The organism is Nocardiopsis valliformis DSM 45023 (assembly GCF_000340985.1).
GTDB lineage: Bacteria > Actinomycetota > Actinomycetes > Streptosporangiales > Streptosporangiaceae > Nocardiopsis > Nocardiopsis exhalans.
The window spans coordinates 287,457-400,677 of sequence record NZ_ANAZ01000002.1 but is presented as its reverse complement, the minus strand read 5'-3'; the positions used below and the strand labels follow the sequence as shown (position 1 = coordinate 400,677).

Genomic DNA, 113,221 nt, shown 5'->3' with positions numbered 1-113,221 from the left:
GGTGAGGTCCAGGAAGTCGATCGCCCTGCTCACGACCTCCTCGTCCTCGACGGTCAGCCGCCCCTTGGAGTAAGGGAAGCGCCCGAAGGCGACCAGCTGGCGCACGGTCAGCCGGGTGATGAAGTGGTTCTCCTGGCGCAGCACCGAGACGATTTTGGCCAGGTCCTTGGAGGGCGTCTTGGTCACGTCGTACCCGGCGACCTCGATGGCCCCCTCGTCGATGCCGAGCAGGCGGCCCACCATCGTGAGCAGCGTCGACTTCCCGGCGCCGTTCGGTCCCACCAGCGCGGTCAGTCCGCCCTTGGGGATCTCCAGGTCGACGGGGCCGATCGCGACCTCGCTGCTGTACTCCTTGCGTACACCTTTGAGGGTGATCACAGTCGGCCCTTTCTGAGGATGACGAACAGGAACACCAGGCCGCCGACGAGCTCGATGATGATCGAGACCACGCCGCTGGCGTAGAAGATGTTCCGCATGACGAAGTAGGCGCCGCTGAGCACCACGAAGCAGGTCAGCGCGGCGACCGGGAAGACGTAGCGGTGGTCGTGGGTGTCGGCGAACTGGTAGGCGAGGGTCGCCACCAGGAAGCCGAGGAAGGTCATCGGTCCCACCAGCGCGGTCGAGACCGCCATGAGGATCGACACCAGGAACAGCACGCGCATGGTCTCGCGGCGGTGGTTCAGGCCCAGGCCCGTGCTGGCGTCCCGGCCCAGCGCCACGATGTTGAGCCGGCGCGAGCTCAGTACCAGCAGGGTCGCGGCGGCCAGGCACAGCGGGACCGCGATCGGCAGGTAGGAGGCGTCGGCGTTGGAGACGTTGCCGAACAGCCGCGCGGCCAGCACGTCGAACTCGCTCGGGGTGAGCAGTCGCTGCATGAAGGCGGAGACGGAACCGAGCCCGCCGCCGATGATGATGCCGATCAGCAGCATCACCTGGAGGTTGCCGTACTTGCCGGACAGCAGCCAGCCGTACAGCAGCATGGCGAAACCGACCATGAGGGCGATCTGCAGCAGGAACTGCGAGACCCCCTGGATGGCCAGGATCCCGGCGACGCCCAGGAAGTACACGGCGCTGGTCTGGACGGCGATGTAGAGCGCCTCGAACCCCATGATGGACGGGGTGATGATGCGGTTGTTGGTGACGGTCTGGAAGCTCACCGTGGCGATGGCCTGGCAGATCGCCACCACGGCCATGACCACGATGTTGGTGGCCCGCATCTCCGCGATGCGCCAGAAGCCGCCCGAACCCACCGGCATCGGGTTGTCCCAGGCCAGCAGGCCGAACGCGAAGCCGACCGCCAGAACCGAGAGCACCGCGACGACGGTCCAGTAGCGGCGGCGGGCGCGCCCGGTGGACAGGGTTCGGGACGTGCGCTCGGGGCGCCCGGCGGACGCGGCGGGCCCGGCGGAATCGGCGCGCTCGGGTGGTGCGGCGAGCGGTTCGGTCACCCGGGGAGGTCGCTGGGAACTCGGCGGGTTCGCGGGGGAAGCGGTCGACTCAGCCACGGCGGCGCTGCCTCAACAGGAGAAGGATGAACACGGCGGCGCCGACGACCCCGAGGATGAGGGAGACGGGCACCTCGAAGGGCATGATGATCGTCCGGCCGATCAGGTCGCACACCGTCACGATGCCGATGCCGAGCAGGCACACCCACGGCAGGTTGCTGCGCAGGTCGTCGCCGCGCAGCATCGAGACGACGTTGGGCACGATGAGCCCGAGGAACGGCAGGTTGCCCACGACCACGGTCACCACACCGGTGGCGATCGCGATCAGGCCGGTGCCCAGCAGGATGATCCGGTTGTAGTTCAGGCCGACGTTGGTGGAGATCTCCTGGCCGAGCCCGGCGACGGTGAAGCGGTCGGCGATGACGAACACCGCGACGGCCACGAGCGCCACGATCCACAGCATCTCGTACTGCCCCCGCAGCACCGAGGTGAAGCTCCCGGCGAACCACACGCCCAGGTTCTGCAGCATGTCGGTCTGCAACGCGATGAAGGTCGACACCGCGCTGACCACGGCGCCCAGCATGATGCCCACGATCGGGACGATCAGCGAGGAGCGCAGGGTGACCCGGCGCAGGAACAGGAAGAACACCAACGTGCCGATGAACGCCGCCACGACGGCGCCGAACATGCGGGTGCCGATGCTCGCCCCGGGGAACAGGATCATCACGGCGAGCAGGCCCAGCCCGGCCCACTCGGTGGTGCCGGTGGTGGTCGGCTCGACGAAGCGGTTCTGCGTCAGCAGCTGCATGACCAGACCCGACATCGCCATCGCGGCACCCGCCAGCACGAGGGCGATCGTGCGCGGGATGCGGGTGATCGCGAACATCTCGGCGCCGTCCTCGGCACCGAAGACGTCGTACACGCCGGTGGTCAGGGAGAGCACGAGCAGGGCGGCCACGACGGCGACGCCGACGAGCAGCTTCCAGTCGAAGAGCTTTCCGCCGCGCCGGGTGCGCGACCGCTTCGGGGTCGCGGCCGGGGTCGCGGTCCTCATGAGCGGTCGACCCCTTCACAGCGGCACGCGCCGACGGTGGCGGGGGCACCGCCGTCGGCGCGTGTCCTACGGGTGGAGCGGATCAAGCCTGGGCCTCCAGCGCGTCGGCGAACGCGTTGAAGAACTCGGTGTAGGTCTGGATGCCCTCGTTGGTGTAGGTGTCGAGGGGCATGTAGACGATCTGCTCGTTCTCGACGGCGTTCACGCTGGCGAGCGCTTCGGACTCGGAGAGGATCTTGTCGGCTTCCTCGTACCCGGCCTCGTCGGCGGCGACGGCGGCGTCGCGGTCCATCACGAGGATCCAGTCGGGGTTGGAGTCGGCGATGGCCTCGACGGAGATGTCGTCGCCCTGGTGGTCGTCGCTGGCGCCCTCGACCTGGAGTGCCGGGGTGAGACCGAAGATGTCGAAGGCCGGGCCGAGGGTGCGGCCGACGCCGGGGGCCAGGTAGCCGATGTCGCCGCCGGAGGTGGTGACGGCCATGACGCTGTCGTCCTCGTCGTAGGCCTCGTTGACCCGTTCGACGGCGGCGTCGAAGTCCTCGATGAGCTGCTCGGCCTCGTCCTGCTTGTCGAAGATCTCACCGAGCACGCTGATCTGCCGCTTGAGCTCGTCGTCGAAGGGCTCGCCCTCACGCGGTTCGAGGTTCAGGATCGTCGCGTCGGGGACCAGGGAGGCGATGTCGTCCTGGTGGTCGGTGAAGCGCTGGCCGTTGATGACGAGGTCGGGTTCGGCGGCGACGATCGCTTCGAGGTCGGGCTCGCGGTGCATACCGATGTCGACGAGCGACTCGTCCCGGGTGTAGTCGATCGTGTCAGGCATGAGCGAGACGGCGGCGGCCGACAGTTCGATGTCCCAGTCCGACAGCGTCTCGAAGGTGCGGTTGTCGAGGGCGACCACCGACGCGGGCGGCGAGGTCACCGTCTGCGTGCCGTTGTTGTCCTCGATCTCGATCGTGGAGCCGTCAGCGGCGGCGGAGTCGTCGGAGTCCTGTGCGTCGGTCGAGCAGGCGGCCAGGACCAGGGACGATGCCAGAATGAGCGAGAGCGCCGTGACGGGACGACCGGGGGACTTCATGGTGGTTACTCCTTCGATTGCTGACGACGAAGGAGAGCCTAACCTAACCATTTGGCGTTATGTGCAACGGCGTCCCGTTTGAGACGTTGCCCTCAATTCCTGCTGCTCTGACCAGCGCTGATGTGCGGGCCCGGCGCGGGGCGGAGTCCTGTGAAGGAGGCCGTCCAGGGAAAGGGGGCGCGCCTCCTTCCCACAGGGGTGACCAGCGGGTAGCAAAGCAAGGGAGCTGGAAAATCAGGGGTGCAGGCACCCCTATCCCGCGTCGTGCGGGCGCCATGGAACCGCGGCCCGCTTCGGCCTAGCGTGGGACTATCGGCACCACCGGATTCGGAGGTGCCACCGACATCGGGGAGTGTCAGCACCCATGGCCAACAGCACCACCGGAACCCGGGCAACCGACCAGGGGGCCACCAAGGTCAGGGGCAGCGACTTCGCCCGGTTGTCCCGGCGCATCCAGGACGCCGGACTCATGGAACGCACCCCCGTCTACTTCGCGGTGCGCCTGAGCCTCATCGCCCTCGCCTTCGTCGGCTCATGGGTGGCGTTCTTCCTGATCGGGAACTCGTGGTGGCAGATCGTCACCGCCGTCGCCATGGCCGCCGTGTTCGGCCAGGTGGGGCTGGTCTCCCACGAGCTCGCGCACCGCCAGATCTTCAGCGGCCGCCGCCTCAGCGAGGGCATCGGCCGGGTCGTCGGCAACCTCGGCATCGGCCTGGGCTACGGCTGGTGGCAGGACAAGCACACCCGCCACCACGCCAACCCCAACCACGAGGAGCACGACCCGGACGTTAACGCGGACCTGTTCGTCTGGTCCGAGGGACAGGCCGAGGCGGCGCGCGGCATCCCGGCCTTCTTCGGCCGGTACCAGGCCTTCCTCTTCTACCCGGTCCTGCTGCTGGAGGGGCTGAACCTGCACTACGGCAGTGTGCGGGCGCTCTTCAACCCCTCCACCAAACAGCGGGTCCTGGAGGGCGCGCTGCTGGCGGCACACTTCGTGCTCTACCTCGGCGCGGTCTTCGTCGTCCTCGACCCGCTCCAGGCAGTCGTGTTTATCGCGGTCCAGCAGGGGCTGTTCGGGGTCTACCTGGGCTGCATCTTCGCGCCCAACCACAAGGGCATGCCGACCCTGAAGAAGGGCGAGAAGCTCGACTTCCTCCGCAAACAGGTACTGACCTCGCGCAACGTCCGCGGCGGCGGTTTCACGGACCTGGCGCTCGGCGGGCTCAACTACCAAATCGAGCACCACCTCTTCCCGAGCATGCCCAGCCCCCACCTGGCCAAGGCCCAGCCGATCGTGCGCGACTACTGCGCGGAGATCGGGGTGCCCTACCACGAGACCGGTTTCGTCCGCTCGCACGTCGAGGCCATCACCCACATGCACAAGGCGGGCGCCCCGCTGCGCGCGAGGACACCCGCCTGATCCGAAGCGCTGACCCACCACTGCTAAGGGCCCTTCGGCGCGGACCGCCGCCGTGCCGGCCGCCTAGGGCGAGCCCCAGGCCGCGGTGACGGCGCCGGTCGTGGCGACCACCGCCGCGTGCTTGGCCAGCACGTCGAGTGTGTGGGTATACCGGTCCCGGTTGTAGGAGGCGGTGGCGTCCGCGGCCAGCACGGTGTGGAAACCGAGCTGGAAGCCGTCCCGTACGGTGGCGTCCACGCAGCAATCGGCGGTCAGACCGCACACGGCCAGCCAGGTGACCCCGTGGCCGCGCAGCCGCTCCGCGAGGTCCGTGCCGTGGAAGGCCGAGTAGTGCCGCTTGACGACGACCTCCTCACCCGGGGCGGGCACGACCCCGAACCACTCCGCGCCTGAAGTGCCCGCCAGGCACGGTTCCTTGGCGAGCCTGACCTCCCTCGGCTCCCGAGCGATGCCGCGCAACCAGAGCGAGGACCCCCACGGCTCGTCGGGGTCCTGCTCCAGGGCCGCCCAGACCACCCGGACCCCGGCGGAGCGCGCGGCTCGGACCAGCTCGGCGACGCGCTCCACCGCCTCCGTGACCCGGCCCTGGTCGCTCTCGGCGAGCCAGGGGAGCCGCTCCGGGTCGGCGAAGTCCCGCTGGACGTCGACGACCAGGAGCGCGGCCTCTCCCCGAGGGGCGGGGAGAGGCCGGGAGCCCCCGGACACGTCGATGATGTGTCCGGTCACCGATGTGCCTTCTCGGGTTGGAGCAGTGGCATGACCCGCTCCCCGAAGGCCCGGAGGTCGGCGTGGTAGTCCGGGAAGATCAGCATCAGCCCGTCCAGCTCCGCCTCCACGACCAGCTCACGCACCCGCGCGGCCACCGTTTCCGGTGAACCCGTGACGAACGGGGTCTGGAACACCTCGTCCGCCGGACAGTCGGCCGTCAACGACAGCGCCTTCTCCAGGGGCAGACCCCAGGAGCGCTTCATGTTGACGATGGCCTCGACGTCGGCGCCCCGGCCGAACTCGGCCCTGCGAGCCTGGGCCGCGGCGTCGGTCTCGTCCATCACCACGGTGAGCATCGAGTAGGTGCGGATACTCCGCCCCTGCCGCTCGGCCCCCTCCTTCACGCGTCGGCTCGCCTCGCGCAGCCCGGGAAGGTCCTGGGCGGTGAGGAAGGAACCGTCGCAGTGGCGGGCCTGGAACCCCAGACCGGCGGGAGAGCGTCCCGCGCCGATCAGGGTGGGCGCAGGGCTCGGGTGCGGTAGTGAACGGCAGTCGTCGAGCTGGAGGAACTCGCCGTCCATCGTCACCGAGTCCTCGGTCCACAGACGCCGCAGCGCGGTGGCCCACTCCTCGGTGTACCGGTAGCGGTCGGCGTGGTCCAGGTCCTGCCGCCAGAGCCCCATCTGCTCGAACTCGCGCGCGTAGGCGCCGACGACGATGTTCATTCCGGCGCGCCCGCCGCTGATCTCCTGGAGCGTGGTGAACATCTTGGCGGCCAGAGCCGGGTGGAACAGGTTGGTGTGTACGGTCGCCCACACCTTGACGCGGTCGGTGGCCTCGGCGAGCCCCGCCATCATCGTCATGGACTCCAGGGTGTGTTCCCAGTGCGCGGTCGTGCCGCCGTAGCCACGCCACTTGCCCATGGACATCACGAAGTCGAAACCGTGGGCCTCGGCGAGGACCGCGGCCTCGCGGTTGTACCCGTAGGTGGCCTCCGGGTGCGGAGCGGTCTCGGACACGATCCAGCCGCCGCTGCCGATCGGGAGGAAGACCCCGTACTCGGTCGCGTCGGCCGGGGTTCCGTCTGGTACTGCCAACGTGCGCTCCTCTGTCGTCCCTGTTCGCGTGGTTACTGTCGGGGCGTGCCCCGCCCGACCGGTCACTCCTCGACGGGCCAGACGACCTCGGTCGCCACGTGGACCGCCTCCAGGTAGCGCGGCTCGAAGAGCGGCTCCAGGTCCGGCAGGTCGTCCAGGGCGCCGTTGTCCAGGAGCGTCTGGCCCTCCTGCTCGGTCATTGCGAGGTCGATGTAGCCGTTGGGCTGGTCGTCCGGGGTGGAGGCGCCCACGAGCTCGCGTTCGGTGTTCCACACCTTCAGGTTGTGCTCGGTGTCGAACCCGGCCTCGTCCAGGTCGGCGGCGTACCGCACGCACTCCTCGCCGTTCTCCGTGCAGTGGTCGAAGGCCCTGGCGACGGCACGCAGGAAGTCCTCGACGACGGTGTGGTGCTCCTCGGCCCACTCCGGGTTGGTGGCCATCACACCGAACGAGCCGACGACCCCGAAGTCCTCCGGGAGCCATTCGGTGTAGTCCTCGTCCATGGCGTCGAGCTGGTGGGGCTCGTTGGAGCGGAAGCCCGTCAGCGCCTGGACTTGATCGCGGGGCAGGATGCTGGGGTCGTAGCCCGCCTCGACCTGGTCGATGGAGTCGACGTCGACGCCGGCGGAGACGAGCATGGCCTCCAGCGGCGCCGGGATCATGCTCTGGTGGCCGAGGGTCTGTCCCTCCAGCTCCGTGAGGTCCTCGATGTCGGTCCCGGTGAGCAGCGAGGAGATGGGGACGTGGCCGTAGGTGGCGATGCCGATGACCTCGTGGTCGCGCTCGTTGGCCTGGAGGATCTCCGCCTCGTTGCTGGTGGGGGTGAAGTGGGCAGTGCCTGCCGAGACCAGCTGAGCGTTGCCCATGACGTCGCCGTTGCCCGGCTGGATCTCCACGTCCAGGCAGAGGGCGTCGAAGAGGCCCAGGCCGTCCGCGGCGATGACCTCTAGCTGGGTGACGGAGGCCTGGTAGTGGTAGCCGGTGATGTAGGTGATGGTCCCGGCGGCGGCGTTGGCTTCGCAGCGCTCCTCGTCGATGACCGAGGCGGCCTGGGGGGTGTCGCCTGGGTCATCCGTACCGCAGGCCGAGACGAGGAGTCCGGCGGCCAGGAGCACGGCGATCGGGCGGAGCTGCCGGGGGCGGGGGTGGCTGGGGGTAGGGGCGGGCATGTGTGTTCCGTTCATCGTGAGGGTTCTTGCTGGGAGTCGTGCCAGAACAGCAGTCGGCGTTCGACCGCTGTGACCAGCGCGAGCATCAGGACACCCATCGCGGCCAGGCAGGTGATGGCCGCGTAGACGTAGTCCAGGCGGGCGGTGGCCGCGGAGTTGCGGATCATCGTCCCGAGGCCGCCGGAGGACCCGGCGGCGACGAACTCCGCGACCACGGCACCCACGATGGACAGGGGGAGCACCACCCGGAGGGCGGCGAGGGTGTACGGAAGGCTGCTGGGGATCCGCAGGCGGAACAGCACTTCCAGGCGGGAGGCGTGCAGGGTCTGGAAGACGTGCAGGACCGGGGAGGGGACCGAGCGCAGGCCGGTGGTCACGTTGATCAGCACCGGGAAGAAGGTGATGATCGCGGTGACCACGACCTTCGGGGTCATGCCGAACCCGAAGGCCACCACCAGGGCCGGGGCAATGGCCACGACCGGGGTCACGTTGAGGACCACGGCCAGGGGCATGAGCGCCCGCCGGACCAGCGGGATCTCCGACATCAGGAGGGCGAGGACGAAGGCGGTCCCCGCGCCGAAGGCCACACCGACGAGGGCGATCCGGAGGGTGGCCCAGGCGTTGCCCAGGAAGAGCAGCGGGTCGCCGACCAGGGTTCGGCCGACCTCGGACAGCGTGGGCAGGATGTACGGGTGTTCCTCGGCCACCGCCGACCAGGCGAAGCCGAGGACCACCAGGAGCACGGCGGTGGGCAACCAGACGGCGGGGTGGAGCGGGGAGCGCCGCCGGGTACCAGAGCGCCGCGGGGCGGTGCGCCCGGCCCTGGCGGACCGGGCCCGGCCGAAGAGGGGCCAGCCGAGGAGGTGCTGGCCGAGGAGGGTCCGCCCGGAGCGGTTCCGGCCGGAGTGAGTGCCCTCGGGGGCGTTGCCGGGGGCGTTCCCGGCCGATGGCTCGGGGGTGGGCCCGTGGGGCGGGGCGGCCACGTCCGTCCTCTCCTTCACCGGACACCCGCCGGGGGGATGAGGTCGTCGGGGGCGGCACCGCTCTCCCAGGCGCTCTGGAGGCAGGCGCGCACGCGCTGCTCCAGGTCGTTGGTCCGGAATCCGCTCACGACCTCCCGGTCCCGGGGCCGGGGCAGGCCGATGGGCAGGACCTCGTGTACGCGGCCGGGCCGGGCGGACATCACCACGACCTGGTCGGAGAGCGTGACCGCCTCGTGCACGGAGTGCGTCACGAACACGACCGTGGTCGCCCGGCTCTGCCACAGGGCCAGGAGCTGGATCTGGAGCGCCTCCCGGGTGAACTCGTCGAGGGCGGAGAACGGCTCGTCCATGAGGAGTACGTCCGGCCGGAGCCCGAAGGCACGGGCGATCGCCACCCGCTGGCGCATGCCCCCGGACAGTTCATGGGGGTAGCGGTGGGCGGCGTCGTCGAGACCGACCGCGCGGAGGAGTTCGTCGGGGGAGTCCCCGTTTCGCTGTGCCCCCCGGTTGACCTTCGAGGGCAGGGCCACGTTCTGGCGCACGGTGAGCCAGGGCAGGAGGGCCGGTGTCTGGGGGACCAGGCCCACGGCCTTGCGTCGGCACAGTTCGCGCGGGCTCTCCCCGAAGAGGGAGACGCTCCCGTCGTCGTGGCCCTCCAGACCGGCGATCACCCGGAGGAGGGTGGACTTACCGCAGCCGCTGGGGCCGATGAGGCTGACGAAGTGGCGGTGCCGGATGTCGAGGTCGATCCCGGACAGGGCGGGCCGGTCGGGGTCGCCGCCCGGATAACGCTTGGTGAGGCCCCGTATCTCGATGTGATCGTTGGTCACGTCGGGTCCGTGACCGGAATCGGAGCGTTCGTTTGCAGGGTACGGAATTCCACCGTGCGCCCTCCGTGTGAGCCGTCCTGGGCAGGGTCGGGCCAGGACGTCGTGGGAGAGCGGGCGGAAGCGGCGAAACGGTCGACGGCCCGCGGGGTCGTTGACCCGTCAAAGCTAGAAGTGAGGCGTCACCGGCCGGTGAACAGTTGATCACGGAGAGGTATCGGGGTGGTGATGTTTCCTTCGGGGGAAACGACGACCACGGCGATCCGGGTGTGTTGTAGGGCGATCGTGAGCCAGGCGTCGGCGCTGAACAGCCGAGCGGCCTCGGGGCTCACCGCCAGGAGGGGGTGAGCGCCGGGGAAGGTGCTGTCACGCAACCACAGCAGTTTGAAGGCGTTCGAGATGATCTTGTTGCGATGGCTGGACTTGAGCTGTCCCCGTATCCGGGTGCTCTGGACGAGCACGTTGGGCGGGTCGCCGTCGGCTCCGTCCACGGCGACCCGCGTCCCGTCGGGCAGTGAGAACTCGCGTGGCGCGAGCCGCAGGCCGAGGTGCTCCGCGAGCGCGTCGACCAGATCCGGGCTGCCGACTCGTGCGGTGCCGTGGGGCGGGGAGCCTTTCGCGCAGGGGGTCATGGAAGGGACGATATTACACACGGGCCCGACGGGGCCGGCCTTGTGCGGTTGTGCGCGTCACCTTCCCCCGACCGGCTACCGTTCTCCCTGGTCCCAGCGGAAGAGGCGGACGGCCAGGGCGGTGAGGACGGCCGCGGTGCCTAGGACGACCAGTACCGAGAGCCAGGTCGGGTGGAGCTGTTCCCAGCCCGGGGTCAGGGAGAAGAAGAGGTCGGCGAGGAAACTGGGCGGAAGATAGCTGACCGCCTTCGCCAGGCCGTCCGGGAGCATGCCCATCGGCAGGAACATGAAGGACAGGAGGTAGGAGGCCATCTGCACGAACATGCTCGTGTGATGGGCGGAGTCGGCCCCGCCCGCCACCCCGCCGATCAGGTAACCGGCGGCGCCGAACATCAGCAGGCCCAGCAGGGAGACGCCGAACAGGGCCGGGATGTCGGCGGGGGCGATGTGGCCCAGGGCCGTGCCCGCCGTGATGAACACGGCCAGCTGGAGCAGGACCAGGGCCAGCCGGGCCGGCATGTGGGTCAGCAGCAGGTGGGCCCGGCTGACCGGGGTAGTGCCCAGCAGGCGCAGGGAGCCCCGGGTGCGCAGGTTCGTGACGGGGCCGGAGGTGGCGGTCAGCGGGGCGCTGGTCACGGTCAGCAGGAGCAGCATCGGGATGACCAGCTGCCCGAAGGTCAGCCCGGTGCCGGTTCCGGGGATGGCCTCGGCCATGGCGAGGAACAGCGCGCCCAGGGCCAGGGGTAGAAGGAAGGCGGCTAGGGAGTTGCGCCGGTCGCGGAGGAACTCGCGGGTGTGCAGCCCCAGGAGTTCGCGGGTGGCGGAGAGCGGGGGCGCGGCGGCGGTGGCCGGACCCGTGGCGGTGGGGTTCGGGCCAGCGGGGGTGGAACGCGTGTTCATCGGATCTCCTGGCTGGTCACGGTCTCGGCGTCGGCGTCGGCGAGTGAGCGGCCGGTGAGGTCGCGGAAGACCTGTTCCAGGCCGAACCCCAGGCCTCGGTCGGCCTGCTCGGGCGCGTAGCGGGAGACCAGGTCGGCCGGGGTTCCCAGGGCGGCGACGCGGCCCCGGTCCAGGAGCGCGACCCGGTCGCACAGCTCGGCGGCCTCCTCCATGGAGTGGGTGGACAGCAGGACGGTGCCGCCGCCGTCCCGGTGGCCCCGGACCGCCGCCCACAGGTCGCGGCGGGCGTTGGGGTCCATGCCGGTGGACGGTTCGTCGAGGATGAGCAGCTCGGGCCGGGAGACCAGCGCGGTACCGACCAGCAGGCGTTGGCGCTGACCGCCGGAGAGCCGGTGCACGCGCACGTCCCGCGACTCGTTCAGGCCCATGCGTTCCACCACCTCCTCGGGGTCGGCGGGGTTCGTGTGGAGCGAGGCCCACAGGCGCAGGGTCTCCGTGACGGTCTGGTGCTCGAACAGCGCGGCCTGCTGGGGTTGGACCGCGACGCGCTCACGGACCTCGGCACGATGGCGGACCGGGTCCAGGCCCAGGACCCGGGCGCGGCCCTCGGTGGGGGTGCGCAGCCCGGTGAGGATCTCGATGGTGGTGGTCTTGCCCGCGCCGTTGGGGCCGAGGAGGCCCAGGATCTCGCCGTGGGCGGCGGCCAGGTCGATCCCGGCGATCGCGGTCACCGTGCCGTACCGCTTGACCAGCCCGGTGGCCTCCAGCGCCGGTGCGTGGTGGCTCATGTGCTGCCTTCCGTAGGGGGTACCTTATCTTTCAGAGTGGCAATTACTTTCCAACTTGGCAAGTGGTTCCCGTAAGGAAAGTTTTCAAGCGAGGCGTCTGTGGTGACGCGGAGCACGAAGACGGGGTTTCGGGGTTGAGCTCAACATTGGTTGAGGCCCTAAGGTCGGGCGGACCGCATCGAATCTGGAGACCGAACCCGGTGGAGGACGCCGTGACTTCCCAAGCCCCCCAACGCGCGACCTGGAGGGCGTGGCTGGCCCTCGCTGTCATGACACTTCCCCTGGTCATGGCGGCCACGGACATGACCGTGCTGTTCATGGCCCTGCCCGCGATCGCCGCCGACCTCGCGCCGGGCAGCACCCAGATGCTGTGGATCCTGCACGTGGGGGAGTTCCTCGCGGTCAGCCTGGTCCTCACCATGGGCTGGCTGGGCTCCAAGATCGGACGTCGCCGTCTGCTCATGACCGGGGTGGCCGTCTACGGGACCGCCTCCCTGGTCGCGGCCTTCGCGCCCACCCCGGAGGTCCTGATCGCGATGCGGGCCCTGATGGGCATGGCCGCGGCCACGATGACGCCGAGCATCCTCGGCATGCTCCGCGTGGTCTTCACCGACGCCCGCCAGTTCTCCGTGGCGGTCGCGGTGGTCATGAGCTCCTTCTCCGCCGGAATGGCCCTGGGACCGCCGCTGGGCGGGGTCGTCCTCGAACACTTCTCATGGGGCGCGGTCTTCCTGATCAACGTCCCGGTCGCCGTGCTCCTACTGGTCTGCGCGCCGCTGCTGCCCGGCCACCGGGAGCGGGTCGAGGGGAGCGTGGACCTGCTGAGCGTCCTGCTGTCCATGGGGGCGATCATCAGCGTGATCTTCGGTCTCCAGGAGATCGCCGACCGCGGCGCCTCGGGCGCGGAGGGCCCCGTGTGGCCCTACCTGATCCCGGTGGCGGTCGGCCTGGTGCTCGGAACACTGTTCGTCCGCAGGCAGCTGCGCCTGCCCGAACCCCTCATGGACATGCGGCTGTTCGCCGTCCCCGCCTTCGCCGTCTCGCTCGGCGCCCTGCTGCTGATGCTCCTGGCCTACGGCGGCGCGGACATGCTGCTGGTGCAGTACTTCCAGAGCACGCTCGGGCTCTCACCCGCCGAGACCGGTCTGCTGATGGTCGTCCCGGCGCTCGCCTCGATCGTCGGGGGGATGGCCTCGCCCCTGCTGATCCGCTGGATGCGCCCCTCCGCGGCCATGGGCGGCGGTCTGCTCGTGGCCTCCGCCGCGGGGGGAACCTTCGCGCTCCTGGCGGGGCAGGTCGGCGCTCCCTTCCTGATCGCTCTGGCCACGGTGATGGCCACGGCCCTGGGCCCGCTCTTCACCCTCGCGATCAACCTCATCGTGGTCAGCGCCCCGGTCCGCAAGGCGGGGTCAGCGGCGGCGATGGGCGATGTCGCGGGAGGCTTCGGGGCCGCGCTCAGCATGGCCTTCCTGGGCAGCATGGCCGCGGTCGTCTACCGGCGGGGCCTGGGTGGCGCCGGGCTCGACGACCTGCCCGAACCGCTTCGGGAGGAGGCCGGGGAGAGTGTCGGCGGGGCCATGGGCGTGGCCGGACAACTCCCGGCGGAGGAGGCGGGACAGCTGCTGGACGCGGCCTTCGGAGCCTTCACCACGGCGGTGCAGTTCGGCTACGGCTTCGGTGCGCTCCTCCTGGCCCCGGTGGGCGTGGCGGTGCTGTGGCTGCTGCGCCACGCCCGCCTGGACTCCACCGAGGAGACCGATGCGGGCGGTGCCGAGGGTGCCGCCGGGGACGGTTCCGGGGGCGGAGACACCGGTGGGACCGGGGTCGGGCCCGAGGTCGGGGCCGGGACCGAAGACGGGGCCGGGGCGGGAGTACGCGGCGCCTGAGAGGGAAAGGGGTGTCCCGACTGGATGAGGTCGTGGTGCGCGACCGGGACCAGGGGTGACCCAGGTCCGGATCAGGACTTCAACGCGGCCCGCAGCATGCGCAGCTGGCCGACCTCGGCGGCGTTCTTCATCAGTTCGCTGTTGACCCACGCAGCGGTGTGCGCGTGGGTCTTGCCGTTCGCCCCCTGCCAGGGGAAGGAGGCGGGTGAGTCCAGGTCCATCTCGGACAGCGCCTCGATCCAGTCCAGGCCCAGGCCGCGGAGCCAGTCCACGGTGCGTTCCTCGCCCGGCCAGCGGATCTCGGCGCGCTCCTGCGGGGTGCGCCCCAGGGTGTGGTCGAGGGTGACCGTCCACCACCAGCCGATGTGCCAGGTCAGCCAGGCGATGGTGGGTACCGGGACGGGGTCGGGTTCGCTGTCGGCCCAGTCCGGGGTCCACACCCCGCCGGGGCCCTGGCGCAGGGTCCAGCAGAGTTCGGCGGGCTCCCAGAGGAAGTCCTCGGGCTGGAGGCGCTCCAGGTGGTACTCGAACAGCGCCCAGGTCATGTCGTACTGGTCGCGCAGCAGGTCACGGCGGTAATCAGGCATGGGCCCAACCTGTCACACCAACCCCAGGAGTCACAGCTACTTTTTGCCGGGTCAGCCTCCTGACCAAATGCGTAAGTCACTGCTTACATATTCGGTGTGGATGTCATGGAGGCGATCGGAGAGCCGAACCGGCGGCGCGTGGTCGAGGTCCTGGCGGCGGGTGAGCGCTCGGCCGGGGAGATCGCGGCCACACCCACCTCAACACCACCCGCCGCTACGCCCTGCCGAGCGAGGCCGACAAGACCCGCGCGCTGGATGCGCTCACCACCGACCCGTGAGCCTGCGAGGGGCTGCCGCTAAATCCTGTAGCCGTCCTCCTCGACCCCGGCCGGGGTCGAGGGGAGGGCATCGGCGGAGGTCACCCGCCCATCTTCTTGCATAGCTCCAATTATGCAAGGCGAGAAACCAGCCCTTCTCTGTGTCAAGCTTGACTTGACGACAAGAGGGGTTTCCGCCCCTAAGCCCTGTGCTCCAGACCCACCGCGGCCACGGTGGCACGCAAGTCCCGGCGCCTGGACCAGCCCGCTAAGGCGCTGGCCGGAACGCTTCACTGCCGTAGACACCCGAATCCGTCCTGCCGACGAGTGGAGAGATCACCCGATACGCAAGATCGGACTGTGGGGCTTCAAGGCCCATCCGGGAAACCGTCTCCACAGCACTCATTACGAGTCCATCCCAGAGCCGAGGGGATGGCTCACGAACCCTTGGCTTTGCTGAGTAAAAACCAGACCTCGAGCAGCTCACCGCGATTTCATCACAGTGGATCGATGGGGTTTCCACGAACCTGCGGAACTGCTAGGCGTTCGTCCCGGCCAAGGGCTCCATGCGTAGGGCCTCTGCTCATCCAGCGCACCATTTATTTTTTCTTCTCGTGCAACTCTTGAAGAGCAAAGAGAGAAACCATAACAAAAGCTAGACCGATGAAGTATCCTGCACTATTTGCAAGCAAGTCATTTATGTCACTCTGCCTTCCTGTCCCCAGTAGCCCTTGAAGCACTTCCACGCAAAGCGATAGAACTGGGCCGACAAGAAACCTAAAGCCCCAACCCGAGAAGGCCAAAAAGGAGAAAATCCCCAGGGGGACAAAAATAATGGAGTTTAGAGCGATCGTCTCCCAGAACAGGTTCGGCCCCGCGCCCTCGGAAAGCGGGGACCATGGAATTACATTCACATTGGCGCCATGGCGGCCAACTTCACCCCAGCCGCCAGTAGGCTCTACTAGAATATAGAGATAGGCTGGAACTGACAGAAATACTGCCACCTTGAAAAAGTCTGAGAAGTATCGATGCTCGCGTATTTTAAGAAAGGCGAGAATTAGCGCGGCAAGAAAAAAAGAAACAAGGGTCAGTGTGACCGAAATAAAATTTACGTGAAGTAGTAGCTGCCACATGCTAAGCCTAACCAGGGAGCGGGTTCGGGCATCCTGGGCAAGCCTAGGACGCCCGAACCCCTTGCTGTCGAGGTGTCTAGTTACAGGAAACCGAAGGCGTCTGGAAGCGCCCCTGGCCGTCAACTGTCATGAAGCCGAGAATGTTGCCCGGGACACTCGTCTGGTTCCAGGTGCTGCTCACAGTTTGACCTGAACTAACGTTCGAGTGCAGCCCTCCAGTTCTTTCCGTCCCGCCAGAGGACCATCCCAGCCTGAAGGTGACAGGGTTGCCAGATCTCTTCACGTAGCTTACTCGGACGTAGTTGCAGTTATTTGACCTTAGCTGAAGCGTCCCGTTTGACAACTCTGTTGAAGTGTCAGCATAGGTCTGGATCGCGTCATCTTCGGTTTCAAGAATTGTCCCATCTTCATAGATGGTGACGTCGACTTCCACTACGTCCTCCCCCTGGCTGTAGGAAGGGGCAGCGTGGGCCATCGAAGTAGGCGCGAGGGCAAAAGCAAAGCATGCAAGGCTCGCGATAGCCATCTTGGAAACATTCTTGGATTTCATTTATTTCCTTTTGTTGGGCAATTACTCACAGGGACCATACATGCTTGGTCGCGAGATGGTCAAGTTCGTGCAAAAGTGATTTTGCTGCGCCTTGCTGGCGCTCTGAAGTGCGCATATTCCTCCCCTGTCGGGACAATGGCGGCCACCGCGGGGATCAAGTTAGTTAAATATTTGCTGGTCAAGCTGCTACTAGGGTGGATTAGAGTTTTTTCTTATCGGTGCCGACACCCTGGCCGACCGTTCGAAGGACACCTGCCATGCGTGAAGACAGCCTTGACAGGAGAAAATGTCAAGCTGAGCTTGACGCTATGAGTCGCTACCGTGCACCCCAAGCCCTGCGCAAGCTCGCTGCCGAGACCGCCGACACTTACGGCACCCGCGTCAGTGCCGAGCACGAAGGATCCGGCGTCTGGCTGATCCAGTGGACTGATGGCCCTACCCGCGAGCAGCTGCGCACGCGGGCCGAGCGGGCCGCCCCCGGCACCACCCTGGATTTACACCGCTCCTGTAGCCCGCGTGCCTGGACCCTGGCCGCCCAGGCCGATGCCGACCTGGACCGGGAGGGCCGCCTGGCCGTGCTCGGGCTGCTGGAGGACATGCGCCGGCTGTGGGAGGAAACTGAGGCCGCGGCGTTCGCCGCCGCCCGCGACACCGACGCCCCGGGGATGCGGCCTCCTGGGCCCAGATCGGCGCGGTGCTCGGAATCAGCCGCCAGGGTGCCCACGAACGCGGCCACCGCCGCGCGGCCGGTGGGCCATCAAGGCTGGCTTGACGCTAGATCCTGGAGCAATCCTCCTCGATCCCCAGAACCCTCAGGCCCCCAGAAACTCCCTGAACAACCGCTCCGACTCCGCTACCGTCCCATCCTCCACCAGATACTCGCAGTCACCACGACTCCACGATTGGCCGTCGCACCCATCCCAACGAAGCAGAAACCGGTCTTCGTAAATACGGGGACCAAGACGCGCCTCAAGATCTGCCGCGAACTCGGACATGTCCTCGTCCACCGACCTGTTCGCGACCTTCTCAGCAGTCAGGACAGTCGCGTACTCCACCACCGCAACCTCACCGAGCTCAACCGCACGATTGCACTCAGAGTCCGTATTGCCGTAGAACACGCTCCCCAGCTCCAAAGGCTCACAGTCCTTCGCTGAGAAGTACCGGCTGGGCATTTCCAGCTCGACGCCGTCGAGGTTGTCGATCAGGTACTGGCCTACATCCATGCCCGTGATCTCGATCAGGTTCGGGTGCTGGTCATCTTCGGGCTCTTCCGCGGCTTCGAGGGCTTCGCTGACTGCTTGGTTGATCTGAGCGTCGATGTCCTCTTGGGATGGTCCGCATCCGAGGACGAGCAGGACGGGAATCAACGCGGCGAGCAATCGGGGCCGGTGCATGGGGTCTCCCTAAGGTTGTGGGTGTTCAGGGCGGAATGTCCTGGATGCCCAGGACGGTGGGGTGTGGCTGATGGGGTGTCTGCCCAGATGGCTCGAGGAGAATGGCCGCCCCACCGTCCGGGACTCCCCGACCTCTGATTGAGATCTGCGAAGAAGTCGCTGTTTAGGGACCTGGTGGCGGGGCTGTCCACGGGGACCACCAACAACGAGGAACGGCATCGCATGAGCACAGGGCCGATGTGGATCGGGATCGACGCGGGCAAGACCAACCACCACGCCACCGCCATCAACACCGTTGGTGAGGTGCTGTGGTCCAAACAGGTCCGCAACGACCAGGCCACCATCGAGACCCTCATCAACAAGGCCACCGCCAGCGGCGCCCAGGTTCTCTGGGCGGTGGATCTGACCAATAGCTACGCCGCGCTGCTCCTGGGCGTGCTCGGAGCCGCCGACCAGACGGTGGTCTACGTGCCGGGCCGGATGGTCAACACCATGACCGCCACGTTCGGCGAGTCCAAGACCGACGCCAAGGACGCCCTGGTCATCGCCCAGACCGCCCGCATGCGCCCGGACCTGGCCACGGTCACCACCCCACCGGAGCTGGTGGCCGAACTGTCCCGGCTCACCGCCCACCGCACGGACCTGGCCGCGGACTGGGTGCGCGGCGTCAACCGGCTGCGCGACCTGCTCGGGTCGATCTTCCCCGGCCTGGAACGCGCCTTGGACTACACCAAACGCTCCCCGCTCATCCTGCTCACCGGCTTCGCCACGCCCGAGGAGATCCGCACCGCCGGTGAGGAAGAGATCGTCTCCCACCTGCGCGATCACGGGGCGCACCGGCCCAGCATCGCCAAGATCGCCGCAGCCGCCAGCGAGGCCGCCCAGGCCCAGAGCATCGTGCTGCCCGGCCAGAACAGCACCGCCACCCTCATTAAGCGCCTGGCCGCCAAACTGCTGGAGCTGGACCGCGAACGCAAGGACCTGGACAAAACCATCACGGGAGTGTTCCGGTCCAACCCCCAAGCCGAGATCATCGAGTCCCTGCCCGGGATGGGGCCGATCCTGGGTGCGGAGTTCATCACGGTCACCGGAGGGGACCTGGCCGCGTTCGCCCACTCGGGCCGCCTGGCCTCTTACGCCGGGTTGGCGCCGGTGAGCAAGGACTCGGGTCGGGTGAGTGGGAACCTCAGACGCCCCAAGCGCTATAACCGCAGGCTGCGCAGGGTTTTCTACATGGCGGCGCTGTCCTCGATCAAGGCAGACGGGCCCTCGCGGGTCTTCTATCGGAAGAAACGCAGTGAGCGGATGCTGCACAAGCAGGCCCTGCTCGCCCTGGCGCGCAGACTCGTGAACGTGCTGTGGGCGCTGCTGCGCGACGGTCGCCTCTTCGAGCGCAGCGCACCGGTCAGGCCTGTAGCGGCTTGACACGGCCATTGAGATTCTCCTTGGCGCGGCGTCATGGTTCTGACGTTGGGGGCGCGTGGCTGGTTGTCGTCGGCCTACCGGACCTGGCCGTTGCCCCTTTCAGGCTTACTTGGTAACCGGTCGTGGGAGGGCGTCCCCGACTCGGTGGTCCGCTGGACCCTGGAAGCCGTGCCCGAGGGGACCCGGCTCACACTCGTGCACGGTGAACTGCTCCCCGAGCCCGCGGCCGACTTCGCCACCGGCTGGCACGTGATGCTCGACGCCCTGGCGCTGGCGGCTGACGGCAAGCCCACGGATGACGCCTGGAACGCGGTCGGCGAGGTCGCTGAACTCTACGCTCGGGTGGAGTGAGGGCTCAGGGCTCTTCTGCGGGGGAGCCCTGTTCTTTCCCCTGTTCCTGTTCCGCGATGGTCTGGAAACCGGTGAGCAGGCAGCGCAGGCCGAACTCGAACCGGCTCTGGCCGAAGGGCGTGCCCCCTTCGCCCACGGCCTCGATGAGCCTCGTCGCCTCCAGGTGGGCCTGCTGGATCTCGGGGAGCATGTCGGCGGAGGGGTTCGGCACGCGGTCGACGGACTGCGTGTGGACGGTGGCGGCCCCGAGTACGTAGGCGTCCAGGCTGTCGATCATGTCGAACTTGACCTGCGCGGGCAGGCCCGTGCCGTCGAAGACCCGCAGCGCCGAGTCCAACCAGGTGACCGAGGCCGGGCCGAAGTCGTGGTTGGCCTGGCGCAGCTCTATCACCCACGGCTTCTCGCGAAAGGTCACCCAGTCGTCCCGGGCCCAGGCGGCCAGCTTCTCCAGCCAGGTGCCGGGCAACTCGTGGGGGAGACCGTCCTGGGCGATCACGCTGTCCAGGATCAGGGTCTCCAACACGGTGCGGTTGGCGACGTAGGTGTACAGGGTGCCGGGTGCGACCTCCAGCCGTTCGGCGAGGCTGCGCATGGACAGGGCGCGCAGCCCCCGGGCCTCGATGAGCTCCACCGCGGTGCTGACGATCAGCTCCCGGGACAGCCGCCGCCGGGGGCCAGGCGTACGGCGTCCGCCAGCGGCCCCGCCGTCGGCGGTGCCTCCGGTCTCGGGCTCGGGTGTAGTCGGCATGCGCCCAATCTAACTTCCGCCCCGGAGAGCCCCGCCGCCTCGGGGCACCCCCGCTGTCCCAGGGCTCCGGCGGCCTACAGGCCGCTCATCTGTCGGGGACGTTTGCGCAGGCTCAGGCGGCGCAGCAGCACCTCGAAGGGTCCGCGCCTGCCACTGCGCTCCATGAGGGCGGCGACCACGACGGTGACCAGCCAGAGCCCGAGCGCGAACAGGGCCATGGTGAAGCTGGTCAGGTGAGCGCCCAGGCCCAGGCCCCAGGCGGAGAGCACCGGGACCAGCACGATCGAGTGGGACAGGTAGCCGCTCAGCGAACGCTTGCCCAGCGCGGCGACCGAGGTCACCACCACGGGCGGGCGTCCCCGGCGGGTGAGCAACTGCGAGAGCAGCACGAACAGCGCCACGTACCCCAGGCCGCCCGCGAGTCCACTGGTCCAGGCGGTCAAGGTCATGGCCGTGTCGCTGAGCCCGTAGTAGGGGGCCGGGTCGAAGACGCCCACGTGCTTGAGTGCTCCGGGCAGCGCTCCGGCCAGGCCCAGGGCGGTGCCGATGACGGCCACGCGCCGGATGAGCGCGCGGTGCCGCTCGGGCTCCTCCAGGACGCGGTGCCGGGCAGCCCACATACCGATCAGGATCGCGGTCGGCAGCACCACGCCGAAACCGTTGATGAACAGCAGCACGACCCAGGTGGGCAGCCGGAACAGCACGGAGACGAGGTAGTTCTCCTCGGCGGCGCCGCTGAGCAGGAACCGCCCGCTCTCCTGGGTGAGCGGGACCGCCTCGCCCGCCGGGTCGAGGACCGTGATCAGGGCCAGCGCCGCGGCGGCCGCCGCGAACACCAGGGCGAGCAGGCCGACCCCGGTGAGGATGCCCGCGCGCAGCCGCCGCTCGCTTGCGCGCAGGAACAGGGCGCACAGCACCAGGCCGATGAGGCCGTAGGCGGCCAGGACCTCGGTGCTCAGCAGCAGGGCGGCGTGCGCGAAACCGAAGACGAACAGCCAGCGGTTGCGGCTGCGGATGGTCGCGGCCGCCTCGTCCCGGGTGGCCCCGGCGGCCATCCGGCGGGTGAGGGTCTGGACGATCCCGTAGCCCACCAGGAAGGCGAAGAGCGGATAGACCCGCACGTCGAGCAGGGCGAGCATCAGGAACTGCGTGACGCTGTCCGCGACCGAGCTCGGGTCCGGGTAGCTGTCGGAGCGCGTGTAGTCCCCGGCGTACAGGAAGAAGGCGGTGTTGGACAACAGGATCAGCAGGAGCATCCCGCCCCTGGCGAAGTCGGGTGCAAGTAACCGTGGCGCTGTCGGTGGCGCTGCCATCAGAGGTCCCCCGTCATATCTTTGAACACTGTTCAGAATTGTAGGCGGACCGCTGGCCGCCTTCAAGGCCGGATCCGGCTGGCGGGGCTCGGGCGATGGTCGGGTCGGGGCGGGATCTGTGTCCTGGGTCACTGTTGTGGTACTTTCCGCCTGCCCGATTTCAGGTACGCGCGCGTTCCGCACGGGGGAGGGGCGGGCGAGGTGAGGAGCTGCCCGGATGACCACAGTCAGTACCGTCCGAGGGGAGGTCGGCGCCGCCGACCTCGGCCGGACCTACATGCACGAACACGTCTTCATTCTCACCCCGGACATCCAGCGGGACTTTCCGGAGGAGTGGGGTTCGGAGGACGACCGCGTGGCGGACGCCGTCGCCCGGCTGCGTGCCCTGGCCGCGCAGGGGGTGCGGACGGTCGTCGACCTCACCGTGATCGGTCTCGGCCGGTACGTGCCCCGGATCCAGCGGATCGCGGAGCAGGTGCCCGAACTCAACATCGTGGCTGCGACCGGGATCTACACCTACGACAGCGTCCCTCGCTACTTCCAGTACCGGGGCCCGGCCCTGAACGAGGCGCTCGGCACCGAGGTCCCCGACCCGATGGTCGACATGTTCGTCGCCGACATCACCGAGGGCATCGCCGGAACCGGGGTGCGGGCGGGGATGCTCAAGTGCGCGATCGACGAGGAGGGGCTGACCCCGGGCGTCGAACGCGTCATGCGCGCGGTGGCCCGCGCCCACCACGAGACCGGCGTCCCCGTCACCGTGCACACCCACCCGGTGTCCCAGACAGGGCTGCTGGTCAAGCATGTCATGTGCGACGAGGAAGGCGTGGACCCGGCCCGTATCGTCCTGGGCCACAGCGGTGACACCGCGGACACCGACCACCTCGCCCGGCTCGCCGACGCCGGGTTCGTCCTGGGCATGGACCGCTTCGGCCTGAACTTCGACACCACCTTCGAGGCCCGCGCGGACACCCTGGTGCGCATGTGCGAGCGGGGCTACGCCGAACGCATGGTGCTCTCCCAGGACGCCGCCTGCTTCAACGACTGGCTCGACCCGAACGTCATGGCCTTCCTGCCCCAGTGGAACTACCTCCACCTCGGCGAGGAGGTCCTCCCGTACGTCCGCGAACGCGGCGTGGCGGAGGCCCAGATCGAGGCGATGCTCGTGGACACCCCCAGGGCGTTCTTCGAGGGCGGCCTCCCCAAGTACTGACCCTCTCCACAAACTCCATCGGACCTCTGGCTCTGTCGGGCCCCTGGCCTGCACCGGGGGTCCGTTTTTCTGTCTCCGCATTGATGTGTGATTGACGATGGTGTGTCATGCACACTATCGTGTGAAGCATGAAGCAAGACGAGCTCCTGGCCGGACACCTTCAGGAACTGCGGCGCGGCACGGTGGTGCTGGCCTGCCTCGCCACGCTGGGACGGCCGCGCTACGGCTACGCCCTGCTGGAGACCCTGGAGAAAGCCGGGTTCTCGGTGGACGGAAACACGCTCTACCCGCTGCTGCGGCGGTTGGAGAAACAGGGCTTGCTGACCAGTGAGTGGAACACCGAGGAGGCGCGGCCGCGCAAGTTCTACGCGGTCAGCCCGGACGGTGAGGCACTGCTCGAACAACTGACGCGGGAGTGGCACGTGCTGGACGGCGCGATCCGGGCTCTCGGACAAGGGGAATCCGATGGGTGAAGGCAAGACCGAGTCCACGCTGACCGACCGCTACGTCTGGAGTGTCACCCGCCACCTGGACTCGGAGACCGGTCCGGACGTGGCCCGTGAACTGCGCGGGTCCATCCTGGACACGATCGAGGCCAAGGTCGAGGCCGGTACCGACCCGGCCAAGGCCGAGGAGGAGGCGCTCACCGAGCTGGGCGACCCCGACGCGCTGGCCCGTGAGTACGGGGACCGGCCCCGGTACCTGATCGGGCCCGGCGTGTACTCGGGCTACGTCCGTCTGCTGAGGACGCTGCTGGGGATCCTGCTGCCGCTCGGACTCGGGGCGGTGCTGCTGGAGCGGCTGCTGTCCGGTGCCGACGGCTTCGGGGACACCGCGCTGGCCGCGGTGGGCACCCTGTTCGTGACCGCGGTGCACGTCTGCTTCTGGGTGACCCTCGCCTACGCGGCGGTGGAGCGGGCCCGCCCCGCGGACAAACGGGAGGAGCCGCTGGTCGCCTGGGACACCAAGCAGTTGCCGGAGGAGACCCCGTGGCGCCAGGTCGGGCTGGGGGAGACGCTGTTCCAGGTGGCTCTGCTGGGACTGGTGATCTCCCTCCTGACGTGGCAGTTCACCGGGGTCTCCGATCCCAGCACCCAGGTCCAGGTGCTCAACCCGGACCTGGCCCTGCCCTGGGCGGTGCTGCTGGTGGGCCTGATCGCGGTCGAGGCCGCCGTGGCCGTCGGCGTCTGGTGGACCGGCCGGTGGACCCCGGCACTGGCGGTGGGCAACGTCCTCGCCGGAGCCACCTGGGCCACCGTGGCCGTGTGGCTGCTGCTCCAGGACCAGCTGATCGTCGCCGATCTCCCCGAGCGCTTCGGCGCGGTCTTCGGGGTCCCCGCCGACTGGTCGGTGGCGACTTTCCCGATCGCGGTCGCGTTGGTCGCGATCGCCGCCTGGGACATCGCCTCCTGCCTCAACAAGACCCGCCAGGCCGCCCTCCGGGCCTGAGCTTCCGGTTGACCGGCCGCCCTGAGGAGCAGCACCCCCCGGGGGTCAGCTCTGTGAACTGGTGATGTTCCTCTGCAGCGCCCATGCTTCCTTGCGGAGCCGGATGTGTTCCGCACTGTCCTGAAGGCTCACCAACTGCTCGCAGAACCGGACGGACTCGTTCACGGCGGCTACGGCCTCTCGCCGTCGGTCCACCCCGAGCAGGACAGAGGCCTGGGCCTGTAGTGCGAGGACCAGGGGCACACCGTGTTCGATCGGCTGTCCTTTTACGAGAGGACGCAGGATCCCCACAGCCTCTTCGCTCGCGGCCAAGGCCTCCTCCCGCCGTTCCAGGTCGTCCAGGTCCAGAATCAGTTCCAGGAGGGTTTCGACGAGGGCAGCCCTGTGTGTGCCTGGGGCCGCATCGGCCAGGGTGCGGTAGAGGGCGAGCGCTTCGGCGGTGGCGTCGTAGGCTTCCTCGTACATTTTGCGTTCCCTGAACTCTGTGGCCTGTCGCCGTAGGGATGCGGCGCGCGCGACCGATTCCGAGTCGGCCCCGGTCAGCTGTGCCGTCGCCACCAGGGTTTGCGGAATCCCGGCCACGGTGCCCTGTGCGTCGGGGCCGGCTTCCGGAACCCGGCTTGAGTGCGGGGGCCAGGCGGTGTCCGGGTCGACCCCGTCGAGGGCGTCGAGGACCTCGGTCAGGTTCGGGCGCTGCTTCGGGTCGCGCTGCCAGCACCCCGCGATGATCTCCGCCAGGTCAGAAGGAAGCTCGGGGGAGACCGCCGGATCGGTCATGAGCAGGCGGGACAGGCATCCCATGACCGTTGTGGCCTGGAACGGGTTGTGCCCGGTGGCCGCGTGGTGCAGCACGGTTCCGTAAGTGAAGACGTCGGAGGCCGGGCCGGAGAAGTCCGGGTCGTCGGAGGCCTGTTCCGGGGACATGTAAGCGGGGGTGCCCAGGATCGTTCCGGTGCGGGTGATGTGGGTTTCCTCGGCGGGCAGGGCGATCCCGAAGTCGATGATCCGGGGTCCCTCGGAGTCCACCAGGATGTTGGCCGGTTTCAGGTCCCGGTGGGCCAACCCGGCCTTGTGGATGGCGAGCAGGCCCTCGGCCAGACCGGCGGCCAGCACCCTGAGCGAGGGTGCGGGGAGGGGCCCGTGCTCGTTGACCACAGAGAACAGTGAAGGACCCGCGATGTAGGCACTGGCGACCCAGGGTTGCTCGGCGTCGGTGTCGGCGTCCACCACCTGGGCGGTGTGGAAACCGCCGACACTGCGGGCCGACCGCACCTCACGGACGAGGCGTTTGCGGAACTCGACGTGCCGCATGTGTTCGGCGTGCACAACCTTGACGGCGACCCGGCGCCCGGACCGGGTCCGCCCCAGGTAGACGCGGCCCATGCCGCCGCTGCCGAGGACGTGGGTGAGGCGGTAGGGGCCGACACTCTGGGGGTCGTTCGGGCCGAGAGGCTGCACTGCGGTCCGCTTTCATTGGAGGCGAGGGGCCGGATCCACTCTAGTGACGCGATGTCCGGACGTTCGGTTCGCCTGTGATCCGCGCATACGAAAGGGGCCCGGGCGGCCGTGTTTCCAGAAACACTGCCGCCCGGACCCCTTGAGCCGATCGCCTGCATCCGATCAGCCCTGATGGTGCGCGAGCAGACGACAGCAGTTGAACGCCGTCCAGGTGATGGCGGAGACGGCCTCGTCCTGCATCTGGTCCAGGGTCCGGGGACCCCGGGCGATGGAGAACGCCGCGGTGATCCCGGAGCGGCGGAGCTCGTCGGGGCCTACCGACACGCTGCCGGCGATCACCACGACGGGCACGTTCTTGGGAGTGAGGCGGCGGACCGCGTCGACGACCTTGCCGCCCAGGGACTGGCTGTCGAAGCGGCCCTCGCCGGTGAGGACCAGGTCGGCGCGGGCGAGCAGCTCCTCCGCGCCCAGGACCTCGGCGACCATCTGGGAACCAGGCAGGACCTCGGCGCCGAGCAGGGCCGTGAGGGTGACGGGCATGCCGCCTGCCGCACCCATGCCGGGCACGTCCCGAAGATCGCCGCTGGTGACCTGGGCCAGGACGTCGGCCAGCCGGTCGAGCCCGGCGTCGAGGACGCGCACGTCCTCGGGGTCAGCGCCCTTCTGCGGGCCGAAGACGGCGGCGGCGCCCTCGGGGCCGACCAGCGGGTTGGTGACGTCGCACGCCACCCGCCAGCGCACGGTGCGGGCGCGCGGGTCCAACTGGTCCAGGTCGAGGGAGTCCAGGTCGCCGAGGCGGCCGCCGCCGTCGGGGAGTTCAGTGCCGTCCGAGGCGAGGAAGCGGGCGCCGAGCGCGCTCAGCATGCCGGTACCGCCGTCGGTGGAGGCCGAACCGCCGATGCACAGCAGGATCTCCGCCACGCCCCGGTCGAGGAGCGCGGTGACCAGGGCTCCGACGCCCCGGCTGCTGGCGGTGCGGGCCTGGAGGGGGACGTCGGCGACGCCGGGCAGCCCGTTGGCCTCGGCGGCCTCGATGACCCCGGTGGTGCCGTCGGGGGAGATCCCGAAGCGGGCCCGGGTCGGGCGGCCGAGGGCGTCGGTGGTGTCCACCGTGAGCGGCTCGGTGCCCCAGGCGCCGAGGAGGGCGTCCAGGGTTCCCTCGCCGCCGTCTGCGAAGGGCAGGGCGTCGACGGACACGGGGATGCCCCGGTCGTTGTAGGCCTCGCGGGCGCCGTCGGCCATGGCCTCGGCGACCTCCACGGCGGAGGCGCTCCCCTTGAACGAGTCGGGGATCACTACGACACGGACGGCTGGGGTGGCGTCAACGGTCTCGTCATGTGTATGCAGCGCGGTGGACATGAGCCAGATCATAGAACCCGGTTCGGTGCATTTCGACGGTGTAGGGCCCAGTCTTCCTGTGGTTTTATCTCGGAGGTATGTGCGAAATGCCCAGTGCGGCTTCCGCGTACAGACACATGTGCACCGTGGTCAGGTGGTCCGGCCGCCGGATGTCCAGACCGGTGGCGCTCCGGATGCGGTCCACGCGCTGGAGCAGGGTGTTGCGGTGCACGAACACGGCGTCGGCCGCCTCGCGCATCGAACCGGCCGAGGCCATTGCGGACACGGTCCTGCGCTGCGCGTCGCTGAGCGGCGCGGTCCGGGCGCTCATCCGGGTGAGGGTGCGGCGGGGCAGGTGGGCCACGGACACGGCGATCTCGCGCGACCACGGCTCGGCGCGCTCGATCCGGGGGATCAGCCCCGCGTACCGGCACAGCGCCCGGGACTCCTCGGCGTAGGCCATCAGCGCGTCCACGTCGTCGGTGGCGGGGGTGCGCGTGTGGCGGCTGTCCGAGGGCAGGCCCGGGGAGTCCGCCGCGGGGGCCCGGCCGTGCCCGATGATCCACAGCGCGCCGTGCAGGACGGCCGCCCGCCGCGCGCCGTCGCCGTTCACCCTGGCGGCGGCGCTCTCCGCCGTCGGGGGCGGGGCGACCCCGCCGCCGGGCCGCGGATCGCCCGCCGCCCACAGCGCCAGCGACCACGGCGGCTGGAGCCCGGCGGCGGCCAGCCGGGCCCGGGCGTCGTCCGGGCGGGTCGTCCCCGAGCTCAGCGCCGCCACCAGGTCGCGGGCCTCGGTGTGCCGCCTGCTCGCCGCGTCCTGCTCGTGCTCCTGAGCGATGAGCAGCTGAACGGTGAGCGCGACCACCCGGGCCAGGTCCTCGACCTCCCGGGGGTTACCGGTGACCCCGACGACCCCGCGCAGCTCGCCGTCGATCATCAGGGGTTCGTTGGCACCGGGCCGGTCGGACGTCCCGGGCTCGGGCACGTTCACCAGCACGCTGCGGCGCTCGGCGATAACCCGCTGGGCTCCGTGGTGCAGACTGCCCACCCGGCCGGGTTCCATGCACGCGATGATCGTGCCGTGCTCGTCCATCACATTGATGTTGTGGCTGATGGTCGGTGCGATGAGGTCGACCACCCGCTGTGCGAGTTCACTGCTCAGCGGCGCCCGCCGACGGTCTTCGGTCATGCCTGCCACAATAGTGACGCATCACCCGAACCCCTGTTCGACCGCACGCCCCTCGGGCCCCTCAGGAGTTGCCATGGACGATCTTCTCGAAGCGCGGCTGAAGCGGTGGTGGTGCGACCGGCCGGTCATTCGCACCATCGACGAGGCGCGGGAGTTCGTGCACGACGTCGGGTTCGCCGTGCTGTTCGGCGGGGACCGGCCCACCTACCCCTGCCTGCGGGAGATCTCCCGCGACGACGGGGCCGAGGTGCTCTCCACCGGAATGGGAGCCGACTTCGAGGCGATGTGGGGCTGGAAGGACGAGCTACCGGCCCGGGGGCAGGCCTGGCTCGGCCGGTTCCTCGGGACTCGGCAGACGCTGATCAGCCCCGACCTGCTCGCCGACCTGTACGCCTACCCGGGCGAGCCGGACGACTTCACCCGGTGCGAGCACCTGAGCCCGGGCGCCCGCGACCTGGCCCGGACGCTGCTGCTCCAGGGGCCGATGACCACGCGGGCGCTGCGGGCGGCACTCGGGGTGGGCAGCAAGGAATCCGACCGCTACGTCACCGAGCTCGGCCGCGAACTGCTGATCACCGGTTACGGCTGCGACGACTCCGGCCCCGGCTGGCCCGCCTCGGTGGTGGAGCTGACCTCCCGGGCCTTCGACGTGCCGGGGGAGGGCGACCGGGAGACGCGGGACGCCTCCGCCGCCGCCCGCTTCCTGGACACCATGGTCGAGGCGGCCCCGCGCGAACTCCAGCGCGCCTTCCGCTGGGACCGGGACCGGGCCCACCGCGCCCACACCAGGGCCACACCCGTGTAGACGGCCGCCGTGCCCGCGAGGAGGGTGAGGGACAGCAGCCACTCGCGGGAGCCGTCCGGGCCGTAGACCCGGTTGGCGGCGCCCGCGTCGAGGGCCGGGACCGGCTCGCCCTCCCGGCAGGTGTCGTGTCCGGCGGCGTGCAGGTAGACGTTGCGGTCCGTCCCCCCGGTGTCGGGGCGGAAGGTTCCGTTGCAGGTGCACGACTCGTGCCCGGGGTGCTGGACGCAGCTGAGGCTGGTGGCGGTGAACACTCCCGGAGCGCCCTCGCCGCGCGCGGCCCTCAGGCTCTGGTCGAGTCCGGCCAGTCCCACGTAGGCGACGGCCGCGGACAGGAGTAGCAGGGCCAGGGAGAAGGGGAGGGAGGGGCGACGGGGTCCGGAGTCGCGTTCAGCCACGGGATTGTTCCTCCTCGCTTCCGTCGGTACGGGAGATCTGGAGCGCCAGCAGGGCGCCCACCGCGCACAGCGCCGACGCGATCAGCCACACCGGGCCGTAGCCGCCGGTCAGGTCGCGGGTGAACCCGCCCAGCACCGCCATGGTCCCCGCGCCCACCTGGTGCAGGGCGTTGATCCACCCGAAGACGATGGCCCCGTCCGCGCCGAAGACCCGGCGGCACAGCAGGATGGTCGGCGGAACGGTCGCCACGTCCAGCAGGCCGAAGACCACCACGAAGGCCACCAGCGCGGTCCCGGCGTCCGGACCCAGCAGCGCGGGCAGCCCGGCCAGCAGCAGCCCCCGGCCCGTGTAGTAGGCCACCAGCAGGCGGCGCGGGTCGAAGTGGTCGGTCAGCCAGCCGGAGAGCACCGTTCCGACCAGCGAGAACACCCCGATCACCGACACCAGTGCGGCGGCCGCGGTCACGGCCATGCCCTGGTCCTGCGCGGCGGGCACGAAGTGGGTCCACATGAGGCCGTTGGTGGTCGCCCCGCAGACCGCGAAGGTCCCGCCGATCACCCAGAACCGTCGGCTGCGCACGGACGCGAACAGAACTCCGACCGTCCGTCGGGCCGCGCCCCGCTCCGCCTCCGGCCGGGGTACGTCCGTCTTCGCGCCGTAGGGCCGAAGTCCGAGGTCGGCGGGGTAGTCGCGCAGCAGCAGGGCGACGAGCACCGCCGTCGCGGTGGCGGTCAGAGCCAGCGTCACCAGGGCCGGGCGCCACCCCTGCTGGTCCACGACCCATGCCAGGGCGGGCAGGAAGACCAGCTGACCGAAGGCGCTCGCCCCGGTCAGCGCGCCGACGACCAGGCCGCGCCGCTCCAGGAACCAGCGGTGGGCGACGGTCGCGGCGAAGGTCATCGCCAGCGAACCGGTGCCCGCGCCGATCAGCAGCCCCCAGTAGAGGGTCAGCTGCCAGGGCGCGGTCATCACGGTGGTCAGCCCGGAGCCGAGCACGATCACCGCCAGCGCGGCCAGGGCGATCCGGCGGAGGCCGAACCGGTCCATCAGTGCCGCCGCGAACGGCGCGACCAGGCCGTAGACGATCATGTTGACCGAGGCGGCCAGCCCGATCGAGGCGCGCGACCACCGGTACTCGGTGTGCAGCGGGTCCATGAGCAGGCCCGGCATCGCGGTGAAGGCCGCCGCGGCCACGATGGTCAGACCCGCGGCCAGCGCGACCACCCAGGCGCGGTGAACACGTGCCGGTGGGCGCTGACGTTCGGAGGCCCCGGAGGCCGTGGAAGCACTGCGGGGAACGGTTCTGGAAGACATGCCTTCAGGCTCGTCTTCCGGGCACGCCAGAAACAGTGGCCGGAAAGCCAACAACCGAAAGAATCAGGCCATAGAGTGAAGGCATGAGCTTGGAAGTATGAGAGTGGCGGCATGAACGTCTTTACCCGATCCGACCGCCACCGCGTGGCCGTGTTCGTGCGGCACGGCGTACTGCCCATCGAGGCGGGGATCGTCCACCGCCTCTTCGGCCGGGTCCGCGGGGCCGACGACCGACCGCTCTACGAAGTGGCCACCTGCGCCCTGGAACCGGGCGTGATCGGCACCGACTCCGACTCCGACCTCACCCTCAACGTCCGGCACGGCCCCGAAGCCCTCGCCGATGCGGACACGGTGATCCTGCCCGCCGCCGAAGAAGACTACGGCGAACGCCCGCACGACCCGATCGCCCCCGCACTGGCCGCCGCCCTCACCCGGGTCGGCGAGCGCACCAGGATCGCCTCCATCTGCTCGGGGGCGTTCGTACTCGCCGCCGCCGGGGTCCTGGACGGCTGCCGGGTGACCACGCACTGGATGTCCGCCGGGTACTTCCGCGCGATGTACCCGCACATCGACCTCGACCCGGACGTGCTCTACACCGACAACGGCCGGGTGCTCACCTCCGCCGGGGTCGCCTCCGGCATCGACCTGTGCCTGCACATGATCCGCACCGACCACGGCACCGCCACCGCCAACGAGGTCGCCCGCAACACCGTGGTCCCGCCGCACCGCGACGGCGGCCAGGCCCAGTACATCAAGCTGCCCGTGCCCGCCCCGGAAAGGTCCGCGACCGCCCGCGCCAGGGCCTGGGCCCAGGAGAACCTGTACCTCCAGCCGGGCCTGGCCGAGATGGCCGAACGGGAGGCGATGAGCGTGCGCACGTTCACCCGCCGCTTCCGCGAGGAGACGGGCATGTCCCCGGGCCAGTGGCTCACCCAGCGCAAACTCGACCTGGCCCGACATCTTCTCGAGGGCTCCGACCTGCCGGTGGACCACATCGCCGACCGTGCGGGCTTCGGCACGGGGGCATCGCTGCGACAGCACATGCAGGCCGAGCTCGGGGTGTCGCCCAGCGCCTACCGCCGCACCTTCCGAGGTACGGGGAGTACACGGCTCGCAGACTCCTGAGCTCCGGCCCCGGGCCGCACCCCCGGTACGGGACTCCTGACTCTGATCCGGCCAGTCGTGCTGGGTCGGCGGTGAGAGTGGGCATGATGCCGACATGGATCGAGTCCTCCCCCCGACGTGGCGGCCCTCCAGCGAAGCCGAACTCGAAGCGGCACTGAACGAGGGCGCGTTCACCGAGACGCCCAAACGCGAGGCCAAACAGCAGCTCCGCAGCTCCAAGGACCAGGCCAAGGACATGGCGTCGTTCGCGATCGACGGCGGGTTGATCGTGGTCGGGGTCCGGGAGATCAAGACCGAGGGCAGGTTCGAACTGGCCCCGGTCGAGTGGGTCGACCAGATCCTGGAGACCCCGGCCCGGATCGCCGCCTCTTCCTGCGACCCGCCGCTCCAGGTTTCGGTGGACTGGCTGGAGAGCGCCCTGCCGGGCCACGGCTACCTGCTCATCGAGGTGCCCGCCTCCCCGCTGGCCCCGCACATGGCGGGCGGCGCGTACTACGGGCGCGGCGACCGGGAGAAGCGGCGCCTGCCCGACGCCGAGGTGGAACGGCTCATCCGGGCCAGGGACACCTCCCTGGACGTGGTGCGCACCGCGCTGCGCGAACAGGTGCAGAAGGACCCCTTTCCCGAGGGCGAACTGGCCCACCTGCACGTGGTCGCGCTGCCCTCGCGCCGCATCCCCGGCATGTTCAAGGCCTGGACGGCGGCCGAGGACGCCCGCCCCCTGCTGTTCGACCTCGTCCGCGACGGGATCTCCGCGCGCACCCGCGAGCGCGGCGGCGAGACCGCCCTGGTCGCCCCGGAGTTCGGGGACCTGTGGTCCGGGTTCCGCACCGCGGGCGGCGTGGGCATCGCCAGCCAGACCTCGGCGCAGGCCAGGGAACAGAACGACCTGCGCTTCATCGTCCGCGAGCGCGGCGAGGTGTTCCTGTACTGCGGCCGGTCGGCCGACCGCCGGTACGGCCAGCACATGATCTTCGACGGCGCCCTGGCCTTCCGGGTGCGCGCCTTCCTCGACCTGCTCGGCAGTCTCTCCAGGGACGCCGGGTACGGCGGCAGCTGGGACGTGGGCGTGGCCGTCACCAACCTGCACGGCGTGTCCGCCTGGGCCGACGACCGGTACCTGTCCCCGGGGGTGGAGTACGACGCCGAACGCTACGAACAGGTCACCCGGGTGCCCCAACTGGAACTGGAGAAACCCGGCAGCGCCACGGACCGCCTCGTCGGCGAGCTGCTCCGCTCCCTGGGCAACGCCTCGGCCCACGCGGACCTGCTGACCGACCCGGAGTGAGCCCGTCGGAGGGCGTCCGCCAGACTGCTGTGACATCCGGCTTGGGACATCCGACTGGCGAGAGGACCGATCGTGAACTCCGAACCCCTCCGGGGCGTTCCCCTGCCCCGGCTCTCCCTACCAGCCACGATCGGCCCGCCGGTCGAGCTGGGCTCCGAGGAACCGGGTGACCACGTCCTGTTCGTCTACCCGAAGACCGGCCGCCCCGACCGCCCCGCACCGGCCGAGTGGGCCACACTCCCCGGGGCCAAGGGCTGCACCGCCGAATCCTGTGAATTCCGGGACCTGGCCGACGACTTCGCCCGGATCGGATTCCGGATCCTGGGTCTGTCCAGCCAGGAGCCCGACTACCAGCGAGAGGCGGCCGAGCGGCTGCACCTGCCCTACCCGCTCCTGTCCGACCCCGACCTGCGCCTGGCCGCCGAACTCGGCCTGGACACCTTCGAGTTCGAGGGGGAGCGGCTGTACACCCGGATCACACTCATCGTGCGCGCCGGGGTGATCGACCGGGCCTACCGCGACATCAGCGACCCGCAGAAGCACCCCCGGGCCGTGCTCGCGGACCTCGGGGGATAGGGCATCCCGTTTTGGCGGCAGGGCGTCCGCACGGTGAGGTGGCAAGCTCGGAGCGAACGGCGACCCGTCTCTGGAGGTACCGAAGATGGCCAGTAAGCTCACCGAACTCGGCGTCGACTGCGCCGACCCGACCGCCCTCGCCCGGTTCTGGTGCTCGGTCCTCGAATACGAAGTGCACGATGTGGACGAGGCCGACGGAACCGTCACGATCGGTCCGCCCCAGGCCCTTGGCGGGGACCGGCCCGGCCCGGTGCCGCCGGTCCTGACGTTCGCGCGCGTGCCCGAGGCCAAGACCGTCAAGAACCGGCTGCACCTCGATGTCAGCCCCGCCGACCGCGAGCAGGACGAGGAGGTCCACCGCCTGCTCGACCTGGGCGCTCGGTACGCCGATGTCGGTCAGGGCACCGAGAGCTGGGTCGTACTCGTGGACCCGGAAGGCAACGAGTTCTGCGTCCTGGCCGCCCGCCGCCCCTGACCTTCACAGCTCTTCCAGAGGCTGGACTCGGGTGGCGGTGATGGTGGGCAGGGCGCCTGGGGCGGCACGGCGGACCCGGCCGTGCACGGCCAGCAGCCGTGACGTGAAGACCGCTCCGGCGGAGTGCCGCTGTGCGTCGGAGAACAGGGCTACCTCGATGATGCCGCTGCGGTCCTCGACGCTGGTGAAGATGACGCGTCGGCCCGAGCGGGTGGGCGGGGTCTGGGTGCAGACCCGGACCCCCGCCACCAGCACCCGGGCGCCGTCGGGGAGCCGGCACAGGTCTCGGGCCTGGACCAGGTTCCTGGTGGAGGCCAGCTCGGCCAGGCGCGCCGTGTAGGGGTCCAGCCGGTGTCCGGAGAGCTCGTAGCCCAGGGTGCGGAGTTCCTCGGCGACGCGTTCGGTGTGGGTTATCGGCGCGGAGCGTCCCGCGGGCACGGTCGTGGGGGTGTCGTTCAGTGAGAGCTGCCCGGGAGTGTCGCCAGGACTGCCGGTGGGCCTGTGGTGGGCGTGGGCCAGGGAGTGGGCGTGCACGAGGACGTCGCGTCGGCCCGGGGCGTCGGGCGATCCGTCGGCCCCGGTCAGGGTGTCCAGGCCACCGGCCAGAATCAGGTTGTCCAACGCCTCCCTGGACAGGCCGCCCCGGGTGACCAGGTCCCGCAGGTCGGCGAAGGGGCGACGGGCCAGCAGACGGCCGAGTTCGGTCCCGGTGAGGGCGGCCAGGTCGGCCAGGGCCGGACGCAGCCCCCACCGCCGCTCCCCGATCCGCTCCACACTCCAGTGCCGCTGGGAGGCGTGCAGGTCCAGGCCGAGCACGCGCACCCCCATGCGGCGGGCGTCGTTGAGGAGCACCCGGCGCGGGTACATGCCGGGGTCGTGGGTCATCAGGCCCGCGAAGAACGCCGCCGGGAAGTGCCGCTTGAGCCACGCGCTCTGGTAGGTGGGCAGGGCGAAGGCGGCCGCGTGCGCCTTGCAGAAGCCGAAGTTGCCGAACGCCGCCACCAACCGCCAGGTGTCCTCGACGGTGCGGTCGTCGTGTCCGCGTTCGACCATCCGGGTGCGCACCTCCTCCTCCACCTCGCGGCGGCCCTGGTCGGTGGCGAGCGCGCGCCGCATCGCCTCGGCCCGGTCCAGCCCGCACCCGGTCATGGTGGCGACGGCGTGCAGGAGCTGTTCGTGGAAGAGCAGCGCGCCGCCGGTCTCGGCCAGGACCGGGGCCAGAGCGGGGTGGGGGAGCGGGGGCGGACAGTCGCCGTCGCGGGCCCCGAGGTAGGCGGCGACCATGTCGGTGCCCATGGGGCCGGGCCGGAACAGGGAGATGTCGGCGATCAGGTCCGCGATCCCGCGCGGGCGCAGCCGGGAGACCAGTTCGCGCTGGCCCGGGCTCTCGATCTGGAAACAGCCCAGGGTGTTGGATGCCCCGATCATGTGGGCGGTGGCCGGGTCGCCGTCCGGCAGGGCCTCCAGGTCCGGCCGCTGCCCGGTGGTGCGGTCGATCTCGTCCAGGCTGTGGGCCAGGGCCGACTGCATCCGCACACCCAGGACGTCGAGTTTGAGCAGCCCGAGGTGCTCCACGTCCTCCTTGTCCGCCTGGACCATCGGGTACCCGGCACCGGAGGGCTGTGTGGGCACCCGGTCGCCCAGGGAGCGGTCGGACAGCACCAGCCCGCAGGGGTGCATCGCCACGTGCCGGGGCAGGCCGGACAGGCTTTCGGCGAGAGTGAAGAGCCTGCGTACCTGCTCGCTGTCCAGACCGTCCAGGCCGCGCAGCTCGGGGAGTTCACGGGCGGTCTCGCTGATCCGGGAGGCGCGCACCCGGGGGAAGACCGAGGCGATGCGGTCGACCTCTGCCGCGGGCATCGACAGCGCGGTCCCGGCGTCCCGCAGGGCGCTGCGGGCCCGGTAGGTCTCCATCATGGCCACCGCCGCGCTCGCCCCGGGATGGGAGGCGATGACCGCGTCGTAGGCCTCCAACCTCCTCGCCGACTCCACGTCCAGGTCGATGTCGGGCAGGCCGGGGCGGCTCGGGGTACAGAAGCGCTCGAACAGCAGACCGTGGTCCAGGGGGTTGGTCGCGGAGATCCCCAGCAGGTGCACGGTGAGGCTGCCCACCGCCGAACCCCGGGCGGAGCAGCGGATCTGCTTGTCCCGGATGGCCCGGGCGGCGTCGGCGACGGTGAGGAAGTAGCTGTCCAGGCCCAGCCGGGCGATGGTCTCCAGTTCCTGCTGCGCGCGTTCGTCCGCGCGCCGGTCGCCTGCCAGGCCCAGTCGGGCGGCGCCTTCAAAGACCCGGTTCCGTAGTTCGGCTCGGGCCTGAGCGCGTTCGGGCAGGTGGAGGCGGCCCCAGCCTAGATCGGCCCCGGGGTCCAGCGCGCAGGAGGCGGCCAGCGCCAGCGTGTGCGCGATCAGCCGCCGGGCCCGGGTCCGGTCCCCGGCGCACACGCCGACCGCGGCCCGGAACATCTCCTCGCCGGAGGCCAGGTGGGCCCGGTCGGTGCGCGGGTCGGGCCGGTAGCCGCCGGGGGCGTGCTGCCGGATCCGGTCCAGGGCACGCGCCACCCCGGCCCGGTCGGGGTTCGGGTAGCGCACGGCGTTGGTGAGGACCACCAGGAGGTGTTCGTCTTCGGCCAGGCGGACCATGTCCCGGGCGGTGCGCCGTTGCCCGGAGGCGCCGTGGTCGTGCGGGGCCAGGGCGATCTCCAGGCCCAGCTCACGCCAGGAACGCAGCAGTTCACGGGCGTGCAACGGCCGGTCCTGGGCCAGCGCGCGGCCTACGTCGGAGTCGGATCCGAGCAGTGCGATCAGGCCTTCGCGGTGTTCGGCCAGCTGCTCGAAGGTGACCGCCACGGGCGCGGCCGCGTGGTGCACCCGGGTGACCAGGCGGCACAGGTTCGCCCAGCCCCGAGCGCCGCGGGCCAACAGCACGATGCGTCCGCCCCCGGGCGAGGCGAGGGCGAGATCGACCCCCACCACGGGCCGCACCCCGGTCACGGCGCAGGCCCTGACGTGCTCGGCGACCCCGAAGAGCCCGTCCCGGTCGGTCAGGGCCACCACCGGCTGGTCGTTGAAGGCGGCCCGCTCGACCAACGCGGCGGGCGGGGCGGTCCCGTGCCGGAACGAGAACGCCGAGGCGACGCGCAGATGCGCGAACACCGGTCCCCCTCTCCGCCTGCGAACGCAGCCGAAGGGGAAGACGCTGCTTGTCGAACGTGTGTTCGACAACTGTAACCCACAATGATCACTCCGGGCACACGAGAACCCCAGGTCCGGGCCGGTGCGGGCGCGCTCGGCCGGTGCCAGGAAGGCCTGTTGCGGTGCGGCAACAGTGGCCAAGACGTGATGATCCCTTCACGGGACAGGGCCGGGGAACCGGCACTATGAACCAGACCGCACGGCCCGCACAGCCCACGCAGCTCTCTCGGAAAGAGTCATCCCCCTTGCAGAAGGCCACCCGCAAACCCGGCCTCGGCCGCGACTTCAACCGGTTCTGGCTCGGCAGCCTGGCCAGCAACCTCGGCGACGGCATGATGGTGATCGCCCTGCCCCTGGTCGCGGCCTTCCTCACCAACGACCCCCTCCTGGTCTCCGGGCTCATCGCCGCCCGTTTCCTGCCGTTCCTGCTGTTCGGCCTGGCCGCCGGGGTGATCGTGGACCGGGTTGACCGCGTCCGCCTGATGATCGGTACCAACCTGATCCGCGCCGTCGCGCTGGTCGCCCTGGCCGGGTTCATCGCCACCGGTAACGCCACCATCTGGGTGCTGTACGCGGTCATGTTCACCGTCATGACCTGCGAGGTGTTCTACGATCTGGCCGGTCGGGCCCTCATGCCGGCTCTCGCTCCGGCCGGCACGATCGACCGCGCGAACGGGCGCGTCGAGGGCGGCCGGACCGTCACCCAGGACTTCGCTGGCGGGCCGCTCGCCGGGTTCCTGTTCGTGGTCTTCGCGTTCCTCCCCATCGCCGTCAACGCCGGTGCGTACGCCCTGGGCGCCCTGGTGCTGCTCGGCCTCCCCTTGGCGGTCCGCCGCGCCCCCGGCCACGACGACTCCGGCCAGGACCCCGCCGCCAAACGCCCCTCGCCCCTGGCCGACCTGCGCGAAGGGTTCAGGTTCGTCTTCCGTGGCAGCTCCCTCGGCGCGATCCTGCTCTTCAACCTGGCGCTCAACGCCGCCTTCACCGCACTGAGCGCCGTCATGGTGCTGCTCGCCCAGAACCACTTCGGTGTCCCGGCCGCCCTGTACGGGGTGTTCCTCGGGTCCTCCGCCGTCGGTGCCCTCCTGGGGGCCACCACCGTCGGCTTCCTGGTCGCCCGGCTCGGCCGGTTCCGGTTGGAGGTGGTGTTCTTCACCGTCACCGGTCTGTGCTTCATCGGCTTCGGCCTGGCCCCCAACGCCTACGCGGCCGTGGTCGCCTGGGTGCTCCTGGGGTTCGTGATCACCGCGTCCAACATCGTGATGCTCGGTGCCATCCAGCTGATCGTCCCAGGCCGCCAGCTCGGCCGGGTGATGTCGTTCGTCCAGGTGTCCGGCGCCGCCTTCGGCCCGATCGCCGCCCTCTCCGCAGGTTTCCTCGGCCGGGTGGAGCTGTACTACGTGCCCATCGCCTCGGGTGTCCTGGTGCTGGTGTCCCTGGCCCTGGCCGTCCCGGCCCTGCGTCGCGTGGTCACCGAAGCCGACCGGGTAGAGGCCGCCCAGATCGCCGAGCAGGTTGAACCGTCTGAGCAGGCCGAACCGTCCGAGAAGTAACCGGCGCCGGAGGATTATTCACTCTCGAAGGCGGCGACCGTCAGCGAGACCCTGACCGTGCCCCCGTCAGAGGTCCGCTCCGCCGCCTGGTGCACCACCCGTCCGAGCTCGCGGGCGAGCTCCTGCACGCGCGGCCACTCCTCCGCGGGGATGGTGAGGTGCGCGTCGGTGAAGGCGAAATCCGAGCCCTCGCGGTACCCGGACGCGCGCGCGGACATCTGCTGGGCGAGTACCTGCATGAGGCCGAGAAAGCTCTCCTGATCGGAGCCGCCGAGCGCCTCACCGCTGCTGGGCCGGTGCGTGTACCGCTTGGCGATCCCGCCGCGCACGGGCTTCTCGTCGACGAATTCGAGGAGCCCGCCCTTGGCGAGCCGCCGGATGTGATAGCTGACGTTGGCCTGCGTCTCTCCGAGCTCGCGGGCCGCTTCCGCGGCGCTCATCGTCCGCCCGGTCAGCAAGGAGAGCAACCGGAGCCGGAGCGGATGAGCGACCGTCCGAAGTCCGTTCAGGTCGACGCGGTCGTCCTCGCTCATGTCCGCTCTCCCCGATCTTCCTGCGCCACCGTGGCCCGAGCCGCCCACTGTAGTCGGCGATCCCGGACCGCAGACAGGACGGCGACGGCAACGAAAATCCCTGCGGTGGCGGCCAACAGAACCGTCGACACCGTGATGCTCGTGCTGTCCAACAGCGCGCCGCCCACGGCGAAGGCCAGCGCCGCCCCCGCGTTCACCGCCGTGTTGATCAGGGCGGACGCTTCCGTGCGCTCCTCGATCGGGGCGATCTCATCAGCGGCGAGATACCCGCTGATCATCGACGGAGCGACGAAGAGCCCCACCACGGTGAACAGCAGCACCAAGACGACCAGCCCCCCGCCCCAGGCCGTCGCGAACAAAGCCCCGCACGCCGCGAGCCCCAGAAGGACCATCCGCCCCATCGGCGCCGCCGTCCAGGTACGCGAACCGTAGAACAGCCCACCCGCGGCACTGCCCACGGCGAAGAACGCCAGCAGGACCCCGGCCAGGCCGGAATGGCCCATCGCCTGCCCGTGCGCGGTGGAAAGCAGCTCGACCGCGCCAAGCACCAGACCGACACCGACGAGCACCGACAGCACCGGCCAAAGACGCGCGTGCCGCAACGGACCGACCCACCCGCTCCACGCCGACGCCCGGCGCCGCACCTTCCCCGGCTTCGGCACCGGAGAGAGCACCATCCCGACCGTGCCCACCAAACCAGCGGTCGCCGCCACAACCACCGCGACCACAGGTCCGTGCGGCAGCAGCACAACAAGACTCACCATCAGCGGCCCGGCGATGAACACCAGCTCCTCAGCGACCGCATCGAGACCGTACGCCCGCGTCCGGTGCCCGTCAGTCGGCGCCAACAGGGCCCACACCCCGCGCATCACCGCCCCCAACGGAGGGGTGCACAGCCCGCTCAGCACCCCCAACACAATCGCGACCCCGCCCGAATCAGTGCCGACCGCGAACACCACACCGATCAACCCAGCGGCGTACCCAACCGCGAGCCAGGGCAGAACGAGCCGGGCCCCGTACTGATCCACCAACCGTGCCCGCAACGGAGCGGCCACCACGTTCCCCAGCCCGAACCCGCCAACGATCGCCCCCGAAAGAGCGAAACCCCCGGGCCCCTCCTGGACCAACAACAGGAGCGCCAGCGAAACCATCGCGAACGACAGCTTCCCCACCACCGAAGGCACGAAGGCCCGCAGCACGTACGGCAGCCGCAGCACATCCAGATAGGTCGCCCGCACCCCAGTGCCCATCCCATTCCCCAACTCTCGGCGGCTCCCGCAACAGATACAACCAAACATTCCTTTGGTGGTAATGGTTTTCCTCCGGCCCAAGCTGCGATGCTCACACCCCGGTGCCCAACGCCGGGACGTGTCGCGGCTGGTCATGCTCGGCGGCGGAGAAGCGGCAGCGAGGGTGGGCAGGGACCGGGCCCGCAGTTCCCCGGGCCGCGTGTCGTGGGGGTGGGGCGGAAGCCGCCAGAGCCCCCGGTGGCGGAGTCACCCAGGACAGTGCGGGCGGGCCCATGGGGGCACGGGCGGGCCTCCCCCGGGCAAGGGCAGGCCGTGCGTGTGGGGCAGGCCGTGCGTGTGGGGCTGGTTTTCAGTGTGGGGGCGTGGCACCCGAAACCCGCGCCTGGGGCTGTCCGCTACTTCCGAACCCCCCGTATCCCCGATGATCTTGCTCCCAGGAGCAAGCTCGGCGCCGAAGTTGCTCCTGGTAGCAAGATCATCTTCAAACAGAGGACCGAAACAGGCACCCGGCCCCTGCCCACCCTCGCTGCGCTTCTCCGTCCGGGCGAGTGAGCGGCCGGGACACGGGGACCGGTGCGCGCAGGGCATGGGGGCGCTCCCTCCTTCGCTGCCGCTTGTCCGATGAGGCGCGTGACCTGCCGCGACACGTCTAAGCGCTGGGCACCGGGGGAGGAGGGCACCGGCCGAAGGCCCAAGCAGTTGGGCCCTTCGAGGCCCGAAGGGCCCGTTGGCCACCCCGACCATTTCTCCCCCGTTTCCCGATAGCCGCCCACCGCCGTCGTAGCGAAGCGGGTCAAGGTGGAGCGCCCTGCTCCGGCGAAGCCGCGACGGCGACGACCTTGATGCGCGCAGCGGAGACGGCAACCATCGAGCGGCGGGAAACGGGGGAACCGGAACCGGACACCGCACACAACGCATGGAGTCCGGGGCCTTTGCAGCCGCCCTTCGTTGTCGGTGAGGGGCCGCGAACCTTCGTCTGGGAGGTGGGGTGGGCGATGGGGCAGGCCACCCGGCTTCGGTGGATGTCCTAGACGGACTGCGGTTGCCGGGGGTCCAGGACCAGGCCGTGCGGCACCGCTCGCCCGGGGGCTTTTTCCTCCGGCTCCTCTGCTTGAAAGAACCGGCTCAGCTCGCGGCGGCCGCCGATCCGTAGTTTCCGGTAGCAGTGGGTGAGGTGCGACTCCACGTTGCGCAGACTCACCCGCAGCATCCGTGCGATGTCCCGGTTGCTCATGCCCCCCGCGGCCAGCTCGGCGACCTGGCACTCGGTGGGGGTCAGCAGAGACCGGGTGGACGTCTTGCGGGGGCCGGGGCGGCCGCCCGCGTCGCGCAGTGTCCGCTGGACCTGGTCCACCAGGGCGTCGGCGCCCAGCGAGATACCCACCTCGTTGGCCCGGTGCAGGAGTTCGCGGGCGCGCGCGGTGGTGCCGCCCCGCTGGTGTGCCTGCCCCGCCGCGTACAGGGCGTGCGCGAACAGCAGCGGCGCCTCCTCCGAGTCGAGCAGTTCCATCGCGCCACGGGCGGGCCCGAGGGCGTCGCCCGAAGCGGACACCGAGGCCAGGGCGAGCAGTGCCCTGCCCCACGCGAACGGCGCGGCCCACCGCCGGGCGCGGTCGACCTCCTGTTGGGCCAGTCGCCGGGCCTCGGGCAGGTTGCCGAGACCGGCGTGGAGCAGCGCCTTGGTGGAACGCCACGGCAGGATCGCCGGGTTGTCGATCCGGCGGCGGTCCAGTTCCCGCTCGCAGTGGGTGACCAGGGCCAGGGCTCGCTGTACCTGGCCCAGCTGACCGAGGGCGCGGGCAGTGCTGTGCGCGAGGTGCAGATGCCACCAACCCGTCGCCTGCCCGGCCGACTGCTCGGTCTCCCGACCGGTCGCCTGCCCGGTGGGGAGCTCCACGTCCAGTAGGTCGCCCACCTCGGTGAGCTGGTCTCGTTCCACCGCTACGTCGATCAGCACGCTGCGGGCGAGGGCGCCGGTGTGGTGTCGGTCCGCACTGATGCGGCCCAGCGCGGTGAGAGCCTGCCGGGCGTTGTCCCCGGCGTCGGCGAGCGCCCCCCGGTGGAGGAGGACCAGGCTCCGTACGGCGTGTGCCTCTGCGACTCGGGCCACGGTGCCCTCCGCGACGGCGAGCCGCGCCTCGGCGTCGATGTACTGCTGTGCCTCGTCGAAGCCGCCCGCCCAGAGCAGCGCGAGCAGGGCGTGGTACCAGGACGGGGATCCGTACGGGGCGCGGGGCGGGGCGAGGAAGGCGCGGCAGATCCGTCGGACCGCCGCTGCCGTCTGGCCGGTGGCGGTGCGGTGCAGGAGGACAACCTCCAGCCGTTCCAGGTTCGCCAGGCCACCGGTGTGGGCGCCCTCGTGCAGACGGACGTGGTCCAGCCGACGGCGCAGTCGAGCCGCCGCTCCCTCGTCGTGGTCCCGGACCTGCCCGTGGTCCCGGACTTGCTTGTGGGCGCGGTCCAGGACGCTCCTGGCCTGGTCCGGTTGGTCGAGGCGGAGCAGGGTGTCCGCCAGCCGCGCCGACCGGTCGGCCACTTCCAGGGGGTCGGCGGTGAGGTTGACCAGGGAGTACTGGGCGTCCGCGGAGGCGGGAAGGTCCAGTTCCATCAGGGCCCGCACCCGCAGATCGGCGATGCGGGATGCCAGGTGGTCGGGTGCTCCGTGGCGCACCACCGTGTCGACGTGTTCCACGGCCGCGTGCGCGCCGCGGGGCAGCAGCCCTTCGGCGGCGTCCAGCAGCATGGGCGCCATCCACGGTTGCTCGAGCGGGGAGGCCCGGAGCAGGTGCGGGGTGATGTCCCCGGGGGCGGCGTCGTCCTGGTGCAGGTGGAGGGCGGTCCGCCGGTGGAGCGCGGCCCGCTGGGCGATCGGGACGTCGAGGTAGAGCAGGCGCGCCAGGACGGGGTGCCGGAAGGTGCGGGTAGTGGGGTGGAGGATTCCGCACTCCGTCAGCTGCCCGAGACTCTGGGCGGCCTCCGCCACCGTCAGGGAGCACAACTCGGCGACGAGTTTGGCGTTCACAGCCGTCTCGCCCACCAGGCTCGCGGCGTGGGCGACACGCAGGCCGTTGCCGTCCAACCGGCGCAGCAGGCACAGCACGCGGTCCTTGACCGCGCGTAGCCGGATCGTCAGGTCGTCGGATAGGTCGGCGGACCCGTCCGAAGGCCCGTCGTGGTCGGTCAGGGCACAGCTGGGGGCGGGCGCGGGTGCGGGGGCTGTGAGCACTTGCTGGGTCAGGAGGTAGGGGTTGCCGCCGCTGTCGGCGATGAGGTCGTCGGAGGGGTCCCGGGAGCAGCCGCGCAGTGAGTCGATCAGGTGGGACGCGGCGCTCGGGGACAGATCGTGCAGGCGCAGGTGGCGGTCGGGGCGCACGCTGTTCATGAACTCGACCAGGAGGTGCTGGTCGCCCGCGGGTTCACCGCGCCGCTGGCTCGCCAACAACACCACCGGGATGTTGTCGATACGGCGCATGAGGAATCCCAGCCACGATAAGGAATCCGAGTCCACGCATTGAACGCAATCGACGGTCAGCAAAATAGGCTTGTGCTGTGCGACCCGGCTCAGGGTCGTAAAAAGGTCGGTGAACTGCGCGTATTCAGGATCTTTCGGGGTGCGTTGGTGGAAGTTGATCTTGACGGGCGGCCCCGGAAGGGAACCTGCTGTTTCCAGGCAGTTGAAAAGTTGATCAACGACGCCCATCGAGAAACGGCGTTCCGTGGGTGAGGCGGTGGCCGAAAGCACGAGCATGCCCCGCTGCCTGGCCCGTTCCTCCGCCCACCGGAGCAGCATGGTCTTTCCGGTGCCGATAATGCCCTCTACTAGGGATGACGTCCCCTGGCCAGAGAGAGCGGAGTCCAACATCTCATCGATGATCCGGGATTCCTCACCTCGGTCGAACAGCTCCCTGAGCACCGCTTTCGTATCCCCCCGCGTCGATGGCAAACGACGAAAACACCGCCGCCGCTCCTTCCCGTTCCCGGGGTCGCTCTCCCCGGTATGGCGGAACGGCGTACCTGTGCAGTCCGGACACTAACATCCCGGGGCTTCCGTGCCGTTGACGGTGTGACCGGTGATCGTCGGTAGAACTGTCACCTTGGTTGATTCTTCCGGGCGATCGTATTTCGGTATCTCATTCCCCGTCGGCGCGGTCGGCCTCGTCGTTCCTGTTCCGGGCCCGGGGCCGGGCCCGCACGTGAATGCGCTCCCCCTGGCGCCCGAACAGGCTGAGGACCTCCACGGGGCCCTCCCCGGTGCTGCCGAACCAGTGCGGCAGCCGGGTGTCGAACTCGGCGGCCTCGCCCGCCTCCAGCACGAGGTCGTGGTCGGCGAGGAGCAGCCGCAGGCTGCCGGAGAGCACGTACAGCCACTCGTAGCCCTCGTGGGTGCACAACTCGGGGGTATTCCGGGTCTGGGGAAGCACCATCTTGAACGCCTGGAGCGGCCCGGCCTGACGGGTCAGCGGCAGCACCGTGTTCCCGTTGACGCTCCTGGGGATGGGCCGGACCCGGGGGTCGCCGACCTCCGGAGCGCCGATCAGTTCCTCCAGGGGTACCTGGTGGGCCTGGGCGATGGGCAGCAGCAGCTCCAGGCTGGGACGGCGCTGCCCCGACTCCAGACGGGACAGCGTGCTCTTAGAGATGCCGGTGGCCTCGGCGACGGCGGTGAGGGACACGCCGCGCCGCATGCGCAGACGCCGTAGCCGGGGGCCGACCTCGCTGAGGACCTGGGCGATGGCGGGTGAGGTTTCCATGCCGCCCATTCCACCGGCCTGTTGCGGAAACGGCAACAAAAATTGCGATCCCCGGGCCCCGCTCGCATTCTGTGCCCGGAAGATCGCGGTACGCGGTGCTGGCGGCAGGAGAGGGACGGACATGTTCGAGAACGGTTCGCTGAACGGGCCCACGTATGGGACCGAGTTCGACGTCGTGGTGATCGGGGCGGGGGCGGGCGGCCTCAACGCGGCCCTGGTTCTGGCCCGGTCGCGGCGCCGGGTGGCGGTCGTGGACTCCGGGGCGCCGCGCAACGCGCCCGCCGCCCACATGCAGGGGTTCCTGTCCCGGGACGGCATGCCCCCCGCGGAGCTGCTGGAGACCGGACGGGCCGAAGCCGCCGGATACGGCGTCGAGTTCCTGAACGGCGAGGTCGAGGAGGTGGCGCGGATCTTCGAGGAGGGTGCGCCCGTCTTCACCGTGCGGCTGGCCGACGGCGTGGTGCTGGCCGCCCGCCGAGTGGTGGTGGCCACCGGGCTGCTCGACGAACTTCCGGACATCCCCGGGGTGGCGGACCGCTGGGGCAGGGACCTGCTCCACTGCCCGTACTGCCACGGGTACGAGGTGCGCGAGCAGACGCTCGGTGTGCTCGGCACCCAGCCCGCCGCCGTCCGGCACGCGCTGCTGATACGCCAGTGGTCCGAGGACGTCGTGCTGTTCCGGCACACGCTGGAGCTCACCGAGGAGGACCGCGAGGCCCTGGACGCGCGCGGGGTGACGGTCGTCGACGGCACCGTGGAGCGGCTCCTGGTGGAGGGCGACCGCCTGCGCGGGGTCCAACTGGCCGAGGGCAGCTGCGTGCCCTGCCACGCGGTGTTCCTCGTGCCGCGGATGGTGCCTCGCGACGGCCTGCTCACCGCGCTGGGCTGCGATCGGGGCGACAACGGCTGGGTCGCCACCGACCGCACCGGCCGCACCAGCGTGCCCGGCGTGTGGGCGGTGGGCAACGTCGTGGATCCCCGGGCGCTCGTGGTGAGCGCGGCCGGGGCGGGTTCCGCCGCCGCGTTCGCCATCAACCACGACCTGGTCGGTGAGGACGTCGAACAGGCCGTCCAGGATCACCGGATGGTCAAGGAGCTGACCGGGGTCCGGCCCGGCGACGAGTACTGACCCGCCGAACCCGCCGAACCCGCCCAGGCCGCCCCAGGCCGCCCCAGGCCGCCGAACCCGCCCAGGCCGCCAAGCCAACCCAGGCCGCCAAGGCGCCCGCGGTCGACAAGGAGATCCCTTATGGACCACACCGCACAACAACCCCCGGTCGACCCTGCCCTCTCCCCGAAGGCCGCCGCTTCCGGGACCGCCGCGTCGGCCTCGGCGTCCGGGCCACCGGGCCAGGGGCCAGGCCGGGAACCGGGTAGCGCCCTCAGCCCGCGGGCCAGGCTCGCGTTCACGATGCTCGCCGTCGTCCAGGCGACGCTGATCTTCACCATCACGCTGATCTCCGTGCCGCTGCCCCACATCGCGCGCGAGTTCGGCCTGAGCGCGGCGGACCTGGTCCTGATTAACGCCGCCTACGGGCTGCCCTTCAGCGGGCTCCTGCTCTTCGGGGGCCGCCTCACCGACCGCTACGGCGGGCGGCTGATGTTCGTGGCCGGGCTGCTGCTCTTCGGTCTGGCCTCCATGACCGCCGCGTTCGCGCCCACCTTCGAGGCGCTGGTCGCGGTGCGGTTCTGCCAGGGCGTGGGCGCGGCGATGACGGCTCCGGCGGCCCTGGCCGTGCTGCGCGCGGTCTTCCCCGACCCGGTCGCCTTCGGCCGGGCCATGGCGGTCTGGGGTGGGGTGTCCGTACTCGGCGGAGCCGCTGGAACCCTGATCTCCGGTGCCGTCGCCGCCTGGGTGTCCTGGCGCTGGATCTTCGCCGTTCCGGTACTGGTGGCCGCCCTGGGTCTCGCGGTGACCCGGCGGCTCCTGCCCGCGGACCCCGCCCGTGGGGCGCAGGACCGGCCCGGTCTCGACCCGGCCGGTGCCGTTCTCGCCACGCTGGGCATCTCGATCGGCAGCTACGGCCTGATCCTCAGCGGCGACCACCCATGGGGATCGGCCCAGGTCCTGGGTCCCATCGTCGTCGGCCTCGTGCTGCTCGCCGCGTTCCTGATGGTCGAGCGGCGGGTGCGCGACCCGCTGCTGCCGCCCGGCTTCGTCGTGGAGCCGCGCCGCCTGGTGGGGCTCTTCGGGATCTTCCTGGCCGCGGCGGGCGTGGCGCTGGTGACCTTCCTGCTGTCGCTCCACCTCCAGCAGCAGATGGGTTGGTCCGCGCTGGCCACGACCGGCGCGTTCGTCCCGTTCACCGTCGCGCTGATCGCGACCAACCTGCTGTCCGGGCGGCTGGTGGGCCGGTACGGTGCCGGGCCGGTCACTGTCGCGGGGCTCGTCATCGGCGCCGCGGGACTTGCGCTGCTCACCGGGGTCAGCCCTGACGGCTCGTTCGCCCTGACCCTGCTGCCCGGCGTGATCCTGCTGCCGGTGGGCGCCACCTTCATCTTCTCCGGATCGGCGGTGCTGAGCACCGCGAACGTGCCCCAGCACCAGGCCGGACTGGCGGGCGGCGTGATGAACACCGCGATGGAGCTCGGGCCCACGGTCGGGTTGGCCGCGCTCATGGCGGTGGCCGCGGCGCAGGCCGAGGTGGTGGTCGGCTACGCCTGGGCCTTCGGGGCCGGTGCCGCCGTCTACCTGTTCGTCGCGATCCTGGCGGCGGTGGCGATCCGACGCCACCCCGTCTCCTAGGGCTTGTTCCGTGGATGCTTTCGGCAGGCTCGGCGCTTGCGCCGATCGACGCGAGCGGCCTCGCCCCTACTGTGCCCTGCTACGCAAGCTCCGCGGTGTCGCACAGCGGGGGCCCGGCAATCTCTCGCAAGACGATGAGCGAAGCTGCCCCTACTGTGCCCTGCTACGCAAGCTCCGCAGTTTCGCACAGCGGGGGCCCGCCTGGGTTTGGCTGTCCGAGTGAAATCGGCGCAGCGAGAGGCAGCCTGATGGTCGCGAGCCCGGAATGATCCGCGGAACACGCCCTAGCGGCGGGGGACACAGAGACGACACCGGGCGTGCCTTACCCGGCGGACGCGGCACGCCCGGTGTCCTGTCATGCCCTTCCGCCCGCCACCCTTCCGCCCGTCGCCTTCCGCCCGCGGTGCCGGTGCAGACCGGCCGGGGCGGACCGGCTAGGGCATACCGGGCGGGGCCTGGCCCCAGCCCCAGACCGGCACGCTCTCCCGCCGCGACGGCGGTGCCTCCGGCTGTGAATTGGCCATCGCCCGCCGCGAACCCCATTCGATATAGGCGACGAACGCGGATCGGAATTCCGGATCTGCGGGCAGGCCCACCTCGTCGGCGGCTTCCAACATCAGTTTCACCCAGCGCCTCCGTTGTTCCGGCTGGATTTCCCGACCCCGATGGCTTTTCAGCATCCGCCGGAAACCGCCGAGTTCCTCGGTGTAGGTTTTGGGGCCGCCGAAGACCTCGCCGAGCCAGATCGCGACGTGTTGTGGATGGTCGTCGGTCATGTACTGGAAGATCGGGGCGAGGAGTTCGTCCTCGCGCACCCTTCGGTAGAAATCCTCGGTGAGCCGTCCCAGCGCCTCGGCGCCGCCGGCCCACTCGTACATCGTCGGGACCGTTTCCGACATCACGACACCTCCGGTCGGCAGTGGTTTCCCCAGGTTCCTCGCGGCACGGCCAGCAGCTCGCCCACGACCTTGGCCGCCTGCTCGGGGGAGGGCAGCGACGGATGGCTGGAGCGGCGGCCCGTGCCGGGGTCGAACCCCTCGTGCCAGACCGGCTCCGGGACCAGGTGGCCGTCCTCGCGCAGCTGGGCGATGTTCCGCCGGACGGCGGCTTTCTCCCACATCAGGGCGCCCATGACCGGGAAGAAAACGACCGGGAAGTCGGCCGAGAGGATCACCGTGCCGAGGCGGTTGGGGGCCGCCCCGGCTGCGGCCATGGCGAGCGTGTTCGCCGTGGCGGGCAGCACCACGAGGAGGTCGTGGTCGGCGACCAGACGGGACGGTTTGTCGGTCGACCAGTTCTCGGGCGACTCCCCGCTCACCACCCGCTCGGCGAAGAGCGCCGCCGTCTCGGGCGGCAGGAACGACGCGGCGGTCGGCGTCAGCAGCACGGTGTAGGTGCCGCCGAGGCGCTCGCGCAGCCCGCCGAGATACGCCGGCAGATGCGGCGTGGCGATGGAACCGGCGGCGGCGACGAGGATGCGTTTTCCGCTTTGTTTCGGAGGGCTCTGCGACGGAGGGATCTTCGGCGGGGTTCTCTTCTTTTCCATGGCTGAAATCATGGGAGCGGCTTTTTCCCATGTCAACACCGTTGTTTCGGTGATTTCGCGGCCCTTCGGTCGGACCGCGGTGATACTTCGGTCGGTTCTTCGGTCGCACCGTATTGAGGCCCGGCAGGGCCGTCCCGGATTCTCAGACCAGTTGCCTCGGCGCACGCCGTGAAGAGAGGGCTGGAATTCATGGAAGAACTTGTTGTCGAATTGCTGAACCGCGGTGTCGGCCTGTGCTTCGATGGCGATCGCCTCGACACCGACGCCCCGGACGGCTCCCTGCCGGCGCACCTGCGCGAGGAGATCGCCACCCACCACGACCGGTTGGTCTCCCTGCTCCAGGGAAACCCTCACCCCCGGGACCTGCCGCGCCTGCGGCCGCGTACGCAGGACCGCCTCGACGCGTTCCCGCTCACCGACATCCAGCAGGGCTACCTGATCGGCCGCACCCGGGGCCTGGAACTCGGCGGGGTGTCCAGCCACTTCTCCTTCGAGTTCGACGGCCCGGCCCTGGACGTTCCCCGCCTGTCCGCCGCCCTCGACCGGGTGGTCGCGCGGCACGACATGCTGCGCACCGTGGTCGACGCCGACGGGACCCAGCACGCCCTGGCCGAGGTGACCCCCTGCACCATCGCCACCACCGACCTGCGGGACGCCGACGACGCTGAGCGGGACGACGCCTTGGAGCGGATCCGCGCCGAGCTCGACGACCAGGTGCTGCCCGCCGACCAGTGGCCGCTGTTCGACGTCCGGGCCACTCACCTGCCGGGGAACCGCACCCGGCTGCACCTCAGCGTCGACCTGCTCTTCGTCGACGCCCGCAGCCTCCTGCTCCTGCTCACCGAGTGGCGGCGCTTCTACGACGACCCCACCTGGTCGCCCGCCCCGCTCGACCTCTCGTTCCGCGACTACGTCCTGGCCGAGAACGAGCTGCGTGACGGCGCCCCGGGCGCCCGCGCGGCCCAATACTGGCTCTCGCGCCTGGACGATCTGCCCCCGGCCCCCGACCTGCCGTTGGCCGCCGCTCCCGAGCAGATCGGCCGCCCCGCCTTCGTGCGGCGCCGCGCGGTCCTGCCCCGGGAACGCTGGGCCGCCCTGTCCGCCACTGCGCGCCGCCACGGCCTCACCCCGTCGGCGCTGCTGCTCGCCGCCTACTGCGAGGTGCTGCGCACCTGGTCCCGCCGGCACGAGTTCACCGTCACGCTCACACGGTTCCACCGGCTGCCGCTGCACCCGCAGGTGGACCAGATCGTCGGCAACTTCCTCTCCCCGAACCTGCTCGCGGTCCGGGGCCGCGCGGACGAGTCCTTCAGGGAACGGGCCGCCGGGGTGCAGCGCCGCCTGCTCGCCGACCTCGCACACTCCTCCTACGGCGGAGTCCGGGTCCTGCGTGAGCTCACCCGCCACCAGGGCGACGGGCGCACCGCGTCCATGCCGGTGGTCTTCACCAGCACCCTCGACGGGGACACCGCAGGCACCAAGGGCGACCCGCTGAGCGCGTTCGGGGAGCTGGTGCACGGTGCCAGCCAGACCCCCCAGGTGTGGTTGGAGAACCAGATCTTCGAGGAGGACGGCGCCCTCACCGTCAACTGGAACGCGGTGGAGGAGCTGTTCCCCGCGGGCACCCTGGACGCCATGTTCGACGCCTACCGCGACTTGCTGGACCGACTGGTCGACGACACGGCGGCGTGGGACCGGACCGGCGGCCTCGTACCCGTGCCGGAGACACAGTTGGCGGAGCGCCGGGAAGCCAACGCGACCGCCCAGGACATCCCGCCGCGCCGCCTCCACGACCTGGTGGCGGAGGCCGCCGAGCGCCGCCCGGACGCCGTCGCCGTGATCGCCGACGGCGTCGAGACCACGTACCGGGAGCTCACCGCGGACGCGCACCGGATCGCGCGGCGGCTGCGCGCCCACGACTGCGCCGACCCGAACACGCTGGTGGCCGTCTCCATGCGGCCCGGCGCCGCGCAGATCTCCGCGCTGCTGGGCGTACTGCACGCGGGCGCCGCGTACGTCGCCATCGACCCCGAGCTGCCCGAGGAGCGCCGCCACACGCTGCTGCGCCGCTGCCGGTCCAGGGCCGTGATCACCGACGCCGACCTGCGCGACACCCTCGCCTGGCCGGACGGCGTCGAGGTCATCACTCCCGAGGACCCGGCCACCGGGCGGTGCGGGGCGGGGCCGCTGAACAGCCCGCAGGGGTACGGGGACCTGGCGTACGTGATCTTCACGTCCGGGTCCACGGGTGAACCCAAGGGGGTGATGATCACGCACGAGAGCGCCGGCAACACCGTCCAGGACATCAACCGGCGCTTTGAGGTGACCGAACGGGACCGCGTCCTCGCGCTCGCCCCGGCCGGCTTCGACCTGTCCGTGTACGACTTCTTCGGCGTGCTGGGGGCAGGGGGCACCGTGGTCGTGCCGTCTGCCGGGCGCGGCAACGACGTCGCCCACTGGACGGAGCTGATCGACCGGCACGGCGTCACCCTCTGGAACAGCGTGCCCGCGCCGATGCGGCTGTGGACGGAGTCCCTCGCCGACGCCTCCGGGCCGGGGGAGGGACCCGGCCCTCAGGAGGGGAGCTCCGGGCCCGGGCGCACGCTACGCCTCGCCCTGCTGAGCGGCGACTGGATCCCGGTCTCCCTACCCGACCAGATCCGGCGGCGCGTGCCCGGGATGCGGGTGATCAGCCTGGGCGGTGCCACGGAGGGCTCCATCTGGTCCGTCTGTCATCCCATCGGCGAGGTCCCGGCAGAGTGGTCGAGCATCCCGTACGGAAAACCGCTGGCCAACCAGACCCTGCACGTCCTCAACGGGTGGTTGGAGCCCTCCCCGGCCGGGGTCACCGGCGACATCTACATCGGTGGACTGGGCGTCGCGGAGGGCTACTGGTCCGATCCCGAACGCACGGACGAGCGGTTCATCGTCCACCCGGCCACCGGCGAACGGCTGTACCGGACCGGTGACCTGGGCCGGTACCTGCCCGGCGGGGACATCGAGATCCTGGGCCGAGAGGACTTCCAGGTGAAGATCAACGGCTACCGGGTCGAGCTCGGCGAGATCGAGGCGGCGCTCGGCCGGTTGCCGGGCATGCGGCAGACGATGGTCACCGCGCCGGCCCACCCCAGGACCGGACAGCGGCAGATCACCGCCTACGTCGTGGGCGACGACCCGGCCACACTCGAACCGGTCGCGCTGCGCACCGCGATGGAGGCGGTCCTGCCCGGGTACATGGTGCCCTCGCACTACCTCACCCTCGACGCCCTGCCGCTGACGCCCAACGGCAAGCTCGACCGGGCCTCGCTGCCCGCTCCGTGGAGTGACGACGACGGAGGGGCCCAGGGCCGGACCGCGCCGAGCGGCGGGACCGAGGAACGGCTGTTCGCGCTGTGGGCGGAGATGCTCGGGCACGGCGACTTCGGCACCGGGGACGGGTTCTTCGACGTCGGCGGCGACTCGATGCACGCGGTGCGGATCATCGCCCGGCTGCGCGCCGACTTCGGCATCGACGCCGACGCCGAACAGGAGGTGATCGAGGGGCTGTTCATGAACGCCACGGTCACGGACTTCGCCGGGATCATCGCCTCCTTCGAGAAGCAGCGCGAGTCCGAGGAGCAGCGCGAGCCGGAGGGACAGGTGGCATGAGCGGCACCGAGTGGGACCACCTGGTGGTGGGCGCGGGTTCGGCCGGTTCGGTGACGGCGGCCCGGCTGGCCGCTGCCGGAGCGCGGGTGCTCCTGGTGGAGGCGGGCGGCGAACAGCCCGCCGGGGGAGCGGAGAGCAACCCCCTGCGGGACGCGAGCCGCCTCATCTTGGAGGGTTTCAACTGGGACCACCGGGCCAACCTCCGCTCCAGCAACCGGCTGGAGGACCTGCTGAACAGGGACGGCTGGAACGGCGCTGACGAAGGTGAAGGGCGGTGGTCCCGCGCCCTGTGGAACCGGTTCCCCTACCAACTGGGCAAGGTCGTGGGCGGCTCGTCCGCGGTGAACGGCGCGATCGCGCTGCGCCCGCTGCCGAGGGACTTCGACGACTGGGCCGCACGCGGCAACCCGGACTGGACCTGGGAGCGGGTCCTGCCGTACTTCCGGCGGATCGAACGGGACGCCGACTTCCCGGCCGACGACGCGCACGGCGGACACGGCCCGGTGCCCGTCCGTAGACCCGGCCCCGAGCAGCTGCACGAACTGGAGACCGCGTTCCGCGACGAGTGCCGCCGCACCGGCGTCCGCGACCTGCCCGACCTCAACGGCGGCCGCGAGTGCGGGGTCGGCCCGGTCCCGGCCAACACCAGGGACGGCGAACGCGTCGACGCGGCGACCGCCTACCTCACCGAGGCGCGGCGCCTGCCCAACCTGGAGGTGCTGACCGGCTGCCGGGTCACCCGGGTGCTGTTCGAGGGGCGGCGCGCGGTCGGTGCCGAACTCCTGGGGGACGACGGCCAGCGCTCCTCCGTCCGGGTCGGGAACGTCGTCCTGTGCGCGGGAGCCATCGGCACGCCGGTCGTCCTCCAGCGCTCGGGTGTGGGCGCGGCCCGCCTGTCGGCCGCCCTGGGCGTCGCTCCGGTGGCGGACCTGCCCGGGGTGGGCGAGAACCTGGCCGACCACCCGTCTGTCGTCATCTGGTCCCTGCCCAAGCCGGGCGTGTGCGAGCCCGGCCTGCCCTGGCGTCAGATCGCGGCGCGTATGCCCAGCGGGTACGACGACGACACCGACGTCCAGGTGGGGCTGCTCAACAACGTGGAGACCACGACCATCCCCGGGTTCGTGGACCGGCTCGGCTGGCCGATGGTGGTGGGCCTGTCGGTGATGTTGATGCGCCCGGAGTCACGCGGCCGGGTCTTCGCCGAGAGCGCCGACCCGGACTCCTCACCCGTCATCGAACTGGGCCTGGGCACCGTGGAGGCGGACGTCGACCGGCTCATGTACGGCGTCCGCAGGGCCTGGGGGCTGCTGCGGGCCCCAGACATCGGGGACCGGCTAGAGCGGACCCAGTTCTGGACCGACCGGATGATCGACAACGAGGTCGTCCTCCGCAACGGCGTACGGAACATCATGAACCCCGGCTGGCACGCGGCCGGTTCAGCCCGGATGGGACCGGCGTCCGACCCGATGTCCGTCGTGGACCAGCGCGGCCGGGTGCACGGACTGGTGGGCCTGCGGGTGGTGGACGCGTCGGTCTTCCCGTCGGTACCGAGCGTGCCCACCAACCTGACCACGCTCATGCTGGCCGAGCGCATCGCCGACGACGCCGTCACCGACTTCAAGGAGGGGAAACGGTGCTGAACCACATGCCGGTGAACCACGAGAGGCCGCCGCTGCGGCTCTACTGCTTCCCGCACGCCGGGGCCAGCTCGCTGGTGTACCGGTCCTGGCGGGCCCCGCAGGGCACGCCGCTGGAAATCGTGGGCGTCGACCAGCCGGGGCGGGGGCCGCGGACCCGGGAACCGAGGATCACCGACTACCCGGAGCTGGTCAGCTCTATGGCCGACCACGTCGCGGCCGACCTGATCAAGGCACGGGAGGAGCGGCCCGATCTGCGCTACGCGACCTTCGGGCACAGCTTCGGTGCGACGCTCAGCCTGTCCGTGGGCGCCGCCGTGGCACAGGAGACGGGGCAGGAGCCCGTGCGCGCCGTGCTGTCGGCCGCGCTGCCGCCGCGACTCCAGCTGCCCGACGTCATCGGGTCGCTGAACGACGAGGAACTGCTGGCCAAGATGGTCGCCGATGGGGGCACCGCGCCCGGACTGCTGTCCAACGGCACGATGGCGCGGCTCCTGATCGGGATGATGCGCGAGGACGAGGAGATCCGGCGCCAGTTCCACCGGGTGGCCTCCCTGCGGGTCCCCTTCCCGCTCACCCTCGTCGCCGCACGGGACGACGCCCACGTGAAACCCGAACACATGTGGGGGTGGGCGGAGCATAGCCACGCGGCGAGCCGCAGGGTCGAGATCCCCGGCGGCCACTTCGCCGCGATCCGGGAACCGGAGCAGGTCCTCGCCCTGACCGCCGAGGACACGACACGGGAAGAGGTGCGCTGACATACGCGAACCATCGGGTACGACGTCGCTCCTCACAGCGGAGCACGAGGACTTCCGGAAGATGGCCCGCACGTTCCTCGAACGGGAGGCCGTCCCCTACCACGACCAGTGGGAGAAGGACGGGATCGTCGACCGCGACCTGTGGCGCAGGGCCGGAGCGGCCGGTCTGCTCGGCATGGACGCGCCGGTCGAGTACGGCGGCGGGGGCGAGCCGGACTTCCGGTTCCACGCGATCCTCGCGGAGGAGCTCATCAGGGCACGGGTGACCGCGCCCGGCTTCGTCGCCCACAACGACATCGTCTCCTCGTACCTGGCCACCCGGACCACACCCGAGCAGCGCCAGCGCTGGCTGCCCGGACTGTGCTCGGGGGAGCTCGTCGCCGCGATCGCGATGAGCGAGCCGGAGACCGGCTCCAACGTGGCCGACATCCGCACCACGGCCGTGCGGGACGGCGACAGCTACGTCCTCAACGGGCAGAAGACCTTCATCACCAACGGCGAGAACGCCGACCTCGTCCTGGTGGCGGCGCGGACCGCACCGCAGCGCGGCGGGAGCGGCCTGAGCCTGCTGGTCGTGGAGCGGGACACTCCGGGCTTCTCCCGCGGGCCGCGGATGGAGAAGCTCGGCTGGCAGGCCAGCGACACGTGCGAGCTGTTCTTCGACGACTGCCGTGTCCCCGCGAGCCACCTGATCGGCAAGGAGAACGCGGGAATGGCCTACCTCATGGGCGGTCTGCCCCGCGAGAGGCTGAGCATCGCCACGGTCGCGGTCGCCGCCTGCGAGCGGATGCTGGAGGACGTCCTGGAGTACGCGCGCCAGCGGCACGCGTTCGGACAGCCCATCGGGAGCTTCCAGCACAACCGGTTCCAGCTGGCGACCATGGACACCGAGGTCACCATCGCCCGGGTCTTCCTCGACCACTGCGTCACCGAACTCAACGCGCGCCGACTGTCAGCGGCCGACGCCGCAAAAGCCAAGTGGTGGACCACGGAACTTCAGGTCGACGTGGCTAACAGGGCCCTGCAACTGCACGGGGGATACGGCTACCTCAAGGAGAGCCCGATCTCCAGGGAGTGGGTCAACAGCCGCGTCCAGACCATCTACGGCGGCACCACGGAAATTATGAAGGAACTGATCGGGCGCTCCCTCGGCCTGTGACCCCCACCCCCCACCAGAAGGGACGCACCGACCCATGAACAACCATGGTGAAACCACCGGCTCTACCCCCGCCCTCGCCGTCACCACCGCCTCACTGGAGGACTGGTACCGCGTGGCCGAGTGGGCTGACGGCGAGGGGTGGAACGTCGGCCACGGCGACGTCGCCTGCTTCCACCCCACCGACCCCGACGGCTTCTTCATCGGCCGCCTCGGTGACCGGCCGGTCTCTGCGGTCTCGATCGTCAACTACTCGGAGCACTACGCCGTACTCGGCCACTACCTGACCGACCCGGAGTTCCGCGGCCGGGGGTACGGACTGGCGACCTGGCGTGCGGCCTTCCCGCACGCCGGAACCCGCACCGTCGGCCTGGACGCCATGCCCGAACAGCGGGCCAACTACGAGCGGTCCGGATTCAAGGCGGCACACGACACCGTCCACTACTCCGGAGTGCCCGCACCCCCGACCGGGACCGCCCCCGACACGGTGCGGGTCACCGCCGACCACGTCACGGCCCTGACCGCGTACGACCGCGAGTGCTTCCCCGCCGACCGGAGCGGCTTCGTCGCCCGCTGGCTCACCGCACCCGGCCGGATCGCCCACACCCGCCTGCGGGAGGGCCGGATCGCCGGATACGGGGTCCTCCGCCCGGCCGGGCACGGCCACCGCATCGGCCCGCTGTTCGCGGACACGCCCCAGGACGCCGAGGCGCTGTTCGACAGTCTCGTCAGCCACCTGGGCCCGGACCAGGAGGTCTCCCTGGACATCCCCGAGCCGCAGACCGCGTCAGCGGCCCTCCTGACCTCACGCGGTCTGGAGGCGCGTTTCCACACAGTCCGCATGTACACGGGCCCGGTCCCGCCCTTCCGTACGGAGAGAGTGTTCGCCGGGACATCCCTCGAACTGGGCTAGGAACCGGCGCCGTGAGAACCTGCCCGGCCGAAGGGCCCCGGCCGGTCAGGGGCTCGCCGTCAGCAAACGCCTCATCCGCGGTCGCGCTACTCGGACCGGGCGTGAGCTTTCCAGGCCCGGTGGAGTTCGCGCCGACGCTCGTATTCCTTCTTCGCACGGATCCGCGGGTCGGTCTCGGGGGTCAGGGCCGCCGGGCCCATGACGTGCAAGAGCGCGTAGTTGATACGAAACCCTGTCCTGTACAACAACGAGAACGAGTCTTTCCCGCGCGGCTTTTCCATGGCCCTCCACCTCATCGTCTACCGGGGGCACGGACGCACGCCACGAGAGTTGGATCGAGCACAGAACGCATCACCGCGAAAGCCGCGGCCTCCCTCGCTCAGCAGCGTACGCGTACGGCTTTCGCTGTTCCGTCCAGCCCGCCCTTGTGTGGACGCGGTTGTTCGGCCGACGCCGCGCGAGGACCGCGTTCAGAGGAAAGCGCGGTCACGTCGTACTCACCCTCCAGCGGCACACGTGCCTCCCCGGTCCTGCCTCTGCGAGGTGTACACCGGCGAGCCGGCGGAGCGCACACGGAGCTGACAACAGCCCAGGGACACGCGAAAACCCCAGGTCTGAGCGATCGAAAGTGCGCTCTGACCTGGGGTTTTTCCTGGTAGGGCCCCAGGGGATCGAACCCTGAACCCGCGGATTAAAAGTCGGCGGGATGCTGGGGGCTTTGCCCCGCTATTCGGTGATTCGTTCCGGCCTGCCCGGGCGGTGTCATGCCACCGGAGGTCACGGAAGACCACCGCAGACCAGGGGGTTCCGGAACAACGGAGCCACAACGGAGCCAATTCGGGTCCCGCAGGAGCACGGTCAAAATCCGCTGGGTACTCGAGGTCCCCCTGCCACGACCTCTCCGGGAGACCCACGGGCGCAGGGCTGCCCCTGCTGGGTTCGCATTGGCTGGGACGCAGCATGCTCCAGCACGGAGGGGCTCGGTTTCGGCTGCCCCGTTCGGGCCAGGGTGACGCTCCATGCCGTCATGTGTCTCTGACGGAATTCACTGCATCGCTCCGGAGAGACCGCAGTCAGGAGGCAAGGGGCATTCCCAGGCCTCCTTCGTCGGCCAGCGAGGCTTGGTGGCCGTGTTGGTGTAGCACACCCGCTCGTTTTTGGACTTCGCGGCTGAGCACCGGTTGTACGCGCTGTTCCATTTAGTGGCGCTGCTGGGGTTGCGGCGCGGTGAGGTGTTCGCGCTGCGGTGGCGCGACGTGGACCTGGACGCTCTAGTTGTACTGACCTGAGAGGTGAGGTCGCCTGGCCCCGGACCGGCTGAGCCGTCTGTTCCGGAAGCTGAACAAGGAAAGTGGTCTGCCGCCGGTAGGGCTGCACGATCTGCGGCACAGCGCGGCCACGTATGCACTTGGGGTCGGGATGAACCTGAAGACGCTGCAGGCGATGCTGGGGCACGCGAGCATCGTGTTGACCGCGGACACGTACACGAGTGTGCTGCCCGAGGTCACCCACAAGGCGGCGGAGGCGACGGCGGCGCTGGCACTGCGCGATACCCGGTCGGCACCTTGTGCTCTGACACCGAGGGAAGCGGAGGGGCCCAGACGGGTCTCATTCGGGTCCCACCACGGCAATGCTCGCCGGGGATCGGCGATCGTTGTTCCAGGTGAGAGGTGTTAGGGACTCAGAGAATCGAACCCTGAACCCGCGGATTAAAAGCACAGGAACTTGGGTTATTCGACCTGCTTTCTGGTGGTTCGTTCCGGTATGTCTGTGCTCGGTCGTTCTGCCGGCGAGTACGAAACAGCCTTCCCTGCAGGCGTTCGCCGTCGACGTCAGGCCAGCTTTCCGAGAACCCTTACGAGATGAGCACTAAGCGAGTATGCTGGTATCAGCTCAGATTCGCTCGTTGAGGAAATCGTGACCGGTCCGTTCCGGTTCTTCGTGATTTCTATCCGACTGCATGTGCCCGTCCAGCAATGGCAAAAGAACATAATAATTAGCTATGTGAGATCTCTTTTTCCAGGTGCATAATTCATAAATTCCTAGGCCATAAGTGGCCGAATATATACTTCCTGCGACCAATTAGGTATCACTGCTTGACAAGCTACTGATCTTTGATGAGGTGTTTGACGGAATGGGACAGGGGTCCAACCCGACCGATCGGATGAATCCGTGTAGCAACCCGGGGCGGCGTTGGACCGAGCGCAGATGGGACCGCATCACCCGCTCCAGCTCCTCCAGCTCCTCCAGCTCCTCCAGACTCCGGAACGCCCGGTTGGCCAGATGGTCCTTCAGGTGTGCCCACAGCGTCTCGACCGGGTTCAGCTCCGGGGCGTACTTGGGCAGGTGCACCACGCTCAACCACGCCCGGCCAGCGAGCTCCCGGCTCACCCAGCGGGCGGTGTGCGAGGAGTGGTTGTCCCAGACCAGCACCACCGGTGCCTTGAGTTGGGAGTGGACTCTGGAGATCAGATCGGGCACCTCGTACTGGGTGAGGGAATCTCGTTGGGCGGTGTACACCAGCCGCACCCGCCCATCGGCGGGGTTGACACACAGCCAGCCGCTGGCGTTCATCCGCCGGCGCCGCTTGCGCGAGAGGGCGATCAGCGGGGTCTGGCCCCGCCTGCCCCAGGTCCGCCGTACCGGCGCCTGGGTGCTCGCACCGATCTCATCAGCGAAAACGATCCACGCCCCGAACCGGAGCGCTTCCTCTTTTGACCCGCGGCCCCACCTGGGTGCGCCAAGCCGCGATGTCCTCCTCATCCCGCTCACCGGCCCGTACCACGGGCACCTGCCAGGACAAACCGAGTCGGTCCATCATCGGCCACACCCCGGAAGGATCGGCCTAGCAGTGCCCGAACCGCTCCTTAATCAGGCGGTTGATCCGGGCCAGCGTCCACTGCTGATCGTCCCAGCCATGGGCGCCCGGGCCCTGGAGGAGCAGGCTGACCAGCTCACGTTCCTGCTCCGGGGGCCAGCAGGGTGTCGGCTCCCTGTTGTCCGGGGTGCAACGCGTTGGTGCCGCCTTTGGACCAGGCCTGATGCCACTGGTAGACAGCTTGGCGAGAGACACCGAGCATGCGGGCGATCTCGGTTTGGGAGTGCTGCCTGGCCTCGAATAGAGCAGCGGCGAGCATCCGACGGTCGTGGAGTTCTTCCGGAGTACGAGGGTTCTGGGGGACCTCCATGCCTTATGACACGACAGGCGCCCGGGTCCGTCAAGAGCAAACTCAAAGATCAGTAAGGAGATCGAGATGTCCGATAAGAAGACGGTGTTTGTTGCATTCGCCATTGAGGACGAGCGCATGAGGGACTTTTTCAAGGGACAGTCGCTCGGACCTCGCGCACCCTACGAGTTCATCGACATGTCAGTGAAGGAACGGTACGAGTCCGGCTGGAAGGGCAAAGTTCACACCCGGATTCGCCGCTCGGATGGCGTCATCGCCCTCGTCAGCAAAAACTCACTGTCATCTGAGGGGCAAGCATGGGAGATCCAATGTGCAAAAGACGAGGGTAAAAAGATCCTCGGTATCTGGGCATACTCCGATGACCGTACTGTGCTCCCTGGAGTACGCACGGTGGTTTGGAGCGATGGCAACATCTCCGGTTTCATCGACTCGCTGTAGGTGGTGCTCTGGTGCGCAAGGCATTGATAGTTGGAATCGACTTCTACGAGAACATTAGTTCGCTCAGGGGTGCTGTCAACGATGCCTACAACGTTAAAGGAGCACTTGAGCGGCACGCTGATGGAACACTCAATTTTGCCCAACCTAGACTCATGGTTGGTTCGGGACCTGATACCGCGATCCACCGTGCTGAACTGCGAAAGGCCACCGAAGACCTCTTTCGAGATGATGCTGATATCTCCCTTTTTTACTTCGCTGGCCATGGCCACATCGACGGCACTGGCGGTTTCCTCTGTGCGAGTGACTGTGTAGATGGCCACGATGGTCTCTCGCTCAACGATGTGATGAGCTTCGCCAATAATTCACCGGCTAAGAACAAAGTCATCATCCTCGATAGTTGCCATAGCGGGGTAGCTGGAAATCACCCAACGTCAGAGAAGGTGTCCGAGATCAAGGAGGGAGTGACAATCCTCACCGCTTCCACTGCAGATCAATATGCGATGGAGAATGGGAGTGGATCTGGTGTTTTCACCAACCTCTTAGTCGATGCTCTGAACGGCGCTGCCGCCAACCTCGTGGGTGACGTGACACCTGGCAGCGTCTATGCTCACATCGACCAGTCGCTCGGGAGTTGGGCTCAGCGGCCTGTTTTCAAGACGAACGTCAAGACCTTCGTCTCTCTCAAAGAAACGACGCCACCGATCGATCTTGCCCATTTGCGGAAGATAACAGTCTTCTTCGCTAATCCGAGCACCGAGCTTCCGCTCAACCCGAGCTACGAGCCTGAGCGGTCGGGGAAAGAGGATCCATCTACCCCTCCTCCGGACCCGGTGAAGAACGCTGACTTTGGCATACTGCAAGCGCTCGTGAAGGTTAATCTCGTCCGGCCAGTCGATGCGCCGCACATGTGGCATGCCGCAATGGAATCAAAATCCTGTGAGCTGACAGTGCTCGGGCAGCACTATTGGGATCTCGTGAAACAGGGGTTGATCTGATGACATCGCCAGATTGGATTCGTGAGGCCCTTGAGAGCGATCGAATGATCCATCGACTCGCTTCGATTGAGCACGAGCGCTGGGCCCATTGGCAGCGCTATGTTCATGAGCGATGTGAACGTCGTGAAGACAGTTCACTTGTCATCCCTGCCGAGCTCGCCAAGAGATGGGAAAAACAGATCAAAACGCAGTACGAGGACCTAACTGACGAAGAACAAGAAAGTGACAGGGAGCAAGTTCGTCGCTATCTGCCATTCATCATCGAAAAACTGAGTGGATAATAGGCCAACTCATTTGTTTTCGTTAATCTGAGCGGATGTCGATAGTGAAACAGATAGTGCTAGATGGGCTGGGGAGACGTTCCCAAGTGGTGTGCCTCGCGGGGTAACTGTTCAGGTGGTGGCTGGGATCCGGGCATAACGGTCGCTGCCCCTTGCGTTCTAGGAAACCTCTGCTATATGACGACCGAACCGGCATGACCGCCCCTATGGCTTCCTCCACCACGCTGCTCGAGCAACTGCTCGCCCGTGTGGAGAAACTGGAGGAGCTCCGGCACCATCCTGCCCCAGACCCAGGAGCCCGACCATGTCGTGGACCACTACCCGACCGCATGCGGCGACTGCCACCAGGACCTGGAAGCGTCCCGGCTCGCCGGGACTCGCCGCTGTCAGACCTTCGACCTGCCCCAACCAGCCGGCTGGGATGTCACCGAGCACTGATACCACCGGCTGCGGTGCGTCTGTGGCACCACTACCGCCCCCGAAGCGGTGCCCGGAGCTGCTGCCCCGATCTTCAACGGCCCCCGGATCAGCTCTGCGGCCGCTTACCAGATGAGCGCCCACCACCTTCCGGTTGAGCCTTCGGGCGATGTCCTTGCCGACGTGTGCGCGGCGAATGTGCCCACGGGGCAGCTGGCCTCCCTGCCCGCCAAAGCCCACCAGCACCTGGAAGGCTTCGAGGCCGTGGTCAAGGGTGCCATCGCCTCCAGCGCGATGGCGCACGCTGACGAGACCGGAGCCCGCGTCGCCGGGGCCAACCACTGGGTGCACACGGTCGGTACCGACACTCTCACCTTCTACGGCGTCCACCCCAAGCGCTGCTGGGAGGCGATGGAAGCCTTCGTGCTGTTCCCGGTTTCACCGACGCCCTGGCCTCATACGACGTCTACGACACCGCGCAGCAGCTGTTCTGTGCCCACCTGCTGCGCGAACTCCAGGCGCTCGTCGACTTCGAGCCGGACTATGCCGCGTGGGCGCAGAACATGGCCGACATGCTGCTCAGGGCCCGTGAGAAGGTCGAACAGGCCAGCTCCGAGGGCAGATCCGTGCTGGAAGAGGAAGAACTGGCCAGGATCGGAACCGCTTACCGACGGGTGGTGGCCTACGCCAAGGCCGGACCACGCCACGCGCTCGCTGAGCGGTTTAACCGGCGCCGTGATGACTACCTGCGCTTCGCCATCGACTTCGCGGTGCCCTTCACCTCGAACGCTGCCGAGCGCGACGTGCGGATGGTCAAGCTACAGATGAAAGTGAGCGGTGGCTGGCGGACCCTATCCGGAGCCGAGTACTTCTGCCGGATCCGGTCGTTCATCTCCGCGGTCCGCAAGCAGGGTCAGGCGGTGCTGGCCAAGCTCCCCGAACTGTTCGCTGGGAATGCCTGGCTACTCGTCGCCATCTGAACAGTTACTCATAAAAAGCTTCTAAAATCAGATTCGGCGTGAGATAATTAAATGATCTTTGATTCTAAATTTCAGAAGACGGCGGTGTAAGAATTGGAAATTCTGCGACTTAATCATAATACCACGTGTGCGTTGCTTATTGCTGTAGCAGCTTTCTTGGTCAGCGCTGACTCGGCACATTCCCAGAGCGACGGGGATCTAGCGAAAGATGCTGAACTTGAAAAATTCTTGGGCGATGAATGGGATTTGCAATCCTGGAGGATGTTCTCACCAGAAGATAATAGCTTCGCTGAAGACTGCACTGGAGGACAGTCAGCTTGGACTAACGAAGCGGGAGACCAGATAGATCTAGTTTGGATTAAATGCCCGGATGGCCTGTCAGATAATCTGCGAGAAGTAGTTTCTAGGGACCATTCTCAAATGGATGAAACTATGCTTGGGATGACTGCGCTCGAAGGAAATGTTGACACCGTTATAGTGGACCCAGAAGGAGAAGGAAGTGGTGAAGTTCTTCGAGTTTGGCTGCAAAAAGATTTTTCAATCGCAATTGGTAGCAAGTGCCCAGAAAAAGTTTTATCGGAATGTGCTTATTTAACCGCTCCTTTGTCTGTGCATCTGGCAGATTTCCTGCCGGGTGGTCCGGATACTCCGGAGGTTAAGCAGCCAGAACCCTCTGCAGAATCATCGGCAACCGGTATTTTAGCTCTAATTGGTGGTTTGTTTTTTTATGTGATCGTCATTGTTGGCGGCTATCGAAATAATGCCAGAAATAGTCTTGATAAGTTCCCTGTTTCTGCTGCAAGTCCGAGAATTTTTTCTGTGGACCAGGAGGCTTTAACTCTTTGGAAGGCAGGTTTGGTTTCACGAATTGCAGGCATGGTTCTTATGTTCGGCTTATTCCTGCAGTGCCTTGCTATTTTTATGATAGTCCTGCTTGAAGTATCGCATCAAGTGATCGCAGCGACTGCTCTCGTTGCAGTATTGGCGGTTGCCCTAGGAGGGTTCATAAAATTTCGTGTCCGTCGGGTTGAGTTCCAAGGGGCACGTTTCAATTGGCGGAAGCTCTGGATGGTTCCTACGGTTCGAAGTCTTTTGGGTATTCTGCTATTGATTATAGCCATAGTTGTAGAAATGATAGCCTTGGCTGGTGTAATTGTTGGAGTAGCAATATTCCTGATTTTCCTGGGGCCTTATTTTGAATTTGGCCGAGAGGGGGGAGCCTTCCTTTTTGCAGTTTTGATGTCCATGGCTGTATTCTTTGTGGCAGTTAACTGGATCTCGATGATTCTGCGCTCTAAGGGTATGAGAGAGGTCATGGAAATAGACCCTCGCCCAGGGTTCCTCTACCTAAGAAACTTTCGTGATGATTCACTGAAGATTCCCGCTAATTGGCTTACTCGATCTTCCCTGATAGAACGCATGACTGCCTGGTTGAACCCATTCTCCTACTCGAGGTTTGAGATGCTTCTGGCGGGAAATGTTATAAAGCATGGCCCGTTGCTTGCACTTTCCTCACCAGATGATCGGATTCCGAAACTCGGTGCTGCTCGTCAAAAGGTTCTGGGGAGGGATACCTGGAAGATCGAAATTGAGGAAATTGTCGGGGTGGGTGGTTCCATCGAGGCTCAGGTTAATGGATTCATAGTATCCGCTACACCAGCGCAGTATACCGAGGCTTTTGCTTGGGAATTAAACCTACTTGCCAATCGAATCGCCAATGGGCGCATAATACTTGTCCTGGGGCCACATAAGAGGAAGATGATAAAAGAGAATTGGCGCCGCTTTATGGTCATGGCAAATGATTATAGGATGTTCCGCCCTTTGACTGATGGCTGGGTGGGCGAGGGCACTCTTGTTCTAGTTCACATCCCTAGCGAAGGAGTTGGGTCCTGGTACGCATGGGAAGCAAAAAAGAGAGATGCCTGGACCTATACTGCGGCGCTAACTGCGGCACTCGATTTTGCCAAAAAGCGTTGGAATGAACCAGCCTCCAGATCTCTGCTTCCTCCTGTTAATAATGAAAGGGTTCCCATTCAAAAAATAATCGAGGAAGGATGGTTTGAAGAGTGCATATCTGATTCTATCGAACTGGCTGGGAGGGAGGTTGGTGTCGGTCAAACTATTGGATCCGCGGACCTGCTAAGGGCGTTGGTTCGAGTGGAGACTTCAATCGAATGGTGGCGCTTGGAATTTCGCCTGGCTGTAAACCTTTCGGAACTGCTTGTGGGCTGCGATCAAGATCGGGATTTTACCCCTTTGGTGCGAATCAATAATCGTTATTTGAGTGGTTCGACCTGCAAGGCACTAATGGTTGCTTACGAATTGTCAAGGAAGTACATAAGCCTTTCTCGCGAAGAAATCCTGTTGGTGCCATCGGGGTTCTTGTTCCTTGCACTGACAGCTGATCCAGGTTCATCAGCTGCCAGATCGCTTGGCATCGACTCTCTGAGAAAACATGCAGCCCTAATCGATTTTGTCCAAAAAGACATGTTCAAATTTTCGCTGCCGAAACTAGATATTTCTTCCTATGGTGGACCCACGCCGGAGCAGGTTGCTTGGTCCTTGAAAAATGAGGAGCACTGAGGTTTTCTCAGCGAAATGATCTCTGCGGGGTGAGTGATCTCGCGTGTTCCCCTGGCTGACTCGATGAGTGGCACCTGGACACGAGCAGACACAAATTTCCCGGTAGGTTAGGTGTCACTGCAAGATCATCTCGATAACAACCAGAGGCTTCACTTTGTTCATCTATTCTGCTAACCTGGGCGTTCCACGCCGCCTCGTCGAGTCACTCGTCTGGTGCTGTTAAGGCGTCGACCTTCTCGGTCTGGGCGACAAGGGGTACGTGGGGCTCTCGGGCATGGTGTTCTGCCCGTTCAAGGGTCGGGGCAAGCCGCAGTGGAAGAAGGCTGCCAACTCCGAGCATGCTAAGCTCCGCTCATTCGGTGAACGCGCGATCTCCCAACTCAAGAACTGGGGCATCTTTCGTCGCCTACGCTGCTGTCCACAGCGAGCGGGAGAGGTCACCCGTGCTGTGCTGGTCCTTCAGCTTCGAGAAGCAGGATGAAAAGGCTCACTTTATTGGCGAGCTGCTCTACGTATGGCCTCAGACGGGCGTGGACGTCGTCGCGTTCGGAGGCTTGGATGGTCTCGGCGCAGATCACCAACTGGGCCAGGCGGCCGTGATCGGTGTTCAGCACGTCATCGAACACCTCGCGCACCTTCGCGACAGTGGCTGGGGCGGGCAGGGCGTAGGCCAGCAGGACGGCTGCATCGTATCCGGCCGGTGCGTTTCCCCACCCTTCCCAGTCGATGACTTCCAGCGGTTCGCGGGTCAGGTTGGCCCAGTTCAGGTCCCCGTGTGCTGCTTCCCAGCGGTGCACGGTCAGGCCCTCTCCGGCTAGCGCGGGGATGAACCGGGGGATCCGGTTGATGTACGCCTGGGTCATCACCTCCCGGCCCGTTGGAACCGGGGTAGCGCGAACCTCTTCTATGCAGGAGCGCAACTCCTGCCACCACTGGTCGTCCACCGGAGCGGCATCGGACAGGTCCGGCGTCGGGGAGAGAACCTGCCCGCGAAGGCGCGTCCACAGAGTCGCCTGGAACGCGCCTTGTTCTTCTTGCCATGCGTGCTCGCCAAGCATCACCGGGCGCGGAACCGCCTCGCCGAGCAGCGTGTCCGCGAGCGCGGCGCCTTCCCAGATCTTTCCCTCCGGCCGCGGTGCGACCATCAGTCGCAACCAGGCCGGGAGCTCACCGGTCGCGGTCACCGGGCCGCTCAGCGTGCGTCCACCCACCCCGGAGTGCAACGAGACGTCAGCAGGGGCGTGGGCCCCGAGGTGTTCGGCCGACTGGTGCCATCGCCTGGTCAGGTCAGCGGGCAGGTGGGTCGAGGAGGTCACAGAGTTCCTTGAGTCGGTGGTCGGGCACAGGTTCACGGATCGCTTCGGCCGCCTGCGCGTAGTGCGTGCTGTTGGTGGTGCTGATCAGTACCCCTGTCAGACCTGGCGCTGACGCGGCGACCTTCAGCGCGGCCTCAACGGGGTCCGCTCCGGGCTGCACCGCTTCGGCCAGCTTCGGGGTGATCAGCGGCAACAGTTCACCGCCGTGGAAGGGCGCCGACGCCCACACTTCCAATCCTGCCTGGCTGGCCTGGGCGATGGGGCCGCTTCCTTCCAGACTCTGGCGGACGGGGGCGATCTTCACCATGGACACAGGGAGCTGGATCGCGCAGAGCCCGTTCTCGGGTCGGCCTGCGGCTTCCTCGGCGAGGCGGAGCAGCTCGGCGACGGTGAACGCCCCAGTGTCGAACCCGCTCCAGGTGGCGACGCTGTACCCGCCGATGGCACCCGAGGCGTACAGCTCCTCCAGGACGACGAAGGCGAACCTTAGGCGCTGGTGGAGGTCGCCCCGCTCTTGGTGGTGGTGTTCGGGGTTGTGCAGGTACACCAGGTCGGGCCTTCGCTGGAGTTCGGTGCGCGACATGGCGACCTGGTGGCGCATGTAGTCGGGGGCGATGCTGTGCCGGAGCTCGGCCTCCTCCTGGGAAAGCGCGCCGCTGGTAAGCGCCACCCGGGCCTGACCACCGGTCATGTAGCCGACCTTGGTGGAGAGGCGGAGCCGGGGATGTTCACGCAGCGCGGGCGCGATCGCGGCCTGGTGCGAACCGCCTCCGTACACGGGAGCGGTGTCGATGAGGGGGCACCCGGCCGAAGCCGCGATGCTCACCGAGGTAGCGGCGTCGCGGCTCCGGTAGGTCCCCATGCCGAGGACGGTCATACGGTGCCTTCCCAGGCCAGCGCACCATCGTCCATCAACCTGCGCAGCAGCCCCAGAAGCGCCTTCTCCGAGACGTCAGGGACCAGCTCGTGCAGCTCCTTCACACAGGTGGGCCCGTTGCGGTTCAGGTGGGCGATCGCCGGGGCGACCTTGGCCGAGAGGCGCCAGCGCCGTCCCTGCACTGCGTAGACCACTTCGTCCCCTGCCTGGGTGTGTTCGGAGGTGATGGTGCCTCGCAGGGAGGCGAACCGGACGACGGAGGACAGCGTCAGGTCGCCGGTGACCGCGACCGGCAGGCTGAACACCGGCCGTGCCGCAGAGGTCTCGTCTTGGCTTCGCCAGTACTCCTCCACCACCTCTGGAGAACGCAGACGGTCCGACACCAGTTTGGAGATACGCCGGGCCCAGAGCGCGTGCTCGGCGGCCGCACGCGGAACGTCGGCCCTGATCTCATCGTGCCCGACCAGGTCGTTGACCAGCCAGCGCAGGAAGTTCACCCCGGTCGTGGTCACCAGACCGCAGGTCAGGTGCAGGCTCGGCTCGCCCTCGGAGGCGGCGACCGCGTGCCAGCATCCTCGGGGGACGTGCAGGATGTCCCCTGGAGCCATGACGAACTCGTCGATGATCTCCGTGGGTTCCTCTTCGGCGAACTCAACGTCGTCATGCAAGGGGGCCAGACGGGTGTTGCCGTAGATGCGCCACCGTTTGCGCCCCGACACCTGGAGAACGATGACGTCGTGGTCGTCCCAGTGGACTCCGAAGCCTTCCCGGCTGGTCCAGGAGGCGTAGGCGTTGACCTGGATTCCGGTCCTGAGCCAGGCCTCCAGCTCGCTGATGAGCCGTCCGATCGGTGGGTGCATCTCGTCGATGGCGTCCAGAACCAACGTCGCACCCTCTTTGAGCTGCTGCTGGAAAAGGTGGGGGACGGGCTGGTTCCAGTCGGGCATCCGGCGGTACTGCCGAAGCCGGGTGTAGGCACCGGCGTCAACGACCCCTCCCGCGGCGAGCCGCATCCTGGGGGAGTCGAGCCTCTGGTGCGCGAGCAGTGTGTTCAGGTCCGACCAGTTCAGCAGGTCGGCGAAGGCCTCTCGTTCGCCTTCGCCGGCCGGGTAGCGGCGGTGTTCGCGGCCGAGCACCCGGGCGGGGAACTGGTCCCCGCCCAGACGGCCGCTGATCAGGTCAGCGGTCAAGGTGTGCTCCTAGTACAGGCCGTTGTCGTTGGTGTCGCCCCTGCCGGTGCTGCCCCCGTCGGAGGGCTGCTCGGCGCGGGACCGGACGGCCGCGATGTCCTCCACCGCGAGAACCAGCTCGTCGTCGGCGTACTGCGTGGTGCTGTCCATCAGGATCTCCTCGTACCTCGTTGGATTCGGGGGTGTGCTCTGCGCGGGGCGGCGCTCGGGCTCGGACCATGCGTCCCTTCCTGGGCTTCGCCCTGCTTCCCGGCCTGGACAGTGGCGGTTCCTCAAGGCCGAGCGGGGTTCAGGCGCTTCCCAGTCGCGGCATCCACATGTCGCTGGGTCAAGGGCCTCGCCCCGCTCCGTCGGCGTTCAGGCTTCCGCCGTGACCGGCTTCGTCATGCGGGAGAGCTCTTCGGCGTCGGTGTGCGCGCCGATCGACTCGGCGAGACCGACGAGGTCCTGGAGCACACGATGGGCCTCACCGGACCGCCCCACCCCTCGAAGGGCGGCCACCAGGCTCCGGCCCGTGCGGACCTGTTGGTAGACGTCGCCGGTGACGCGGAACCAGTCGTAGGCGTGCTCCAAGGACTTGAGCGCCTGGCGGTGGTCCTGCTCGGCGAGGTAGGTCTCGCCCACGCGTCGTGTCGCGAGAACCACGCCCCGCTCCCGTGCTTGCCCGGAGAACATGTCCCGGGCTGTGGACGCGTGCTCGCGGGCCTTCGACGGGTTGCCCTTCTTCATCTCCACCATGCACAGGGCTTCCAGGCAGGAGGCTTCGCCCAAGACGTGGCGTCCCTTGATCCAGAGGGCGCGCGCCCGCTGGAGGTAGGCCTCGGCGACACCGATGTCCTCCAACCAGATGTGGCACTCACCCAGACTGGCGAGCATCCGGGCGTGCGCGGCGGGGCCGCACCCGCGGGCGGACTCCTCCGCGACCTCGTGCGAGATCCTCCAGGACCGGAAGTCCTTGCGAACGCGGAAGAAGGACTGTGTGGCCTCGGCGTACTGCCAGGACTCCTCGCGGCGGCCGAGGGCGGTCGCGATGCGGATACACCCGCGGATGATCGAAGCGGAGGAGTCCATCCACTGGAGCGCATCTTCGTAGGAGCCGAACACGCTGCCCTGCTGAGCAGCGGAGTAGTCCGCGAGCCGCCACCTGCGGGGGTTGATCCTGTGGTCGGCCTCCTGCGCGATGGGCAAGTAGGTGTCGATCAGCTCGCCGGTCACTCGGTCGGTGTCGTCAAGGGTTGGGGCACTCACCAGGGTCCCTCCGGGTCGTTGTGGTTGGTGGGCGCGGTGGTGCGGGGCGCGCTTTGCAAAGGGGAGGAGCGCTCACCGCTTACAGGGGCGGCTTCACCGCACCGCCGCGCCGGATCGTGAGGTGTACCGGGGCGGCGATTCTCAGGGGCTCGTGTTTCACCGGTGGCGAAGGTCAGCGCGGTCGATGACCGCCCAGACGGTCAGGGGTTCGCCCCTGACTCCTATGACTCCGGTTCGTCGGCTGATCGCCTGTACCAAGGTCAGCCCCCGGCCGTGTTCCGTGTCCGGGCAGTTTCCGCTCCAGTCGGGGAAACCGGGCTTGCCGAACGTTTTAGGGCCGGAGTCGGTGACGGCGATCCGGATGCGGGAGATGTCGAGGAACGCGATCCGAACGGTGACGAGGCCTCCCGGTTCTCCGGAGGCGCTGTGGTCGAGCGCGTTGGTCACGAGTTCGCTCACGACGATCTCGAGCCCGGAGGCCTCATGCCGGGGGAGGCCGGTGACCAGGCGCGCCCAACGCCGCGCACCGGAGACACAGAGCTTCGTGGCCGAGCTGAACACCGAGGCGTGACGGCGTCCCTGCGTCTTCCTCAGCTCACCGGTTGAGTAGCCGGACAGTCGTCTGGGCAACGGCGGCATTGTTCCCGCGGGCAGTTCGCGGACAGTCACTTCAACCACTTCCAAGGTGTTTCTCCTCTGGGGTCCCGCGGTCCTTCGCTCGGTGACGCGTTTGGTTGACCAGGGAATTCGTCGTGATGACGACCTTGATGCGAGTGCTTTGAGTGTGTCTATACTCTTCACTCTTTCCTCAAGTTCGTTGTAGAACTTGGAAGGGATCGAATCCTGGTTGATTTCCTGCCGAAGCTCCCCTCAAGGAGCCGTTGAAACCACCGGTAGGAGCATGAATGGGTCTGAAACGGATCAGCCCTGCTTGGGAGAAATGCGGCTCCGACGTGCGCAAGTGGAGGAAAGCGGCAAGGCTTACCCTCAAGGACCTATCGCCCAAGGTGGGTTTGTCCGAGTCATCCCTCTCCTACATCGAGAACGGGAAGATGGCGCCGCAGCAGGACCACGCCGAAGCCATCGACGACACGCTCGGAGCCGAAGGGAAGCTCATGCTCTCCTGGGACAAGTGCCAGGGCGAAGGGCTTGTCCCCACCGGTTTCCGAAAGACGGTCGACCTTGAGAAGGACGCTCTGGAGCTGCGCTTCTACAACCCGGTCCTCGTGCCTGGGCTCCTTCAGACGGCCGAATACGCGCGTGCCCTGTTCGTGGCGGATCTGCCCCAGGCGGACGAAGCCAGGATCGAACTGCTCGTTGAACAGCGCATGCGAAGGCAGAAAATATTCAACCGAGTTGAACGGCCGATAGTATGTGTCGTCCTGGAGGAGTCGGTCCTACGACGTGGCGTAGGCGGCCCATCGGTCATGTCCGCGCAGTTGGATCACATCGCGGCCCTGATGGAGAAACGGTGGATCCAGTGCCAGGTGCTACCTCGTAACGCACCCAACCAGCCGGGGCTCGCGGGCGGCTTCCGGGTGATGGTGCTCGAGATGCAGACGCTTGTGGCTGCGGAGCACGCCTTCGACGAGGTGCTGATCGACGAGTCGGAGCAGGACCTGATTCGCAGGGCCGTCAGCGTCTACGGGAGACTTCAAGGTGAGGCCCTGTCCCCCCACGACAGCCTGGACCTCATCCGAGATTTGCGACGAGCGGGAGAATCATGAGCCACCGTACTTGGCACAAGAGTTCCTACAGCGGTAGCAGCGGTGCGGAGTGCGTCGAGGTCTCGGAGGGAGAGACCGTGCTTGTGCGCGACACCCAGAACAGGGAGCTCGGGCACCTCAGCTTCACCCCGGCGGCGTGGGAGGCCTTCCTGGGCGACGTCAAGGCCGAAAAGCCCCGCCCCTGACGGAGCGAGTGCGCCGGGGACCGCGCGGAGCATTTTCCGGGCTAAGAGCAGGCGTACTCGCGTTCGATGCTTCAGGGCGAGTGCGCGATCATCTGGACCATGACTTCCACGACTCCACCCGAGCCCGTCACCGCTGAGAACGGTCGGATCAAGGTGTGGTACCGGTTCGTGCCGCGAGAAGGCTGGCTTCCCCATGACACTGAGGGGTTGTGGGCCACGCGGCTGAGCTGCGATACCGCCCGCGTTGAGAACGCCCCCTTCTTGCAGGACGGGGTGGCCGAGGGCGAGATCGTGCGGTTCGTGACGGACGCCGATGGCCTCCACTGGGCGAAGGAGCGGGTTGAGGCATCGGGGAACTGCACCATCCGGGTCCTGCCCGTTCCCTCCGGCCCGCTGGGGCGAAGCGCTCGGGCTGTACACGAGCTGCTGTCGCCGTTTGGTCTAGGTGGCGAGGTCTTCAGCGAGGAATTCCCGTTGGTCGCCTTCACCGTGCCCGCCGATGCAGACTTTGGCGGACTTAAGGCGTTGCTCGTCCGCGGCCAAGAGGACGGGTGGTGGCATTTCGAGGTCGCCTGTGCCACCGACGCATGGCGCGACGGGTAGTCGCCGCAGCCAGTAGCTCCTTCACTGCGCGGCTTCCCGCGTTGGGGCTCTGGGCGGCGAAGTCCCGTAGGTACCGGTGCATCGGCTCGATCGGCTGCCCGTCGGAGCCGACGTGACACACTCCGCAGGGGATCGTGGCCGGAAGCTCTACTGACTCTGCTGGGTTCGGTGTAGTGGTTGGTGTCCTGGTGCTGTCGGTCAAGCGCGATAGTTCCCCGGAAGGATCCTGATCAGGGCTTCTGGCAAAGCGGGCCGTGGACCTAATCGAACTAGCCAGAGTTGAGAGCCAGGACGGAGCGCCGGTCCTGAGAGGTGCGAAACCGGGACCGTCTGAGGCTCGCGGAGCCAGATCCTCAACCAGGTGGAGTCATAGGCGAGGCCATACAGCGCACATGGAGCTCTTCAGGGGTTCCCGGACACGCGAAAACCCCAGGTCTGAGCGATCGAAAGTGCGCTCTGACCTGGGGTTTTCCCTGGTAGGGCCCCAGGGGATCGAACCCTGAACCCGCGGATTAAAAGTCCGCTGCTCTGCCAATTGAGCTAAGGCCCCACGGCGACGAGTGGCTCGGCGCCGAGACAACTCTACCGCAGTGGTAGGGCCGACGCAGAGCAACCTTCGGTGGGTGCTGGGGCGCCTGTCCCGTAGGGGTTTCGGGGTGCTTTTGGGGTGGCTGGTGTGCTCTTCTTCGGTGGACTGCGGGGAGTGGGATGATCACCGGGCGCCAGCGGGGCGATCTCCTCGTGTTGCGGCATGGAAAAATACACATTGAGAAATATTGCACGACATGCAATTGTGGGTCGTGTAAGGGGAGGACCTATGGGGCTGAGGGAACGCAAGAAGCTGGCCACGCGGCGCGCTCTGCGGGAAGCGGCAGTGCGGCTCACGTTGGAGCGGGGGCTGGAGAACGTGACGGTGGAGGCGATCTCGGCCGAGGCCGACGTCTCGCCGCGGACCTTCTTCAACTACTTTGCGACCAAGGAGGATGCGCTCCTGGACAACGTCGCCGTCTCCCTCGACGAGGACGCGCGGGCGGCGTTCGTGGCGGGCGGGCCCACGGGTGTGTTCACCGAGGACCTCAGTGCCCTGTTGATGGCGACTCTCCTGGTCTCGGACGACCTTGAGGCGCAGCGCGCGGACATGGCGTTGCGCAAGCGGCTCACGGAGCAGGAACCCCATCTGCTGTCCGGGCTGCTGCGGCGCTTCTACGACGTGGAGCGGGGCGTCGCGGTGGCGATTGCCGAGCGGGCCGGGGCTCCTGAGGACGATCCTCGCTCACATCTGGCGGCTGCGGCCGCGATGTCGGCCATGCGGCACTCCATGAAGATGGCCCCGGACCGCCCCGGGGGCGGGATCGACGAGCTGCGTGCCTATCTCGGGGAGTCGTTCCGGATGCTGGGTGAGGTCTTCACCGCGGACGACTGATCGCGGTGTGGTCCACGCCTCAGGAACGGTTCGGGCGTCAGGGACGTCGGACTCGTGCGGGGTTCGTGCCTGACCTTCAGGGGTCGGGGACGGAAGTCAGGGACCACCCAGGGCTCTCCCCGATGGGAATCGTCGTCGTGGACGGGCAAGGTAGAAGCATGAACGAGAACTTCGGGGGCAAGCGGCTCCAGCGCAGTGAATCCGACCGTTTCCTGACCGGTGTCTGTGGCGGTATCGCCGCCTACACGGGCATCGACTCCACCATCGTCCGGATCATCTTCGTCATCCTCGCCCTGCTGGGCATGGCCGGTATTCCGATCTACATCCTGGCCTGGCTGCTGATGCCCGCCGAGAGCGAGCAGCGTTCGCTGCTGGAGCAGATCATCCGTAACTTCCAGGGAAAGCCGAGTGAGCACTGATGTGGAGCCTGCGCGCACACCCGGACTGGCGGCGGCGTGAGCTGTGTGCCCCGCGGGAGGACCGGGAGGCCGAGGAGGCCCGCGAACAGCCCGCGGAGCACCGCTCCGAGCGTTAGGGGCGGCCTCTAGGAGGCAGTCTCCGACTCGGTTGCCTCCATCCGCGCGGCGACCTCCCCGGACATCCGGGACCAGGGGATGGCCAGACCGATCGCGCAGAGCAGGGCGAGCGCCCCCGCGCCGGCGATGACCGTGCCGGTGCTGGTGATCTCGACGAAGAGGCTGGACAGCAGGATGCCGAGGCCCTGCGCGGCCTGGAGCCCCGAGGCGACCAGGCCGAAGGCCAGCCCCCGGCCCTCCTTCGGCACACACAGGACAAAGGCTGCGTTGGCCACGAACTGGTAGGAACCGGCCGCCCCGCAGAGGGTCAGGGCCGCGATCATCATCCACAGCGGCATCTGGAAGACCCAGAGCAGCAGGGGTATGCAGGTGAGGATCGCGAGCGGCCCGAGCATCCGGATCCGGGTGGGCGGGGGAATCAGCCGGGTGAGGACGAAACCGCCGAAGAGCGCGCCGATGGACTGGCCGGCCATGATGAAACCGGCCGCGGCCGGACCGGCGCCCGCCTCGTCGGCCATGGGGTTGGCCAACCCGTAGGGGACCGAGTACAGACCCGCGAGCCAGGCAAGCAGCGCGAGGGTGCGCAGCTTGGGGTCGCGGAAGACCAACTTCGCACCGTCCCTGGTCATCACCAGGAGACCGGGCCGCTTCTCGCCGCCCTCCTCGCGTGCCGGAGCGGGCCGCGACTTGACTCCGAGCCGCACGATCAGCGCGGACAGGACGAAGAGCAGGCCCGTCGACATCAGAGTGATGTTAGGGCTGACGAACGTGACGATCACACCCCCCGCGATCAGCCCAAGGAGCATCCCGACCTGCGCGGTCAGCTGGATGATCGCGGTGCTGGCCACGTAGCGCTCGCCCTGGACGATCTGGGTGAGCAGGGCCGCCCGAGCCGCGGCGAAGGGGATCCCCGGCAGAACCGACAGGAACAGCAGGGTCCAGACCGCCCAGATCGGCATCCCGGGGATTCCGACCAGCACGATGAACACGGCCCGGAGCAGGTCGCAGACGATCATCATCTGGCGCCGCGGCAGGATGTCAGCCAGCCCGGAGAACAGCGGACCGGCGAGGATCGGCGGCAGGAACATCACGGCCAGCGTGACTCCGGCCGCGAAGGCCGACTGCGTCAGTTGGTAGACCAGCACGCTGGCGGTGATGTTCAGCAGGTTGGTGCCGATCATCGACAGGGCGTGGGCCGCCCACATCGAGCGGAACTCGCCGATAGCCATGACGTCGCGGTAACTGCTCCGCCATTTGTCGTCCTGCGTCTCCGAAGATTCGTAGTCTCCGTCGTCAGGGGCTTTGTCAAGGCTTGGATTGCCCACCTGGCACTCCCTTACAGTCACAGGGGGTGGAATCACGCTGTGTCGTGTCCCAATGACCAACGGTTCCCGAAGTAGGCCTGGGTGGCAAGCCGGTTGGGGAAATTCGTGTCTGATTCGTTGCTCCGAGTAATGTCTCCTGGTCTGATTCGGTAGGGGTTCGTATTGGTGGCGTCCGGTTTGTTTTCCCAGGTGGCCGCAGATCAAGGGGAGGTTTTTCGGTCGCCTGGTGCGCCAGGCGCTGCGGAAAGTTGTTACTCGCCGCAGTGGTGTCGCGAATGCAAAACGGTGTCCCGAACGCCCAAATTTATAGGATCTTCGGATGATTATTCGCCCGAATATCGCTCTGAGTGAGCACTGATCGGTAGCGTTCCGAAGCGATCGGAGGCCGGCTCACCAGCTGTCGCCGGGACCCGGTCAGCCCTGAGTGCGCGGGCGGCCCTGAGCTCCCGGTCAGCCCCAGCCGAGTTCGGTGAGTCGGGCGTCGTCGATGCCGAAGTGGTGGGCGATCTCGTGGACGACGGTGATGAGCACCTCGTCCACCACTTGCTCCGAGGTCTCGCAGATCGCACATATGTTGCGCCGGTAGATGAAGATCTGGTCCGGGAGCACCCCGAAGTAGGAGTCGCCGCGTTCGGTCAGCGGGATCCCCTCGTAGAGGCCGAGCAGGCCCTCCTGCGACTCGTCCTCGACCGTGATCACCACGTTGTCCATGAGCTGGGCCAGCTCTGGCGGAATCTGGTCCAAGGCGTCGGCTACCAGTTCCTCGAAGTCCCTGCGCGTCAGTTCAACCACGCCTGCCATTGTGCTGCCTCCCCGGAGCGGCAAGGAAGAGACATAACACTCTGGACGGGAGGAAACATTGGGAACGGCTCCACTCAACGGCATGATGGGGGTGTGTTGTCTTGGGGAGAGATCCGCGCCTATGACTTTCGTGGGGCCTACGAACGGTTCCGAGCGACCCTGCGCCGGTGGCGTGCCGGGCGGCTGTGGCGATGGAGCTGTGTCTTCGTCGCGGGTCTGGTCGGCGGCTGGCTCGGCCTGGCCCTCGGCGGCCAGGTGGTCACGCCGATCGGCCCGGCGGACGTCACCTTCTCCCTGAGCCCCCAGTGGCACGGTGAGACCGTCGTCAACGTCGCACCGCTGGGTCAGCTGGCCTTCGACACTCACGCGGCGCCGCTGAAGCTCGAGGCGACCATCACCGACATCCGGCTCGCCGCAGCCGAAGAGATGTTCGCTGACCCTGAGGCGATCAACCGGATGGCCGCGGGCATCGGCGCGGACCTCACCGACGGCGTGATCGCCCTCCTGTTGCGCTCTGCGCTCGCGGCGACCGCCGGCGCGGCCATCATGGGCCTCCTGCTTTTCCGTAGCGCCTGGCGCGCCCTGGCGAGCGGGGCCACCTCACTGCTGGTCCTGGTGGGCTTCGGTGGTGTGGCTGGTCTCACGTTCAACCCAAGTGCCATCGCCGAACCCCGCTACACCGGCCTGATCGCGGGCGCCCCGATGGTGGTGGGCAGCGCCGACGACGTGTTCAGCCGGTTCACCGAGTACCAGGAGCAGCTCGCCGGGCTGGTCGGCAACGTGTCGATGATCTACGAGGCCACCTCGTCGTTGCCGGTCTACGACGATGACGAGTCGGTCATCCGGGTGCTGCACGTCTCCGACATCCAGCTCAACCCCGCGTCGTGGAGCATCATCAGCACCCTCCAGGAGCAGTACGGGGTGGACGTGATCGTGGACTCGGGTGACCTGACCGACCGCGGCAGCGCGGCGGAGGACGTCTTCGCCGACGAGATCGGAAAGCTGGACGTGCCCTACGTGTGGGTGCGCGGCCAGCACGACTCCATGGGTACCCAGCGCGCGGTGGAGGCCCAGCCCAACACCGTGGTCCTGGACGGGGACGTCGAGGAGGTCGGTGGCCTCACCTTCTACGGTGCGGGCGACCCCCGATTCACCCCGGACGCCACCCGGCTCAACCCCGACGCGGCCGGTGTGGCCGCGCTGGGCAAGGAACAGGCGGCGTCGATCGCGGGCGGCTCGGACGACGTGGACGTGGCGATCCTGCACACGCGCACCCAGGCGGAGCCGTTCGACGGGGTGGTTCCGCTGGTCCTGGCCGGGAACGAGCACCGGCGTTCCACCGAACTCACCGACCTGGGAACCAGGTTCCTCATCCAGGGGTCCACTGGCGGCGCGGGGCTGAGTGGGCTGGATCACGGTTCCGGTCGACCGACCCCGTACCAGGCGTCCGTTCTCTACTTCGATGCAGAAACCGGCCGTCTCCAGGCCCGCGACGACATCGATCTCGGTGGCATCGGTCTCACGTCCGCGCAGGTCGAACGGCATATCGAGGAGGACCCGGGTCGTCACGTCGGCGAACCGGTCGAGGAAGAAGAGGACGAGGAGGACGAGGATCCGAGCCCGGCGGAGGACACGCCCTAGTCGTTTTCCGTCCGCTGTTGAGCCCCTGTGTAGTCGCAGGTCGTGCAGGTCTCGGCCGGTCTCGGACAATCACTTTGGTGTTGGTGGGAATCTCCCCTATGCTTAGGCTGTCTACACGGGCCCCCATCGTCTAGCGGCCCAGGACGCCGCCCTTTCAAGGCGGTAGCGCGGGTTCGAATCCCGTTGGGGGTACGAAGCGGTTCAGAGCACTGTCGGACATCTGGCAGAATAAGAACCGCAGCGAAGCACGAGGCCAGCGCAGCCGAGTGCGACAACTGAACAAGGTCCTGTGGAGCAGTTAGGAGTGCTCGCCACCCTGTCAAGGTGGAGGCCGCGGGTTCAAATCCCGTCAGGACCGCAAGCGTCGTCGAGGTAATCGGCGCCGCGGCTAGGTAGCTCAGTTGGTACGAGCGTCCGCCTGAAAAGCGGAAGGTCGGCGGTTCGACCCCGCCCCTAGCCACACGGTATGACCAGCATCAAAGCCCGGAAGCCCTTTGGCTCCGGGCTTTTTTGACAGCAACGTGACAGCAACCGGTTCACCCGAGCGCGTCCCCCAGCTTCCCCAGAGCCCGCCGCTTGTCATCGAGCGAGGCGTGCGCGTAGATCGTCATCGTGACCCCGATGTCGCTGTGGCCGACGATCTCCCGGACCACCTGGGGCGGCACCTCCAGGTTCAGCAGGAGCGTCACGCACGTGTGCCTCAGGTCGTGGAAGCGCATCCCCTCCAGACCGGCGGCGCGGCGCAGCGGCTCCCAGCTCCGGCGCAGGTTGTCCGGCTCCAGGGGGGTGCCCCGCCGCGAGGGGAAGAGCAGACCGTGTTCCTCCCAGTCGGGGAAGGCGTCCGAACGTTCGTGGAACTGGCGCCTGCGATGCGCCTTGAGGGCTTCCACACAGATGCCCGGTAGCGGCACCGTCCGGGCCGAGTCCTCCGTCTTGGGAGGGACCAGGGAGAGCTTTCCGTCCACCCGTTGCAGGGTGTGGACCACCTCCAGGCGGCCCGCCTCCAGGTCGACGTCATCCCAGCGCAGCCCGAGCAGTTCACCACGGCGCAGGCCCAGGCAGAGCGCCAGGACGTAGAGAGCGTGGAAGCGGTCAAATTCGGCGGCCTTGAGCAGGCGACGGGACTGCGGCACGTCCAGGCCCCGGTTCACCGTGTAGCGCGGAGGCGAGACCTTCACCAGCGAGGCCACGTTGCGCGCGATCACCTCCTCTCGTACGGCGGTCTGGAGCGCGTTGCGCAGCACGGCGTGGATCGACTGCACCATGCGCGCGGACAGGCGGTGCTCGCAGCACACCGGCCGGGGGAGCGCGCAGCAGCGAGGAGAGGACCGGGCGGCGTCCGTGCCGTTCTTGCAGCACTGGCAGAGTTGCCGAACATTCGTGATGAAGACCCGCACGTCCCGCGCCGACAGCTTGGCCAGGCGCTTCCTGCCGAGCATCGGAGCCAGGTACCGGCGCACCACGCCCTCATAGCCCTGGACCGTCTTCGGCCGGCGCTCCGCACGGACGACATGCTCAAGCCAGTAGTCCAGGTACTCCGCTACCGTCCAGTTCTCCGAAGCCACCGGGATACCCCGGGCGGAGTCCGCGAGCAGCCCGTTCAACTTGGTGCGTGCGTCGGCCTGGTCCCGGCCGTAGCCCTGCACCCTCTTGTGGGTGCCGTCAGTGGCCAGCACGTACCCGGCGAAGGCCCAACGGCCGTCCTTGCGCTGCCAGACGCTTCCCTCCCCGCGTTGGCCCGCTTACGACCCCGGCGACGCTTCCCGTTGCTCTCAGGGGCGCTCACGCGGCGTCCTCCAGGGCTTCCAGACACTCGGGGAGCGCGGCGACGGGAACGAGGCGGCGACGGCCGATCTTGACGGTGCGGAGGGTGCGCGAGCGGATGAGGTTGTAGACCATCCAGCGGCTCACCCGGAGGCGTTCAGCGGCCTCTTCGACGGTCAGGAGGAGTTCGGTCATGATCACGCAGCTTCCTGTTCAGTGGTTGCCGAATGTTCGGGGGTCCGTGCGGCGTGGAGTTGGGTGCGGCGTTTGAGCGCTTCGCCCACGGCGCGGAGGAGGCGTTGTTCTCGGGGCGCGACGTCAGGGTCGGTAGGTCGTGCGAGTTCCCAGGCGAAGTCTCCGGAGTTGACCGAGGTCAGCACTGGGGAGCGCGGGTGTGTGTTGTCGCCCTGGTCCTCGTTGGTGGGGTCGACACCGAGTGCGTCCAGGACCCAGGCGAGGCGGTCCGCTTTGTGGTCAGCGAGGGTCTTGCCGGACCACTTCCGGGAAACCAGGACGCGTCGGCCCGCGTAGCCCAGGTGTTCACGCCGATGAGCCTTGGAGCGGCAGAACCCCGGGCGCTGACCGGCTTTGGCCTCTTGGGGTTGGATGCCGTAGCGCAGCCAGTTCGAGCAGCGGGGCGAGCACGGCTCGTACCGGAGGGTTTCCATGAGCCGGTCCACGTGCTGTTCCTGCCGCACCGTTTCGGCGGCGTGGCAGTCCGCGATGTCCTTGGTCAGGTACTTGGCCAGGTAGCGCACGCACCGGGCGGCGTCCTCGGTCCCGGCCACGACCCCCTTGGCGTCCACCTGCTTTCCGAACCGCACCACGTGGAACGGCTCCGCATCGGGGTCAGCGTCGATCTCGTCCAGCGCCTCATCCCAGGTCGGGAGGACTTCGCCCGTGGTGGGGTCGAGGTAGGTTCCAGCGGCAGCGTCCCACACCGGCAGGTGTTCGCCCTCGTAGACCACCGTGTCCGCTGGGGGCCACCACACCTGGTGGTAGGTCGCAGCGGCGATCTGGCGCAGCTCCGAGCGCGGGAGGGTGCCGCGTGTGGCCATGTGCAGGTGTGGGGCGAGGCGCCGTTGCGGTTCGACGGAGGCGAAGTACTGCACGTCGAATCCGGCGACCCGGCGTAGGTTCTGCACGAACCGGTCGATGAGTTTGGAGAAGTGCAGGGTGTCGCGGGCGGCCCGCCGGTAGTCGTAGGTCGAGAAATCGACCGGGGTGCCGTCCGAGCGCACCCGACCGTACGAATCGAGCGTGAGGGTCAGGAACAGGGAGGGCCGGAACACCTTCCCCGAAGCGGGGTCAGTGAACGCCCGCCCGACCGTCTTCCTGGTCATGGGTCGCTTGGGCAGATCCGGGACGTCCTGACGCCTCTTGGTGGAGCGCACCCGACGCGGCCCCGAGCCGGAAGAGATGGAGCGGGTGACCGATCCGCGTAGCCTGGAGGCGGTGATTTCCTCGTCCAGGCCCGCGATCGCGGCGTCCAGTGCGGCGAGCTGTTCGGGTTCAGCGGCCCCGGTAGCGGCGAGGCGGTCGCGTTCGGCGGTGACCATGGCCCGCTGTTCCACCCAGCCCTGTTGCTGCTGTGTGGGTGGGTCGGGTTCCACGACGGGTTCGGTGGCCAGGTGCCAGCCCTCTTCACACTGGGTTCTGCGCAGGGACCGTTTCCTCTTTGCGCAGGCCGGACAGCGTGATTCCAAGGTGGACCCGCAGGGGACGTCGATCACCAGTGTTTGACCGGTCCCGATATCGGTACGCCGAAGGGAGACCGGGCGGATGCACACACCGTGATCGGCAGCGACCTGTTCGGCCACCTCACGAGCCAGGGGTTGCGCGAGTCGTTCGGCCCGGGTTGTCTTACCGGTAGGAGTCGGCATCAGCGCCACCCCCGCTACCCCAGGAGCTCCGCACAGCATGAACAGCACGAAGCTTCCCGTCTGGATCCTGGCATTGTGTCTTGGCGCTTTTGCCGCTCTGCTGGTTCAGCTTCTGTCGCCCTATGAGCCGCCCCGGCCAGACCGGTTCTGGGCTGCACTCGTGTGCTCGGGGATCGCAGCTGTGGGCGCAACCGGCATTTTCGTCTACGAACGATGCATCGAGCCCCGTCGTCACAGGCCCTCCCCAGACGCGCGTTTCCGGGAGTCGAAACCGTAGAAGTCGGTCATGGCGGTGATGTCGTCATCGGAGACGAAGGTGGCCCGTACCCGTACCGGGGAGGGTGAGGTTTCCAGGCGTACGTAGGCCACGCCGGGAAGGGTGGGGTCGATCAGGTGCGCCTCAGCCCCGCGTTCCCTCGCGCCTTCCCCGAGGACCATGTCCACCTGCGAGGCCTCATCCAACCTCAGGGCGATCTTGTCGGGGAACAAGTTGCGCAGGTTCATCACTTCCTTACGGGGGTCCTGGAGCGCGGCCAGCACGCAGAAGCCCACAGAGCGGCCCTGCGAGGTCAGAGTGGCGATGGCGTTCTCCGAGCGTTTTCGCACGTCCCGGTCAGGGTGGTAAGCGGTCAGGAAGGCGACCTCGTCCAGGGCCACGACCACGAACGGATCAGCCGAGGTCGGAGTGTGCGAGCGCTGCCTGCCCGCATACCGCTCCGCGCGTTCCTGCATGGAGGCCACCGCGTGTTCGAGTAAGGCCACCGCGGCTTCCCCGGTGTCCGCGTAGCGGGCGAACAGGTCGCGTCCGTAGGCCAGCTCCATGCGTTTGGGGTCGATCCCCCACACCTGCGCGGACCCGTCAGCGATGGCGGGGAGCATGGCCCGGATGGCCGACCAGAGCACGGAGCCTTTCCCTGCCCCGGTGACGCCGACGATCAGGACGTGTGTGCCGTGCAGGCGCAGTTTCCATGGGGTGCCGTCTTCGCGCTTGCCGACCGGCAGGGCGCCCAGGTCCGGGGACTCGGGGACGGGGAGTGCGTCGAGGGGTTCGGCGAGGGTGTCGTGTCGGGGGAACTCCAAGGTGATGTCTCGGGGTCCGTTGACGGTGACGCGGCAGGAGGGTGCGGCGAACCCGTGCGCCAGCTCTACCACCCGGTGCTCAAAGTCCGCCGGGGAGGTTCCGGCGACCAGGGAGACGCGGACGTAGTCGGCCCGGGCGTTGCAGCGCACGGAGCGGATGCGGGGCAGGTAGCGGCGTTCCTGGTAGGACTCGGCCAGCCCGGAGATGACCAGGACCGGTTGCCAGTGACGCCGGTACACGGCCAGGTGTCGCCACCAGGCCAGCAGGCGCCAGGTGACGCAGTACCGGTAGGAGTCCGGCCACATTCGCCACCAGATGAGGGAGCCCACCGCCAGCGCCCCCGCGAGTGCGGCCAGTCCGGGCCACCCGAGATACCACCAGCAGGCCACCACGGCCGTGATCGAGGTGACCATGACGGGGAAGCGGAACGGCAGGGTGACGAGGAAGCGGGTCAGCCTCCAGAGCCAGGAGCCGAGTACCACGATGCCGGGAGTCTCGATGATCGGAGTCGTGAACCTGACTCCCTGTGCCGGGGTCGGCAAGGTCGGGGAGGTCTGCGCGGCCCCCACCTTTGGCTGGCGCATCATCGCGCATCACCAGCGTTCGGGGCTGGAGCGGCGCTGCGGAGCTTGTCGCGTGCCACACCCGCACGAGCAGCGGCACGGGCGGCATCCGGGTTACCGTCCCGTTCAGCGATGGCACCGAACACCCGGGCCTTGAAGTCGAAGAACGCGGCCCGTTCCTCAGGGGTCGTGCGGGGCTTGTCGTATTCGTCCAGGAAGGCCCGGACCAACTGGGGACCCGTCAACTCGGACAGGTCGGTTCGGTTATCGGACATACTGAGGACACCTCTTCACGGAGCTTGCTAGGGCTTGCGGGAGGGGTTCGAGGGGCGGCTAGGTGTTGGAGCACCAGGCCGCCCCGTCTCATGTCTGTTGTGGTCAGGCAGCGTCCTTGACGGGAGCCTTGTTGCGGCCCGAGGTACCGGGGGCCTTCACACCCCGAGCCCGCAGGGAGTACGCCACCCGGGGGCGACGGCCGGAGTCATCGACGTAGGGCATGACCGCCATGTGCTCGAACTCGATCGGGCGGAACGGCAAGCCGGGAACCTCGTCCGGCAACGTGGGGCACACTTCGGCGGCGACCTTGACCTTGACCGACTTGGCCTTGCCCCGCGCTTCGGGGTCGGCGTCGATCACGTCCACCGCCCACAACGGGAGCCCGGTGTCCTTGTCCATCTGCGGACGCTTGGTCTCGAAGTCGGTGATCGCTTCCACCCCGAGCGCGAACGCACCGTGCGGGAAGACCGTGCCGAAGGAGACCGGCAACGCACCCTGAATAGCCATGGGATTCCTCTCCGCGCTGATCAGCGCAACAAAAAGCGTGTGGTCAGCCGCACCCCTCCATCACGGGAGGGAGCGTGCGACTGACCACACACTAAGCCGTACTTTTTGTTTTGTCTAGTACATGAAGTACTAGCTAGTACTCAGAGTGCGCCCACCCTCCGAGCCAAGCCGGACAACGCAGACCCGGCGGGGTCCTGGATAGCCAGGAGATCCCCCACCACCTGCCGCACGATGGGATGGGTGCGCACCTGCTGGGGTGTGATGCGCTCTGCCTCTTCCAGCGTGGCCACGGCCTCATCTACGCTGCGGCGCTGCAACTGCGCACGTGAGACATCGATGAGGAAGCGGCCCCGGCGTTCGGGGGACAGGATCGACACGTCCACCGCATCAGCGGCACGCAGCGCTACCCCGGCATCGCCCAGGTCCACGGCCACGGACACCTCATGCAGGCCCACGTTCGCCGGACCGAACTCGGTGTTGAAGTCGTTGCGCTCGGTCCCGAGGGCGTCCGCGATCCGCTTGGCCTCTGCCACATGCCGATAGGCGGTGGTGGCGTCGTTGCGGCGAGCAGCGGCGACCGCCCGTTGCAGGGTCAGCGCACCGTAGACAGACCTGGCTTCGGGGTCGCCTTCCTCCACCAGGGCCCCCAGCGCCTCGCACGCGGTCCGCGCGGTGGTCTCCACCTGGTCGTAGTGACGGGCGCCCTGAAACGTCAGGCACAACCGGAACTCACCGGCAGCCATGAGGAGCGGATCTTCGGCACGTTCGGCCGCTGTGATGGCGCGGTCGGCGGCGATCCACGCGGCTTCATACTCGCCCAGCCGGGACAGAGCCGAGGAGCAGGCGCGGTAGGCGGCGTTGAGAAGCCGGAACAGCTCCAGGCGCTCACCGTTGGGGACCGAGCGCGCCGCCGACTCCAGGTCGGGGATCAGCGACTCCAGGGCTTCTGTCAGTTCGATGTAGGCGCTGGCGTGGGTCAGCTCCCACACGCGATCCACTCGCCCTCGAAGATCCTCTATGTCCACTGCGGCCGGACTGCGGCGCAGCAGGGCGGCCAGGGCGTGGGAACCGCTCAGGATGAGCCGCAGGCGGCTGCTGCCCGGAGGTTCCTCGTTGGCGGCGGCGACGATGGGAGCCTCAGCGGCCAGTTCGGAGACGGGAATCTCCAGTACCTCGGCCAGCTTCTCCAGGACCACCATCCGGTCGACCTTGCGCACTCCGCGTTCGACCTGGGAGACCCAGGCTTCAGAGCGGCCGACCAGCCGGGCGAACTCGCGTTGGGAGAGGCCCCGCTGTTTGCGGTGCTTGGCCACCTTGCGGCCCAACGCCTTTTGGTAGTCGGTGCTCACTCCTGAACACCCTTGGCGCCTGCCAGGTGGAGGAAGTCCACCTCCACCGAGGCCAGGAAGGCGCCGCGAGCGTCAAGGAAACGCTTCACGTGCGGCTGCTCCTCGTGGGTGTCGAAGGCGGAGCGGTCGGCGTACAGCTCATAGAAGATCCGCTCCAGCGGCTTGCCCTCCACCGTGTGCACGGCGTAGATGAGCGTGCCCGGCTCGCTCTGGCGGATGTGCGGCAAGGTCTCGGCCACCAGGGAATCGAAGCCGGTAGCGGCTTCCTCGTCCTTGAGTGTGAACCGGACGGACAGTCCGAACATGGGGCACTCTCCTCACTTTGACTACATGACCCGTACTTATTGTGCGCGCAAACCAGTGCGCTACACACGCATTCAATGTACGGTAGGCGTACTTATAGTACTAGTCATGCAGCTCAGTGTCTGCCCCCTGCACCAAGAGCACGAGGTGAAACCCCATGTCCCTCCACGCAGACCGGATCACCTACACGGAGAGCGTCCACCACCGCTGGTTCCCCGGCACGGTCGACCAAGTTGCCCAGGTTCGCGCATACGTGCGCGACAAGCTCAGCGAGTTTCCCGCAGTCGATGACGCCGAACTCCTCACAAGCGAACTGGCGACCAACGCCGTGCAGCACACGCCGTCCAACCTCCCCGGGGCGGGGTTCGGCGTCCTCATCGAGCACGAGTACGGAAAGAGCGTGCGAGTCACCGTTCACGACGGGGGTTCGTATTTCGATGCTCCGTACGTGGCGCAGCCCGAACCCGACTCCGAACACGGCCGTGGCCTGTTCCTCGTTGACGCCCTGGCCACATCATGGGGCAGCCACGCCACCCTCTCCGGCCGTAAAACCTGGTTTTGTATCGAAAACTGAAAAGCGGGAATTTGCAAAGCCTCAGAAGCTGGGGAGGTGGAAAGAGTCTGAATTCGATCCTGGTTTCCAGTAGTAGTAATCATCTGCCCATTGCTCGGCTTTCCAAAATGATTTACAACATTCGCAAGAGAGTGATTCTTCTCCAGAGGTTTGAGGAGGGAGCAGGGAAGAGTTCTCGCAGATGGGGCAAGATCTTGAATCGGATTCAATCTTGTAGGCGTCAACGAAGCTCGGAAATTTTCGATTCTTGACTGATGAGCACTCATTGCACAGTATGAGGCTTGTTATTGCTTCTTGGGTGTAGCTCTTTATTGAGTCGTAGAAATTGACCTCAGGATGGAATCCAGGTGGAGAAAATTTTGTGATTCGCTCTGCTGGTTCGCGGCATGGGTTAACCCAGCTGATGCGCCCCCCTTTGAAGTTTGAGCCTATTAGTCCTCGAACGAGGAGGTCTGTTTCTGGGGCGGAGTAACCGATCACGCAGATCTCAAAAGAGTCGCGTAGGGCTTCGGCTGCCATCCTCCACTGTGCACGAAGAACATCGTGCCCGTAGTAGTCATTCTTGGTTGCTACAGGAGGAACGATCATGGGGACCTTGTCAGAGACTTCACGGACGTTCCGATCCACGGAAATTGGAAAAATTGGCGGAGTCCAATTTGGCCGATCTGAGTCCGTGTAAATTGTATCTCCGTGGGGTGCATCCCATCCAGAATAGTACCAATTCACAGAGCCGTGAAGCTTCAAGAGCGTGAATGGGTGGTCTGCACTGTCGCTCCACATTAATCCCTGAGAGTGTCGGTACTTTGCTGGGGTGAGTGCAACTGGGTGCAGGCTAATCTTACTTGCATTCTGGGTCCAAGGTCGGATTGAGTGTGCTGCGGCGCGCTCCACCACCTCGTCGTAATTAAAAGTGATCACTTTGCTGCTAGTGAAATCCCAGTAGTGTATAAGCTGCGCAAGCCAATCTGGCATGGGTTGCTTGAATGCTTCGTTTTGGCATTCCCTGATAACTTGCGCGACTGTGCTAGCTACATCATAAAATGAGGCGCGATTTCGAAGATTATCTCCCTCGTCTAGCCAGGGGATTTGAGAGGCGAGGTAGGTCATTAGTGCCTCGAAATCTGATTTGAAATTGTCGATGTTTGGCACTGGGGGCTTGCCTTCCATTTTTAGTTTCTCGTTGATCATTTCTGATAGCTTTGCCATCATGGGCATTCCCGACTCTAGTGCTGCTGAAAAACCTGCACCCAAGATAAAAGTTACGTTTCTGGGCTTTGTGTTCTTTGTGGAATTCATTGGTGCTCCTGGCTGCCGAATTGGGCTGTATGGGATCAAGGCGACGGCGCTCGCGCCGTCGCAGCGGCCCCTGGTCGCAGCTCGGGCTGCGGGCTGACGCCCGGTCCCGAGCTGCGACCAGGGGCTGTGCTGCTGTTGGCATATTGACGTCCACAGCTCTCGGACGGTTGCCGTTTGCGAAAAATCGGCTGATGAAGTGTTCAGATCCCGAGACACCCGATAGCGGGCTACGACTGTCTGGGGTGACCGGCCGCGTCGCTATCGGGCACCTCGGCCTGGAACCGTGGTTGCCGAAGTCCCGTGGCCGGGGGAGCGGTGACAGGCGGAGGAGCGCACGCGCGGCACCGCTGTGGCGGACCGCTTTCCCCTACGTCAGGGCAGGCCGGAGACCCCTCGGAGTGACAGCAGCGGTGACAGCAACGACAGCAGCCGGGGCCGGATTCACCCGGACCGAACCGGACTCCCACCGAGCACACGAAAGCGGGGCCGCTCCGCCTACCCCGCCTGAAAAGCGGAAGGTCGGCGGTTCGACCCCGCCCCTAGCCACACAGAACGAATCGCGTGAAACGCCCCGCAACCTGGGTTTCCAGGAGCGGGGCTTTTTCGTGTCCGGGGTGCGGACCGGGTGCCGGTGCGGGTTTCGGTGGGCGGCTGCGCTGAATACGCGCTGGAGTTGCGGGTGGCTCAGCGGCGGTGCCAGGGCCCGGGATCACGCATCAGGACCCAAGCGCGATGACGAACGTGCTGAGGGCGAGCAGGGCGGAGGCCGGGGTCGCGGTCAGGCGTTCGGGGCGGCTGCGGGAGACGGCGTTCAGCCCGACCATGAGCACGGAGTAGGCGAACAGCACCCAGGTGGCGATGATGATTGCGGGGGATTCGCCGCCGGGGAGGAGGCCCGCACGGCTCGCCAGCAGCAGGGCGAAGCCGGGGAGGATCACCAGGGCGATCGCCGCCGACCAGCGTAAGCGCGGGGTCGGTACGCGCGCCTGGCCGCCCCACACGTACTCGCCCAAGGGGAAGCCAACGAGGATGAGGGCTTGGACCACCCCGAGAACGCTCAGGACGGCGAGTGCCAGGACGAGTGCCGCGGTGGTCATTGGTGTTCCCATCTCGGTGGCGTCCGTGCCGCCTGCTCGGCCCCGGACACTGCTCCCCCTAATGTATCTCATAGATATGTTGGCGAGAGGGTGTCGACGGGGTCGGAGGAGTGCTTCGGCCGCCTCGACGACGGCCTCGTCCAGTTCGTCCTTGGTCAGGGCATGGTCGGCGCTGTCCTGGCCGATCGACATCGCCGAGATGAACAGGCCGCCGGGTAGGTGCTGGGGGAGTCCCCTCGGCCGCTCGAGAGGGCGGAACCGGGTTCACCAGGTGACGCCGTGCCAGCTCACGTGGTGGTCGGTGTGGTCGGAGTCCTTCGTGCACCAGTAGGTGGTGCCGTCGCGCAGGAGGAAGCGGTCGCAGGCGATTCCGGCGGCCCGGTCCTCGGAAAGGGCGCGCAGCAGGTGTTCGGTGCCTTCGGGGAACCGTTCGCCGAACCCCAGGCCACCGAAGCTGTCCAGGCCCTCCAGGAGGCGTTCCTGACGGGTCTGGGGGCTGCCGGGGCCGATCGGTTCCGGGGCCAGGCTGATCACCAGGGCAGTGGCGTTGTCGGTGCTCTCCGCCTCTCGGGCGGCGTCCACCAGGGCCTGAACCAGGGTCGCGGGGTCGTGCGCGTGATCGGTGACCAACTCGGCCAGCAGCCGTTCGTCCACGTAGTCGTGGATGCCGTCGCAGGTGAACAGGGTGAGGTCGGCCGCGGGCGCGGTTGCGGTCCCGACGTCGTCGAGGGCGGCGGTGGCCACGGAGGTGGTGACCGCGTGGTCGCCGGCCCTCGCCAGATCGTCCGCGGCCCACAGGTCGCGCAGCTCCTGCCCGTGGGTGTGGTCGCGGGTGTGCTGGCGCAGCCCTTCGCCGGGGCTCCAGGTCCACACCCGGCAGTCGCCGACCCAGGCGATGTCTATGGGCTCGTCGGGGGAGTCCTGGCGGGCGTGCGCCATCACGCAGTCGGTCCCGGGGTGGAGCAAGGTGATTGCCCGGTGGGCGGCGAGGACGGCGTCCACGGCCTCGCCCGAGGCGGCGGTGGCGGTGTCCGCGGCGAGCTGGGCGGCCTCGCGGGTGTCGGGGTGGTCGCCGAACCCGTCGGCCACGGCCGCCCGCCAGCCCCCGGAGGCGGGTTCGAGCCGGTGGGAGTAGGCGTCCTGCTGGCTCGGCCGAGGGCCCTGGTCAGTGTCGGTGGCGATGACGGGGGGACTCACGCGCGCTCCTTCGGCCGGATCCTGTGGTGCCGCACCCACAAACGATGGGACCTGGGGAGATGCACGGAGGCGGGGGTTTGGTTCGCGCGGGGAGGTCACGAGAGATCACGAACGAGAGGCATCTCCCCGGCACCTGGGACGAACCGGAGCGCCCGGCCGCTGTCTACCCTGTGTTCCGTTTCCCCATCTCGCCCCCGAATGCCCCGAACCAGGAGTTCCCTTGCCGTCGAGCAGCCAGGACCAGCCCAACGAGATCGAAGAACTCACCAAGCGTGTGAGCAAGCTGGAGGACTATGTTCTGATGAACGCCCAGGAGGCACAGCAGACACGCAACACCGGAGCGGGTCTGCTGGCGGGCGGGGCCGGGCTCCTGATCAGTCTGGGCATGCCGTGGGCGAGTATCGATAGCGAGAGCTTCCCATTCGAGGTGAGCGGGGGTCTCACGGGCTGGCAGCTGCTGGCTGACGGCTTGGAGAACTTCAACGAGCTGTTCTGGGTGGCCTCAGCGCTTCTGCTGGTCCTGCCGGTGTTCATCGTGTGGGCCCTGTACTCCACATCCAGGAAAGTCTTCAGAACCGTCCAGGTCTTGCCCGTGCTGATCGCGTTGTCCCTCGTGATCGGCTGGCCCAGGGACGAGTGGTACGCGGGGACGGCCGGGATCGGGGTCTACGTCCTGGCGTTGGCCTTCGGGTTGCTCTGGGCGGCGGCCCGTCGCGGGGCCAGGGGTGAGGTGCACACCGAGATCCTGGGCTGACCCGTCGGCCAGGGCGGAACGCCAGCACCCGGGACGAATCCGAGGCCGCCGTGGAGCGAACCAGCTCGTAGTGGCCGGCGTCTACCCCGGTGTTCCCTTACCCAACCACGCAGGAATACTCCCTTGTCGAAGAACAGTGTCGATGGGCCCAGCCCGATCACCATGCTCCGTCAGCGGGTGACCCACCTAGAGGATCAGGCCAAACGGGAAAGAGCCGAGGCCCCTGCGGATCGGGCCCTGACGGCGGCCTATGCCGTCGGTGCGGTCGCCCTGCTCCTTTCGCTGGCGCTGCCGTGGGTCCGGGAAGGGGCGGCGTGTGGTTCTCGGAGGAAGGTGTGGTCAGCGCGAAGCCGTTGGAGGGCTACGCCACGGGCTGGCTCCTGTTCGGGGGCGCGCTGGGGGAGGGCCGGTGGCTGTTCGCGCTCGCCTTCGCGATGCTTCTGCTCCTGCTGGGCTTCTCACTGGCCTGCCTCTTGGCCCCTTCCAAGGGCGTGCTGGTGACGACCGCGGTCGTGGCCTTCGTGACCCCGGGTCTGTACCTCGTTGCCTGGCTTCCGTCGCTGTCTGATGACAGCGTGTCCGCGGGGTCCGGGGTGTTCGTCATGGTCGTCGCGTGCATGGTGATCGGTCTCAGCGCCAGCGGTGAGGCTGAGGGGCGCCGCTGAGGGGCATGAGGCTCTCGCGTCCAAGCCCTTGCCGGTTCCGCCCCGGTGTGCTGCCGGGTTTGTCGGGTAGTGTCCGTTGACGTGAACCACGTGATCGCCGCTGACGGAACCCGCCTTTGGTACGACGTCCATGGTGCGGGGGAGACGCTGCTGCTCATCCACGGACAGTCCCTCGACCACGAGATGTGGGACGGGGTGCACGAGGACCTCGCCGAACGCTTTCGGGTGGTGCGCGTGGACCTGCGCGGTACCGGCGGAAGCGATGCGCCCCTCGACCGCGCCTACAGCATGGAGCTGCTGGCCCGGGACGTCCTCGCGGTCCTGGACGACCTCGGGGTCGAGCGGGCGCACGTCTACGGGTTCTCCATGGGTGGGAAGGTCGCGCAGGCCCTCGTCTCCATCGCCCCGGAGCGGGTGGGCGCCCTGGTGCTCGGCGCCACCGCTCCCGGCGGGAAGAACGAGGTCGAGCGCCCCGAACACGCCTCCCTGGCCCTGCGCCGGGCCAGCAGCGACGAGGGGCGCGAGCTGATCGGCCCGCTCTTCTACACCCCGGAGTGGGCCCGGGAGCATCCGAAGACGGTCACCCGCATCCTGCCCCGCAACCCGCTGCGCGCCCAGCGCCGCCACTACGAGGCCAGCCTCAAGCACGACGGCTGGGACCTGCTGCCCCGGATTCAGGCGCCGACGCTGGTCGTGCACGGCGAGGACGACGAGCTCACCCCGGTGGGTAACGCCGAGCTGCTCGCCGAGCGCATCCCCGGCGCCGAACTCCTGGTCCTGCCCGGCGCCCGCCACGGTTACCTGCACGAGGCCGCCCCTAAGGCCACCGAGGCGGTCCTGGACTTCCTCACCCGCAACCCGTTGAGCTGATACAGCCACCGTTCATCCGCCGTGATCTTGCTACCAGTAGCAAGTTCGGCGCCGATTTCGCTTCTGGTAGCAAGATCACGGGGAGAGGGTGGGTGGTTCAGGCCTGTGCGGCCCACGTCTGGCGGACGAGGTCGGCGGCCCGGGGGAGTAGGGCGACCTCCTCGGGGGTGAGGTTGGGGTCGTCCGAGCGCAGGGAGACCACCTGGTCGATGAGGCGGGTCGGGTCGCCTTCGACGTGGCCCACGTACGGGGCCAGACAGGCCTCGGCCAGTCCGGCCAGGGGTTGGTCCGTGCTGCCCCCGGTCAGGGCCAGCAGCAGCGCTGTCAGGTCCAGGTCCAGGTCCGGGGCGCCGTCGCGGGCGTTGGTCCAGTCGATCACCACCGGGCCCCTCGGGGTGAGAACCACGTTGCCGGGGTGCAAGTCCATGTGCAGGAGTCGATCCCGACCTGAGCCCTTCCTGCCGGGGAGGGCGTGCAGGCGTGTGTGGAGCTCCGCGAGGGTCCGGCTGGACTCCTCGGGGGTGATCCCGCCCCTCCAGGGACGCGTTGAGCATCGTCGGCCCGTGCAGGCGCTCCATCTCCAGTTCGCTGCCCTGCGCCCGGTACACCTCGGGCACGGGGTAGCCGTGCCGGGCCGCGTGGGCCATGGCGGCGGCCTCGGGGGCGGTGTCGCAGAAGTTCCGGTAGCGGCGCAGCACCCGGCGGTCGTTCAGGGCGAAGACCTCGGCGTCGCGTCCGGAGGCCAGTGGGACAGGCGGGACGGGCGTGACCATAGCGGCTCCTGATGCTGTTGTGGGGGATGCGCCGGGCGCGGGATCAGGCCGGGGGCAGGAAGTCCGTGCGGAGCTTGTCGAGCTGGCGGCGGTCCCGTTTGGTGGGGCGGCCCGCGCCGCGGTCCCGGCGGATCACCGGCCCGTTGGCCTGCGGCGGCTGTGCCGGGGTGCGGTCCGTGTAGCAGCGGGCGGCGATCGGTGCGCCGACCCTTTTCACGATGACGTGGGTCACATCGATGATGCGGGTGATGCCGTGCAGACGGACCCTGACCTGGTCGCCGACCTTGACCGCCATGGCCGGTTTAGCGGGGCGGTCGTTGACCCGCACATGCCCGCCACGGCAAGCCTGGGCGGCGTCGGAACGGGTCTTGGTGAGGCGTACCGCCCACAGCCAACGGTCGACCCGCGTGGAGTCCGGGCCGGAGGGAAGAGGGGCGGACGAGTCGCTCACGCAGGGGTCCTCTCGTGGTTTCGGGTGCGTTGTGAGCCACTCTATTTCGGCGGGGGTGCGAAGTACTCCAAAGTCGCGCTAGAGTTGTGAACGCAACGAGGTCCTGTGGAGCAGTTAGGAGTGCTCGCCACCCTGTCAAGGTGGAGGCCGCGGGTTCAAATCCCGTCAGGACCGCATCATCGAAGGCCCGGTGTCCCAGACACCGGGCCTTCGGCGTTGTCGGGGAAACGAGAGGGACGGTTGTGAGCTACCGCTACGCCACCGAGCGTACGGACCACTCGGCGTTGGCCAGCGGACAGGTGTTGCGGTCCGCGCCCGGATACCCGGGGTTCCCCGTGAGACTGGCCAGCGAGCTCCTCCAGCGGGCGATGGTGCATGTGGAAGGCGCTCAGGTGCGCCTGTGGGACCCCTGCTGCGGCAGCGGGTACCTAGTAGCCGTCCTGGGCCTGCTCCACCGTGACCGGCTCACTCACGTACGTGCCACGGACGTGGACGAGGACGCAGTGGGCATCGCCGCACGCAACCTGGAGCTGCTGACGGCCGAAGGGCTGGCCGAGCGGGAGCGGGAGCTGCGCCGCTCGGCGCTGGACTTCGGCCGGGTGGCGTTCGTGGAACGGGCCGAGTCCGCCCGCGACCTGGCCGCAGGGCTGGCGGCCATGGGCGGTGACCTCCCGCACGAGTCCGCGGTGGCCGACGTCTTCGGGCTGACCGAACCGGTCGACGCCGACCTCGTGATCACCGACGTCCCCTACGGCGAGATGACCCACTGGGAGGGCGGGGTCCCGGAGGGCGACCCGATCCGTGGGCTGCTCGCCGCCATGGGCCGCGTCCTGCCCCCGCACGCGGTGGTCGTCGTGACGGCGCGGACCCGCCGGATCCCGTTGCCGGAGGGGGTCCGGGCGCTAGAGCGGGTGAAGATCGGCAACCGCTCGGCCGCCCTCGTCCGTGCCCGGGAGCTCGCCGCGGCGCTGTGACCGTCTCCCCGCCTTCCTGGATCCTGAGGGCGTGCTCTGTCCACAGGGTGTGGACAACTTTTCCGGCACTTCCCTCTCCCGCCGCTAGCTGACGTTGCGGAAGGCGCGGGTGGTGTACAGGGCCACGATCAGCGCGACCACGGCCAGGAGGACGAAGCCCAGGGTGTAGTCGCCCGTGGCCTGGTAGACCATTCCCATGAGCAGCGGCGGGAAGTAGCCGCCCAGGCCGCCCGCGGCGCCCACCAGGCCGGTGACCGTACCCACGCGGGACGGGTCCACGAGCTTGGCGACCAGGGCGAACACCGCTCCGGTGCCCAGGCCCAGGGAGAGCGCGATCAGCACGAAGGACAGCCCCGCCGGGAACTCCGCGGGCGGGTGCAGCGCCAGGACGAAGGCGAAGGCGCACGTGCCGAAGAACGAGATCAGGCAGACCTTCACCGGTCCGATCCGGTCCGACAGGATGCCGCCGATCGGCCGGGCGACTACCGCCGCGACCGCGAACCCGGCGGTGCGCATGCCGGCGTCGGTCTGCGCGAAGTCGTAGGCGGTGGTCAGCAGGGTCGGCAGGTAGGTGGAGAAGGCCACGAAACCACCGAAGACCAGCGCGTACAGCGCGGACGCCTGCCAGGTCGCCTTGAGCTTGAGCGCCTCGCGTATGCGGGGCAGGGCCGGTTCGGTCTGCGGCTTCCACGTGGGCGAGTTGCGGGCGAAGAACCACATGACGGCGCCCATCGCGGCCAGCGCCACGCACATCAGCAGGTGGGTGGCGAACAGGCCCATGGCCTCGACCAGGCGCGGGGTCAGGAAGGCCGAGAGCGCGGTGCCGCCCATGCCCGCACCGAAGACGCCCGTGGCGAACCCGCGCCGGTTGGCCTGGTACCAGGCGTTGACGAAGGGGATGCCGATCGCGAACGAGGTGCCCGCGATCCCGAGGAAGAAACCCCAGAGCAGCAGCATTCCGTACGAGGACGCGGAGACCCCGACCAGGAAGGTCGGGACGATGCTGAGGAGGCAGATGACCGTGAACATCACCCGGCCGCCGTAGCGGTCGGTCAGGGTGCCCACCGGGATGCGTCCGAGCGAGCCCACCAGCACGGGGAACGCCACGAGGATCGATGTCTGGGTCGGGGTCAGGCCTAGGTCCTCGCTATAGCTCCGTGACAGCGGGCCGATCAGGTTCCAGGCCCAGAAGGTCAGCGCGAACGCCGCCGTCGCGAGGGCGAGGTTGCCGCCCGCGGTCCCCGAGCGGGTTGTCCGCTCGCCCACTTCCGCACGCATTTCGGCTCCTTCTCTGTCGGTCTGCCGCGATTGTCGCCCTATGCGGTGTGGGAAACGTGACATCCGTGCCGGAGCAGGCATATTTATTAACGGAATGTGGCCGGGGCCGGACGTGCTTTCCAGCGTCGCGGGCAAGGGGCGGGCAAACGGGGTGTTTTCCTGATGGCGGCACAGAGTAAAAACGGGGGAGCGGGTGAAAGTCTCCTCCGTTTGGGGAATTACCTGACCCGCTCGGAACCCCTCGATGGGGACCGTGCACAGGTCAGACATGGTGGACGCGAGGGAGATGTGTTCTACCGGGACCGCTGGAGCCATGACCGGGTGGTCCGTTCCACGCACGGCGTGAACTGCACGGGATCCTGTTCCTGGGATGTTTATGTCAAAGACGGAATCATCACCTGGGAAACTCAGGCCACCGATTATCCGTCGGTGGGTCCGGACCGCCCTGAGTACGAACCGCGCGGTTGTCCGCGCGGCGCCGCTTTCTCCTGGTACACCTATTCACCGACCCGGGTGAGATATCCGTACGCGCGCGGTGTCCTGGTCCAGATGTACCGGGAGGCGCGCGAACGGCTGGGCGATCCGGTCCTGGCGTGGGAGGAGATCACCACCGACCCCGCCAAGCGCCGCCGCTACCAGCGGGCGCGGGGCAAGGGCGGGCTGGTCCGCACCACCTGGGAGGAGGCCCTGGAGATCGCGGCCGCCGCGCACGTGCTGACGATCAAGAAGTACGGGCCCGACCGGATCGCCGGGTTCTCGCCGATCCCCGCGATGTCGATGGTCTCCCACGGCGTGGGCGCCCGGTTCGTAAACCTGCTCGGCGGCTCGATGCTGTCGTTCTACGACTGGTACGCGGACCTGCCGGTGGCCTCCCCGCAGGTGTTCGGCGACCAGACCGACGTCCCCGAGTCCGGTGACTGGTGGGATGCCGCCTACCTGGTGCTGTGGGGCTCCAACGTCCCGGTGACCCGTACCCCGGACGCCCACTGGATGGCCGAGGCCCGGTACCGGGGGCAGAAGGTCGTGGTGGTCGCCCCGGACTACAACGACGCCGCCAAGTTCGCCGACGAGTGGCTGGCCCCGCACCCGGGCACGGACGGTGCCCTGGCGATGGCCATGGGACACGTGATCCTCAGGGAACGCTTCGTCGACAGTCTCACCCCCCGCTTCGCCGAGTACGTGCGCTCCTACACCGACCTCCCCTTCCTGGTGGCCCTGGAGAAGCGGGACGGTCGCCTGGTGCCCGGCAAGTTCCTCATGGCCTCGGACCTGCCGGACAACACCGACAGTGCGAATCCTGGTGTTGAGAATGCGCAGTGGAAACCCGTGTTCTGGCCGGAGGGGGAGGACGCCCCCGTCGCCCCGAACGGCACCATCGGGCACCGCTGGGGCGAGGCGGGCGAGGGGAAGTGGAACCTCGACCTGGAGGGCCGCGTCCCCGAACTCACCTTCTACGCCGAGGGCGCGGAGGCCGCGGAAGTCGCGCTGCCCCGCTTCGACACCCCCAGCGGCGCGGCCGAGGTCGACACCCGCGGCGTCCCGGTCCGCAGGGTCGGCGGGCGCCTGGTCACCACCGTGTTCGACCTCATCCTGGCCCAGTACGGGGTGTCCCGCCCCGGCCTGCCCGGGGCGTGGCCCGCCGGTTACGACGACCCGGACGCCGCCTACACCCCGGCCTGGCAGGAGACCCTGACCTCCGTCCCGGCCGACCGCGCGGTGCGCATCGCCCGGGAGTTCGCCGACACCGCCGAGGCCAGCGGGGGCCGGGCGATGATCGTCCTGGGCGCGGGGACCAACCAGTGGTTCCACGGCGAGAACGCCTACCGCTCCTTTCTAGCCCTGCTGCTGCTCACCGGCTGCCAGGGCGTCAACGGCGGTGGCTGGGCGCACTACGTGGGCCAGGAGAAGTGCCGCACGGCCACCGGCTGGGCTGCCTACGCCTCGGGGATGGACTGGGCGCGCCCGCCGCGCTTCATGGCCGGGACCTCCTACTGGTACACGCACACCGACCAGTGGCGCTACGACACCTACCGGGCCGACGCCCTGATGTCACCGCTCGGCCCCGGGAAGGTGCGGGGGCAGCACACCGCCGACCTGGTGGCGGCCTCGGCCCGGATGGGCTGGATGCCGTCCTTCCCGACCTTTAACCGCAACCCGGTCCAGCTCGGCAAGGAGGCCGCCGAACTCGGCCGGGACCCCGCCGAGTACGTCGCCGACCAGTTGCACGAGGGCACGCTTCGCTTCGCCGCCGAGGACCCGGACGACCCGGCCAACTGGCCCCGGACCCTTACCTTGTGGCGCTCCAACCTGTTCGGCTCCTCCGCCAAAGGCAACGAGTACTTCCTCAAGCACCTGCTGGGCACCCACTCCAACCTCCAGTCGGAGCCGGCCGGCCCGGACGACCGGCCCGAGGACGTGACCTGGCGGGAGGAGATCCCGGAGGGCAAGCTCGACCTGCTGCTCACCCTGGACTTCCGGATGACCAGCTCCACTCTGCTGTCCGACCTCGTGCTGCCCGCCGCCACCTGGTACGAGAAGCACGACCTGTCCACCACGGACATGCACCCGTTCGTGCACGCCTTCAACCCGGCCATCGACCCGCCGTGGGAGACCCGCACCGACTTCGACACCTTCCACGCCCTGGCGAAGGTGTTCAGCGAACTGGCCGCCGACCACCTCGGCGAGGTCACCGACCTGGTCGCGGTACCGCACCAGCACGACACGGCCGGGGAGCTCGCCCAGCCGCACGGGGTGCCGCCGGACTGGAAGGCGGAGGGCGAGCGCCCGGTCCCGGGCAGGACCATGCCGGGCATCGTCGCTGTGCGCCGCAACTACTCGGCGGTGGCCCAGAAACTCGCGGCGCTCGGCCCGCTCGCCGAGGGCAGAGGGCTCCCGGTCAAGGGCGTGTCCTTCACCCCGGACGAGGAGATCGAGTGGCTGCGCCAGCGCAACGGCACCGTGCGCGGCGGGGTCGCGGACGGCCGGCCGTCCCTGGACACCGACGTCAAGGCCTGCGAGATGATCCTCGCGCTGTCGGGCACCAGCAACGGTCGCCTGGCCGCGCAGGGTTTCGAGCGCCTGGCCGCGCGCACCGGCACCGACATGGACGAGCTCATCAACCACTCGGCCGAGCGCCGGGTGTTCTTCGACGACGCCAAGCGCGGGCCGACCCCGGTGGGCACCAGCCCGGAGTGGTCCGGCAAGGAGGCCGCGGACCACCGCTACTCGCCCTTCACCATCAACATCGAGCACGACAAGCCCTGGCACACGCTCACCGGCCGCCAGCACTTCTACGTGGACCACGACTGGATGCACGAGTTCGGCGAGGCTCTGCCGGTGTACCGGCCGCCGCTGGACATGAGCCGCCTGTTCGGTGAGCCGCGGATCGGCCCGACCGGGCAGCGCGAGGTGGTCGTGCGCTACCTGACCCCGCACTCCAAGTGGTCCATCCACTCCGAGTACCAGGACAACCTGCTCATGCAGACCCTGTCCCGGGGCGGCCCCACGATCTGGATGAGCGTGGCCGACGCCGAGGCGATCGGGGCGGCCGACAACGACTGGGTGGAGGCGGTCAACCGCAACGGCGTCGTGGCGGCCCGCCTGGTGGTCTCGCACCGGATGCCGACCGGGACGGTGTACATGCACCACGCCCAGGAACGCACCATCGACGTGCCCAAGACCGAGACCACCGGCCGCCGGGGCGGTATCCACAACTCCCTCACCCGACTGATGGTCAAGCCGACGCACCTCATCGGCGGCTACGCGCAGTTCACGTACGCCTTCAACTACCTCGGCCCGACCGGCAACCAGCGCGACGAGGTCACGGTCGTGCGCAAGCGGACGACGGAGGTCCGGTACTGATGACGGAGCCGAACCAGCCCGGGAAGGGGACGCGCTCAAAGGAGGGCACGGGCTCGGGGGACCGGCCGGTCGGCCGGGTCATGGCGCAGGTCGCCATGGTGATGAACCTCGACAAGTGCATCGGCTGCCACACCTGCTCGGTCACTTGCAAGCAGGCGTGGACCAACCGCGGCGGGGTCGAGTACGCGTGGTTCAACAACGTCGAGACACGGCCTGGCCAGGGGTACCCGCGCACCTACCAGGACCAGGAGAAGTGGAAGGGCGGCTGGGTCCGCCGACCGAACGGGAAGCTGGTGCCGCGCGCGGGCGGCCGGATCAAACGGCTGGCGACGATCTTCGCCAACCCGGTGATGCCCTCCATCCAGGACTACTACGAACCCTGGACCTACGACTACGACACCCTGACCAACGCGCCCCTGGGCGACGACTTCCCCGTGGCCAGTCCGCGTTCGGTGCTCACGGGTAAGCCGATGCAGGTGAAGTGGAGCGCCAACTGGGACGACGACCTGGGCGGCGGCCCCGAGCTCGCCGCGCAGGACCCGATCGTGCGCAGGCTCGGCGACAAGGTGAAGCTCTCCTTCGAGGAGACCTTCATGTTCTACCTGCCGCGTATCTGCGAGCACTGTCTCAACCCGACCTGTGTGGCGGCCTGCCCGAGCGGGGCGCTCTACAAGCGGGTCGAGGACGGCATCGTGCTCGTGGACCAGGACCGCTGCCGGGGCTGGCGCATGTGCGTCACGGGCTGCCCGTACAAGAAGATCTACTTCAACCACAAGACGGGCAAGGCGGAGAAGTGCACCTTCTGCTACCCGCGCGTGGAGGTGGGCATGCCCACCATCTGTTCCGAGACCTGTGTGGGGCGCCTGCGCTACCTCGGGGTCATCCTCTACGACGCCGACCGGGTCGGTGAGGCGGCGTCGGTCGAGGACGAGCAGGACCTCTACGAGGCCCAGCTGGACGTCTTCCTCGACCCCTCGGACCCGTCCGTGCGGGCTGCCGCCCGCCGCGACGGCATCCCCGACCGCTGGGTGGACTCGGCCGAGCGCTCACCCGTCTACGCCCTGGCCAAGCGCTTCCGGGTGGCCCTGCCGCTGCACCCGGAGTACCGCACGATGCCGATGGTCTGGTACGTCCCCCCGCTGTCGCCGGTGGTGGACACGCTCACCCGGACCGGCTACGACGGCGAGGAGGCAGGCAACCTCTTCGGCGCCATCGACGCCCTGCGCATCCCGATCGAGTACCTGGCCGAGCTGTTCACGGCCGGGGACACCGCACCGGTGGACCTGGTGCTGCGGCGGTTGGCCGCCATGCGCTCCTACATGCGCCGCATCAACCTCGGGCAGGACCGGGACGAGTCCATCGCCGAAGCGGTCGGGATGACCGGCACCGAGATCGAGGACATGTACCGGCTGCTGGCCCTGGCCAAGTACGACGAACGCTACGTCGTGCCCACCGCCTTCGGGGTGGACGAGGCCGACAAGGGGGTCATCGAGGAGGTCGGGTGCAGTCTCGACTTCGACGGTGGACCCGGCATGGGCGGGATGGGCGACGTCCCCTTCGGCGAGGCCTCCGGGCGCCCGGACGCGGCCTCCGTGGAGACCTTCCACGCCCTTCGCGACCGCCAGACAAGTGAGGGCGCGGCCGGTGACGGCGCGGCCCACGGAAAGACATCCACCCGGGGCCGCGTCAACCTTCTGAACTGGGACGGCAACGGACGTCCCCGAGGGCTCTTCCCACCCCGACGGGGTGGCGGTACCGACAACGGCGGAGACCGGGGCGATGCCCCCGGACCGCGCTAGGGGGTCGAACATGAGCACCACCAACGGCATCGGAGACGGCCTGAACGAGGGCGCTCGCGAACCGGCCGCCGGGCACCCGGCGATCCCGAGCCAGGACGACCGGAACCCGGACGCCAGGAACCCGGACACCCGGAGCGGCGCCGGATGGCTCGGCGCGGGCCGGGCCGCGCGCCGGGCCCACACCAGGGCGGTGATCCACCAGGCGTCCTCGGTCCTGCTCGGCTACCCGGACGAGGTCTTCTTCGAGAGGCTGCCGCTGGCCGCGCGCGCCGCCGCGGAACTGCCCAGGAGCCAGGCCCGAACCGACCTGCTGGAGTTCTGCGAGCACGCCTCCACCACGCCCGAGCTGGCCCTGGCCGAGCACTACGTGGAGGTGTTCGACCTGCGCCGCCGCCGGGCGCTGCACATGACCTACTACACCGACGGCGACACCCGTCGCCGCGGCCACGCGCTGGCCGAGGTCAAACGGGTCTACGCCGAGGCCGGGTGGCGGGTGTCCGCCCGCGAGCTGCCCGACCACCTGGCGGTCATGCTGGAGTTCGCCGCCCGGGGCGACGCTGAGGCCGGGCAGGAGCTGCTGGTGAACTTCCGTCCGGGGCTGGACCTGCTGTCCCGCTCCCTGGGGGAGCACGGTACGCCCTACGCGCGGGTCGTCGACGCGGTCCGGTACACCCTGCCGGCGCCCCGCCGCGCGGACGAGGAGCGGGTGCGCCGCCTGGCCCAGGAGGGGCCGCCCGCGGAGGACGTGGGCATGGAGCCCTACGGCGCGCGGCCGCGGGTCCCGCTGCCGCTGACCGACATCACCGGGAGGCCGCGTTGACCGGGGCGGGAGGCTACGGGCCCGTGGACCTTCTGCTGTGGGGCGTACTGCCCTACGTGGTGCTGGTGCTCGTGGTGGGCGGGCTGGTGTGGCGCTACCGCTACGACCGGTTCGGCTGGACCACCCGCTCCTCGGAGCTGTACGAGTCCCGGCTGCTGCGGATCGGCAGCCCGCTCTTCCACTTCGGTCTGCTGGTGGTGATCGTCGGCCACGTGGTGGGCCTGCTGATCCCCGACACCTGGACACGGGCGCTGGGGGTCTCCGACACGTTCTACCACGTGTCGGCGCTGTCGATGGGGATCGTGGCGGGGGTGTGCACGCTGACCGGGATCGCCCTGCTGATCTGGCGCAGGCGCACCACCGGTCCGGTGTTCAGCGCCACCACCCGCAACGACAAGCTGATGTACCTGGTCCTGGTGTTGGCGATCGTGACCGGTCTGGGAATGACCGTCTACTTCGCGGGTGTGGAGCTCGCGGGTGGGCACACCGGTGACTACCGGGAGACGGTGTCGCCGTGGTTCCGGTCCATCTGGATCCTGCAGCCCGACATCACCGCGATGGCCGCGGCGGAGGCTCCCTACAGACTGCACGTGCTCGTGGGCCTGGCGCTGTTCGCCCTGCTGCCGTTCACCCGGCTCGTGCACGCCTTCAGCGCACCGATCGGCTACCTGTTTCGTCCCTACGTCGTCTACCGCACGCGTGACTCGCACCCGGCCGCCGCAGGGCAGTCGCAGCGGGCCGCGCGCCGGGGCTGGTGACCCGGCCGGTTCGGCCCCGACCGCCGCGAGAGCCCACAAGGAGAACCATCGCCATGGAGTTGTTCCCAGCGTTTCCGCTCGACGAGTGGTACGACACCAAACAGACCGTCCACCGTTTCGAGCAGATCGTCGGCAAGGTCCGGCTGGCCCACAGCCCGCGCCGCAACCACTGGTGGAACGTGCCCTTCCACCTGACCGGCAGCGGGATCACCTCCCGTCCGATGGGGTTGGTGGACGGCAACCCGGTCTTCACGGTGGACTTCGACTTCGTCCGGCACCAGCTGGTCGCGTCCAACCTGGAGGGGCACACGGTGTGCTTCCCACTCCAGGGGCACAGCGTCTCTTCGTTCTACCTCCAGTTCCAGTCGGCGCTGGACAGTCTGGGGGTGGACGGCAGCATCCCTGTGGCCAACCCCTTCGACCTGTCGGACGCCGACCGTCCTTTCGTGGACGACCGGGAGCACGCCACCTACGTGTCCGAGCACGCCACCAGGTACTGGCAGGTGCTGAGTCAGGTGAACCTGGTGCTGGAGGAGTTCGCGGCCGGTTTCTCCGGCAAGACCAGCCCGGTGCACCACTTCTGGCACACGTTCGACCTCGCCCTCACCCGCTTCTCGTCGCACCCGGTCGACCAGCCGGAGGCGGCGGGCGGTCTGGTGCGCGAGGCCTACTCACGCGAGGCGGTCAGCTTCGGGTTCTGGTTCGGTGACGACACCATCCCCGAACCCTGCTTCTACGCTTACGCCGCGCCGGAACCGGAGAGGCTCACGGAGCAGCCGCTCAGTCCGGCGGCCGCGGAGTGGGTGCCCAGCGGCCACGGACACCTGGCGCTGCTGCGGTACGCCGACGCGCGCAAGCAGCAGGATCCGCGGGCGGCGGTCCTGGCGTTCTTCGAGAGCGCCTACCGGGCCGGGGCGGGTGAGCTCGGCTGGGACATCGACGCCCTGGCCTGTCCGGGCGGGGTTACCGACCCCCACCAGTCGGGCCGCTGACGGGGAACGCACCGCCTCGGCCCCACGCGTTCCGGGGCGGGTGGACCCGGGGCTGTGCGAACCCGGGTGTGCGCGGGGGGCCTGAGCGGGAACATGACATCCTGTGGGGCCCACCACGCGCACAACACGTGCGTGTGACACGCACGAAGCGGGGGAGTGGCAATGGAGTTGTCCGTCGTCGATGTTCCGGAGCGGTCGCGGTACGAGGTGAGTGCGGACGGGACGGTGGTCGGTTTCTCCGCCTACCACCTGATCGCCGAGGGGGTTCTGGCCCTTCCGCACGTGGAGGTGGAGTCCTCCTTCGAGGGCAAGGGCGTGGCCAGTGAGCTCATGCGCCAGTCCCTGGACCAGATCCGGGAGCGCGGTCTGAAGGTCGTGCCGATCTGCCCGTTCGCCCAGGCCTTTCTGGAGCGCAATCCGGACTACGCGGACCTGGTCCACGCGGGCTGAGGCCGGCGGCGGAGGCCTAACGGGAACATCACCATCCGGCCACGTTGTGCGCCTGAAAAGTGTTTTGTCCCACTATGTGGGCATGGGTTGTCGGTTGTCTTTTCCATGGAGCAAAGGAGCCCCACCCCTTGTCAGTCGCTGACGCAGCCCCCACACTCGATGCTCGGATCACCGACGCCATCGCCTTCTTCAACAATGAGATCTTCTGGGCCTGGATCCTGATCCCCCTGCTCGTACTGGTCAGCCTGTACTTCACCATCGGCTCGGGCGGCGTCCAGTTCCGGATGATCCCCGAGATGTTCCGGGTCCTGGGGAGCAAACCCGAGATCGCTCCGGACGGGAAGAGGGCGGTCTCCTCCATCCAGGCCTTCATGATCTCCGCGGCCGCACGCATCGGCACGGGAAACATCATCGGCGTCGCCGTGGCGATCTCCCTCGGCGGACCCGGCGCGGTCTTCTGGATGTGGGCGATGGCGCTGATCGTCGGCGCGGCCAGTTTCATCGAGTCGACCCTCGCCCAGCTCTACAAGGTGCGGGACAAGACGGGGTACCGGGGCGGCCCCTCCTATTACATGGAGCGGGGCCTTGGCGCCCGCTGGGCCGGCGTCCTGTTCTCGATCACCATCCTCGCGACCTTCGCGATGGTCTTCAACGCGGTGCAGAGCAACACCATCGTCGGTGCGGTCGGCAACTCGGTCGACCAGGTCGCCGCGACCCCGGACTGGGTGCTCCCGGTCGTGGTCGGCCTTGCCCTGGTCGTGGTCACGGCACTGGTGATCTTCGGCGGCGTCCGACGGATCGCCAACACCGCCCAGGCGCTCATCCCGTCCTTCGCGCTGGTCTACGTCCTGCTGGGCCTGTTCGTCATGGTCGTGAACTACGACCAGATCCCGGGCATGTTCGCGCTGATCATCCAGCACGCGTTCGGCATCCGTGAGTTCGCCGCCGCCGGTCTGGCGATGGTGATCATCCAGGGCGTGCGCCGGGGCATGTTCTCCAACGAGGCGGGCCTCGGATCGGCCCCGGTCGCTGCGGCCAGCGCCTCGGTCAGCCACCCGGTCAAGCAGGGGCTGGTGCAGAGCCTGGGCGTGTACTTCGACACCCTGGTCATCTGCTCGATCACCGCGTTCGTCATCCTGCTCGGCTACCAGGGCACGCTGGACGGTACCCGTGAGCCCGACCTGACGCAGCACGCGATGACCGCCGTCATGGGTCCGTGGGCGCTGCACCTGATGACTCTGATCATCGTCCTGGTCGCGTTCACGTCGGTGCTCGGCAACTACTACTACGGCGAGTCCAACCTGGAGTACCTGACCGGCAGCGCGAAGGCCATGTTCGTGTACAAGATCCTGTTCCTGACGGCGACCTTCCTCGGCGCCCTGGGCTCGATCGACCTGGTCTGGACCCTCGCGGACACCACCATGGGGCTGATGGCCCTGGTCAACCTGGTGGCGATCACACCGCTCGCGGTAATCGCCTTCCGCCTGCTCAAGGACTACAACGAGCAGCGGCGCCAGGGCATCGACCCGGTGTTCACCCGGGACCGGATGCCGGATCTGCGCGGGGTGGAGTGCTGGGAGCCCCGGGAGGAGGCCGAGTCGAAGGAGAAGGGCCGGGTCTCCTCCTGACCGAGGTCCTCCGAAGAAGCAAGAAGAAGTAACAGGTGCAGGGTGTGGGGCGCGTCCGGTCCGGGCGCGCCCCGCGCTGCTGTCCGGGTGCCCGGACCGTCCCATCCGGGTGCCCCGACGGCTCCGACAGCATTTGGTTCACCCGAAAAAGCACACAAATCCCTAACAGTAGGAGCTTTCAGGCATCTGTGTTCTTTCGGTCACCGCGGATCATCGCTAGTGTGCTGCATCACAGTTGTGGCGGCCAGAGTTGTGCCTCGCGAGGGAGTCCGATGTCCATCGTCTCAATCGAGCCCGCCACCGCCGAGCGGTGGTATGACCTGGAGAACCTGTTCGGACCGACCGGAGCGTACGGGCACTGCTGGTGCACGTTCTTCCGCAGACGCGCCAAGGACCACACGGCGAGTATCTCGTGCGATCGTTCCACGCGCGGTCTGGACAACAAGGAGGAGCTGCGTCGACTGACCCTGGACGGGCGCGTGCCGGGATTGCTCGCCTACGACGAGGACGGCCCCTGTGGGTGGGTGTCCGTGGCACCGCGGGAGGACTTCATCCGCCTGTCCCGCTCGCGGACGCTGCGGCCGGCCGATCCCAACGAGCCCGGGGTGTGGTCCCTGGTGTGCTTCTGGCTGCCGCCGCGCAGGCGTAGGCGCGGGGTGGGCAGTCGCCTGTTGGAAGGTGCGATCGAGTACGCGCGTGCGGGCGGGGCCCGGGTCCTGGAGGCCTATCCCGTGGACACGGCGGGCGGCCGTGCGCCCAGCGCCGAGGTCTACACCGGGACGGTGGAGATGTTCCGCCGGGCCGGGTTCACGCTGGAGGGGCACCACCTGAGTGAGCGGGTGGTGGCCCGGTTGGAGCTCAAGACCGAGTAATCCCCCGTTGATTTTCCGCCGCTCCCTGTCCCTCCCGTGGGAGCGGTCCCCAAACGGGGGGAGGGTATACCCCTCCGGTCTTTCCCCAGTTCCCGTGGTGTGTCGCCGTGGCGGTGGGCCCGGGGTGCCCGATGATCCAAGAGGTCCCGCGTCGCGGCGCGTGGGTCCCGGTCGTTGTGTCCGGCCGCTGTGTCCGGAGCACCGTGGCGGGCGGTGCTGTCCTGTTCTGGCGGGGGTTTTGCTCCCCCTTGGTACCCCCCTGGGGTAGCGTGGCGAGCGCGTTCCGGAGCGGAGCGTCGCGGCGGTTTGACATATAGATACCCCAGGGGGGTATATTGAGCCCCGTTGGAGACAAGTCCGCGAGTCAGCGCGGAAGTACGCACCAGGAGGCAGGAATGGCCAGCACCGCCGTCTACACCGTCGAGGGCATGAGCTGCGGGCACTGCGTCAACTCGGTCACCGAGGAGGTTAGCGGGGTCAACGGTGTCACCGACGTGAAGGTCGACTTGGAGAGCAAGAAGGTCACCGTCACCGGTGAGGGCCGGATCGACGACTCGGCCGTGCGCGCGGCGATCGACGAGGCCGGGTACGAGGTGGCGAGCTGACATGGGGGTGACCACGAAACTCGCGCTCTACGCCGTGGGTCTCGTGGTCGTGTTCGTCGCGGCGTTCGGGGTCGGCAACCTGGTCGGCCCCGTTCTGCCGGACCGGCCCGATGGGCACACGGAGAGCGTCGAGCTTCCGGGACCGGACGAACAGGACCACGACGATGCCGACGACCACGACGGCGCCGACGGCGACCAGCACTAGCCACCCTGGAGCGGCATATGAGTAGCAGCAAGACGGCGTCCGCCGCGGTGGAGCCGGTGGAACTGGCCATCGGCGGGATGACCTGCGCGGCCTGTGCCAACCGGGTGGAAAAACGCCTCAACAAGATGGACGGGGTCACCGCCACCGTCAACTTCGCGACCGAGAAGGCCCGGGTCACCTTCGACGGCCCGGCGGCCCCGGTCGAGGACCTGGTCGCCCAGGTGGAGAAGGCGGGCTACACCGCCACGGTGCCCCGCGCCGAGCCGGAGACCGACCCCGAGGCGGCCGACCCGGCCGACCCCACCCAGGCGCTGTGGAACCGCGCGCTGGTCTCCATGCTGCTGTCCGCGCCGGTCATCGCGATGGCGATGGTCCCGGCCCTGCAGTTCACCTACTGGCAGTGGGCCTCCCTCGCCCTGGCCGCGCCGGTCGTGGTCTGGGGTGCGCTGCCCTTCCACGTCGCCGCGTGGAAGAACCTCAAGCTCGGCACCGCCACCATGGACACCCTCGTCTCCCTGGGTGTCACCTCGGCCTTCCTGTGGTCCCTCTACGCCCTCTTCCTCGGCACCGCCGGGACCCCGGGCATGACCCACCCCTTCGAGTTCACCATCGCCCGCACCGACGGCTCGGCCAACATCTACCTGGAGGTCGCGGCGGGCGTCACCTCCTTCATCCTGCTCGGCAAGTTCTTCGAGGCGCGCTCCAAGCGCCGTGCCGGGGCCGCCCTGCGTGCGCTGCTGGAGATGGGCGCCAAGGAGGTCACCGTGCTGCGGGGCGAAGGGCCCGCCGCCCGTGAGGAACTGGTCCCGGTGGACCGATTGGCGGTCGGCGACCGCTTCGTGGTCCGCCCGGGGGAGAAGATCGCCACCGATGGCACCGTCGAGGAGGGCACCTCCGCCGTCGACATGAGCATGCTCACCGGCGAGTCCGTGCCGGTCGAGGTCGCGCCCGGCTCCGCCGTGGTCGGCGCCACCGTCAACGCGGGAGGTCGTCTGGTCGTGCGCGCCTCCCGGGTGGGTTCGGACACCCAGCTCGCGCAGATGGCGCGCCTGGTCGAGGACGCGCAGAACGGCAAGGCCGCCGTGCAGCGGCTGGCCGACCGGGTCTCCGGGGTGTTCGTCCCGGTCGCCATCATGATCGCGGTCGGCGCCCTGGGCTTCTGGCTCGGCACCGGCGACCCGGTCGGGGTGGCCTTCACCGCCGCCGTGGCCGTGCTGATCATCGCCTGCCCCTGCGCCCTGGGCCTGGCCACCCCGATGGCCCTGATGGTGGGCACCGGGCGCGGCGCCCAGCTCGGCATCCTGATCAAGGGCCCCGAGGTGCTGGAGAGCACCCGGCGCGTGGACACCGTCGTGCTGGACAAGACCGGCACCGTCACCACCGGCAAGATGGCGCTGACCGGCGTCACCGCTGCCGGGGGCGAGGACACTGAACAGGTCCTGCGGCTGGCGGGCGCCCTGGAGAACGCCTCCGAGCACCCCATCGCCCGCGCCGTCGCGACGGGGGCCGCGGTGCGGGTCGGTGACCTGCCGGTACCGGAGGACTTCGCCAACATCGAGGGCCGGGGCGTCCAGGGCGTCGTGGAGGGCCATGCCGTGCTGGTGGGCCGGGCCGCGCTGCTGGCGGAGTGGTCGCAGGAACTCCCCGAGGAACTGGTCCGGGCTATGGAGTCGGCCGCGTCCGAGGGTTCCACCGCCGTCGCGGTGGGCTGGGACGGCCGGGCCCGCGGGGTGCTCGTGGTGGCCGACACGGTCAAACCGACCAGCGCCGAGGCGGTGCGCCAGTTCCGCGACCTGGGGCTGACCCCGATCCTGCTGACCGGTGACAACGAGGCGGTGGCCCGTGCGGTCGCCGCGGAGGTGGGCATCGAGAAGGTCATCGCCGAGGTCCTGCCCAAGGAGAAGGTCGACGTGGTCACCCGGCTGCAGTCCGAGGGCCGCACGGTGGCGATGGTCGGCGACGGGGTCAACGACGCCGCGGCGCTCGCCCAGGCCGACCTGGGGCTGTCCATGGGCACCGGCACCGACGTGGCCATCGAGGCCAGCGACCTGACCCTGGTCCGTGGTGACCTGCGGGCGGCCGCCGACGCGGTCCGGCTGTCCCGGCGCACGCTCGGCACCATCAAGGGCAACCTGTTCTGGGCCTTCGCCTACAACACCGCTGCCCTGCCGCTGGCCGCGATGGGCCTGCTGAACCCGATGCTGGCCGGTGCGGCGATGGCCCTGTCGAGCGTCTTCGTGGTGAGCAACAGCCAGCGGCTGCGCCGCTTCCGGCCGCTGACCGGAACCGGCCAGATCATCACATGACGCCACGCAGAGTGATCTAGGTCTCGCCTTTGGTGCGGACGGACCGCTAGGGTTTGCGCGGAACCCCATCCCCGTGGGGTTTCGTGTCGAATCATGCGGTCCGTCCGTGTTTCGTGCCCGTACCCGTACCCCACCGGTGCCCGCGCGCCGGGAACAGCCATGAGGACGACCCCGCAGCCCGTACCCCGAACCCCCGAGGCCCTCGTGACATCTGGATGCCCCCGCGCCAAGCTGCACCACGACGAACCCCAAGCGGATCCCTATGACGTGTACGCGCGGATGCGCGCCGAACACGGCCCGGTGATCCCGGTGGAGCTCGAGCCCGGGGTGAACGGCTGGCTGGTCACCGACTACACCACCCTCATCTCTTGGTCGCGGGACACCACCACGTTCGGGCACGACGCGCGCCTGTGGAAGGACTTCCGGGAGGGCCGTATCGACGCCGACGCCGCCGTCCTACCCATGATGGCGCCCCGGGCCAACGCGCTCTTCGTCGACGGCGCCGAGCACCAGCGCTACCGCAGGGCGATCACCGACAGCCTCGGTGCGGTCGGCTCCGACCGGCTCACCGAGGTCACCGAGCGCTACGCGAACGGTCTCATCGACGAGTTCTGCGAGCGGGGCCAGGCCGACGTCCTCAACGAGTACGCCCGCATGCTCCCGCTGCTCGTCATCAACGAGCTGTTCGGCTTCGACCGCGGTCAGGGGGTGCGCTTCGTCGAGGCCATGCGCAACCTGTGGCTCGGCGTCGACGCGGAGAAGTCCAACGCCGAGGCCGAGCGGGCCCTGTCCGAGGTGGTCACCGCCAAGCACCGCGAGCCCGGCGACGACGTCACCACCCGGCTGATCCAGCACCGCGCCGCGTTGTCGGACGAGGAGGTGATCATGCAGCTCCTGCTGGTGGTCGCCGCCGCCAACGAGCCGACCGCCAACCTCATCAACGCGGGCGTGCGGGAGGTGCTGGCCGACCCGAACGTCGGGGAGGGCCGGGCGCCCTCCCCGACGGCGCTCGCCGACATCGTCGACCGGGTCCTGTGGCAGGACCCGCCGATCACCAACTACCCCGTCCTCTACCCCCGCGTGGACGTGCCGCTGGGCGGCGGCCGCACCATCGAGGCGGGTTCGCCCATCCTGCTCGGCTTCGCCGCGTCCAACCGCTTCTTCCTGGAGGAGAACGCGGAGCAGCTGGCGGAGTCGCGCAACCGGGCCCACGTGGCCTGGGGCGCCGGTCCGCACCGGTGCCCGGCGCGGGAGGAGGCCACCACGATGACCATCGTCGCGCTGCGTACCCTCCTCGAACGCCTTCCCGGGCTCCGGGTGGCGGTGCCGCCGGAGGACCTCCGCTGGCACCTGTCCGCCCTGTCCTGGATCCCCGTGACCCTTCCCGTGCAGTTCTCCCCACAGAGCCCTTTGACCCCCACCCCGGTGGAAGGAACCCCTTGGACCGCGTCCGACTCGCACCCGG

General features: G+C 68.3%; 107 protein-coding genes, 6 tRNA genes and 1 pseudogene (2 of these 114 only partly in view). 58 read left to right on the top strand and 56 right to left on the bottom strand.

Annotation, left to right across the window (positions count from 1 at the left end; translation table 11 throughout):
• The 4 genes from D457_RS0102410 to D457_RS0102395 all read right to left on the bottom strand — a co-directional run.
• A protein-coding gene (locus D457_RS0102410; RefSeq protein ID WP_017579042.1) for an iron ABC transporter ATP-binding protein crosses the window boundary here: on the bottom strand, positions 1–378 show its 5' portion. The gene continues 378 nt to the left of window position 1, outside the view; only the first 378 of its 756 coding nucleotides appear in the window; it begins with the start codon at positions 376–378; its stop codon lies off the left edge, out of view.
• Positions 375–1,448, bottom strand: a complete 1,074-nt coding sequence (locus tag D457_RS0102405; protein WP_017579041.1) for an iron chelate uptake ABC transporter family permease subunit — start codon at positions 1,446–1,448, stop codon at positions 375–377. The genes D457_RS0102410 and D457_RS0102405 overlap by 4 nt, the downstream gene beginning before the upstream one ends.
• A gap of 49 nt (positions 1,449–1,497) precedes the next feature.
• Positions 1,498–2,499, bottom strand: coding sequence for an ABC transporter permease (locus D457_RS0102400; RefSeq protein WP_017579040.1), 1,002 nt, complete (start codon positions 2,497–2,499; stop codon positions 1,498–1,500).
• 82 nt (positions 2,500–2,581) lie between these two features.
• On the bottom strand, positions 2,582–3,574 hold the full coding sequence (locus tag D457_RS0102395) for a siderophore ABC transporter substrate-binding protein (protein ID WP_017579039.1): 993 nt from the start codon (positions 3,572–3,574) through the stop codon (positions 2,582–2,584).
• Positions 3,575–3,938: 364 nt separating this feature from the next.
• Here D457_RS0102395 and D457_RS0102390 point away from each other — a divergent pair, with 364 nt between their 5' ends.
• Positions 3,939–4,994: a fatty acid desaturase family protein gene (locus tag D457_RS0102390; RefSeq protein WP_017579038.1), complete on the top strand. Its 1,056-nt coding sequence runs from the start codon at positions 3,939–3,941 to the stop codon at positions 4,992–4,994.
• A 63-nt stretch (positions 4,995–5,057) separates the two neighbouring features.
• Here D457_RS0102390 and D457_RS0102385 read toward each other — a convergent pair whose 3' ends face one another.
• From D457_RS0102385 to D457_RS31740, 8 genes are all read right to left on the bottom strand, one after another.
• Positions 5,058–5,720 (bottom strand): cysteine hydrolase family protein, encoded by a 663-nt coding sequence (locus D457_RS0102385; protein WP_017579037.1) that lies wholly within the window; start codon positions 5,718–5,720, stop codon positions 5,058–5,060.
• Complete coding sequence (locus D457_RS0102380) at positions 5,717–6,799, bottom strand: LLM class flavin-dependent oxidoreductase (RefSeq protein ID WP_017579036.1); 1,083 nt, start codon at positions 6,797–6,799, stop codon at positions 5,717–5,719. The genes D457_RS0102385 and D457_RS0102380 overlap by 4 nt, the downstream gene beginning before the upstream one ends.
• Before the next feature lie 62 nt (positions 6,800–6,861).
• A complete protein-coding gene (locus D457_RS0102375; protein ID WP_017579035.1) occupies positions 6,862–7,968 on the bottom strand; it encodes an ABC transporter substrate-binding protein in 1,107 nt (368 codons plus the stop codon).
• 11 nt (positions 7,969–7,979) lie between these two features.
• Positions 7,980–8,951: an ABC transporter permease gene (locus D457_RS0102370; protein ID WP_017579034.1), complete on the bottom strand. Its 972-nt coding sequence runs from the start codon at positions 8,949–8,951 to the stop codon at positions 7,980–7,982.
• 14 nt (positions 8,952–8,965) lie between these two features.
• Positions 8,966–9,781 (bottom strand): ABC transporter ATP-binding protein, encoded by an 816-nt coding sequence (locus tag D457_RS0102365; RefSeq protein WP_017579033.1) that lies wholly within the window; start codon positions 9,779–9,781, stop codon positions 8,966–8,968.
• Positions 9,782–9,960: 179 nt separating this feature from the next.
• On the bottom strand, positions 9,961–10,410 hold the full coding sequence (locus tag D457_RS0102360) for a hypothetical protein (RefSeq protein WP_017579032.1): 450 nt from the start codon (positions 10,408–10,410) through the stop codon (positions 9,961–9,963).
• 75 nt (positions 10,411–10,485) lie between these two features.
• Positions 10,486–11,310 carry an ABC transporter permease gene (locus D457_RS0102355; RefSeq protein WP_017579031.1) on the bottom strand — a complete coding sequence of 275 codons (825 nt, stop codon included), beginning with the start codon at positions 11,308–11,310 and terminating at the stop codon, positions 10,486–10,488.
• A complete protein-coding gene (locus tag D457_RS31740) occupies positions 11,307–12,098 on the bottom strand; it encodes an ABC transporter ATP-binding protein (protein ID WP_017579030.1) in 792 nt (263 codons plus the stop codon). Before D457_RS31740 ends, D457_RS0102355 begins: the two co-directional genes overlap by 4 nt.
• Before the next feature lie 269 nt (positions 12,099–12,367).
• Between D457_RS31740 and D457_RS0102345 the strand changes: the two genes are divergently transcribed.
• A complete protein-coding gene (locus D457_RS0102345) occupies positions 12,368–13,984 on the top strand; it encodes an MFS transporter (RefSeq protein ID WP_017579029.1) in 1,617 nt (538 codons plus the stop codon).
• A 71-nt stretch (positions 13,985–14,055) separates the two neighbouring features.
• On the opposite strand, the gene D457_RS0102340 is transcribed toward D457_RS0102345, so the two are convergent.
• The 4 genes from D457_RS0102340 to D457_RS0102335 form a co-directional block, all read right to left on the bottom strand.
• Positions 14,056–14,571: a DinB family protein gene (locus D457_RS0102340; protein ID WP_017579028.1), complete on the bottom strand. Its 516-nt coding sequence runs from the start codon at positions 14,569–14,571 to the stop codon at positions 14,056–14,058.
• An 856-nt stretch (positions 14,572–15,427) separates the two neighbouring features.
• The gene (locus D457_RS34460; protein WP_083926640.1) at positions 15,428–15,961 is read right to left on the bottom strand and encodes a VanZ family protein; all 534 of its coding nucleotides are present in this window, start codon (positions 15,959–15,961) and stop codon (positions 15,428–15,430) included.
• Positions 15,962–16,037: 76 nt separating this feature from the next.
• On the bottom strand, positions 16,038–16,511 hold the full coding sequence (locus tag D457_RS34455; RefSeq protein WP_239645983.1) for a hypothetical protein: 474 nt from the start codon (positions 16,509–16,511) through the stop codon (positions 16,038–16,040).
• A gap of 812 nt (positions 16,512–17,323) precedes the next feature.
• On the bottom strand, positions 17,324–17,905 hold the full coding sequence (locus D457_RS0102335; RefSeq protein WP_017579027.1) for a hypothetical protein: 582 nt from the start codon (positions 17,903–17,905) through the stop codon (positions 17,324–17,326).
• A gap of 222 nt (positions 17,906–18,127) precedes the next feature.
• Between D457_RS0102335 and D457_RS0102330 the strand changes: the two genes are divergently transcribed.
• Together D457_RS0102330 and D457_RS37420 are read left to right on the top strand one after the other, a co-directional pair.
• Positions 18,128–19,330, top strand: coding sequence for an IS110 family RNA-guided transposase (locus tag D457_RS0102330; protein ID WP_026116252.1), 1,203 nt, complete (start codon positions 18,128–18,130; stop codon positions 19,328–19,330).
• A 33-nt stretch (positions 19,331–19,363) separates the two neighbouring features.
• Entirely contained in the window at positions 19,364–19,681 is a 318-nt protein-coding gene (locus tag D457_RS37420) for an SRPBCC domain-containing protein (protein ID WP_275040975.1), read from the top strand.
• 4 nt (positions 19,682–19,685) lie between these two features.
• Here the strand turns inward: D457_RS37420 and D457_RS31730 are convergent, their stop codons facing one another.
• Together D457_RS31730 and D457_RS0102315 are read right to left on the bottom strand one after the other, a co-directional pair.
• Positions 19,686–20,429, bottom strand: a complete 744-nt coding sequence (locus D457_RS31730) for a TetR/AcrR family transcriptional regulator (protein WP_017579024.1) — start codon at positions 20,427–20,429, stop codon at positions 19,686–19,688.
• Positions 20,430–20,503: 74 nt separating this feature from the next.
• Positions 20,504–21,685 carry a DUF418 domain-containing protein gene (locus tag D457_RS0102315; RefSeq protein WP_017579023.1) on the bottom strand — a complete coding sequence of 394 codons (1,182 nt, stop codon included), beginning with the start codon at positions 21,683–21,685 and terminating at the stop codon, positions 20,504–20,506.
• A gap of 274 nt (positions 21,686–21,959) precedes the next feature.
• Here D457_RS0102315 and D457_RS0102310 point away from each other — a divergent pair, with 274 nt between their 5' ends.
• From D457_RS0102310 to D457_RS0102300, 3 genes are all read left to right on the top strand, one after another.
• Positions 21,960–22,955: a phosphotriesterase family protein gene (locus D457_RS0102310; RefSeq protein ID WP_017579022.1), complete on the top strand. Its 996-nt coding sequence runs from the start codon at positions 21,960–21,962 to the stop codon at positions 22,953–22,955.
• A gap of 128 nt (positions 22,956–23,083) precedes the next feature.
• Positions 23,084–23,428 (top strand): PadR family transcriptional regulator, encoded by a 345-nt coding sequence (locus D457_RS0102305; RefSeq protein ID WP_017579021.1) that lies wholly within the window; start codon positions 23,084–23,086, stop codon positions 23,426–23,428.
• Positions 23,421–24,404, top strand: a complete 984-nt coding sequence (locus D457_RS0102300; protein ID WP_017579020.1) for a permease prefix domain 1-containing protein — start codon at positions 23,421–23,423, stop codon at positions 24,402–24,404. Before D457_RS0102305 ends, D457_RS0102300 begins: the two co-directional genes overlap by 8 nt.
• A gap of 45 nt (positions 24,405–24,449) precedes the next feature.
• Here the strand turns inward: D457_RS0102300 and D457_RS33970 are convergent, their stop codons facing one another.
• From D457_RS33970 to D457_RS0102285, 3 genes are all read right to left on the bottom strand, one after another.
• On the bottom strand, positions 24,450–25,862 hold the full coding sequence (locus D457_RS33970; protein ID WP_051072836.1) for a serine/threonine-protein kinase: 1,413 nt from the start codon (positions 25,860–25,862) through the stop codon (positions 24,450–24,452).
• 162 nt (positions 25,863–26,024) lie between these two features.
• Positions 26,025–27,233, bottom strand: a complete 1,209-nt coding sequence (locus D457_RS0102290; RefSeq protein WP_017579019.1) for a glycerate kinase — start codon at positions 27,231–27,233, stop codon at positions 26,025–26,027.
• 52 nt (positions 27,234–27,285) lie between these two features.
• Entirely contained in the window at positions 27,286–28,389 is a 1,104-nt protein-coding gene (locus D457_RS0102285; RefSeq protein ID WP_017579018.1) for a sugar diacid recognition domain-containing protein, read from the bottom strand.
• Between the two features lie 73 nt (positions 28,390–28,462).
• Between D457_RS0102285 and D457_RS0102280 the strand changes: the two genes are divergently transcribed.
• Complete coding sequence (locus D457_RS0102280) at positions 28,463–29,194, top strand: AlkZ-related protein (protein ID WP_017579017.1); 732 nt, start codon at positions 28,463–28,465, stop codon at positions 29,192–29,194.
• A 387-nt stretch (positions 29,195–29,581) separates the two neighbouring features.
• On the opposite strand, the gene D457_RS0102275 is transcribed toward D457_RS0102280, so the two are convergent.
• A complete protein-coding gene (locus tag D457_RS0102275; RefSeq protein WP_017579016.1) occupies positions 29,582–30,904 on the bottom strand; it encodes an MFS transporter in 1,323 nt (440 codons plus the stop codon).
• Positions 30,905–31,015: 111 nt separating this feature from the next.
• Between D457_RS0102275 and D457_RS0102270 the strand changes: the two genes are divergently transcribed.
• The 4 genes from D457_RS0102270 (at position 31,016) to D457_RS0102255 (ending at position 34,368) form a co-directional block, all read left to right on the top strand.
• On the top strand, positions 31,016–32,029 hold the full coding sequence (locus tag D457_RS0102270; protein WP_017579015.1) for a GlxA family transcriptional regulator: 1,014 nt from the start codon (positions 31,016–31,018) through the stop codon (positions 32,027–32,029).
• A gap of 94 nt (positions 32,030–32,123) precedes the next feature.
• Positions 32,124–33,317 carry an AlbA family DNA-binding domain-containing protein gene (locus D457_RS0102265; protein WP_017579014.1) on the top strand — a complete coding sequence of 398 codons (1,194 nt, stop codon included), beginning with the start codon at positions 32,124–32,126 and terminating at the stop codon, positions 33,315–33,317.
• A 72-nt stretch (positions 33,318–33,389) separates the two neighbouring features.
• The gene (locus tag D457_RS0102260) at positions 33,390–33,893 is read left to right on the top strand and encodes a peroxiredoxin (RefSeq protein ID WP_017579013.1); all 504 of its coding nucleotides are present in this window, start codon (positions 33,390–33,392) and stop codon (positions 33,891–33,893) included.
• An 85-nt stretch (positions 33,894–33,978) separates the two neighbouring features.
• Entirely contained in the window at positions 33,979–34,368 is a 390-nt protein-coding gene (locus D457_RS0102255; RefSeq protein ID WP_017579012.1) for a VOC family protein, read from the top strand.
• Positions 34,369–34,371: 3 nt separating this feature from the next.
• On the opposite strand, the gene dnaE is transcribed toward D457_RS0102255, so the two are convergent.
• Positions 34,372–37,521 carry a DNA polymerase III subunit alpha gene (gene dnaE, locus D457_RS0102250; RefSeq protein WP_017579011.1) on the bottom strand — a complete coding sequence of 1,050 codons (3,150 nt, stop codon included), beginning with the start codon at positions 37,519–37,521 and terminating at the stop codon, positions 34,372–34,374.
• A gap of 284 nt (positions 37,522–37,805) precedes the next feature.
• Between dnaE and D457_RS0102245 the strand changes: the two genes are divergently transcribed.
• A complete protein-coding gene (locus D457_RS0102245; protein ID WP_017579010.1) occupies positions 37,806–39,113 on the top strand; it encodes an MFS transporter in 1,308 nt (435 codons plus the stop codon).
• A 14-nt stretch (positions 39,114–39,127) separates the two neighbouring features.
• On the opposite strand, the gene D457_RS0102240 is transcribed toward D457_RS0102245, so the two are convergent.
• The 4 genes from D457_RS0102240 to D457_RS0102220 form a co-directional block, all read right to left on the bottom strand.
• Positions 39,128–39,646 (bottom strand): winged helix-turn-helix domain-containing protein, encoded by a 519-nt coding sequence (locus D457_RS0102240; RefSeq protein ID WP_017579009.1) that lies wholly within the window; start codon positions 39,644–39,646, stop codon positions 39,128–39,130.
• Positions 39,643–40,896: an MFS transporter gene (locus D457_RS0102235; protein WP_017579008.1), complete on the bottom strand. Its 1,254-nt coding sequence runs from the start codon at positions 40,894–40,896 to the stop codon at positions 39,643–39,645. The genes D457_RS0102240 and D457_RS0102235 overlap by 4 nt, the downstream gene beginning before the upstream one ends.
• A gap of 1,027 nt (positions 40,897–41,923) precedes the next feature.
• Positions 41,924–44,809: a helix-turn-helix transcriptional regulator gene (locus D457_RS31720; RefSeq protein WP_152514115.1), complete on the bottom strand. Its 2,886-nt coding sequence runs from the start codon at positions 44,807–44,809 to the stop codon at positions 41,924–41,926.
• Positions 44,810–45,026: 217 nt separating this feature from the next.
• The gene (locus D457_RS0102220) at positions 45,027–45,647 is read right to left on the bottom strand and encodes a helix-turn-helix domain-containing protein (RefSeq protein ID WP_017579006.1); all 621 of its coding nucleotides are present in this window, start codon (positions 45,645–45,647) and stop codon (positions 45,027–45,029) included.
• 121 nt (positions 45,648–45,768) lie between these two features.
• Here D457_RS0102220 and D457_RS0102215 point away from each other — a divergent pair, with 121 nt between their 5' ends.
• Together D457_RS0102215 and D457_RS0102210 are read left to right on the top strand one after the other, a co-directional pair.
• Positions 45,769–46,776: an NAD(P)/FAD-dependent oxidoreductase gene (locus D457_RS0102215; protein WP_017579005.1), complete on the top strand. Its 1,008-nt coding sequence runs from the start codon at positions 45,769–45,771 to the stop codon at positions 46,774–46,776.
• A gap of 120 nt (positions 46,777–46,896) precedes the next feature.
• Positions 46,897–48,393: an MFS transporter gene (locus D457_RS0102210; protein WP_039830866.1), complete on the top strand. Its 1,497-nt coding sequence runs from the start codon at positions 46,897–46,899 to the stop codon at positions 48,391–48,393.
• Between the two features lie 434 nt (positions 48,394–48,827).
• Here the strand turns inward: D457_RS0102210 and D457_RS0102205 are convergent, their stop codons facing one another.
• Positions 48,828–49,292, bottom strand: a complete 465-nt coding sequence (locus tag D457_RS0102205; protein ID WP_017579003.1) for a group II truncated hemoglobin — start codon at positions 49,290–49,292, stop codon at positions 48,828–48,830.
• Complete coding sequence (locus D457_RS0102200; protein WP_017579002.1) at positions 49,292–49,939, bottom strand: flavoprotein; 648 nt, start codon at positions 49,937–49,939, stop codon at positions 49,292–49,294. Before D457_RS0102200 ends, D457_RS0102205 begins: the two co-directional genes overlap by 1 nt.
• Positions 49,940–50,128: 189 nt before the next feature.
• Here D457_RS0102200 and D457_RS0102195 point away from each other — a divergent pair, with 189 nt between their 5' ends.
• From D457_RS0102195 to D457_RS0102175, 5 genes are read left to right on the top strand one after another with little or no spacing between them, the layout of a single operon-like run.
• Positions 50,129–53,587: a non-ribosomal peptide synthetase gene (locus tag D457_RS0102195; RefSeq protein ID WP_083926637.1), complete on the top strand. Its 3,459-nt coding sequence runs from the start codon at positions 50,129–50,131 to the stop codon at positions 53,585–53,587.
• Positions 53,584–55,227 carry a GMC family oxidoreductase gene (locus tag D457_RS0102190; RefSeq protein ID WP_017579000.1) on the top strand — a complete coding sequence of 548 codons (1,644 nt, stop codon included), beginning with the start codon at positions 53,584–53,586 and terminating at the stop codon, positions 55,225–55,227. Before D457_RS0102195 ends, D457_RS0102190 begins: the two co-directional genes overlap by 4 nt.
• Positions 55,221–55,982: a thioesterase II family protein gene (locus D457_RS0102185; RefSeq protein WP_017578999.1), complete on the top strand. Its 762-nt coding sequence runs from the start codon at positions 55,221–55,223 to the stop codon at positions 55,980–55,982. The genes D457_RS0102190 and D457_RS0102185 overlap by 7 nt, the downstream gene beginning before the upstream one ends.
• Before the next feature lies 1 nt (position 55,983).
• Positions 55,984–57,141 carry an acyl-CoA dehydrogenase family protein gene (locus tag D457_RS0102180; RefSeq protein ID WP_026116246.1) on the top strand — a complete coding sequence of 386 codons (1,158 nt, stop codon included), beginning with the start codon at positions 55,984–55,986 and terminating at the stop codon, positions 57,139–57,141.
• 34 nt (positions 57,142–57,175) lie between these two features.
• Positions 57,176–58,051, top strand: a complete 876-nt coding sequence (locus D457_RS0102175) for a GNAT family N-acetyltransferase (RefSeq protein ID WP_017578997.1) — start codon at positions 57,176–57,178, stop codon at positions 58,049–58,051.
• Positions 58,052–58,137: 86 nt separating this feature from the next.
• Here the strand turns inward: D457_RS0102175 and D457_RS37780 are convergent, their stop codons facing one another.
• The gene (locus D457_RS37780; RefSeq protein ID WP_026116245.1) at positions 58,138–58,332 is read right to left on the bottom strand and encodes a hypothetical protein; all 195 of its coding nucleotides are present in this window, start codon (positions 58,330–58,332) and stop codon (positions 58,138–58,140) included.
• Between the two features lie 876 nt (positions 58,333–59,208).
• Here D457_RS37780 and D457_RS37415 point away from each other — a divergent pair.
• Positions 59,209–59,340: a site-specific integrase gene (locus tag D457_RS37415; protein ID WP_017578995.1), complete on the top strand. Its 132-nt coding sequence runs from the start codon at positions 59,209–59,211 to the stop codon at positions 59,338–59,340.
• A gap of 13 nt (positions 59,341–59,353) precedes the next feature.
• Positions 59,354–59,728, top strand: a complete 375-nt coding sequence (locus D457_RS36850) for a tyrosine-type recombinase/integrase (protein WP_338042986.1) — start codon at positions 59,354–59,356, stop codon at positions 59,726–59,728.
• A 405-nt stretch (positions 59,729–60,133) separates the two neighbouring features.
• Here D457_RS36850 and D457_RS31715 read toward each other — a convergent pair whose 3' ends face one another.
• From D457_RS31715 to D457_RS34435, 3 genes are all read right to left on the bottom strand, one after another.
• On the bottom strand, positions 60,134–60,718 hold the full coding sequence (locus D457_RS31715) for a transposase (RefSeq protein ID WP_239645992.1): 585 nt from the start codon (positions 60,716–60,718) through the stop codon (positions 60,134–60,136).
• A gap of 4 nt (positions 60,719–60,722) precedes the next feature.
• The gene (locus D457_RS37775) at positions 60,723–60,869 is read right to left on the bottom strand and encodes a winged helix-turn-helix domain-containing protein (protein WP_449406548.1); all 147 of its coding nucleotides are present in this window, start codon (positions 60,867–60,869) and stop codon (positions 60,723–60,725) included.
• Positions 60,870–61,005: 136 nt separating this feature from the next.
• A complete protein-coding gene (locus D457_RS34435; protein WP_083926634.1) occupies positions 61,006–61,239 on the bottom strand; it encodes a helix-turn-helix domain-containing protein in 234 nt (77 codons plus the stop codon).
• 66 nt (positions 61,240–61,305) lie between these two features.
• On the opposite strand from D457_RS34435, the gene D457_RS0102155 reads away from it, so the two are divergent.
• From D457_RS0102155 to D457_RS34415, 8 genes and pseudogenes are all read left to right on the top strand, one after another.
• On the top strand, positions 61,306–61,677 hold the full coding sequence (locus D457_RS0102155; RefSeq protein ID WP_017578993.1) for a TIR domain-containing protein: 372 nt from the start codon (positions 61,306–61,308) through the stop codon (positions 61,675–61,677).
• Between the two features lie 11 nt (positions 61,678–61,688).
• Positions 61,689–62,672, top strand: a complete 984-nt coding sequence (locus tag D457_RS34430) for a caspase family protein (protein ID WP_083926633.1) — start codon at positions 61,689–61,691, stop codon at positions 62,670–62,672.
• Positions 62,672–62,953 carry a hypothetical protein gene (locus D457_RS34425; protein ID WP_026116244.1) on the top strand — a complete coding sequence of 94 codons (282 nt, stop codon included), beginning with the start codon at positions 62,672–62,674 and terminating at the stop codon, positions 62,951–62,953. Before D457_RS34430 ends, D457_RS34425 begins: the two co-directional genes overlap by 1 nt.
• A 246-nt stretch (positions 62,954–63,199) precedes the next feature.
• Positions 63,200–63,391 (top strand): hypothetical protein, encoded by a 192-nt coding sequence (locus tag D457_RS0102145; protein WP_017578992.1) that lies wholly within the window; start codon positions 63,200–63,202, stop codon positions 63,389–63,391.
• Positions 63,392–63,439: 48 nt separating this feature from the next.
• A pseudogene (locus D457_RS37770) lies at positions 63,440–63,781 on the top strand (IS66 family transposase); the annotation flags it as partial.
• Positions 63,712–64,350: an IS66 family transposase gene (locus tag D457_RS35555; RefSeq protein WP_083926632.1), complete on the top strand. Its 639-nt coding sequence runs from the start codon at positions 63,712–63,714 to the stop codon at positions 64,348–64,350. The pseudogene D457_RS37770 and the gene D457_RS35555, both read left to right, overlap by 70 nt.
• 132 nt (positions 64,351–64,482) lie before the next feature.
• Complete coding sequence (locus tag D457_RS35550) at positions 64,483–66,933, top strand: hypothetical protein (RefSeq protein ID WP_152514112.1); 2,451 nt, start codon at positions 64,483–64,485, stop codon at positions 66,931–66,933.
• Between the two features lie 274 nt (positions 66,934–67,207).
• A complete protein-coding gene (locus D457_RS34415; protein WP_239645991.1) occupies positions 67,208–67,414 on the top strand; it encodes a hypothetical protein in 207 nt (68 codons plus the stop codon).
• Here D457_RS34415 and D457_RS0102135 read toward each other — a convergent pair.
• From D457_RS0102135 to D457_RS0102110, 6 genes are all read right to left on the bottom strand, one after another.
• A complete protein-coding gene (locus D457_RS0102135; protein ID WP_017578990.1) occupies positions 67,371–68,249 on the bottom strand; it encodes a hypothetical protein in 879 nt (292 codons plus the stop codon). The genes D457_RS34415 and D457_RS0102135 overlap by 44 nt on opposite strands.
• A complete protein-coding gene (locus D457_RS0102130) occupies positions 68,221–69,126 on the bottom strand; it encodes an aldo/keto reductase (protein ID WP_017578989.1) in 906 nt (301 codons plus the stop codon). Before D457_RS0102130 ends, D457_RS0102135 begins: the two co-directional genes overlap by 29 nt.
• A complete protein-coding gene (locus D457_RS0102125; RefSeq protein ID WP_017578988.1) occupies positions 69,123–70,316 on the bottom strand; it encodes a cupin domain-containing protein in 1,194 nt (397 codons plus the stop codon). The genes D457_RS0102130 and D457_RS0102125 overlap by 4 nt, the downstream gene beginning before the upstream one ends.
• 9 nt (positions 70,317–70,325) lie before the next feature.
• Positions 70,326–70,466 (bottom strand): hypothetical protein, encoded by a 141-nt coding sequence (locus D457_RS36345; protein ID WP_017578987.1) that lies wholly within the window; start codon positions 70,464–70,466, stop codon positions 70,326–70,328.
• Between the two features lie 207 nt (positions 70,467–70,673).
• Positions 70,674–71,564 carry a tetratricopeptide repeat protein gene (locus D457_RS0102115; RefSeq protein ID WP_152514111.1) on the bottom strand — a complete coding sequence of 297 codons (891 nt, stop codon included), beginning with the start codon at positions 71,562–71,564 and terminating at the stop codon, positions 70,674–70,676.
• A gap of 156 nt (positions 71,565–71,720) precedes the next feature.
• On the bottom strand, positions 71,721–72,194 hold the full coding sequence (locus tag D457_RS0102110) for an ATP-binding protein (protein ID WP_239645980.1): 474 nt from the start codon (positions 72,192–72,194) through the stop codon (positions 71,721–71,723).
• Between the two features lie 275 nt (positions 72,195–72,469).
• Between D457_RS0102110 and D457_RS33965 the strand changes: the two genes are divergently transcribed.
• The 3 genes from D457_RS33965 (at position 72,470) to D457_RS0102095 (ending at position 74,079) form a co-directional block, all read left to right on the top strand.
• Positions 72,470–73,291 carry a helix-turn-helix domain-containing protein gene (locus D457_RS33965; protein WP_026116243.1) on the top strand — a complete coding sequence of 274 codons (822 nt, stop codon included), beginning with the start codon at positions 72,470–72,472 and terminating at the stop codon, positions 73,289–73,291.
• Positions 73,288–73,476 carry a DUF397 domain-containing protein gene (locus tag D457_RS0102100; protein WP_017578983.1) on the top strand — a complete coding sequence of 63 codons (189 nt, stop codon included), beginning with the start codon at positions 73,288–73,290 and terminating at the stop codon, positions 73,474–73,476. The genes D457_RS33965 and D457_RS0102100 overlap by 4 nt, the downstream gene beginning before the upstream one ends.
• Before the next feature lie 66 nt (positions 73,477–73,542).
• The gene (locus tag D457_RS0102095) at positions 73,543–74,079 is read left to right on the top strand and encodes a DUF4265 domain-containing protein (protein WP_017578982.1); all 537 of its coding nucleotides are present in this window, start codon (positions 73,543–73,545) and stop codon (positions 74,077–74,079) included.
• 474 nt (positions 74,080–74,553) lie between these two features.
• Here the strand turns inward: D457_RS0102095 and D457_RS0102090 are convergent.
• Positions 74,554–74,629: transfer RNA gene (locus D457_RS0102090), tRNA-Lys, on the bottom strand.
• A gap of 267 nt (positions 74,630–74,896) precedes the next feature.
• On the opposite strand from D457_RS0102090, the gene D457_RS0102085 reads away from it, so the two are divergent.
• Complete coding sequence (locus tag D457_RS0102085; protein ID WP_017578981.1) at positions 74,897–75,502, top strand: TetR/AcrR family transcriptional regulator; 606 nt, start codon at positions 74,897–74,899, stop codon at positions 75,500–75,502.
• Between the two features lie 158 nt (positions 75,503–75,660).
• Positions 75,661–75,921 carry a PspC domain-containing protein gene (locus D457_RS0102080; protein WP_017578980.1) on the top strand — a complete coding sequence of 87 codons (261 nt, stop codon included), beginning with the start codon at positions 75,661–75,663 and terminating at the stop codon, positions 75,919–75,921.
• 125 nt (positions 75,922–76,046) lie between these two features.
• Here the strand turns inward: D457_RS0102080 and D457_RS0102070 are convergent, their stop codons facing one another.
• Both D457_RS0102070 and D457_RS0102065 read right to left on the bottom strand, forming a co-directional pair.
• Positions 76,047–77,363: an MFS transporter gene (locus D457_RS0102070; protein ID WP_026116241.1), complete on the bottom strand. Its 1,317-nt coding sequence runs from the start codon at positions 77,361–77,363 to the stop codon at positions 76,047–76,049.
• A gap of 450 nt (positions 77,364–77,813) precedes the next feature.
• On the bottom strand, positions 77,814–78,164 hold the full coding sequence (locus D457_RS0102065; protein WP_017578977.1) for a metallopeptidase family protein: 351 nt from the start codon (positions 78,162–78,164) through the stop codon (positions 77,814–77,816).
• Between the two features lie 96 nt (positions 78,165–78,260).
• Here D457_RS0102065 and D457_RS0102060 point away from each other — a divergent pair, with 96 nt between their 5' ends.
• The 4 genes from D457_RS0102060 (at position 78,261) to D457_RS0102045 (ending at position 80,265) form a co-directional block, all read left to right on the top strand.
• The gene (locus D457_RS0102060) at positions 78,261–79,805 is read left to right on the top strand and encodes a metallophosphoesterase family protein (RefSeq protein WP_017578976.1); all 1,545 of its coding nucleotides are present in this window, start codon (positions 78,261–78,263) and stop codon (positions 79,803–79,805) included.
• A 119-nt stretch (positions 79,806–79,924) separates the two neighbouring features.
• Positions 79,925–79,997: transfer RNA gene (locus D457_RS0102055), tRNA-Glu, on the top strand.
• A 91-nt stretch (positions 79,998–80,088) separates the two neighbouring features.
• Positions 80,089–80,163: transfer RNA gene (locus D457_RS0102050), tRNA-Asp, on the top strand.
• Positions 80,164–80,191: 28 nt separating this feature from the next.
• A tRNA-Phe gene (locus D457_RS0102045) sits at positions 80,192–80,265 on the top strand.
• A 76-nt stretch (positions 80,266–80,341) separates the two neighbouring features.
• Here the strand turns inward: D457_RS0102045 and D457_RS31705 are convergent.
• The 8 genes from D457_RS31705 to D457_RS0102005 form a co-directional block, all read right to left on the bottom strand.
• Positions 80,342–81,481 carry a tyrosine-type recombinase/integrase gene (locus D457_RS31705; protein ID WP_017578975.1) on the bottom strand — a complete coding sequence of 380 codons (1,140 nt, stop codon included), beginning with the start codon at positions 81,479–81,481 and terminating at the stop codon, positions 80,342–80,344.
• A gap of 106 nt (positions 81,482–81,587) precedes the next feature.
• Positions 81,588–81,764 (bottom strand): helix-turn-helix domain-containing protein, encoded by a 177-nt coding sequence (locus D457_RS0102035; protein WP_083926642.1) that lies wholly within the window; start codon positions 81,762–81,764, stop codon positions 81,588–81,590.
• Positions 81,765–81,766: 2 nt separating this feature from the next.
• The gene (locus tag D457_RS0102030) at positions 81,767–83,452 is read right to left on the bottom strand and encodes a replication initiator (protein ID WP_026116240.1); all 1,686 of its coding nucleotides are present in this window, start codon (positions 83,450–83,452) and stop codon (positions 81,767–81,769) included.
• Between the two features lie 231 nt (positions 83,453–83,683).
• Positions 83,684–85,120 carry an FtsK/SpoIIIE domain-containing protein gene (locus D457_RS0102025; RefSeq protein ID WP_026116239.1) on the bottom strand — a complete coding sequence of 479 codons (1,437 nt, stop codon included), beginning with the start codon at positions 85,118–85,120 and terminating at the stop codon, positions 83,684–83,686.
• Entirely contained in the window at positions 85,117–85,371 is a 255-nt protein-coding gene (locus tag D457_RS0102020; protein WP_017578971.1) for a hypothetical protein, read from the bottom strand. The genes D457_RS0102025 and D457_RS0102020 overlap by 4 nt, the downstream gene beginning before the upstream one ends.
• 103 nt (positions 85,372–85,474) lie before the next feature.
• The gene (locus tag D457_RS0102015; protein ID WP_026116238.1) at positions 85,475–85,879 is read right to left on the bottom strand and encodes a hypothetical protein; all 405 of its coding nucleotides are present in this window, start codon (positions 85,877–85,879) and stop codon (positions 85,475–85,477) included.
• Between the two features lie 140 nt (positions 85,880–86,019).
• Positions 86,020–87,228: a helix-turn-helix domain-containing protein gene (locus tag D457_RS0102010; protein ID WP_017578969.1), complete on the bottom strand. Its 1,209-nt coding sequence runs from the start codon at positions 87,226–87,228 to the stop codon at positions 86,020–86,022.
• Positions 87,225–87,533 (bottom strand): putative quinol monooxygenase, encoded by a 309-nt coding sequence (locus tag D457_RS0102005; protein ID WP_017578968.1) that lies wholly within the window; start codon positions 87,531–87,533, stop codon positions 87,225–87,227. Before D457_RS0102005 ends, D457_RS0102010 begins: the two co-directional genes overlap by 4 nt.
• Before the next feature lie 155 nt (positions 87,534–87,688).
• Between D457_RS0102005 and D457_RS0102000 the strand changes: the two genes are divergently transcribed.
• The gene (locus tag D457_RS0102000; protein ID WP_017578967.1) at positions 87,689–88,105 is read left to right on the top strand and encodes an ATP-binding protein; all 417 of its coding nucleotides are present in this window, start codon (positions 87,689–87,691) and stop codon (positions 88,103–88,105) included.
• A 21-nt stretch (positions 88,106–88,126) separates the two neighbouring features.
• On the opposite strand, the gene D457_RS35545 is transcribed toward D457_RS0102000, so the two are convergent.
• Positions 88,127–89,401 carry a hypothetical protein gene (locus D457_RS35545; protein WP_152514110.1) on the bottom strand — a complete coding sequence of 425 codons (1,275 nt, stop codon included), beginning with the start codon at positions 89,399–89,401 and terminating at the stop codon, positions 88,127–88,129.
• Between the two features lie 478 nt (positions 89,402–89,879).
• Here D457_RS35545 and D457_RS35540 point away from each other — a divergent pair.
• Positions 89,880–89,947, top strand: a tRNA-OTHER gene (locus tag D457_RS35540).
• Positions 89,948–90,117: 170 nt separating this feature from the next.
• Here the strand turns inward: D457_RS35540 and D457_RS0101995 are convergent.
• Both D457_RS0101995 and D457_RS0101985 read right to left on the bottom strand, forming a co-directional pair.
• The gene (locus D457_RS0101995; protein ID WP_204367437.1) at positions 90,118–90,690 is read right to left on the bottom strand and encodes a hypothetical protein; all 573 of its coding nucleotides are present in this window, start codon (positions 90,688–90,690) and stop codon (positions 90,118–90,120) included.
• A 72-nt stretch (positions 90,691–90,762) separates the two neighbouring features.
• Entirely contained in the window at positions 90,763–91,695 is a 933-nt protein-coding gene (locus D457_RS0101985; protein ID WP_017578964.1) for a PP2C family protein-serine/threonine phosphatase, read from the bottom strand.
• A 220-nt stretch (positions 91,696–91,915) separates the two neighbouring features.
• Between D457_RS0101985 and D457_RS0101980 the strand changes: the two genes are divergently transcribed.
• The 3 genes from D457_RS0101980 (at position 91,916) to D457_RS0101970 (ending at position 93,984) form a co-directional block, all read left to right on the top strand.
• The gene (locus tag D457_RS0101980; protein WP_017578963.1) at positions 91,916–92,449 is read left to right on the top strand and encodes a hypothetical protein; all 534 of its coding nucleotides are present in this window, start codon (positions 91,916–91,918) and stop codon (positions 92,447–92,449) included.
• A 335-nt stretch (positions 92,450–92,784) separates the two neighbouring features.
• A complete protein-coding gene (locus tag D457_RS0101975) occupies positions 92,785–93,114 on the top strand; it encodes a hypothetical protein (protein ID WP_152514109.1) in 330 nt (109 codons plus the stop codon).
• Positions 93,115–93,195: 81 nt separating this feature from the next.
• Positions 93,196–93,984, top strand: coding sequence for an alpha/beta fold hydrolase (locus D457_RS0101970; RefSeq protein WP_017578961.1), 789 nt, complete (start codon positions 93,196–93,198; stop codon positions 93,982–93,984).
• Positions 93,985–94,081: 97 nt separating this feature from the next.
• On the opposite strand, the gene D457_RS36845 is transcribed toward D457_RS0101970, so the two are convergent.
• Together D457_RS36845 and D457_RS0101960 are read right to left on the bottom strand one after the other, a co-directional pair.
• Positions 94,082–94,462 (bottom strand): phosphotransferase, encoded by a 381-nt coding sequence (locus tag D457_RS36845; RefSeq protein ID WP_338042985.1) that lies wholly within the window; start codon positions 94,460–94,462, stop codon positions 94,082–94,084.
• 338 nt (positions 94,463–94,800) lie between these two features.
• Complete coding sequence (locus tag D457_RS0101960; protein WP_017578958.1) at positions 94,801–95,208, bottom strand: RNA-binding S4 domain-containing protein; 408 nt, start codon at positions 95,206–95,208, stop codon at positions 94,801–94,803.
• A 99-nt stretch (positions 95,209–95,307) separates the two neighbouring features.
• On the opposite strand from D457_RS0101960, the gene D457_RS0101955 reads away from it, so the two are divergent.
• Positions 95,308–95,382 (top strand) — tRNA-Asp (locus D457_RS0101955).
• 68 nt (positions 95,383–95,450) lie between these two features.
• Entirely contained in the window at positions 95,451–96,182 is a 732-nt protein-coding gene (locus D457_RS0101950; RefSeq protein ID WP_017578957.1) for an rRNA methyltransferase, read from the top strand.
• 84 nt (positions 96,183–96,266) lie between these two features.
• Here the strand turns inward: D457_RS0101950 and D457_RS0101945 are convergent, their stop codons facing one another.
• On the bottom strand, positions 96,267–97,460 hold the full coding sequence (locus D457_RS0101945; protein WP_017578956.1) for an MFS transporter: 1,194 nt from the start codon (positions 97,458–97,460) through the stop codon (positions 96,267–96,269).
• Between the two features lie 162 nt (positions 97,461–97,622).
• Between D457_RS0101945 and D457_RS0101940 the strand changes: the two genes are divergently transcribed.
• The 12 genes from D457_RS0101940 to D457_RS0101885 form a co-directional block, all read left to right on the top strand.
• Entirely contained in the window at positions 97,623–101,321 is a 3,699-nt protein-coding gene (locus D457_RS0101940) for a nitrate reductase subunit alpha (protein ID WP_026116237.1), read from the top strand.
• Positions 101,321–103,120, top strand: a complete 1,800-nt coding sequence (gene narH, locus D457_RS0101935) for a nitrate reductase subunit beta (RefSeq protein ID WP_017578954.1) — start codon at positions 101,321–101,323, stop codon at positions 103,118–103,120. The genes D457_RS0101940 and narH overlap by 1 nt, the downstream gene beginning before the upstream one ends.
• Before the next feature lie 10 nt (positions 103,121–103,130).
• Complete coding sequence (gene narJ / locus D457_RS0101930; protein WP_083926641.1) at positions 103,131–103,940, top strand: nitrate reductase molybdenum cofactor assembly chaperone; 810 nt, start codon at positions 103,131–103,133, stop codon at positions 103,938–103,940.
• Positions 103,937–104,698 (top strand): respiratory nitrate reductase subunit gamma, encoded by a 762-nt coding sequence (narI, locus tag D457_RS0101925; RefSeq protein WP_039830863.1) that lies wholly within the window; start codon positions 103,937–103,939, stop codon positions 104,696–104,698. Before narJ ends, narI begins: the two co-directional genes overlap by 4 nt.
• A 53-nt stretch (positions 104,699–104,751) precedes the next feature.
• Complete coding sequence (locus D457_RS0101920; RefSeq protein WP_017578951.1) at positions 104,752–105,690, top strand: DUF5996 family protein; 939 nt, start codon at positions 104,752–104,754, stop codon at positions 105,688–105,690.
• 162 nt (positions 105,691–105,852) lie between these two features.
• Positions 105,853–106,140, top strand: coding sequence for a GNAT family N-acetyltransferase (locus tag D457_RS0101915; RefSeq protein WP_017578950.1), 288 nt, complete (start codon positions 105,853–105,855; stop codon positions 106,138–106,140).
• 128 nt (positions 106,141–106,268) lie between these two features.
• Positions 106,269–107,768 (top strand): alanine/glycine:cation symporter family protein, encoded by a 1,500-nt coding sequence (locus D457_RS0101910; protein WP_017578949.1) that lies wholly within the window; start codon positions 106,269–106,271, stop codon positions 107,766–107,768.
• A gap of 272 nt (positions 107,769–108,040) precedes the next feature.
• A complete protein-coding gene (locus tag D457_RS0101905) occupies positions 108,041–108,640 on the top strand; it encodes a GNAT family N-acetyltransferase (RefSeq protein ID WP_017578948.1) in 600 nt (199 codons plus the stop codon).
• A 395-nt stretch (positions 108,641–109,035) separates the two neighbouring features.
• Positions 109,036–109,245, top strand: coding sequence for a heavy-metal-associated domain-containing protein (locus D457_RS0101900; protein ID WP_017578947.1), 210 nt, complete (start codon positions 109,036–109,038; stop codon positions 109,243–109,245).
• Between the two features lies 1 nt (position 109,246).
• A complete protein-coding gene (locus D457_RS0101895) occupies positions 109,247–109,450 on the top strand; it encodes a hypothetical protein (protein ID WP_017578946.1) in 204 nt (67 codons plus the stop codon).
• 17 nt (positions 109,451–109,467) lie between these two features.
• The gene (locus D457_RS0101890; protein WP_017578945.1) at positions 109,468–111,756 is read left to right on the top strand and encodes a heavy metal translocating P-type ATPase; all 2,289 of its coding nucleotides are present in this window, start codon (positions 109,468–109,470) and stop codon (positions 111,754–111,756) included.
• A 267-nt stretch (positions 111,757–112,023) separates the two neighbouring features.
• Positions 112,024–113,221, top strand: partial view of a cytochrome P450 family protein gene (locus D457_RS0101885; protein ID WP_026116236.1) — the 5' portion only. It continues 89 nt past the right edge of the window; only the first 1,198 of its 1,287 coding nucleotides appear in the window; its start codon is at positions 112,024–112,026; its stop codon lies beyond the right edge, outside the window.

Bases quoted from the DNA above. Each gene is read 5' to 3' on its own strand.
- D457_RS36345 (WP_017578987.1), bottom strand. From the start codon at position 70,466: ATGGACAGCACCACGCAGTACGCCGACGACGAGCTGGTTCTCGCGGTG.
- D457_RS0101945 (WP_017578956.1), bottom strand. From the start codon at position 97,460: ATGCGTGCGGAAGTGGGCGAGCGGACAACCCGCTCGGGGACCGCGGGC.
- D457_RS0102310 (WP_017579022.1), top strand. From the start codon at position 21,960: ATGACCACAGTCAGTACCGTCCGAGGGGAGGTCGGCGCCGCCGACCTC.
- D457_RS34425 (WP_026116244.1), top strand. From the start codon at position 62,672: ATGACATCGCCAGATTGGATTCGTGAGGCCCTTGAGAGCGATCGAATG.
- D457_RS0102315 (WP_017579023.1), bottom strand. From the start codon at position 21,685: ATGCTCCTGCTGATCCTGTTGTCCAACACCGCCTTCTTCCTGTACGCC.
- D457_RS0102360 (WP_017579032.1), bottom strand. From the start codon at position 10,410: ATGACCCCCTGCGCGAAAGGCTCCCCGCCCCACGGCACCGCACGAGTC.
- D457_RS0102065 (WP_017578977.1), bottom strand. From the start codon at position 78,164: ATGGCAGGCGTGGTTGAACTGACGCGCAGGGACTTCGAGGAACTGGTA.
- D457_RS0102100 (WP_017578983.1), top strand. From the start codon at position 73,288: ATGAGCCACCGTACTTGGCACAAGAGTTCCTACAGCGGTAGCAGCGGT.
- D457_RS0102280 (WP_017579017.1), top strand. From the start codon at position 28,463: ATGGACGATCTTCTCGAAGCGCGGCTGAAGCGGTGGTGGTGCGACCGG.
- D457_RS0102000 (WP_017578967.1), top strand. From the start codon at position 87,689: ATGTCCCTCCACGCAGACCGGATCACCTACACGGAGAGCGTCCACCAC.
- D457_RS0102345 (WP_017579029.1), top strand. From the start codon at position 12,368: ATGACACTTCCCCTGGTCATGGCGGCCACGGACATGACCGTGCTGTTC.
- D457_RS0102375 (WP_017579035.1), bottom strand. From the start codon at position 7,968: ATGCCCGCCCCTACCCCCAGCCACCCCCGCCCCCGGCAGCTCCGCCCG.
- D457_RS0101905 (WP_017578948.1), top strand. From the start codon at position 108,041: ATGTCCATCGTCTCAATCGAGCCCGCCACCGCCGAGCGGTGGTATGAC.
- D457_RS37420 (WP_275040975.1), top strand. From the start codon at position 19,364: ATGGTTCTGACGTTGGGGGCGCGTGGCTGGTTGTCGTCGGCCTACCGG.
- D457_RS34460 (WP_083926640.1), bottom strand. From the start codon at position 15,961: ATGTGGCAGCTACTACTTCACGTAAATTTTATTTCGGTCACACTGACC.
- D457_RS0102285 (WP_017579018.1), bottom strand. From the start codon at position 28,389: ATGACCGAAGACCGTCGGCGGGCGCCGCTGAGCAGTGAACTCGCACAG.
- D457_RS34455 (WP_239645983.1), bottom strand. From the start codon at position 16,511: ATGAAATCCAAGAATGTTTCCAAGATGGCTATCGCGAGCCTTGCATGC.
- D457_RS0102080 (WP_017578980.1), top strand. From the start codon at position 75,661: ATGAACGAGAACTTCGGGGGCAAGCGGCTCCAGCGCAGTGAATCCGAC.
- D457_RS31740 (WP_017579030.1), bottom strand. From the start codon at position 12,098: ATGAGCCACCACGCACCGGCGCTGGAGGCCACCGGGCTGGTCAAGCGG.
- D457_RS0102215 (WP_017579005.1), top strand. From the start codon at position 45,769: ATGTTCGAGAACGGTTCGCTGAACGGGCCCACGTATGGGACCGAGTTC.
- D457_RS0102035 (WP_083926642.1), bottom strand. From the start codon at position 81,764: ATGACCGAACTCCTCCTGACCGTCGAAGAGGCCGCTGAACGCCTCCGG.
- D457_RS0101890 (WP_017578945.1), top strand. From the start codon at position 109,468: ATGAGTAGCAGCAAGACGGCGTCCGCCGCGGTGGAGCCGGTGGAACTG.
- D457_RS0101940 (WP_026116237.1), top strand. From the start codon at position 97,623: ATGGCGGCACAGAGTAAAAACGGGGGAGCGGGTGAAAGTCTCCTCCGT.
- D457_RS0102270 (WP_017579015.1), top strand. From the start codon at position 31,016: ATGAACGTCTTTACCCGATCCGACCGCCACCGCGTGGCCGTGTTCGTG.
- D457_RS0102155 (WP_017578993.1), top strand. From the start codon at position 61,306: ATGTCCGATAAGAAGACGGTGTTTGTTGCATTCGCCATTGAGGACGAG.
- narJ (WP_083926641.1), top strand. From the start codon at position 103,131: ATGAGCACCACCAACGGCATCGGAGACGGCCTGAACGAGGGCGCTCGC.
- D457_RS34435 (WP_083926634.1), bottom strand. From the start codon at position 61,239: ATGGAGGTCCCCCAGAACCCTCGTACTCCGGAAGAACTCCACGACCGT.
- D457_RS0101920 (WP_017578951.1), top strand. From the start codon at position 104,752: ATGGAGTTGTTCCCAGCGTTTCCGCTCGACGAGTGGTACGACACCAAA.
- D457_RS0102005 (WP_017578968.1), bottom strand. From the start codon at position 87,533: ATGTTCGGACTGTCCGTCCGGTTCACACTCAAGGACGAGGAAGCCGCT.
- D457_RS0102265 (WP_017579014.1), top strand. From the start codon at position 32,124: ATGGATCGAGTCCTCCCCCCGACGTGGCGGCCCTCCAGCGAAGCCGAA.
- D457_RS0102210 (WP_039830866.1), top strand. From the start codon at position 46,897: ATGGACCACACCGCACAACAACCCCCGGTCGACCCTGCCCTCTCCCCG.
- D457_RS0102330 (WP_026116252.1), top strand. From the start codon at position 18,128: ATGAGCACAGGGCCGATGTGGATCGGGATCGACGCGGGCAAGACCAAC.
- D457_RS0101915 (WP_017578950.1), top strand. From the start codon at position 105,853: ATGGAGTTGTCCGTCGTCGATGTTCCGGAGCGGTCGCGGTACGAGGTG.
- D457_RS33965 (WP_026116243.1), top strand. From the start codon at position 72,470: ATGGGTCTGAAACGGATCAGCCCTGCTTGGGAGAAATGCGGCTCCGAC.
- D457_RS0102400 (WP_017579040.1), bottom strand. From the start codon at position 2,499: ATGAGGACCGCGACCCCGGCCGCGACCCCGAAGCGGTCGCGCACCCGG.
- D457_RS0102290 (WP_017579019.1), bottom strand. From the start codon at position 27,233: ATGATCTGGCTCATGTCCACCGCGCTGCATACACATGACGAGACCGTT.
- D457_RS0102025 (WP_026116239.1), bottom strand. From the start codon at position 85,120: ATGATGCGCCAGCCAAAGGTGGGGGCCGCGCAGACCTCCCCGACCTTG.
- D457_RS35545 (WP_152514110.1), bottom strand. From the start codon at position 89,401: ATGAATTCCACAAAGAACACAAAGCCCAGAAACGTAACTTTTATCTTG.
- D457_RS0102300 (WP_017579020.1), top strand. From the start codon at position 23,421: ATGGGTGAAGGCAAGACCGAGTCCACGCTGACCGACCGCTACGTCTGG.
- D457_RS0102195 (WP_083926637.1), top strand. From the start codon at position 50,129: ATGGAAGAACTTGTTGTCGAATTGCTGAACCGCGGTGTCGGCCTGTGC.
- D457_RS0102335 (WP_017579027.1), bottom strand. From the start codon at position 17,905: ATGCACCGGCCCCGATTGCTCGCCGCGTTGATTCCCGTCCTGCTCGTC.
- D457_RS0102395 (WP_017579039.1), bottom strand. From the start codon at position 3,574: ATGAAGTCCCCCGGTCGTCCCGTCACGGCGCTCTCGCTCATTCTGGCA.
- D457_RS0102275 (WP_017579016.1), bottom strand. From the start codon at position 30,904: ATGTCTTCCAGAACCGTTCCCCGCAGTGCTTCCACGGCCTCCGGGGCC.
- D457_RS0102255 (WP_017579012.1), top strand. From the start codon at position 33,979: ATGGCCAGTAAGCTCACCGAACTCGGCGTCGACTGCGCCGACCCGACC.
- D457_RS0102175 (WP_017578997.1), top strand. From the start codon at position 57,176: ATGAACAACCATGGTGAAACCACCGGCTCTACCCCCGCCCTCGCCGTC.
- D457_RS37775 (WP_449406548.1), bottom strand. From the start codon at position 60,869: ATGGACCGACTCGGTTTGTCCTGGCAGGTGCCCGTGGTACGGGCCGGT.
- D457_RS31730 (WP_017579024.1), bottom strand. From the start codon at position 20,429: ATGCCGACTACACCCGAGCCCGAGACCGGAGGCACCGCCGACGGCGGG.
- D457_RS0102205 (WP_017579003.1), bottom strand. From the start codon at position 49,292: ATGTCGGAAACGGTCCCGACGATGTACGAGTGGGCCGGCGGCGCCGAG.
- D457_RS0102030 (WP_026116240.1), bottom strand. From the start codon at position 83,452: ATGCCGACTCCTACCGGTAAGACAACCCGGGCCGAACGACTCGCGCAA.
- D457_RS0102200 (WP_017579002.1), bottom strand. From the start codon at position 49,939: ATGGAAAAGAAGAGAACCCCGCCGAAGATCCCTCCGTCGCAGAGCCCT.
- D457_RS0102235 (WP_017579008.1), bottom strand. From the start codon at position 40,896: ATGGGCACTGGGGTGCGGGCGACCTATCTGGATGTGCTGCGGCTGCCG.
- D457_RS34415 (WP_239645991.1), top strand. From the start codon at position 67,208: ATGGTGTTCTGCCCGTTCAAGGGTCGGGGCAAGCCGCAGTGGAAGAAG.
- D457_RS0102020 (WP_017578971.1), bottom strand. From the start codon at position 85,371: ATGTCCGATAACCGAACCGACCTGTCCGAGTTGACGGGTCCCCAGTTG.
- D457_RS0102240 (WP_017579009.1), bottom strand. From the start codon at position 39,646: ATGAGCGAGGACGACCGCGTCGACCTGAACGGACTTCGGACGGTCGCT.
- D457_RS0102390 (WP_017579038.1), top strand. From the start codon at position 3,939: ATGGCCAACAGCACCACCGGAACCCGGGCAACCGACCAGGGGGCCACC.
- D457_RS0102015 (WP_026116238.1), bottom strand. From the start codon at position 85,879: ATGGCTATTCAGGGTGCGTTGCCGGTCTCCTTCGGCACGGTCTTCCCG.
- D457_RS0101900 (WP_017578947.1), top strand. From the start codon at position 109,036: ATGGCCAGCACCGCCGTCTACACCGTCGAGGGCATGAGCTGCGGGCAC.
- D457_RS0102130 (WP_017578989.1), bottom strand. From the start codon at position 69,126: ATGACCGTCCTCGGCATGGGGACCTACCGGAGCCGCGACGCCGCTACC.
- D457_RS0102355 (WP_017579031.1), bottom strand. From the start codon at position 11,310: ATGAACACGCGTTCCACCCCCGCTGGCCCGAACCCCACCGCCACGGGT.
- D457_RS0102095 (WP_017578982.1), top strand. From the start codon at position 73,543: ATGCTTCAGGGCGAGTGCGCGATCATCTGGACCATGACTTCCACGACT.
- D457_RS0102085 (WP_017578981.1), top strand. From the start codon at position 74,897: ATGGGGCTGAGGGAACGCAAGAAGCTGGCCACGCGGCGCGCTCTGCGG.
- D457_RS0101995 (WP_204367437.1), bottom strand. From the start codon at position 90,690: ATGTCGATCGGCCAGGACAGCGCCGACCATGCCCTGACCAAGGACGAA.
- D457_RS0102190 (WP_017579000.1), top strand. From the start codon at position 53,584: ATGAGCGGCACCGAGTGGGACCACCTGGTGGTGGGCGCGGGTTCGGCC.
- D457_RS0102220 (WP_017579006.1), bottom strand. From the start codon at position 45,647: ATGGAAACCTCACCCGCCATCGCCCAGGTCCTCAGCGAGGTCGGCCCC.
- narH (WP_017578954.1), top strand. From the start codon at position 101,321: ATGACGGAGCCGAACCAGCCCGGGAAGGGGACGCGCTCAAAGGAGGGC.
- D457_RS0102340 (WP_017579028.1), bottom strand. From the start codon at position 14,571: ATGCCTGATTACCGCCGTGACCTGCTGCGCGACCAGTACGACATGACC.
- D457_RS0101895 (WP_017578946.1), top strand. From the start codon at position 109,247: ATGGGGGTGACCACGAAACTCGCGCTCTACGCCGTGGGTCTCGTGGTC.
- D457_RS0102305 (WP_017579021.1), top strand. From the start codon at position 23,084: ATGAAGCAAGACGAGCTCCTGGCCGGACACCTTCAGGAACTGCGGCGC.
- D457_RS37780 (WP_026116245.1), bottom strand. From the start codon at position 58,332: ATGGAAAAGCCGCGCGGGAAAGACTCGTTCTCGTTGTTGTACAGGACA.